Origin of the sequence: Micromonospora sp. C81 (assembly GCF_018070425.1) — a bacterium.
Taxonomy (GTDB): Bacteria; Actinomycetota; Actinomycetes; order Mycobacteriales; family Micromonosporaceae; genus Micromonospora; species Micromonospora zamorensis.
Window position 1 is genome coordinate 1 of the sequence record NZ_JAGPXS010000018.1, and the last position, 115,343, is coordinate 115,343.

103 protein-coding genes and 2 pseudogenes (1 of these 105 running past the window's edge) are annotated in these 115,343 nt (G+C 71.4%); 42 read left to right on the plus strand and 63 right to left on the minus strand.

Annotated features, from left to right (window positions below):
* Positions 1 to 25 precede the first annotated feature (25 nt).
* The 3 genes from KBX46_RS25165 to ngcE all read right to left on the minus strand — a co-directional run bounded on the left by KBX46_RS25165 (position 26) and on the right by ngcE (position 3,310).
* Entirely contained in the window at positions 26 to 925 is a 900-nt protein-coding gene (locus tag KBX46_RS25165; RefSeq protein WP_141910368.1) for a carbohydrate ABC transporter permease, read from the minus strand.
* Positions 922 to 1,830, minus strand: coding sequence for a carbohydrate ABC transporter permease (locus KBX46_RS25170; protein ID WP_088949155.1), 909 nt, complete (start codon positions 1,828 to 1,830; stop codon positions 922 to 924). Before KBX46_RS25170 ends, KBX46_RS25165 begins: the two co-directional genes overlap by 4 nt.
* Positions 1,831 to 1,894: 64 nt before the next feature.
* Positions 1,895 to 3,310: an N-acetylglucosamine/diacetylchitobiose ABC transporter substrate-binding protein gene (gene ngcE / locus KBX46_RS25175; protein ID WP_141910369.1), complete on the minus strand. Its 1,416-nt coding sequence runs from the start codon at positions 3,308 to 3,310 to the stop codon at positions 1,895 to 1,897.
* A 193-nt stretch (positions 3,311 to 3,503) separates the two neighbouring features.
* On the opposite strand from ngcE, the gene KBX46_RS25180 reads away from it, so the two are divergent.
* Entirely contained in the window at positions 3,504 to 4,910 is a 1,407-nt protein-coding gene (locus KBX46_RS25180; RefSeq protein ID WP_210794314.1) for an acyltransferase, read from the plus strand.
* 173 nt (positions 4,911 to 5,083) lie between these two features.
* Positions 5,084 to 6,109: a hypothetical protein gene (locus KBX46_RS25185; protein WP_308159689.1), complete on the plus strand. Its 1,026-nt coding sequence runs from the start codon at positions 5,084 to 5,086 to the stop codon at positions 6,107 to 6,109.
* A 57-nt stretch (positions 6,110 to 6,166) separates the two neighbouring features.
* Here KBX46_RS25185 and KBX46_RS25190 read toward each other — a convergent pair whose 3' ends face one another.
* A complete protein-coding gene (locus KBX46_RS25190; RefSeq protein WP_210794315.1) occupies positions 6,167 to 6,850 on the minus strand; it encodes a Tat pathway signal sequence domain protein in 684 nt (227 codons plus the stop codon).
* 434 nt (positions 6,851 to 7,284) lie between these two features.
* Here KBX46_RS25190 and KBX46_RS25195 point away from each other — a divergent pair, with 434 nt between their 5' ends.
* The 3 genes from KBX46_RS25195 to KBX46_RS25205 all read left to right on the plus strand — a co-directional run bounded on the left by KBX46_RS25195 (position 7,285) and on the right by KBX46_RS25205 (position 9,375).
* Entirely contained in the window at positions 7,285 to 8,049 is a 765-nt protein-coding gene (locus tag KBX46_RS25195) for a TetR/AcrR family transcriptional regulator (protein WP_210794316.1), read from the plus strand.
* 188 nt (positions 8,050 to 8,237) lie between these two features.
* The gene (locus tag KBX46_RS25200) at positions 8,238 to 8,867 is read left to right on the plus strand and encodes a DUF6230 family protein (protein ID WP_088949160.1); all 630 of its coding nucleotides are present in this window, start codon (positions 8,238 to 8,240) and stop codon (positions 8,865 to 8,867) included.
* 1 nt (position 8,868) lies between these two features.
* Entirely contained in the window at positions 8,869 to 9,375 is a 507-nt protein-coding gene (locus KBX46_RS25205) for a DUF6114 domain-containing protein (RefSeq protein ID WP_210794317.1), read from the plus strand.
* A 1-nt stretch (position 9,376) separates the two neighbouring features.
* On the opposite strand, the gene murD is transcribed toward KBX46_RS25205, so the two are convergent.
* On the minus strand, positions 9,377 to 10,723 hold the full coding sequence (gene murD / locus KBX46_RS25210; protein WP_088949162.1) for a UDP-N-acetylmuramoyl-L-alanine--D-glutamate ligase: 1,347 nt from the start codon (positions 10,721 to 10,723) through the stop codon (positions 9,377 to 9,379).
* Positions 10,724 to 10,805: 82 nt separating this feature from the next.
* On the opposite strand from murD, the gene KBX46_RS25215 reads away from it, so the two are divergent.
* Positions 10,806 to 12,155 carry a hypothetical protein gene (locus KBX46_RS25215; protein ID WP_210794318.1) on the plus strand — a complete coding sequence of 450 codons (1,350 nt, stop codon included), beginning with the start codon at positions 10,806 to 10,808 and terminating at the stop codon, positions 12,153 to 12,155.
* Positions 12,156 to 12,260: 105 nt separating this feature from the next.
* Here the strand turns inward: KBX46_RS25215 and KBX46_RS33325 are convergent.
* The 4 genes and pseudogenes from KBX46_RS33325 to KBX46_RS25230 all read right to left on the minus strand — a co-directional run.
* Positions 12,261 to 12,695, minus strand: a pseudogene (locus KBX46_RS33325) (PucR family transcriptional regulator); the annotation flags it as partial.
* Between the two features lie 122 nt (positions 12,696 to 12,817).
* Positions 12,818 to 14,039, minus strand: a pseudogene (locus KBX46_RS25220) (PucR family transcriptional regulator ligand-binding domain-containing protein); the annotation flags it as partial.
* A gap of 80 nt (positions 14,040 to 14,119) precedes the next feature.
* A complete protein-coding gene (gene argG / locus KBX46_RS25225) occupies positions 14,120 to 15,571 on the minus strand; it encodes an argininosuccinate synthase (protein ID WP_088949165.1) in 1,452 nt (483 codons plus the stop codon).
* Positions 15,572 to 15,618: 47 nt separating this feature from the next.
* The gene (locus tag KBX46_RS25230; RefSeq protein WP_247668163.1) at positions 15,619 to 16,464 is read right to left on the minus strand and encodes an RNA methyltransferase; all 846 of its coding nucleotides are present in this window, start codon (positions 16,462 to 16,464) and stop codon (positions 15,619 to 15,621) included.
* Positions 16,465 to 16,559: 95 nt separating this feature from the next.
* Here KBX46_RS25230 and KBX46_RS25235 point away from each other — a divergent pair, with 95 nt between their 5' ends.
* Positions 16,560 to 18,407, plus strand: coding sequence for a thiamine pyrophosphate-requiring protein (locus KBX46_RS25235; RefSeq protein WP_210794321.1), 1,848 nt, complete (start codon positions 16,560 to 16,562; stop codon positions 18,405 to 18,407).
* 5 nt (positions 18,408 to 18,412) lie between these two features.
* On the opposite strand, the gene KBX46_RS25240 is transcribed toward KBX46_RS25235, so the two are convergent.
* From KBX46_RS25240 to KBX46_RS25255, 4 genes are all read right to left on the minus strand, one after another.
* The gene (locus KBX46_RS25240) at positions 18,413 to 20,611 is read right to left on the minus strand and encodes a transglycosylase domain-containing protein (RefSeq protein WP_247668151.1); all 2,199 of its coding nucleotides are present in this window, start codon (positions 20,609 to 20,611) and stop codon (positions 18,413 to 18,415) included.
* Between the two features lie 195 nt (positions 20,612 to 20,806).
* Positions 20,807 to 21,574, minus strand: coding sequence for a hypothetical protein (locus KBX46_RS25245; protein ID WP_088949169.1), 768 nt, complete (start codon positions 21,572 to 21,574; stop codon positions 20,807 to 20,809).
* A gap of 133 nt (positions 21,575 to 21,707) precedes the next feature.
* Positions 21,708 to 22,814 (minus strand): SPFH domain-containing protein, encoded by a 1,107-nt coding sequence (locus KBX46_RS25250; protein ID WP_210794322.1) that lies wholly within the window; start codon positions 22,812 to 22,814, stop codon positions 21,708 to 21,710.
* Between the two features lie 5 nt (positions 22,815 to 22,819).
* The gene (locus tag KBX46_RS25255; RefSeq protein WP_088949171.1) at positions 22,820 to 23,293 is read right to left on the minus strand and encodes an NfeD family protein; all 474 of its coding nucleotides are present in this window, start codon (positions 23,291 to 23,293) and stop codon (positions 22,820 to 22,822) included.
* Positions 23,294 to 23,424: 131 nt separating this feature from the next.
* Between KBX46_RS25255 and KBX46_RS25260 the strand changes: the two genes are divergently transcribed.
* Positions 23,425 to 24,726, plus strand: a complete 1,302-nt coding sequence (locus tag KBX46_RS25260) for a serine hydrolase (RefSeq protein WP_210794323.1) — start codon at positions 23,425 to 23,427, stop codon at positions 24,724 to 24,726.
* A gap of 22 nt (positions 24,727 to 24,748) precedes the next feature.
* Here KBX46_RS25260 and KBX46_RS25265 read toward each other — a convergent pair whose 3' ends face one another.
* Positions 24,749 to 25,561, minus strand: a complete 813-nt coding sequence (locus KBX46_RS25265) for a DUF3097 domain-containing protein (RefSeq protein WP_210794324.1) — start codon at positions 25,559 to 25,561, stop codon at positions 24,749 to 24,751.
* Between the two features lie 228 nt (positions 25,562 to 25,789).
* Between KBX46_RS25265 and KBX46_RS25270 the strand changes: the two genes are divergently transcribed.
* Positions 25,790 to 26,584 carry a hypothetical protein gene (locus KBX46_RS25270; protein WP_088949176.1) on the plus strand — a complete coding sequence of 265 codons (795 nt, stop codon included), beginning with the start codon at positions 25,790 to 25,792 and terminating at the stop codon, positions 26,582 to 26,584.
* Between the two features lie 30 nt (positions 26,585 to 26,614).
* Here the strand turns inward: KBX46_RS25270 and KBX46_RS25275 are convergent, their stop codons facing one another.
* The 4 genes from KBX46_RS25275 to fabG form a co-directional block, all read right to left on the minus strand.
* Positions 26,615 to 27,394: an HAD-IIA family hydrolase gene (locus KBX46_RS25275; protein WP_088949177.1), complete on the minus strand. Its 780-nt coding sequence runs from the start codon at positions 27,392 to 27,394 to the stop codon at positions 26,615 to 26,617.
* A gap of 15 nt (positions 27,395 to 27,409) precedes the next feature.
* Positions 27,410 to 28,438: a ferrochelatase gene (locus tag KBX46_RS25280; protein ID WP_210794325.1), complete on the minus strand. Its 1,029-nt coding sequence runs from the start codon at positions 28,436 to 28,438 to the stop codon at positions 27,410 to 27,412.
* 112 nt (positions 28,439 to 28,550) lie between these two features.
* Positions 28,551 to 29,318 carry an enoyl-ACP reductase FabI gene (gene fabI, locus KBX46_RS25285; protein ID WP_088949179.1) on the minus strand — a complete coding sequence of 256 codons (768 nt, stop codon included), beginning with the start codon at positions 29,316 to 29,318 and terminating at the stop codon, positions 28,551 to 28,553.
* Positions 29,319 to 29,354: 36 nt separating this feature from the next.
* Positions 29,355 to 30,110: a 3-oxoacyl-ACP reductase FabG gene (gene fabG, locus KBX46_RS25290; RefSeq protein ID WP_088949180.1), complete on the minus strand. Its 756-nt coding sequence runs from the start codon at positions 30,108 to 30,110 to the stop codon at positions 29,355 to 29,357.
* 154 nt (positions 30,111 to 30,264) lie between these two features.
* Between fabG and KBX46_RS32950 the strand changes: the two genes are divergently transcribed.
* From KBX46_RS32950 to KBX46_RS25310, 4 genes are all read left to right on the plus strand, one after another.
* A complete protein-coding gene (locus tag KBX46_RS32950) occupies positions 30,265 to 31,494 on the plus strand; it encodes a sensor histidine kinase (protein WP_157744047.1) in 1,230 nt (409 codons plus the stop codon).
* Positions 31,491 to 32,153, plus strand: a complete 663-nt coding sequence (locus KBX46_RS25300) for a response regulator transcription factor (protein WP_210794326.1) — start codon at positions 31,491 to 31,493, stop codon at positions 32,151 to 32,153. Before KBX46_RS32950 ends, KBX46_RS25300 begins: the two co-directional genes overlap by 4 nt.
* A 99-nt stretch (positions 32,154 to 32,252) precedes the next feature.
* Positions 32,253 to 33,149: an alpha/beta hydrolase gene (locus KBX46_RS25305; RefSeq protein WP_210794327.1), complete on the plus strand. Its 897-nt coding sequence runs from the start codon at positions 32,253 to 32,255 to the stop codon at positions 33,147 to 33,149.
* Positions 33,146 to 34,378, plus strand: coding sequence for an acyltransferase (locus KBX46_RS25310; RefSeq protein ID WP_210794328.1), 1,233 nt, complete (start codon positions 33,146 to 33,148; stop codon positions 34,376 to 34,378). Before KBX46_RS25305 ends, KBX46_RS25310 begins: the two co-directional genes overlap by 4 nt.
* Positions 34,379 to 34,736: 358 nt before the next feature.
* On the opposite strand, the gene KBX46_RS25315 is transcribed toward KBX46_RS25310, so the two are convergent.
* Genes KBX46_RS25315 through KBX46_RS25325 form a run of 3 tightly spaced genes read right to left on the minus strand, consistent with a single transcriptional unit; the run spans position 34,737 to position 37,770 of the window.
* Complete coding sequence (locus tag KBX46_RS25315; protein WP_088949185.1) at positions 34,737 to 35,687, minus strand: VWA domain-containing protein; 951 nt, start codon at positions 35,685 to 35,687, stop codon at positions 34,737 to 34,739.
* Positions 35,684 to 36,685 carry a DUF58 domain-containing protein gene (locus KBX46_RS25320; protein ID WP_088949186.1) on the minus strand — a complete coding sequence of 334 codons (1,002 nt, stop codon included), beginning with the start codon at positions 36,683 to 36,685 and terminating at the stop codon, positions 35,684 to 35,686. Before KBX46_RS25320 ends, KBX46_RS25315 begins: the two co-directional genes overlap by 4 nt.
* Positions 36,664 to 37,770 (minus strand): MoxR family ATPase, encoded by a 1,107-nt coding sequence (locus tag KBX46_RS25325; RefSeq protein ID WP_210794329.1) that lies wholly within the window; start codon positions 37,768 to 37,770, stop codon positions 36,664 to 36,666. The genes KBX46_RS25320 and KBX46_RS25325 overlap by 22 nt, the downstream gene beginning before the upstream one ends.
* 240 nt (positions 37,771 to 38,010) lie before the next feature.
* Between KBX46_RS25325 and KBX46_RS25330 the strand changes: the two genes are divergently transcribed.
* The 3 genes from KBX46_RS25330 (at position 38,011) to KBX46_RS25340 (ending at position 40,605) form a co-directional block, all read left to right on the plus strand.
* On the plus strand, positions 38,011 to 38,241 hold the full coding sequence (locus tag KBX46_RS25330; protein ID WP_088949188.1) for a hypothetical protein: 231 nt from the start codon (positions 38,011 to 38,013) through the stop codon (positions 38,239 to 38,241).
* Between the two features lie 224 nt (positions 38,242 to 38,465).
* The gene (locus KBX46_RS25335; protein WP_374225021.1) at positions 38,466 to 39,020 is read left to right on the plus strand and encodes a PH domain-containing protein; all 555 of its coding nucleotides are present in this window, start codon (positions 38,466 to 38,468) and stop codon (positions 39,018 to 39,020) included.
* Between the two features lie 103 nt (positions 39,021 to 39,123).
* A complete protein-coding gene (locus KBX46_RS25340) occupies positions 39,124 to 40,605 on the plus strand; it encodes a PH domain-containing protein (RefSeq protein WP_374225020.1) in 1,482 nt (493 codons plus the stop codon).
* A 165-nt stretch (positions 40,606 to 40,770) separates the two neighbouring features.
* Here the strand turns inward: KBX46_RS25340 and KBX46_RS25345 are convergent, their stop codons facing one another.
* Positions 40,771 to 41,850, minus strand: coding sequence for a phosphatase PAP2 family protein (locus tag KBX46_RS25345; RefSeq protein ID WP_231927095.1), 1,080 nt, complete (start codon positions 41,848 to 41,850; stop codon positions 40,771 to 40,773).
* 161 nt (positions 41,851 to 42,011) lie between these two features.
* Here KBX46_RS25345 and KBX46_RS25350 point away from each other — a divergent pair, with 161 nt between their 5' ends.
* Entirely contained in the window at positions 42,012 to 42,416 is a 405-nt protein-coding gene (locus tag KBX46_RS25350) for a thioesterase family protein (RefSeq protein WP_210794330.1), read from the plus strand.
* A complete protein-coding gene (locus KBX46_RS25355; protein WP_210794331.1) occupies positions 42,413 to 43,243 on the plus strand; it encodes an MBL fold metallo-hydrolase in 831 nt (276 codons plus the stop codon). The genes KBX46_RS25350 and KBX46_RS25355 overlap by 4 nt, the downstream gene beginning before the upstream one ends.
* Before the next feature lies 1 nt (position 43,244).
* Here KBX46_RS25355 and KBX46_RS25360 read toward each other — a convergent pair whose 3' ends face one another.
* A complete protein-coding gene (locus tag KBX46_RS25360) occupies positions 43,245 to 44,201 on the minus strand; it encodes a PfkB family carbohydrate kinase (RefSeq protein WP_210794384.1) in 957 nt (318 codons plus the stop codon).
* A 113-nt stretch (positions 44,202 to 44,314) separates the two neighbouring features.
* On the minus strand, positions 44,315 to 45,490 hold the full coding sequence (locus KBX46_RS25365) for an XdhC family protein (RefSeq protein ID WP_308159690.1): 1,176 nt from the start codon (positions 45,488 to 45,490) through the stop codon (positions 44,315 to 44,317).
* 333 nt (positions 45,491 to 45,823) lie between these two features.
* Here KBX46_RS25365 and KBX46_RS25370 point away from each other — a divergent pair, with 333 nt between their 5' ends.
* The gene (locus KBX46_RS25370) at positions 45,824 to 46,918 is read left to right on the plus strand and encodes a lytic polysaccharide monooxygenase (RefSeq protein WP_210794332.1); all 1,095 of its coding nucleotides are present in this window, start codon (positions 45,824 to 45,826) and stop codon (positions 46,916 to 46,918) included.
* 98 nt (positions 46,919 to 47,016) lie between these two features.
* Here KBX46_RS25370 and asnB read toward each other — a convergent pair whose 3' ends face one another.
* Positions 47,017 to 48,978 (minus strand): asparagine synthase (glutamine-hydrolyzing), encoded by a 1,962-nt coding sequence (asnB, locus tag KBX46_RS25375; protein WP_210794333.1) that lies wholly within the window; start codon positions 48,976 to 48,978, stop codon positions 47,017 to 47,019.
* A gap of 128 nt (positions 48,979 to 49,106) precedes the next feature.
* Here asnB and KBX46_RS25380 point away from each other — a divergent pair, with 128 nt between their 5' ends.
* The 3 genes from KBX46_RS25380 to KBX46_RS25390 all read left to right on the plus strand — a co-directional run bounded on the left by KBX46_RS25380 (position 49,107) and on the right by KBX46_RS25390 (position 54,911).
* Positions 49,107 to 50,588: an aminopeptidase P family protein gene (locus KBX46_RS25380; protein ID WP_210794334.1), complete on the plus strand. Its 1,482-nt coding sequence runs from the start codon at positions 49,107 to 49,109 to the stop codon at positions 50,586 to 50,588.
* 583 nt (positions 50,589 to 51,171) lie between these two features.
* Positions 51,172 to 52,974, plus strand: a complete 1,803-nt coding sequence (locus tag KBX46_RS25385; protein ID WP_210794335.1) for a right-handed parallel beta-helix repeat-containing protein — start codon at positions 51,172 to 51,174, stop codon at positions 52,972 to 52,974.
* Positions 52,975 to 53,276: 302 nt separating this feature from the next.
* Positions 53,277 to 54,911 (plus strand): hypothetical protein, encoded by a 1,635-nt coding sequence (locus KBX46_RS25390; RefSeq protein ID WP_210794336.1) that lies wholly within the window; start codon positions 53,277 to 53,279, stop codon positions 54,909 to 54,911.
* Between the two features lie 99 nt (positions 54,912 to 55,010).
* Here KBX46_RS25390 and pulA read toward each other — a convergent pair whose 3' ends face one another.
* From pulA to KBX46_RS25415, 5 genes are all read right to left on the minus strand, one after another.
* On the minus strand, positions 55,011 to 60,506 hold the full coding sequence (pulA, locus tag KBX46_RS25395; protein WP_210794337.1) for a pullulanase-type alpha-1,6-glucosidase: 5,496 nt from the start codon (positions 60,504 to 60,506) through the stop codon (positions 55,011 to 55,013).
* A 110-nt stretch (positions 60,507 to 60,616) separates the two neighbouring features.
* On the minus strand, positions 60,617 to 61,306 hold the full coding sequence (locus tag KBX46_RS25400; RefSeq protein WP_210794338.1) for a cellulose binding domain-containing protein: 690 nt from the start codon (positions 61,304 to 61,306) through the stop codon (positions 60,617 to 60,619).
* An 89-nt stretch (positions 61,307 to 61,395) separates the two neighbouring features.
* Entirely contained in the window at positions 61,396 to 62,076 is a 681-nt protein-coding gene (locus KBX46_RS25405) for a hypothetical protein (protein WP_210794339.1), read from the minus strand.
* A 136-nt stretch (positions 62,077 to 62,212) separates the two neighbouring features.
* Positions 62,213 to 62,602, minus strand: a complete 390-nt coding sequence (locus tag KBX46_RS25410) for a hypothetical protein (RefSeq protein ID WP_088949200.1) — start codon at positions 62,600 to 62,602, stop codon at positions 62,213 to 62,215.
* A 37-nt stretch (positions 62,603 to 62,639) separates the two neighbouring features.
* Complete coding sequence (locus KBX46_RS25415) at positions 62,640 to 63,371, minus strand: hypothetical protein (protein ID WP_210794340.1); 732 nt, start codon at positions 63,369 to 63,371, stop codon at positions 62,640 to 62,642.
* A 19-nt stretch (positions 63,372 to 63,390) separates the two neighbouring features.
* On the opposite strand from KBX46_RS25415, the gene KBX46_RS25420 reads away from it, so the two are divergent.
* From KBX46_RS25420 to KBX46_RS25430, 3 genes are all read left to right on the plus strand, one after another.
* Entirely contained in the window at positions 63,391 to 63,579 is a 189-nt protein-coding gene (locus tag KBX46_RS25420; protein WP_088949202.1) for a hypothetical protein, read from the plus strand.
* 64 nt (positions 63,580 to 63,643) lie between these two features.
* Complete coding sequence (locus KBX46_RS25425) at positions 63,644 to 64,366, plus strand: dienelactone hydrolase family protein (RefSeq protein WP_088949203.1); 723 nt, start codon at positions 63,644 to 63,646, stop codon at positions 64,364 to 64,366.
* A gap of 893 nt (positions 64,367 to 65,259) precedes the next feature.
* Positions 65,260 to 65,919, plus strand: coding sequence for a C39 family peptidase (locus KBX46_RS25430; RefSeq protein WP_210794341.1), 660 nt, complete (start codon positions 65,260 to 65,262; stop codon positions 65,917 to 65,919).
* 63 nt (positions 65,920 to 65,982) lie between these two features.
* Here KBX46_RS25430 and KBX46_RS25435 read toward each other — a convergent pair whose 3' ends face one another.
* Positions 65,983 to 66,702, minus strand: a complete 720-nt coding sequence (locus KBX46_RS25435) for a VTT domain-containing protein (RefSeq protein ID WP_307871385.1) — start codon at positions 66,700 to 66,702, stop codon at positions 65,983 to 65,985.
* A 279-nt stretch (positions 66,703 to 66,981) separates the two neighbouring features.
* Between KBX46_RS25435 and KBX46_RS25440 the strand changes: the two genes are divergently transcribed.
* A complete protein-coding gene (locus KBX46_RS25440) occupies positions 66,982 to 69,834 on the plus strand; it encodes an aconitate hydratase (RefSeq protein WP_210794342.1) in 2,853 nt (950 codons plus the stop codon).
* A 77-nt stretch (positions 69,835 to 69,911) separates the two neighbouring features.
* Here KBX46_RS25440 and KBX46_RS25445 read toward each other — a convergent pair whose 3' ends face one another.
* Together KBX46_RS25445 and KBX46_RS25450 are read right to left on the minus strand one after the other, a co-directional pair.
* Positions 69,912 to 70,139: a hypothetical protein gene (locus KBX46_RS25445; protein ID WP_088949207.1), complete on the minus strand. Its 228-nt coding sequence runs from the start codon at positions 70,137 to 70,139 to the stop codon at positions 69,912 to 69,914.
* 121 nt (positions 70,140 to 70,260) lie between these two features.
* Entirely contained in the window at positions 70,261 to 70,404 is a 144-nt protein-coding gene (locus KBX46_RS25450; RefSeq protein ID WP_210794390.1) for a hypothetical protein, read from the minus strand.
* A gap of 22 nt (positions 70,405 to 70,426) precedes the next feature.
* Here KBX46_RS25450 and KBX46_RS25455 point away from each other — a divergent pair, with 22 nt between their 5' ends.
* Together KBX46_RS25455 and KBX46_RS25460 are read left to right on the plus strand one after the other, a co-directional pair.
* Positions 70,427 to 71,128, plus strand: a complete 702-nt coding sequence (locus KBX46_RS25455) for a DUF5753 domain-containing protein (RefSeq protein WP_308159693.1) — start codon at positions 70,427 to 70,429, stop codon at positions 71,126 to 71,128.
* The gene (locus KBX46_RS25460) at positions 71,119 to 71,307 is read left to right on the plus strand and encodes a DUF397 domain-containing protein (protein ID WP_210794343.1); all 189 of its coding nucleotides are present in this window, start codon (positions 71,119 to 71,121) and stop codon (positions 71,305 to 71,307) included. Before KBX46_RS25455 ends, KBX46_RS25460 begins: the two co-directional genes overlap by 10 nt.
* Before the next feature lie 10 nt (positions 71,308 to 71,317).
* Here the strand turns inward: KBX46_RS25460 and KBX46_RS25465 are convergent, their stop codons facing one another.
* The 9 genes from KBX46_RS25465 to KBX46_RS25505 all read right to left on the minus strand — a co-directional run bounded on the left by KBX46_RS25465 (position 71,318) and on the right by KBX46_RS25505 (position 81,082).
* Positions 71,318 to 72,535, minus strand: a complete 1,218-nt coding sequence (locus KBX46_RS25465) for an RNA polymerase sigma factor (protein ID WP_210794387.1) — start codon at positions 72,533 to 72,535, stop codon at positions 71,318 to 71,320.
* A gap of 79 nt (positions 72,536 to 72,614) precedes the next feature.
* Positions 72,615 to 72,950 (minus strand): YciI family protein, encoded by a 336-nt coding sequence (locus tag KBX46_RS25470; protein ID WP_088949210.1) that lies wholly within the window; start codon positions 72,948 to 72,950, stop codon positions 72,615 to 72,617.
* 85 nt (positions 72,951 to 73,035) lie between these two features.
* Positions 73,036 to 73,647 (minus strand): ATP/GTP-binding protein, encoded by a 612-nt coding sequence (locus tag KBX46_RS25475; protein WP_210794344.1) that lies wholly within the window; start codon positions 73,645 to 73,647, stop codon positions 73,036 to 73,038.
* The gene (locus KBX46_RS25480) at positions 73,628 to 74,014 is read right to left on the minus strand and encodes a DUF742 domain-containing protein (protein WP_088949212.1); all 387 of its coding nucleotides are present in this window, start codon (positions 74,012 to 74,014) and stop codon (positions 73,628 to 73,630) included. The genes KBX46_RS25475 and KBX46_RS25480 overlap by 20 nt, the downstream gene beginning before the upstream one ends.
* 4 nt (positions 74,015 to 74,018) lie before the next feature.
* Positions 74,019 to 74,441, minus strand: coding sequence for a roadblock/LC7 domain-containing protein (locus KBX46_RS25485; protein ID WP_141910413.1), 423 nt, complete (start codon positions 74,439 to 74,441; stop codon positions 74,019 to 74,021).
* A gap of 89 nt (positions 74,442 to 74,530) precedes the next feature.
* On the minus strand, positions 74,531 to 77,104 hold the full coding sequence (locus KBX46_RS25490; RefSeq protein ID WP_210794345.1) for a nitrate- and nitrite sensing domain-containing protein: 2,574 nt from the start codon (positions 77,102 to 77,104) through the stop codon (positions 74,531 to 74,533).
* Between the two features lie 79 nt (positions 77,105 to 77,183).
* Entirely contained in the window at positions 77,184 to 78,797 is a 1,614-nt protein-coding gene (locus KBX46_RS25495; RefSeq protein ID WP_210794346.1) for a prenyltransferase/squalene oxidase repeat-containing protein, read from the minus strand.
* Positions 78,794 to 79,696: a terpene synthase gene (locus KBX46_RS25500; protein ID WP_308159691.1), complete on the minus strand. Its 903-nt coding sequence runs from the start codon at positions 79,694 to 79,696 to the stop codon at positions 78,794 to 78,796. The genes KBX46_RS25495 and KBX46_RS25500 overlap by 4 nt, the downstream gene beginning before the upstream one ends.
* Before the next feature lie 3 nt (positions 79,697 to 79,699).
* Entirely contained in the window at positions 79,700 to 81,082 is a 1,383-nt protein-coding gene (locus tag KBX46_RS25505) for a cytochrome P450 (protein WP_210794347.1), read from the minus strand.
* Positions 81,083 to 81,452: 370 nt separating this feature from the next.
* Between KBX46_RS25505 and KBX46_RS25510 the strand changes: the two genes are divergently transcribed.
* The gene (locus tag KBX46_RS25510; RefSeq protein ID WP_088949218.1) at positions 81,453 to 81,701 is read left to right on the plus strand and encodes a DUF2630 family protein; all 249 of its coding nucleotides are present in this window, start codon (positions 81,453 to 81,455) and stop codon (positions 81,699 to 81,701) included.
* Between the two features lie 44 nt (positions 81,702 to 81,745).
* Here the strand turns inward: KBX46_RS25510 and KBX46_RS25515 are convergent, their stop codons facing one another.
* The 3 genes from KBX46_RS25515 to KBX46_RS25525 all read right to left on the minus strand — a co-directional run bounded on the left by KBX46_RS25515 (position 81,746) and on the right by KBX46_RS25525 (position 84,568).
* Complete coding sequence (locus tag KBX46_RS25515; protein WP_210794348.1) at positions 81,746 to 82,678, minus strand: serine protein kinase RIO; 933 nt, start codon at positions 82,676 to 82,678, stop codon at positions 81,746 to 81,748.
* A gap of 319 nt (positions 82,679 to 82,997) precedes the next feature.
* Entirely contained in the window at positions 82,998 to 83,642 is a 645-nt protein-coding gene (locus KBX46_RS25520; RefSeq protein ID WP_088949220.1) for an HAD family hydrolase, read from the minus strand.
* Positions 83,643 to 83,707: 65 nt separating this feature from the next.
* Positions 83,708 to 84,568, minus strand: a complete 861-nt coding sequence (locus KBX46_RS25525; protein ID WP_308159692.1) for a carbon-nitrogen hydrolase family protein — start codon at positions 84,566 to 84,568, stop codon at positions 83,708 to 83,710.
* Between the two features lie 77 nt (positions 84,569 to 84,645).
* Between KBX46_RS25525 and KBX46_RS25530 the strand changes: the two genes are divergently transcribed.
* From KBX46_RS25530 to mug, 6 genes are all read left to right on the plus strand, one after another.
* Entirely contained in the window at positions 84,646 to 85,218 is a 573-nt protein-coding gene (locus KBX46_RS25530; RefSeq protein ID WP_088949222.1) for a TetR/AcrR family transcriptional regulator, read from the plus strand.
* 81 nt (positions 85,219 to 85,299) lie between these two features.
* Positions 85,300 to 86,223: a TIGR04222 domain-containing membrane protein gene (locus KBX46_RS25535; protein ID WP_210794350.1), complete on the plus strand. Its 924-nt coding sequence runs from the start codon at positions 85,300 to 85,302 to the stop codon at positions 86,221 to 86,223.
* Positions 86,220 to 87,038, plus strand: a complete 819-nt coding sequence (locus tag KBX46_RS25540) for a DUF692 domain-containing protein (protein ID WP_210794351.1) — start codon at positions 86,220 to 86,222, stop codon at positions 87,036 to 87,038. The genes KBX46_RS25535 and KBX46_RS25540 overlap by 4 nt, the downstream gene beginning before the upstream one ends.
* The gene (locus KBX46_RS25545; RefSeq protein WP_210794352.1) at positions 87,035 to 87,580 is read left to right on the plus strand and encodes a hypothetical protein; all 546 of its coding nucleotides are present in this window, start codon (positions 87,035 to 87,037) and stop codon (positions 87,578 to 87,580) included. Before KBX46_RS25540 ends, KBX46_RS25545 begins: the two co-directional genes overlap by 4 nt.
* A complete protein-coding gene (locus KBX46_RS25550) occupies positions 87,571 to 88,332 on the plus strand; it encodes an SDR family oxidoreductase (protein ID WP_210794353.1) in 762 nt (253 codons plus the stop codon). Before KBX46_RS25545 ends, KBX46_RS25550 begins: the two co-directional genes overlap by 10 nt.
* Positions 88,333 to 88,649: 317 nt before the next feature.
* On the plus strand, positions 88,650 to 89,261 hold the full coding sequence (gene mug / locus KBX46_RS25555; RefSeq protein WP_247668180.1) for a G/U mismatch-specific DNA glycosylase: 612 nt from the start codon (positions 88,650 to 88,652) through the stop codon (positions 89,259 to 89,261).
* 34 nt (positions 89,262 to 89,295) lie between these two features.
* Here mug and KBX46_RS25560 read toward each other — a convergent pair whose 3' ends face one another.
* The 3 genes from KBX46_RS25560 to KBX46_RS25570 form a co-directional block, all read right to left on the minus strand.
* Positions 89,296 to 91,272 (minus strand): ABC transporter ATP-binding protein, encoded by a 1,977-nt coding sequence (locus KBX46_RS25560; RefSeq protein WP_172862217.1) that lies wholly within the window; start codon positions 91,270 to 91,272, stop codon positions 89,296 to 89,298.
* A 114-nt stretch (positions 91,273 to 91,386) separates the two neighbouring features.
* Positions 91,387 to 92,154 (minus strand): enoyl-CoA hydratase/isomerase family protein, encoded by a 768-nt coding sequence (locus KBX46_RS25565; protein WP_210794354.1) that lies wholly within the window; start codon positions 92,152 to 92,154, stop codon positions 91,387 to 91,389.
* Between the two features lie 46 nt (positions 92,155 to 92,200).
* On the minus strand, positions 92,201 to 92,428 hold the full coding sequence (locus KBX46_RS25570) for a helix-turn-helix domain-containing protein (protein ID WP_007462679.1): 228 nt from the start codon (positions 92,426 to 92,428) through the stop codon (positions 92,201 to 92,203).
* A 216-nt stretch (positions 92,429 to 92,644) separates the two neighbouring features.
* Between KBX46_RS25570 and KBX46_RS25575 the strand changes: the two genes are divergently transcribed.
* Positions 92,645 to 93,244, plus strand: a complete 600-nt coding sequence (locus KBX46_RS25575) for a cadmium resistance transporter (protein ID WP_210794355.1) — start codon at positions 92,645 to 92,647, stop codon at positions 93,242 to 93,244.
* Positions 93,245 to 93,304: 60 nt separating this feature from the next.
* Here KBX46_RS25575 and KBX46_RS25580 read toward each other — a convergent pair whose 3' ends face one another.
* Positions 93,305 to 94,909 carry an ABC-F family ATP-binding cassette domain-containing protein gene (locus KBX46_RS25580; protein ID WP_088949228.1) on the minus strand — a complete coding sequence of 535 codons (1,605 nt, stop codon included), beginning with the start codon at positions 94,907 to 94,909 and terminating at the stop codon, positions 93,305 to 93,307.
* Between the two features lie 263 nt (positions 94,910 to 95,172).
* Between KBX46_RS25580 and KBX46_RS25585 the strand changes: the two genes are divergently transcribed.
* Entirely contained in the window at positions 95,173 to 96,093 is a 921-nt protein-coding gene (locus KBX46_RS25585; RefSeq protein WP_210794356.1) for a neutral zinc metallopeptidase, read from the plus strand.
* Positions 96,094 to 96,231: 138 nt separating this feature from the next.
* On the opposite strand, the gene KBX46_RS25590 is transcribed toward KBX46_RS25585, so the two are convergent.
* The 11 genes from KBX46_RS25590 to KBX46_RS25640 all read right to left on the minus strand — a co-directional run bounded on the left by KBX46_RS25590 (position 96,232) and on the right by KBX46_RS25640 (position 105,268).
* Complete coding sequence (locus tag KBX46_RS25590) at positions 96,232 to 96,591, minus strand: SgcJ/EcaC family oxidoreductase (RefSeq protein WP_088949230.1); 360 nt, start codon at positions 96,589 to 96,591, stop codon at positions 96,232 to 96,234.
* 114 nt (positions 96,592 to 96,705) lie between these two features.
* The gene (locus tag KBX46_RS25595) at positions 96,706 to 97,359 is read right to left on the minus strand and encodes an acVLRF1 family peptidyl-tRNA hydrolase (RefSeq protein WP_210794357.1); all 654 of its coding nucleotides are present in this window, start codon (positions 97,357 to 97,359) and stop codon (positions 96,706 to 96,708) included.
* Positions 97,360 to 97,409: 50 nt separating this feature from the next.
* Positions 97,410 to 98,042, minus strand: coding sequence for a LysE family transporter (locus tag KBX46_RS25600; RefSeq protein WP_210794358.1), 633 nt, complete (start codon positions 98,040 to 98,042; stop codon positions 97,410 to 97,412).
* Between the two features lie 449 nt (positions 98,043 to 98,491).
* Complete coding sequence (locus tag KBX46_RS25605; RefSeq protein WP_210794359.1) at positions 98,492 to 98,947, minus strand: metal-sulfur cluster assembly factor; 456 nt, start codon at positions 98,945 to 98,947, stop codon at positions 98,492 to 98,494.
* A 76-nt stretch (positions 98,948 to 99,023) separates the two neighbouring features.
* Complete coding sequence (gene sufU, locus KBX46_RS25610) at positions 99,024 to 99,497, minus strand: Fe-S cluster assembly sulfur transfer protein SufU (RefSeq protein WP_088949233.1); 474 nt, start codon at positions 99,495 to 99,497, stop codon at positions 99,024 to 99,026.
* Positions 99,497 to 100,801, minus strand: coding sequence for a cysteine desulfurase (locus KBX46_RS25615; RefSeq protein ID WP_210794360.1), 1,305 nt, complete (start codon positions 100,799 to 100,801; stop codon positions 99,497 to 99,499). The genes sufU and KBX46_RS25615 overlap by 1 nt, the downstream gene beginning before the upstream one ends.
* 20 nt (positions 100,802 to 100,821) lie before the next feature.
* The gene (sufC, locus tag KBX46_RS25620; protein WP_210794361.1) at positions 100,822 to 101,595 is read right to left on the minus strand and encodes a Fe-S cluster assembly ATPase SufC; all 774 of its coding nucleotides are present in this window, start codon (positions 101,593 to 101,595) and stop codon (positions 100,822 to 100,824) included.
* Positions 101,595 to 101,921 (minus strand): non-heme iron oxygenase ferredoxin subunit, encoded by a 327-nt coding sequence (locus KBX46_RS25625; RefSeq protein WP_099855780.1) that lies wholly within the window; start codon positions 101,919 to 101,921, stop codon positions 101,595 to 101,597. The genes sufC and KBX46_RS25625 overlap by 1 nt, the downstream gene beginning before the upstream one ends.
* Positions 101,921 to 103,069 (minus strand): Fe-S cluster assembly protein SufD, encoded by a 1,149-nt coding sequence (gene sufD, locus KBX46_RS25630; protein ID WP_210794362.1) that lies wholly within the window; start codon positions 103,067 to 103,069, stop codon positions 101,921 to 101,923. Before sufD ends, KBX46_RS25625 begins: the two co-directional genes overlap by 1 nt.
* Positions 103,070 to 103,160: 91 nt before the next feature.
* Positions 103,161 to 104,591: a Fe-S cluster assembly protein SufB gene (sufB, locus tag KBX46_RS25635; RefSeq protein WP_088949238.1), complete on the minus strand. Its 1,431-nt coding sequence runs from the start codon at positions 104,589 to 104,591 to the stop codon at positions 103,161 to 103,163.
* The gene (locus KBX46_RS25640) at positions 104,588 to 105,268 is read right to left on the minus strand and encodes a helix-turn-helix transcriptional regulator (protein WP_374223681.1); all 681 of its coding nucleotides are present in this window, start codon (positions 105,266 to 105,268) and stop codon (positions 104,588 to 104,590) included. The genes sufB and KBX46_RS25640 overlap by 4 nt, the downstream gene beginning before the upstream one ends.
* Before the next feature lie 218 nt (positions 105,269 to 105,486).
* Between KBX46_RS25640 and KBX46_RS25645 the strand changes: the two genes are divergently transcribed.
* Positions 105,487 to 106,452 (plus strand): heme A synthase, encoded by a 966-nt coding sequence (locus tag KBX46_RS25645; RefSeq protein WP_374223679.1) that lies wholly within the window; start codon positions 105,487 to 105,489, stop codon positions 106,450 to 106,452.
* A 303-nt stretch (positions 106,453 to 106,755) separates the two neighbouring features.
* On the opposite strand, the gene KBX46_RS25650 is transcribed toward KBX46_RS25645, so the two are convergent.
* The 3 genes from KBX46_RS25650 to KBX46_RS25660 form a co-directional block, all read right to left on the minus strand.
* Positions 106,756 to 107,676 carry a RimK family alpha-L-glutamate ligase gene (locus KBX46_RS25650; RefSeq protein ID WP_210794364.1) on the minus strand — a complete coding sequence of 307 codons (921 nt, stop codon included), beginning with the start codon at positions 107,674 to 107,676 and terminating at the stop codon, positions 106,756 to 106,758.
* A gap of 13 nt (positions 107,677 to 107,689) precedes the next feature.
* On the minus strand, positions 107,690 to 108,025 hold the full coding sequence (locus KBX46_RS25655) for a hypothetical protein (protein ID WP_088949242.1): 336 nt from the start codon (positions 108,023 to 108,025) through the stop codon (positions 107,690 to 107,692).
* A 332-nt stretch (positions 108,026 to 108,357) separates the two neighbouring features.
* Positions 108,358 to 109,311: a heme o synthase gene (locus tag KBX46_RS25660; protein WP_088949243.1), complete on the minus strand. Its 954-nt coding sequence runs from the start codon at positions 109,309 to 109,311 to the stop codon at positions 108,358 to 108,360.
* A 266-nt stretch (positions 109,312 to 109,577) separates the two neighbouring features.
* Between KBX46_RS25660 and tkt the strand changes: the two genes are divergently transcribed.
* The 4 genes from tkt to zwf form a co-directional block, all read left to right on the plus strand.
* Positions 109,578 to 111,716, plus strand: a complete 2,139-nt coding sequence (gene tkt, locus KBX46_RS25665; protein ID WP_210794365.1) for a transketolase — start codon at positions 109,578 to 109,580, stop codon at positions 111,714 to 111,716.
* Positions 111,717 to 111,731: 15 nt separating this feature from the next.
* The gene (gene tal, locus KBX46_RS25670; protein WP_088949245.1) at positions 111,732 to 112,907 is read left to right on the plus strand and encodes a transaldolase; all 1,176 of its coding nucleotides are present in this window, start codon (positions 111,732 to 111,734) and stop codon (positions 112,905 to 112,907) included.
* A gap of 123 nt (positions 112,908 to 113,030) precedes the next feature.
* Entirely contained in the window at positions 113,031 to 114,680 is a 1,650-nt protein-coding gene (locus tag KBX46_RS25675; RefSeq protein WP_210794366.1) for a glucose-6-phosphate isomerase, read from the plus strand.
* Between the two features lie 99 nt (positions 114,681 to 114,779).
* Positions 114,780 to 115,343, plus strand: the beginning of a protein-coding gene (zwf, locus tag KBX46_RS25680) for a glucose-6-phosphate dehydrogenase (RefSeq protein WP_088949247.1). 951 nt of this gene lie beyond the right edge of the window; only the first 564 of its 1,515 coding nucleotides appear in the window; it begins with the start codon at positions 114,780 to 114,782; the stop codon falls past the right edge of the window.

Consider the following 115,343-nt stretch of genomic DNA (forward strand, 5'->3'; position numbering starts at 1 on the left):
GGCGGGGGGCGGGTGGGTGTGGGCTCTACTTGAGCTGGCCTGCGGTTAGGCCGGCCTGCACCTGTCGTTGGAACGCCACGTAGATCGCGAGGACCGGCAGCACCGCGATGCTCAGCCCGGCGAACAGCCGCGCGTAGTCGCCGGCATACCCCTGGCTGACCGAGAGCGCGAACAACCCCTGCGCCAGCATCCACTTGGAGTCGTCGCCCTGCATCAGCACCTGCGGCAACAGGAACTGATTCCAGTGGCTCAGGAAATTGAAGATCGCCACACTAATCATTCCCGGACGCGCCATCGGCAGCATGACCCGGAAGAAGAGCCGGAAGTGACCGCAGCCGTCGACCATCGCGGCCTCCGCCACAGTGGTCGGCAGGGTCCGGAAGAACGCGGTCAGGAAGAACACCGTGAACGGCAGCGAGTAGGCCGCGTACACCAGGATCAGGCCCTTCCAGGTGCCGAAGAGGCCGGCGTTGCGGACCACGAAGAAGAGCGGCACCAGGGCGAGGAACACCGGGAACATCAGGCCGCCGACGAACAGGTAGTAGACGACCTGACGGCCGCGGAACTCGTATCGCGCGAAGACGTACGCGGCGGTCGCGCCCATCAGCATGGTGAGGCTGACCGAGCCGGCCACCACCACGAGGCTGTTGAGGAAGTACCGGCCGATGTGCGCGCCCGTCCAGGCCCGCGCCCAGTTGTCCCAGTGCAGCGCGCCGGGGAGACCCCAGGGGTCGGACAGGATCTCACCGTTCGTCTTGAACGAGCTGATGAACATCCACAGCAGCGGCAGTACGGTGAGCAGGCCCCAGAAGACCAGGAAGCCGTGCGAGAGGACGTTGGCCACGCCGAGTTGCCGCCGCACCGGGCGGTCCCGTGTGGCAACCGGGGTCGGGGCGTTCACGGTGGGCTGATCCAGAGTGGTCACGAGTACTCGATCCGTTCACGCCGGCCGACCCGCAGCGACAGCACCGCCACCGTGAGGGTCAGGAAGAACATCACCACGCCGATCGCCGAGGCGTAGCCGAACTTGGTCTCGCTGCCGAAGGCGGTGTCGTACATCCGTACGCCGATCACGTCGGTGGAGAAGTTCGGCCCGCCGTTGGTCATCAGCTGCACGAGGATGAACCCGTCCAGGGCGAAGATGGCGAGGTAGACCCAGGCGACCTGGATGGTGTCCCAGAGCAGCGGCAGCGTGACCCGGCGCAGGGTGGTGAACCGGGACGCGCCGTCGAGCAGCACGGCCTCGTAGATCTCCTTCGGCACTGCCGACATGGCGGCCCCGAACAGCACGACGTAGAAGCCGACGTTGCTCCAGACCATCACCGCCAGCACGCACCAGAACGCTGTCGCCGGGTCGCCGAGCCAGGTCGGCGCGGGCAGGCCGACCGCGCGTACGGCGCCGCTGAGCAGACCCTGGTTGGGGTGGTACACCTCTTTCCAGAGCAGCGCGATGATCACCACGGAGAGCACCTGCGGGAAGAAGTACACAGTGCGGTAGAGCGCCCCGCCGCGTACCCCGGTCACCCCGGCTCGGCCCTTGCGCCCGCCGAGGGCGAGCATGCTGGCGAAGAAGAGCCCGAGCACGATGGTCAGCACCGGCACCAGGCCCAGCAGGATCGCGTTGTTCTTCAGCGCGTTCCACACGTAGTCGTCGTGCCAGAGGGTCCTGAAGTTCGCCAGGCCGACCTGGTTGGCGTCGGCGGAGTAGCCGAGCCAGTCGGTGGTGGAGATCTGGAACGCCTGCAGGTACGGCGAGACGACGAAGAACACGTACAGCAGCACCGGCGGCACCAGGAACGTGACGATCAGCGGCCACTTGCCATGTCTCACGAGGGGACCTTTCCGAAGGTGGTGCGGCCGGTGGGGGTGGAGAGCTCCCCCACCGGCCGGGCGGTCAGGCCGCTCGCTTGTACTTCTTGATCGAGCTGTCCTGGGCGATCGAGTCGGCGCCCTTCTGACACTGGTCGAGGAACTCCGCCGGGCCGATCCGGCCGCTGAAGAACTCGCCGCACGCGGCGTCGACGAGGTTGCGCTCCAACTTGCGGTAGTAGTTGTTGTAGACCCAGTTGAAGCCGTTGGCGCCGGACGCGTCGAGCGCCTTGACCACGGTGGTCAGCCCGTACGGCAGCTCGACGCCCTCGGTGGCGCCGGCGACCACGGTGAGGCTGGCGACCTTCTTCGTGAAGTCCTGGGCGCCCTTCTTGGAGAGCATGGTGCGGAAGTACTCCAGGCCGCCGGCGAGGTTGCGGGCCTTGGCCGGCACCATGAACGGCTCACCGGCGGTGCCCCGGATCGCCTCGAACGGCAGTTTGTCGCCGCTGCCCAGGCTCGGCGTCGGCGCGATGGTCATGTTGAACCCGGCCGGGGTGACGTCCTTCTGCTCGCTCTCCAGCCAGGAGCCGCAGGAGATGAAGGCGGCCTTGCCCTGGCACCAGGCGGTCTGCGATTGCTTGTGATCCAGACCGGACGAGCCGTCCAGGATGTACTTGTCCTTGACGATCTGGTGCCAGGCGTCCGCGGCGGTCCGCATCGACTCGGATTTCCACGCGTTCGGTTCCAGGTTGTCGATGGCGGTCGCCACCGAGGGGCCACCGAGCTTGATCGCGGTGGCGATCACCGGCCAGCTCATGTAGCGCGGGTGCAGGCCAGCGTACGTCCACGGGGCGATGCCGGCGGCCTTGATCTCCTTGCAGAGCGCGATGTGCTGGTCCCAGGTCTTCGCGTACTCCCAGGAGCGCTCGGTGAACAGCTTGCTGGAGTGCCAGATGCCGTACGCGGTGTACGTGTAGTTGAGCACCAGGAACTTGCCGTCGTACGAGCCGACCTCGACCGCGCCGGGCAGCAGGGTGTCCCGGACCGTCTTGCCGGGGACGTCGAGGCTCGGCGCGGCGAGCAGTTCGCCGAGGTCGGCGATGGCGTTCTGACTGACCAGGCCGTTGAAGTCGATCTGGCCCGCACCGGAGTTGTTGACCACGTCCGGTGGGGTGCCGTCGACGAAACGCGGCTGGAGGGTCTTGCTGATCTCCTGCGTGACGGAGTGCTTGACCTTGGCCTTCGGGTACTTCTCGGTGTACATGGCCTCGTGGGCCTTTGCGTACTCCTCGCCGAACCCGCCGCCGAAGATCACCACCTCGAGTGGGGCGTCCTCCTTCACGCCGAGCGGGTTCTGGGCGCTCTTGGTGCCCTGGTAGGTGCTGGTGTCCTTCTTGTCACCACCGCCTCCGGTGGCGCAGCCGGTCAGCAGACCGGCGGCGGGGGTGGCCAGCAGGCCGGCGGCAGCGGTGCGCCGCAGAATGTCACGCCTGTTCATCGAGTCTCCTCGGGTCGGGTCGGGCGGACCGCCGATGTCAGGGGGACGGCGGCCGCCGCGCGAGGCACGTTGATTCTCTTCAGTTCATGCTCTGTTACTGAAGAGTTTCTACGACAGCCGGCCCCGGACTTCAAGTCCTGACGGTCGAACCGTTATCGCCACCGGCGACGGTCGGGTCGCCTAGCCTGGGGCGATGCGCCGTCTGCGCGAGCTGGCCGAGCGCACCCCGGCCGGGCGGGAACGGTACGTCGACCTGCTTCGCGCACTCGCGATCGCCATGGTCATTATCGGACACTGGGTTGTCACGGTCATCGAGCGCGACGCCGACGGACAGACCACCGGGCACTCCGCGCTCGGCGATCTGCGGTGGGCGTACCCGTTGACCTGGCTGGCCCAGGTGATGCCCGTCTTCTTCCTGGTCGGTGGCTATGCCAATGCGGCCTCACTGACCAGGCTGCGGGCCCGCGGCGGCGACGCCGCCGGCTGGCTGCTCGACCGCAGCGCCCGGCTGGTCCGCCCCACCAGCGTGCTGCTGCTGGTCCTCACCGCCGCGGCGGCGGTCGCCTGGCTGGTCGGCACCGACCCGACCCGGATCCGCGAGGTGTTCTGGTTCGCCACCATCCCGCTGTGGTTCCTGGTCGCCTACCTGGCGGTGGTCGCGCTCACCCCACCGATGTACGCGCTGCACCGCCGCTTCGGCCTGGCCGTCCCGCTGGTGCTGGTCGCCCTGGTCGGTCTCGGCGACCTCGGCCGGCTGACCGGGCCGGAGGAGTGGAGCTACGGCAACTACCTCTTCGGATGGCTGGCCGTCCACCAGCTCGGCTTCGCCTGGCACGACACCCGCGCCGCGCCGCCGGCCGCCGGTCAGACCGGGCCGCCGTCCACCGACGCAGCCGGGCCGTCGACGCACGAGCATCCGGGGGTACGCCGAACACTGCCCATCTCCCACCGGGCCGGCCTGATGTTCCTCGTCGGCGGGCTGGGCGCGCTGGTGCTGCTCACCGTGCTCGGCCCGTGGCCGGTGGCCATGCTCAAGGTGCCCGGCGAACGGCTCGACAACGCCTCGCCACCCAGCCTCGCGCTGCTGGCCGTCGCCGCCGGTCAGCTGGGCCTGATCCTGCTGCTCCGAAACCCGGCGGAACGACTGCTGCACCGGACCCGCCCCTGGCAGATGGTGATCGGGGTCAACCTGGTGGTGCTGACCATCTTCCTCTGGCACCTCACCGCCGTGATCCTGCTGATCGGGGTGCTCGACGCGACCGGGACGCTGCCCACCCCGGCGGTCGACTCCGCCGGCTGGTGGGCGTGGCGGCTGCCCTGGCTGCTGCTGCTCACCGTCGTCCTGTCGGTGCTGGTCGTCATCTTCGGGCCGGTGGAGGCGCGCAGTGGCCGGCACCGCACCGCTGGGCGGGCCGGCCGGTTCCGGGCCGCGTTGACCGTCGCCGGATACGCCGCAGTGGTGGCCGGGCTGCTGATCAACAGCACGACGGCGGCCCGCGCCCCGGAGCCGCTCGGCACCCCCGTCCCGGCGCTCCTGGCGTACGCGGCCGGGGCGGGCGTGCTGCGACTGCTCAGGTCGGGGTGGGGACCCCGAGGTTGACCCCGTCCGCCGCTCGACCGGCGGCCTCGCCTGGTGACCAACTTGCCCGGGTGTAAAGCGCACCCCGTCCTCGCCGTGGGCGTGCGGGATCACCGAAGAGCGAGGATTCCGACCGCCCAGGCCGACGGGTCAGGCTGGCTCGGGCCCTGCGCTCCGATCGGTACGATCCGACGGTGCCCGAATTCCCCGACCTGCCACGATCAGGGCCGGTGCGCACCCGGCCCGTGCTCATCGGGCCGGGCGTTCCGCTGCCCGCCGGGGCCCCGGGCACGTCCGCGATGATCGACGGGATCGAGGGATGGGTGGGCGCCGACCCGCTGCGCCAGCTGATCGACCGCTTCGGCGGCAGGTGGCCGGCCGGTGACCTCACCGACATGCTCCGGTTCCTCGACGACTTCTCCGCCGAACACTGGGACTTCCGGGGTGGCCGGGAGAGGCCCGACGCCCGGGAGCCGGATCTCGATTCCGGCACCGTCCAGCTGGTGCACGCCGCCGCCGCCGCGCTCGGGCTCGTCCGACCCGTGCCACCAGCCCGGCCCGCGTACGCCCACCTGGTGGTGCTGGGCGGTCTGGCGCACGCCTGCCTGCGCCGCGTCGCGTACGCCGCGCGCCTGCTGGACGGTGGTCTGGGGGTGACCGGCGAAGTGGCGGTGCTGGGCAGCTTCCGACCGCTCTCCGACCGGGAACACCGAATGTTGGCCGAGGCGGGGGTGCCCGGCTGTGTGACCGAGGTGGACGCCCTGGACGCGGCGGTCCGGCTGGCGTTCGGGGTGAGCACCCCGGCAGTCGAGGACGGGGTCGACGCGGATCACCCGCACCATTCCTGGTCGTCGCGCACCTATCTCCCGGCGGGTCTGCCACCGGTGCGGGTGCTGGCCGCGCCCTCCAGCGAACCGCACCGACGGCGCGCCCACACCGCGGACACCCAGCGGTTCTGGGCCGGGCACGTCCAACTCGCCCCCGACGACGCGGTGCTGTTGGTGACCGCGCCGATCTACGTGCCGTTCCAGCACTGCGACGCGCTGCGCACCCTGGCCGTGCCGTACGGCTGCGGTATCGACACGGTCGGGGTGGACCCCGGTCTGGTCGACCTTGATCGGCTGCCGGAGCCGACGCTCAGCCCCGGCCGCTACCTTCAGGAGATCCGCTCGGCGATCCGCTCGATGCGCGCCCTGCACCAGGAGCTGACCGCCGGCTGACCGCCGTGGAGGGCCGGCGCACGGCGGGTCGCCGCGCACCGGCCCCGTGGACCGTGGTCAGTTCACGTAGACAGCGGCGTTGCCCTTGGTGCTGTCGCGCACCGGCGAGTAGGTCGCCGAGAAGTACGCGGTGCCGAAGCAGAGGGACGGACCGGAGAACTTGGTGAACGGCTGGTTGGTGAAGGTGATCGAGTTGGTCGTGTTGACCGCCGCGCCGGTGAGGCTGTTGGTGCTGGTCCGGTAGACGCAGGTGATCGTGCCGAGCAGCGAGTTCAACACGACGGTGCTCTGGACCGGCGCCGCCGTGGTGCCGGTGATCTTGACGACGCCGGCGCTGGTGACGGAGGTGGCGTACGGCAGGTTGTTGAGAGCAATGCTCTGCACCCCGGTGGTGCCGAACACGTTGGTGGTGCAGCTGCCGAAGCTCTGGGCGGTGAGGCTCTCGGTGGCGGTGCCCGGGGCGGTCGGGTTGGTCAGCACCTTCGCGCTGAAGCTGGACGCGGCGCACCTGATCCCGGTGGTGCCGGAGGTGGAGTTGTAGAAGGTGGCGTTGGTGCCGGTCTTGAGGCTGGCCTGGATGACGTCGTTGACGGCGACGGCGGTGCCGCCGGCCGTGGGGTAGGTCAGCACGTTGCCGGCGAGCGCGGCCGACGGGTCGGCAGAGGCTGGCGTTGCGGCGACGAGACCGGTCAGCAGCGCGAGGGCCACGAGGCCCCCGCCGATTCTTCCGTACCTGAGCATGGTTTTTCCTTCCGCGGTGGGACGGGAATGAGCGGACCGCACGGGCGGTCACCGCCGGGCGGGGACGCCCGGGCGGGGATTGGGGCCGTCCGTAACGGACGGCGGTGGTGGAGGGTGCCGGGCGGCCGTCGGGACCGGCCGGCGGTGGTGGCGGAGGCCGGGCGGCGGTCAGGGCCGGCCGACGGTGGTGGAGGTGCCGCCGTTCAGGTGGCGGGCCAGCGTGGCGCACTGCGACGGAATCGCTTCACCTGCGCCTTTTCGGCCTTGGGAGGGCGCTCGTGTTCGGCGATAATGACAGCCATCGAGCCCTCCTTCGACGAGTCAGGGCGATCATCCGGGGAGATCACCATAGGTGACGGGACAACAACTGAGCGTGGAGAAAGTTATAAACCCCGGAGGGTCGTAAAGTCAACGCATCAAAGGCGGTCAATGAGTTGACCACGCAGAGCCAGCCGCGCCCGGCGCCGGTGCCCCTCCCGGGCGCGCGTCCCGGCCGCGACCCCGACCGCGCGATCAAGCGCGGCCCGCGCCGGGTCTCCGCCGAGGCGGTGGCCGCGACCCAGCGCGACCGCCTCTTCGACGGGCTCGTGCACGAGGTGGCGACGAAGGGCTACGACAACGCTCGGGTCAGCGACATCTGCCACGCCGCCGGGGTGACGCGGCCCGCCTTCTACGCTCTCTTCACCGGCAAGGAGGACGCCTTCCTCGCCGCGTACCGACACGGCATCGCCGTGGTGTCACAGCTGATGGACAGCGCCTACCACGAGGCGGGCCCGGCCTGGCCGGACGCCGCCCGCGGCGCACTGCGCACCCTGCTGGAGGTGCTGGCGAGCGTGCCCGCGTTCGCCCGGATGGCGCTTGTCGAGGTGGACGCCGCCGGCCCGGACGCCCGCCGGGAACGGGACGCGCTGCTCGGCAGCTTCCGCCGGTTCTTCGCCGAGGCCGGCCCGGGACCGGCGGTCAGCGGGGTGGACCGCGACGCGCTGGTGTCCACAGTGGTCGGCGGTGTCTACGCCACCATCCGCGGCCGCGTGGCGCAGGGTCGGGCGAATGAACTGCCGCAGTTGTTGCCGGTGCTCACCTACGCCTCCATCGCGCCGTTCCTTGGCACCGAAGGTGCGGCTCGGGCGACCCGGCCAATACGCCCGGACGACGGCCCGAGCACGGCCGCGCCCTGCGTGCCGACCCTCCAGCCCTGATCACACGGTCGGAAACCGCAGCGGTTTTTCACTTTAGACGCATTTCACAGATACCGCGTAACCGGCTGCCGCTACACGCTGTTGACCCGCCCTTTACTCGGCGGTAACTTCGGCTCTGCGCCTCGATACGCAGCATCCCGGGTCGCAATTCCCATTGTCACCGATGAATGATCTCTAAGGAGAGCCCCATGTCGGAGGAGACCGCACACATCGAACCCGGTCCGCCGCGCAGCGGTGTGCGCTGGCGCCGGTTCGCCGCCGCGTTCGGCACCGTCGCGGCGGGCGCCGCCGGCATGATCGTGCTCACCGCCCAGGGCGTGCTGGCCGCGCAGTTCGCCATCTCGGGCATGCCGTTCACCGTCACCGCCGACAAGCTCACCGGCACCGGGTTCGAGCAGTTCGCCACCCTCGACCAGATGATCCCGGACAGCCCCAACCAGGGCGACACCGGCGGGCAGGTCCTGGTGATGGTCTCGGCGATCGACAAGGCGGAGCTGACGAACCTCTGCCAGAGCATCAACCTGGGCGGCGTCTTCCTGAAGATCACTGCCGGCAACGGCGACAAGCCGGTCAGCGCCCGCACCCTGGTGGTCGACGGTGACGAGATCGCCGGCAACGCCGCCTTCAAGAACATCGACATCGGCCAGGATGCCAGCACCCTGGACAAAGTGCCCGGCGTGAAGGGCAACCCCGGCGTCTTCTCCCAGCAGGCGGACTCGATCGTCATCGAAAACCTGCGGCAGAACAACTACGCCACCACGGCCGCCGTCTTCAACCTGCCCAACCTGCGCATGGCGTTCACCCAAGACGGGTGCTGACGTGAGCGCAAAACGACACCAGGCTGCGCCGGCCGCCCGCGGATCCCGCGGGCGGTGGCGCCGCTGGCGGCGGGGCCGCCCCTTCACCGCCGCGGTGCTGATCGCCCTTGGCGGCGCGGAGATGCTGGTGACCCTGCGCGCGCCGCTCGGGGTGCTGCTGCACGTCGGGCCGCAAGGGCTCGCCGCGTACCTGGTGCCCACCGTCCTGGTGCTCTGCGGGCTGTTGCTGATCACCAACCCGCAGCAGAGGGTCTTCTACTCACTTGTCACGCTGGTGCTCGGGCTGGTCTCCTGGTTGACCTCGAACCTGGGCGGCTTCGTGATCGGGATGCTGCTGGCCCTGCTCGGCGGAGCGCTCGCATTCGCCTGGACCCCGGACAAGAATCGCCCGCCGGCCGTCGCGGCGGAGCCCGAGGCACCGGAGCCGAGGGAGCCCGACAACGACGCCGACACCGTGCTGCTGCCCGGCATGCAGACGCCGGACCCGACCCCGGCCGACCGGGGCTGACTCAGCGGGCGGTGTCGGCGACCGCCTGCGCGAAAACCTCGGAGCGGTGCTCGAAGTTGCGGAACCGGCCGTAGCTCGGCGCCGCCGGGGAAAGCAGCACGACCCCGCCGGCCGGGGTCACCTCGCGGGACAGCCGGACCGCGTCCACCAGATCGTCGACCAGTTCGGTACGCACCTTGGGCAGGCCGGCGAGCGCCTCGACGATCCGGGTGCCGCTGTCCGGGATGCCGATCACCGTCAGCTCCCGCTCGACCAGGTGCTCGGCCAGCGGCGTGTAGTCCAGACCTCGGTCGGTGCCCCCGACGATCACCGTCAGCGGCCGTCCGTCGTACGCGTCGATCGCGTGCATCGCCGCGTACGGGCTGGTGGCCAGGGTGTCATCGACGAAGGTCAGCCCGGACGGGTCGGTGATCTCGGTGAGCCGGTGGGCCAGCCCCTGGAACTCGGCGACCGCGACGGCGAGGTGGTCCTTGCCGGCCACCACGTCCATGCCGAGCGCGTCGAGCACGGCGAGCGCGACACACAGGTTGCCCTCGTTGTGCCGTCCGACCAGCGGCAGTACGGCGCGCGGAAACAGCGCCTGGTCCCCGAGATGGAACCAGGGCGTGCCGTCAAGGCCGGGGGCGACGTGGGTGGTGTCGGGGTGACCGGCCCGGACCGCCGGCAGCTCACCCAGCTCGGCGGCGAGCCGGGGGTCGCCGCCGTTGACCACGATCGTCTGCGGGTTGTGGGCCAGCAGATTGAGCTTGTCGCGGTAGTACTCCCGCTCACCACCGTGCGCGTCCAGGTGCTCGGGGAAGAGCGCGGTGACCACCGCCACCCGGGGTGAGTCGGTGAGATCGCTGCACTGATAGCTGGACAGCTCCAGCACGTACAGCTCCGCGTCCGGCAGGTCCAGGGTCGGCACCCCGATGTTGCCGCCGAAGACGTTCGGCCGGCCCATCGCGGTGAGCAGGTGGCTGATCAGGCTGGAGGTGGTGCTCTTGCCCTTGCTGCCGGTGACCCCGACGGTGCGCGCGGCGTGGTCGGCCATCCACAGCGCGGTGCCCTGGGTGACCATGACCCCGCGTCGGCGCAGCTCGACCAGCCACGGGTGGGTCTGCGGCACGCCCGGGGAGCGGACCACCACGTCGGCGGCGGCCAGCCGTTCAAAGCCCGCTTCACCGGTGACCAGCGGCGCCGCCTCGGCCAGGGGGCCGTCCCAGGGCAGCGACAGGAAGTTCGCGCTGTCGTCGACGGCGACCAGCTCGGCCGGGCCATGCGCCGCGATGGCGGTCACAGCGGCCCGGCCCTCCCGACCGGTGCCCCAGACGGCGACGGTACGTCCGCGCAGGTCAGACAGGCGCACAGGGCTCTCCTCGGGGGTCGCGGCGGCGGCAGGGCGGGCCCGGTCCGGACACGGCCGGACGAACCAGGGCCTAGTATGGCGTGTGCCCAACGAGCAGCTCCGGCGGATGGACGCCTTCACCTTTCCGTCCTACTCGATCGACTTCGCCACCGGCGAGGTGTTGTTCGACTACGCCCTGACCGGCCCGACCGGCGAGCAGCGATTCACCGAGGTGATCACTCTCCCGCTGCCGGCCGGGCCACCCTCGGACGAGACGGTGGCGACCCTCGGTCGGGTGCTGGAGGTGCTGCACCTCGTCGCCGGCGTCAGTTACTACAAGGCTGCCGCGCCGCCCCGACTCGTGCTGCCGGCGCCGCTGGGCGCGGCCACCGTCGACTACGTCACGGCCGTCTACACCAAGGGCCTCGCGGAGTACGCGTACCGCAACCAGCTGCCGCACGTGCTCCAGCTGCGCCCGGAGGTGCCGGCCGGCTCACCGGAGCCCCCGCGCGTGTACGACGACTCCGACCGTCGCCCCCTCTCGGCGGTGGGTGGCGGCAAGGACTCGATCGTCAGCCTGGAGGCGCTGCGCCGCGCCGAGCTGGACCCGGTGCCGTTCTCGGTCAACCCGAACCACGTGATCGTCGCGGTGAACGAGGCGTCCGGGCTGACCCCGCTGGCCGCCCGACGGCGGCTCGACCCGGTGCTCTTCGACCTGAACGCGGCCGGCGCGCTGAACGGGCACATCCCAGTCACCGCCATCAACTCGCTGATCGCGGTCGCCACCGCGGTGCTGCACGGGCTGGGCCCGGTGGTGATGTCCAACGAGCGCTCGGCGTCCGACCCCAACCTGGTCTGGGACGGCCACGAGATCAACCACCAGTGGTCCAAGGGCGTCGAGGCGGAGGGGCTGCTGCGGGCGGCGCTGGCCGAGCACGCCGGCCTGACCGAACCGTACTTCTCGCTGCTGCGCTCACTGTCGGAGCTGCACATCGCCCGGCTGTTCGCCGAGATCACCCGGTACGACGACGTGGTGACCAGCTGCAACGCCGCGTTCAAGCTGCACGACGCGAGCGAGCGCTGGTGCCGTAACTGCCCGAAGTGCCGGTTCGTCTTCCTCGCCATGGCACCGTTCATGTCCCGCGAGCGGGTCACCCACATCTTCGGCGGCGACCTGCTGGCCGACGAGTCGCAGATCCCCGGCTACCGCGAGCTGCTGGGTGTGGACGGGCACAAGCCGTTCGAGTGCGTGGGCGAGGTCGAGGAGTCGGTGGTGGCTCTCGGCCTGCTCGCCGAGCAGGACCAGTGGCGCGACGCCCCGGTGATCCGAGCCCTGGTCGACGCCGTCCCGGCGACAGCCTGGTCGGCGGTGGCCCACTCGGAGGTCTTCACTCCCGGTGGCCCCAACCACATCCCCCCAACCTACGCAAAAACCCTGATCCCCCTCCCCTAACCCCATCCCCTCGCCCCGCTTCACCCCGCCCCGCCCCGGTGATCAAGAAGTTTGCGTCAGCAGGACTGGGATTTCTGACGCGAATCTCTTGATCAACATGGCTGGTCAGGGGGTTCGGACTGCTTCGAGGGCCAGTAGGGCTACGTGTAGGGACAGGCTGGCCTCTACCGAATCCAGGTCGACGTCGAGGATGCGGGCGATGCGGGCCAGGCGCTCGTAGAACGCCGGCCGGGACAGGTGGGCGGCGGCTGCGCCCGCGGTCTTGTTGCGGCCCTGCTCCAGGTACGCGCGCAGGGTGTCGAGCAACTGCTCCCGGGGGTGGCGGGCGTCGTACTCCAGCAGGGCGCCGAGTTCACGTTCCACGAAGGTCTGCAACCGGGGCTCGTCGCGGAGCAGGTGCAGCAGCCCGGCCAGCCCGACGTGCGGCAGCCGGAAGATCGGCAGGTCCCGCCGGTCCTGCCGGGCCGCCTCGGCGATCTGCCGCGCCTCGACCAACGACCGTCGGGCCTCGCGCAGGCTCCCCACCCCGGACCCGGCGGCCACGATCACGGCACCCGGACCAGCACCGCGGTGCACATCGACAGCGAACGGCCCAGCTGACGATTCGGTGCCGGCCGTCGACCGGGGCACGTCGCCACCGGAGGTCGCCCGGCTGGCGGCGGAGTCGAGGCGTACCCGACGGAGTGCGCCGGCGAACGCGGACAGCGCGCGGTCCTCGGCGGCCGGGTCGGTCAAAGCCAGCAGCACGCCCACCGAGTTGTCGTCGACCGCGCTGGTCAGCGCGGTCAGTTTCGCCTCCCGCAGTGCCTGGCCGACGGCCTCGGACAGGTCCCGCAGCCGGGCCTGACCCGCCTCCGGGCCGCTCTCCCCGACCGGTTCCTCGACCCGGTGTCGGACCATCACGCCGACCAGGTGCCGGCGGTCGAGCACCACACCGAGCGCCTTGGCCCGCAGCGCGACCTCGTCCACCGGCCGGGAGTGGTCGAGCAGCGCGGTGAGCAGGGTGCGGTGGATCTGCCGTTCCAGCCCTTCGGCGTCGCGGCGGATCAGCCGGCCCAGCGCGAGGGTGGACGCGGCCCGCTCGATCAGGATGGTGAGTCGGGTGGGCGGGCCGACGGCCGGCTCGCTGGACCGGGCACCGGGAACGTCGCCGCTGGCCGGCCAGCGCAACAGCAGGCGACCCCAGTCCTGCCCCCGCGCGCCGACGGCCGTGACCAGCCATCCGTTGTCCGGGTCGTACGCGGTGCGCCCGGTCGGCCGGATCCGCCGGGAATGCTGCTCCCAACTGTCCAGCAGCAGTTCGGCGCTCTCGCCCGCCGGGTCGTACCCGAGCACCTGCCGGGACAGGTTCTCCAGGACCACGGGGCAACCGGACAGCTCGGCGGCCTGCCGGATGACCTCGGCGGCGTCGGCGCCCTCGACGGACAGGTCGTTGAAGCGCTGGTGGATCTCCTCGGTGGCGCGCAACTCGGTGAGCTGCGCGTCGACGATCAGCGCGTGCACCGCCTCGGTGATCCGCACGAACGGGGTGGCCCGGCGCAGCTCCACCAGGGGCAGCCCGCGCCGCTCGGCGGCGGCGACCATCACCCGGGGAACCCCGCTGACGTAGCGACGGCCCAGCTCGACGACGAGCCCGGAGACTCCGACATCGGCGAGGTCGCCGATGAACGCGCGCAGCCCCGCGTCGTCCCCGGGCAGGCCGATGCCGGTGGTGAGCACCAGCTCACCACCACCGAGCAGGGTGGCGATGTCCGGCACCTCGGCGACGTGCACCCAGCGGACGGGTCGGTCCAGCCCCGCGTCTCCGGCCACCACGCGCGGCGCGAAGTGGCGGACGGGGTCCAGGGCCAGGACCTCACGGACGGTAGGGAACACGGCCGACACGCTACCGTCCGTGACGCCGGATCTCGACTCGCCGCAGCCGAGGCCGGTCTGCGGCTCAGCCGCCGAAGCCGGTCAGCGGCTCAGTCGACGCCGAACTCCATCGCGGCGCGGTCGAGCGCCTCGTCCTCGGGGGAGGCGACGCCCCGGGAGGCGATGGCTTCCGCGCCGCCCTCCGGCATGGCACCGATCAGCCCGGTGGAGGCTGCCTGCGCGGCGCCGATCATCCGCTGTGGGGCCCCACCGCCGACCATGCCGAGGGAGGCGTACTGCTCCAGCTTCGCCCGCGAGTCGGCGATGTCCAGGTTGCGCATGGTGAGCTGGCCGATCCGGTCCGACGGGCCGAACGCCGAGTCCTCGGTACGCTCCATCGACAGCTTGTCCGGGTGGTAGCTGAACGCGGGGCCGGTGGTGTCCAGGATCGAGTAGTCCTCGCCCCGGCGCAGCCGCAACGTCACCTCGCCGGTGACCGCCGTGCCGACCCAGCGCTGCAACGACTCGCGCAGCATCAGCGCCTGCGGGTCCAGCCAGCGGCCCTCGTACATCAGTCGGCCGAGGCGGCGGCCCTCGTTGTGGTAGTTCGCCAGGGTGTCCTCGTTGTGGATGGCGTTGACCAGCCGCTCGTACGCGGCAAAGAGCAGCGCCATGCCGGGTGCCTCGTAGATGCCCCGGCTCTTGGCCTCGATGATCCGGTTCTCGATCTGGTCGGACATGCCCAGGCCGTGCCGGCCGCCGATGGCGTTGGCCTCCAGCACCAGGTCGACGGGGCTGCCGAACTCCTTGCCGTTGATCGTCACCGGGCGGCCCTGGTCGAAGCCGATGGTGACGTCCTCGGTCGGGATCTCCACCGACGGGTCCCAGAACCGGACGCCCATGATCGGGTTGACCGTCTCGATGCCGGTGTCGAGGTGTTCGAGGGTCTTCGCCTCGTGCGTGGCGCCCCAGATGTTGGCGTCGGTGGAGTAGGCCTTCTCGGTGCTGTCCCGGTACGGCAGGTCGCGTTCGAGCAGCCACTCCGACATCTCCTTACGCCCACCCAACTCGGTGACGAAGGCGGTGTCGAGCCACGGCTTGTAGATGCGCAGCTGCGGGTTGGCCAGCAGGCCGTACCGGTAGAAGCGCTCGATGTCGTTGCCCTTGAACGTCGAGCCGTCGCCCCAGATCTGGACGTCGTCGGAGATCATCGCCCGCACCAGCAGGGTCCCGGTCACGGCCCGGCCGAGCGGCGTGGTGTTGAAGTACGCCCGCCCGCCCGAGCGGATGTGGAAGGCGCCGCAGGTCAGCGCGGCCAGGCCCTCCTCGACCAGGGCGGCGCGGCAGTCGACGAGTCGGGCGACCTCGGCGCCGTAGCTGAGCGCACGACCGGGCACCGAACCGATGTCGGGCTCGTCGTACTGGCCGATGTCGGCGGTGTAGGCGCAGGGGATCGCGCCCTTGTCGCGCATCCACGCGACCGCGACCGAGGTGTCGAGGCCGCCGGAGAAGGCGATGCCGACACGTTCGCCGGTGGGCAGGGAGGTGAGAACCTTGGACACAGGGAAGATTATGCGTCAAGACGCATGGCCATGCAAATAGAAGCGGGTTACGCGCCGCCGAAAGGTGGGTCGTCGCGGCCCAGCTCCCAGAACGCCACCGCTGCGGCGGCTGCCACGTTGAGCGAGTCCACCCCGCGCCGCATGGGGATGACCACCCGCACGTCGCTGGCCGACTGGGCCGCCGCGGTGAGGCCGGGGCCCTCGGCTCCGAGGAGCAGCGCCGCCCGCTCCCGCTGCGCCGGGGTCAATTGCTGGATGGGTACGGCGTCCGGGGCCGGCGTCATGGCGAGCACCGTGAAGCCCGCGTCCCGCACCTGATCCAGTCCCGTGGGCCAGGGGTCGAGCTTCGCGTACGGCATCGCGAAGACCTCGCCCATGCTCACCCGCACGCTGCGGCGGTAGAGCGGATCGGCGCAGGACGGCGACAGCAGCACCGCGTCGATGCCGAGCGCGGCGGCTCCCCGGAAGATCGCCCCGAGGTTGGTGTGGTTGTTGACGTCCTCCAGGATCAGGACCCGGCGCGCGGCGGCGAGCACCTCGGCCGCCGTCGGCAGCGGCCGGCGGTGGAACGACGCCAGCACCCCCCGATGTACGTGGAACCCGGTGGCTCGTTGCAGCACGTCCTGCGTCGCGGCGTAGACCGGCGCGTCGCCGGTGTCCAGGTCGGCGAGTTGGTCGACCCTCTTGGCGTCGACCAGGTACGACCGGGCCGGGTAGCCCGCGCGCAGCGCCCGGCGCAGCACCAGCTCCCCCTCGGCGATGAACAGGCCGTGCGGCGGCTCCCAGCGGGTGCGCAGTTCGACGTCGGTGAGCGCGCGGTAGTCGGCGATCCGGTCGTCGTCGGGGTCGGTGATCTGGTGGACGGGCACCCGACGATTCTGCCGGACGGCCAGCCCCGCCCTCCGACGCCCGCCCGGCGGGGTGGTTTGTCCCTAGAAGAAGGGGAATGGCCGGCGGAGCATCGGACCGGACGGGAAGGATCAGCCGGGTGAGCGCAGACCACACCGCCCCGGGCGAGGCCGGTGCCCTACCCCGGCGCCCGACCGTCGCGGACCACATCGTGTCCCGGCTGGCCAGCTGGGGTGTGCACCGCTACTTCGGCTATCCCGGTGACGGCATCAACGGCATGACCTCCGCGCTGCAACGCACCAACGAGCGGGCCCAGTTCATCCAGGTACGGCACGAGGAGACCGCCGGTTTCGCCGCCTCCGCCCACGTCAAGTACGGCGGCGGACCGCTGGGATGCGCCCTCGTCACCAGCGGGCCGGGCGCCATTCACCTGCTCAACGGCCTGTACGACGCCAAGCTCGACCACCAACCGGTGGTCGCCCTGGTCGGGCACACCGCGACCACCGCCGAGGGCGGCGGCTACTACCAGGAAGTCGACCTGCTCGCCCTCTACAAGGACGTGGCGGCGGCGTTCCTGGCCCAGCTCGACCACCCCGCGCAGGTGCGCCACCTGGTCGACAGGGCATGTCGTACAGCGTTGGCCCGGCGTACCGTCACCGCCCTGATCCTCCCCCTGGACCTCCAGGACGAGCCGGCTGTCCCGGACCCGCCGCACGCGCACGGCTACTACCAGACCAGCAACGCGCCGAGCAGCACGCCGACCGTGCCTCCGGCGGCGGACGTGCGCCGGGCGGCCGAGGTGCTGCGTGGCGGGCAGCGGGTGGCCATGCTGGTCGGGCAGGGCGCTCTGGGCGCGCGCGACGAGGTCCGCGAGATCGCCAACCGACTCGGGGCCGGTGTGGCCACGGCACTGCTCGGTTTCACCGCCGTCGACCACCGCGAGTCGTGGGTGACCGGCGCGATCGGGCTGCTCGGCACCCGACCGAGCTGGCAGTTGATGACCGGCTGCGACCGGCTGCTGATCGTGGGCAGCAACATGCCGTACTCGGAGTTCTACCCGCCGCCCGGGCAGGCCCGCGCGGTGCAGATCGACCTGGACGGCACCCAGCTCGGGTTGCGGTACCCGACCGAGGTGAACCTGACCGGCGACGCGCGCCCCACAGTGCGGGCCCTGCTGGACGAGCTGGGCCCCGGCCCCGGGCCGACCGCCTGGCGGGCGGAGATCGCCGACAACACCTCGGCGTGGCGGCGGGTGCAACGCGACCTGGCCGAGCAGACCGCCGACCCGGTCAACCCGCAGTTGCTCTTCCACACCCTCAATGAACGCCTGCCCGACGACGTGATGCTCGCCGTCGACTGCGGCACCACCACCGCCTGGTACGCCCGACACATCCAGGTCCGCCCCGGGATGCTGGCCAGCCTGTCCGGAACGCTGCTGTCCATGGGCGGCGCCATGCCGTACTCGCTGAGCGCCAAGTTCGCCCACCCGGACCGGCCGCTCGTCGCGCTGATCGGCGACGGCGCCATGCAGATGAACGGCGTCAACGAGCTGATCACCGTGGCCAAGTACTGGCGGAGCTGGGCCGACCCACGGTTCGTGGTGCTGGTGCTCAACAACCGGGACCTGGCGTTCGTCAGCTGGGAACAGCGCTCCAGCGAGGGGACGCCGATGTTCCCGGACAGCCAGCAGTTGCCGGACATCGCCTACCACCAGTGGGCGGAGGTGCTCGGGCTGCGCGGCGAGCTGGTCGACTCGCCGGAGCAGATCCCCGGCGTCTGGGACCGGGCGCTGTCCGCCGACCGGCCGGTGGTCATCAACGCCCTGGTCGACCCGGCCGAGCTGATGCTCCCGCCGCACTTCACCGCCGAGCAGGCCCGCAAGACCGCGGCGGCGGTGCTGCGCGGCGACACCGACTGGGCCGGGATCGTCCGACGCGGCCTACCGGCCACCCTCGCCAGCTACCGCCCCCGCCGCCGCAAGGGCTGAGACCGTCAGCCGCGACGATCGAGCCAGCGTTGCAGGGCCGAGCGGGGGTCCTGGGTCGGCTGCTGCTGACGCTCCGGGACCACGGGACGCTGCACGGGGCGGCGCGCGTCGCCGGCCAACTCGCGGCTGGGTGCGGCGAACGCCTTCTCCGGCTGACCCTTCACAGCGGTGGCGATGACCCGGGCGACCGCGTCGATCACCTTGCTCTGCACCGCAGAGCCCACCGAGTCGGCCGGGTCGTCCGGGTTGGCGGCGATGCCGGCCACCGCGACCTGCGGGGTGAAACCGACGAACGTCTCGGTCGAGTTCTGCTCCGAGCTGCCCGTCTTACCGGCCACCGGCCGGCCGTCGAGGATGTCGTTCACACCGGTCGCGGTGCCGCCGTTGCACTGCCCGAACGCCGACTGCTGGCCCACCGGGCAGCGAGCGGCATCGGTCGCGGCACGGGCGACGTTGACGTCGATGACCCGCTTGCAGGACGGCTGACCGACCGGCACCTTCGCACCGTCCGCGTCGGTCACCGAGACCACCGGCACCGGTGTGCAGTAGGTGCCCTCGGCGGCCACCGTGGCGTACGCGTTGGCCAGGTCCAGCGGGGTGGTGGCGGCGACGCCGAGGGTGAACGACCCCCAGTTCGCGGCGTTGTCCTTGGCGAAGGCGGCGTCCGTGTCGGCCCGGAAGGTGATGCCGAGGCGCTGCGCCATCTCGACCACCTTGTCCTGGCCGACCTGCTCGGCCAACCACACGAAGTAGGTGTTCACCGAGCGGCCGAAGCCGTCCCACATCATCCGGTACCCGTCCATCCAGTCCGGGTTGGCGTTCGCCGGGCACCAGCGGCCCTCACAGCTGCCCGGCCCCTCAGCCGCGTACCGGGTGGGCAGCTTGGCGGGCGCGTCGAAGCCGGTGGAGAGGGTACGGCCCGACTCCAGCGCGGCGAGCATGGTGAACAGCTTGAACGTCGAGCCCGCCTGGTACCCGTCGACGCTGGCGCCGCCGGAGATCAACGGGTTGACGGTGTTCGGGTGGTTCGCCTGCCCGGCCGGGTTGTCGGCCAGGCTGTAGTGGCGGTTGACCGCCATCGCCAGCACCTGCCCGGTGCCCGGCTGGACCGCCGCGATCGGCAGGGCGCGCTTGTTGTCGTATCCGTAGACCTTGGTGGCCTGCTGCTGCGCGGTGGCCTGGATCTTCGGGTCCAGCGAGGTGACAACGGTGTAGCCCCCCGACCGCAGGGCCTGCTCGCGCTCCGCGACGGTGGCGCCGAACGCCGGCTGGGTCAGCCACCACTGCCGCAGGTAGTCGCAGAAGTAGCCCCAGTCGTCGTGGCCCTGGGAGACCGCCGTGCAGCCGTTGGGCTGGGCGGTGGGGTGCAGGGTCAGCGGCTCGGCCTTGGCCTGGGCGGCCTGCGCGGCGGTGATCGCGTTGGTGGCGACCATCGAGTCCAGCACGTACGACCGGCGGGCCAGCGCCTCGGCCTTGTCGCCGCTGATCGGGCTGTACGCGTCCGGGGACTGCACCAGGCCGGCGAGCAGGGCCGACTCGGCGAGGGTCAACTGCGCCGGCGGTTTGCCGAAGTAACGCTGGCTGGCCGCCGCGATCCCGTACGCGCCGGAGCCGAAGTAGGCGATGTTCAGGTACCGGTCGAGGATCTCGTCCTTGCCGAGGCTCTTGTCCAGCGCACTCGCGTACCGGATCTCCTGGATCTTGCGCCCGAAGGTGGGGTCGGTGGCGGCGGCGCGCTCCTCGGCGGTGCGGGTGGGGTCGGTCTTGAGGACGTTACGGACGTACTGCATGGTCAGCGTCGAGCCGCCCTGCTCGGTGCCGCCGCCCTTGACGTTGGCCACCAGTGCCCGGGCGAGGCCGCGCAGGTCCGCGCCGCCGTGGTCGTAGAAGCGCCGGTCCTCGGCCGCCACGATCGCCTGCCGCATCACCGGGGCGATCTCCGACAACGGCACGTCGGTGCGGTTCACGTCGTAGAACGTGGTGATCAGCGTCTTGCCGTCGTTGGCGTACAGGTACGAGCGCTGCGGCGTGGCTGGGGTCTTCAGCGAGGCGGGCAACGCGGCGTACGACCCGAGCGCGGCGCGGGCGCCGAGCCCGAGCAGCAGGTTGCCGGGCAGCGCGGCGACTGCCAGGACAAGCCCGGCCAACACGCCGGCGAGCAGCACGGTGAACAGCCGCGACAGCGGCGAGCGGGGGGCGGCCATGCTCCCCAGGATTGCCACGAAAGCCGCCAACCGACCACCCCCACCCCGCGATTGTCACCAACTTCACGCCCCCAACCAGCCCACCCCCACCCCTCTGCCCGGTGATCAAGAGGTTTGCGTCAGCCGAGGCACCATTTCTGACGCAAACCTCTTGATCACCGCAGCTGGGCGAGGGTCGAGGGCCCGCTGGGTGCGTTAGGGGTTCGGAGTGCTCAGGCTGGCGCTGGCGGCATCTCTCGCGGTTTCACGGGGCATCAGGCGGCCGGAGCGGTAGCCGATGCCGATGCCGGCGATCAGCACGAAGATCGCGCCGAACGTCTGCAGGGAACCGATCAGGGCGCCACCGAGGCCGAGCAGCGGGGCGGCGATGATCAACATGACGCCGTCGCCGAGGCTGAAGGTGCCCGAGCGGGCCACCGCCCATCCGGTGAGGAACCAGCCGACGCTGTAGAACGTCGCCCCGAGCAGGACCAGCGACCGCGCGGTGGTGCCGAAGACCGGCGTCTGCTCGGCGAGCCCGGCGAACGGCAGCATCAGCACGGTGCCGGCGATGCTGACCAGCAGCCCAGCGGCGGCCACCCGGCGGCTGCGGGTCGCGGCCAGCAGACCGGTGAGGGCCAGCAGCGCGAGCAGGCCGAGCCAGACCGCGGCCACCCAACCGATCAGGTACACGGCCTGGCCGTCGGCCGGATAGGGGTCGTTGCCCACCCCTCCGTCACTGGCCATCGCCACCGCGCCGTAGAGGATGGCGTACGCGGGCAGCAGCCACACCGCGGCCCGCGCGAACCGACGTATCGACCAGGCCCAGGTGGCGTTCGTGGCCGGGGCGCCCGGGCTGGGCTCGCCCACGAACGGCAGTACGCCGAACCCGCCTCCGCTGCGCCTGGAGCCCAGCGGGGCGACCGGGTCGTGCGCGCCGGGCACCGGGGCCGAGGACCACATCCGATTCGCCGGATCCTTCATGCGTCACCTCGCTCGTCCACGAGCGGTGCGAGACGCGCCGGGGCGCCCCGATTGCCTGGTCACCACCCGTCCTAGGACCGATCGTGGCAGGCGTCGGAGCGCCCCATGAGACTTTCTCGTATTAAGGCCGTGATCAGCCGCGTTCCCGCTGGTCGGCCGGGTCCTCGGTCAGGCTGGCCGGGGACACCGGCTCCGGGGCGGGCAGCCCCTGCGGCTTGTTGCCGCCGGTGGCCTGCGCCTCGGCGACGCGTACCTCGTCGTGGATCTGCTGGGCGGCGTCCGCCGCGGCCTGCGCCGCCTCCGCGGCCTCGCGCTGGACCTGGCTCGCGTGTTCGGCCGCCTCCGGTGCGGGCAGGTCCCCCACCATCTGGCTCAGCCCGCCGAGCGCGCCACCCATGCCCTCCAGGGCCTTGGTCAGCTCGGCCGGGACGATCCAGACCTTGTTGGCGCTGCCCTGGGCGATCTGCGGCAGGGCCTGCAGGTACTGGTAGGCGAGCACCTTCTGGCTCGGGTTCGCCTGGTGGATCGCGTCGAAGACCGTCCGAATCGCCTTCGCCTGACCCTCGGCCTTCAGGATCTGGGCCTGCCGGTCACCGTCGGCCCGCAGCACCGCCGACTGCTTGTCACCCTCGGCGGTGAGGATCACCGACTGCTTGTGGCCCTCGGCGGTGAGGATCGCCGCGCGACGGTCACGCTCGGCGCGCATCTGCTTCTCCATGGAGTCGCGGATGCTGGCCGGCGGCTCGATCGCCTTGATCTCGACCCGGGTCACCTTGATGCCCCAGCGGCCGGTGGTCTCGTCCAGCACGCCGGAGAGGTGCCGGTTGATCTCGTCCCGGCTGGTCAGGGCGCGCTCCAGGTCCAGCGAGCCGATCACGTTACGCAGCGTGGTGACGGTCAGCTGCTCGATGGCCTGGAGGAAGCTGGAGATCTCATAGGTCGCCCGGACCGAGTCGACCACCTTGAAGTAGAGAACGGTGTCGATCGAGACCACCAGGTTGTCCGAGGTGATCACCGGCTGCGGCGGAAAGCTGACCACCTGCTCCCGCATGTCGACCTTGGTGCGCACCGCGTCGACGAACGGCACCAGCAGGTTGAGGCCGGGGCTGAGGGTGCGCTTGTACTTGCCGAGCCGTTCCACCACGTCCTGGCGCTGCTGCGGCACGATCCGCACCGCCTTCGCCAGCGTTATCACGGCGATCAGCGCCACCGCGATCACCAGCACCCCGATTACGGTCATTCAGTTCACCCTCTCGCTTCCGGCAGCTCGCCGGCGGAAGAAACGTCGTCCTGCCAGACCAGGGCGGTCGCGCCCCGAACCTTGATCACTCGAACCCGTTGACCAGGTTCGTAAAATTGCGTCGTGTCATATGAGCGAGCGGTCCACAGCTCGCCGTCGATCTTGACGAGGCCGTGCTCAGCGTCGACCCGTTCCAGCACCAGCGCCGTGGAGCCCTCGATCGCCTCCACGCCGAACGGCTGCTCGCCGCTGTCGAGCGCGGAACGGCTGTGCCGCCGGATGACCGGCCGGACCACCACCACGCTCAACGCCGACACCACAGCGAAGACCAGCGCCTGCACCGCAACCGGCGCACCCAGGGCGGCGGCACCGGCGGCGGCGAACGCCCCGGCCCCGAACATGATGAGAAAGAGCGTCGTCGTGAAGATCTCGGCGACCGCCAGCACCACACCTAATACGATCCACACCACCGCGTCCACTCCCTGATCGTGACACGCGAATGCACGAACAGCCCACCTCTCATGATCAGCAGGCTCGCCGAAATGGACTGGCCGGCCGAAACACCCCCGGCTAGGGTCCGGTCCGAGCCACCGATCGAGGAGAGATTCCCTTGACCCTGCTGCCCGCGACCGCCCGGCAGATCGACACCCAGGTCACCCAGGCGCAGATCGACGGTCGCGCCCCGTCAGTGGTGCTGGGCGTGGTCCGTGACGGCGCGCTCGCCCACCTGGCCGCCGCAGGCGAGCAGCCCCGCCCGGACATCGACCTGCAGTACCGGGTCGGCTCGATCAGCAAGACGATGACCGCGTCCCTGATCATGCAGCTGCGCGACGCCGGCCGGCTCAGCGTCGACGACGAGCTGGAGAAGCACCTGCCGGGCACCGTTGTCGGCTCGCTCACCCTGCGTCAGCTGCTCGGGCACGCGAGCGGCATGCAACGCGAACCCGAGGGCGAATGGTGGGAACGGGCAGCGGGCACCGACCTGGCCACGCTGCTCGCCGGCCTGACCGCCGACAAGGTCGCCTATCCGCCGCACACCGCGTACCACTACTCCAACCTGGCGTACGCGCTGCTCGGCGGGGTGCTCGAACGGCTCACCGGAACGCCCTGGGCCGACCTGCTCAACGACCGGCTGCTCGGCCCGCTCGGAATGCGCCGCACCACGTACGCGGCCACCGAGCCGTACGCCCGCGGCTACGTCGTACACCCCTGGCACGGCACGCTGCGCGAAGAGCCCCGCACCGACACCGGCGCGATGGCCCCCGCCGGGCAGCTCTGGTCGACGATCGAGGACCTGGGCCGCTGGGCCGCCTTCCTCGCCGACCCCGACCCGTCGGTGCTGGCCGCCGGGACGCTCACCGAGATGTGCGCGCCCGTGGTGATCAGCGATCTCGACTCCTGGACCGGCGGGCACGGCCTGGGGCTGGAGCTCTACCGGGACGGCGAGCGCGTGTACGTCGGGCACGGCGGCTCGATGCCCGGGTACGTGGCCGCCCTCGTGGTGCACCGGCCGACCCGTACCGCCGTGGTCGGCTTCGCCAACTCGTACGGCTTCCCGATCACCGGGCTCGGCCGCCGAATGCTGACCACAGTGCTGGACGCCGAGCCGGCGTTCCCGCAGCGGTGGCGGCCGGCCACCGCCACGCCCACGGCCGAGCTGGCAGAGCTGACCGGCCGCTGGTGGTGGATGGGCACCTCGCTGGACCTGAGCTGGAACGCGGGTGACCTGGTGGCCCACGTCCGCGGTGAGCGGGTGAGCCGGTTCACCGCCGAGGGAACGGACCGCTGGCGGGGACGCTCCGGCCCGGAGAACGGCGAGATCCTGACGGTGCGGCGCGACGACAGCGGGCGGGCGGTGGCCGTCGACATCGCCACGTTCGTCTTCACGCGCAGCCCCGACGAGATTCCCTGACCCACCGGACGGGTCAGCCGGCTCAGGGGGCTTCGGTGACGAAGTCGATGAGGCGTTCCATGGCGTTGATCAGGGGGGTCTCCACGTCGGCGAAGCTGTTCACCCGGGACAGGATGTGCCGCCACATGTCCGCCGGCTCGGCCACGCCGAGGGCCGCGCAGACCCCCTCCTTCCACGGCCGCCCCGGCGGCACGACCGGCCACGCCGCGATACCCAACGCCGCCGGTTTGACCGCCTGCCAGACGTCCACGTACGGGTGGCCGGTCACCAGCACGTAGGGCGAGTTCACCCGGGCCACGATCCGGCTCTCCTTGCTGCCCGGCACGAGGTGGTCGACGAGCACGCCGAGTCGTCGGGCCGGGCCGGGGCCGAAGTCGCGTACGTCGGCGTCGAGGGCGTCGATGCCGTCCAACGGCTCCACGACGACACCCTCGATCCGCAGGTCGTCGCCCCAGATCCGCTCGACCAGCGCGGCGTCGTGGATGCCCTCCACCCAGATCCGGCTCGCCTTGGCCACCTGGGCGCGGACGTTGTCCACCGCCACCGAACCGGACGCGGTGCGTCGACGGGCCGCCGGCACCGGCGCGCGGGTGGGGCGGCGCAGCGTCACCGGGCGTCCGTCGAGCAGGAACGCCGCCGGCAGCAGCGGGAAGTTGCGCCGTCGGCCATGCCGGTCCTCCAGCACGACCGCGCCGGCCTCGAAGCCCACCACCGCTCCGCAGAACCCGGAGTCGGCGTCCTCGACCACGAGATCCGATTCGGCGTCCACCTCGGGGGTGGCCTTCCGCCGCCGCCAGTCCCCCGCCAACACGTCCTCGCCGTATCGCCCCGCCATGTCGATCACGCTAAACCCCGAACCCCCGCCCGCACCCGTCCGACACACCGCCCAACCCAGCCCTCGCCCAGCCCTCGTCGATCATGGAGTTGTGGTGCCTGACAAAACGGCTCCAATCACCAGCTACCGCCCACCACAACTCCTTGATCGATGCGGAGGAGGGAGGCAGGCCGGGCGGCGGGAGCGGCAGCCGAGACAGAGCCGGTCGTGACCACGTACCCTTTCGGCATGTCCACCCCCGCAACGGGCGCGGCCACAGTCGCGCCGCGCCGGTCGAGCCGGTTCGTTGCCTGGGTGCGCGCGTGGCGCGCCGGGCTGGTGCCGTACGACGAGGTCGCCGACGCCATCGCCGGCAACGAGGAACATCTCGTTGCGGACGCCCCGGGCACCTGGACCGACGTCCCGCTGGGCGCCGCGCTTCCCACTCTGGCCAAGCTCTCACCGGACGAGATCCGCCTGGTGCTGCCCGCGCCGGGCGACCCCCGGGGGCTGCCCGGCCCCGGTGACTTCGCCGGCGCGGCGCTGGTCACGGGTGAGGCGGTGGTGGCCGGCGGGCTCGGGTTGATCCCGGAGGTCCGCTCGCACACCTCCGGCTCCGGCGACTGCTTCGAGACGGTGCTGTGGCGGGTCTACCCGCTGCCGGCCAACGCGCCCGCCGCGTCACTCTCATTGCCCGGCGCCGCCGAGGCGGAGGCCGAGCTGGCCGCCGCGCTGGCCGAGACGACCGCCGCGCTGACCCGCCTCGACGTGGCCCAGTGGCGGCCCGAGCTGGCCGGTGCGCTGGCCGCGCTGCGCCGGCCCGACGGCGCCACCGACCTGCCACCGGGCTTCGACCCGCGGGCCCGTCGGCTCTTCGCCCGGGCCGCGGTGCTCGACCGGGTGCTCGCGCTGGCCGGGCACGCCGCCCCGGGCGGGGCGATCAACAACTACGAGGCGCAGCAACGGGACGCGGCTCTTCGCCCGTTGACCGCGGCGTGCCGGCAGGCGCTGGTGGCCGCCTGCAACGCCCCCCTGCGCCCCTGACCGGAGCCCGCAACACCGGTTGGGGTTTGGTCAGACCTCGTCGAGCAGGTCCGCGACCGAGTTGATGATCCGGGACGGGCGGTACGGGTAGCGCTCCGCCTCGGTGCGGCTGCTGATGCCGGTGAGCACCAGGATGGTCTCCAGCCCGGCCTCCAGGCCGCACAGGATGTCGGTGTCCATCCGGTCACCGATCATCGCGGTGCTCTCCGAGTGAGCGTTGATCGTGTTGAGCGCCGAGCGCATCATCATCGGGTTCGGCTTGCCGACAAAGTACGGCTCCACCCCCGTCGCCTTGGAGATCATGGCAGCGACCGAGCCGGCGGCGGGCAGGGCGCCCTCCACGGAAGGGCCGGTCACGTCGGGGTTGGTGCAGATGAACCGGGCTCCGTCGTTGATCAGTCGGACGGCCTTGGTGATCGCCTCGAAGCTGTAGGTGCGGGTCTCGCCGAGCACCACGTAGTCGGGGGCGAAGTCGGTGAGCACGTAGCCGACCGCGTGCAGCGCCGTGGTCAGCCCGGCCTCACCGATGACGTACGCGGTGCCGCCCGGCCGCTGGTCGGCGAGGAACTGCCCGGTGGCCAGCGCCGACGACCAGATCGACTCCTCCGGCACGTCCAGTCCCATCCGGCTCAGCCGGGCCGTCAGGTCGCGCGGGGTGTAGATCGAGTTGTTGGTCAACACCAGGAACGGCTTGCCGGAGGTGCGCAGCCGGTTGATGAACTCCGGTGCGCCGGGCACCGGCTGGCCCTCGTGCACCAGCACGCCGTCCATGTCGGTCAGCCAACTCTGCACGGGCTTGCGGTCATGCATGATGATCCTCAGAGGTCAGGGGCGGCGGGTCGGCACGCAACAGACGGTGGCGCAGGTGTCCCACATCGGCAGCTCGCCCAGGCGGCGGCGCAGCTGCGCACCGTCCGGGTCCGTCCGTTCGGTGACCAGCTCACGCACCATTGTCACGAAACGCGGGTCGGTGCCGGGGGTGTCGGCCCGGACGAAGTCCAGGCCGAGCTGCTTGGCCGTCTCCAGTGCCTCGGTGTCCAGGTCCCACACGACCTCCAGGTGATCGGAGACGAACCCGATCGGGCTGACCACCACGCTGGTGGTGCCGCTCTGGGCGAGGGTGGCCAGGTGGTCGTTGATGTCCGGTTCCAGCCACGGCACCTGCGGGGGGCCGGAGCGGCTCTGCCAGACCAGGTCGTACTCCAGCTCGGGCGCGGCGGCAGCGGCGACGAGGCGGGCGGTCTCGCGCAGCTGCGCCTCGTACCGGCCGCCGTGCGGGCCGGCGTTGGCAGCCATCGAACTGGGGATGGAGTGGGCGGTGAAGACCAGCCGGGTGGTGTCCCGCTTCGCCGGGTCGAGCTGGCCCACGGCCGCCCGGACCGCGTCGGTGTGCGGCTCGACGAAACCGGGGTGGTCCCAGAACTGGCGCAGCTTCTCGATCACCGGCGCGTCCGCGCCGACAGCGGCCCGGGCGGCGGCGATGTCCTCCTGGTACTGCCGGCAGGACGAGTAGCCGCCGTACGCGCTGGTGACGAAGGCCAGCGCCCGGGTGACCCCGTCGTCGCGCATCTGGGTCACCGTGTCGGCGAGCATCGGGTCCCAGTTGCGGTTGCCCCAGTAGACGGGCAGGTCGAGACCGTGCGCGGCGAAGTCGGCGCGGACGGCGGCCAGCAGGTCACGGCACTGCTGATTGATCGGGGACACCCCGCCGAAGTGCTGGTAGTGCTCGGCGACCTCGGCCAGCCGCTCGGGCGGCACGCCTCGGCCGCGGGTCACGTTCTGCAGGAACGGCATCACGTCCTCGGGCCGCTCCGGCCCACCGAAGGACACCAGCACCACCGCGTCGTAGGACATGGGGTCATTCTCGCCCCTCGGCCTGGACCGCCCGGCGACGCCCCCTGGTCCGGCCGCGCAGATCACGCGAACGGCTGTCGGGAGCGTCGCCGGGGAGAAGCGTCAGGGACCGTCAGGAGCCGATGGCGTGGTAGCCGCCGTCGACGTGGACGATCTCGCCGGTGGTGGCCGGGAACCAGTCGGAGAGCAGCGCCAGGCAGGCCTTGGCGGCGGGCTCCTGGTCGGTGAGGCTCCAGCCCAGCGGGGCCCGCTCGGCCCAGGCGTCCTCGAACTGGTCGAAGCCGGGGATCGACTTGGCGGCGATGGTCCGCAGCGGCCCGGCGGCGACCAGGTTGCTGCGGATGCCCTGCTTGCCCAGGTGCATGGCCAGGTAGCGCGACGCCGATTCCAGGCCGGCCTTGGCCACGCCCATCCAGTCGTAGACCGGCCACGCCTTCGTCGCGTCGAAGGTCAGACCGACCACCGCGCCGCCGGGCGACATCAGCGGCAGCGCGGCCATGGCCAGCGACTTGTACGAGAAGGTGGAGACGTGCAGGGCGGTCGCCACGTCCTCCCACGGAGCGTCGAGGAAGCCGCCGCCGAGGCAGCTCTGCGGGGCGAAGCCGATCGAGTGCACCACACCGTCGAGGCCGTCGACGTGCTCGCGTACGCGGTCGGCGAGGCCGGCCAGGTGCTCGGTGTTGGTGACGTCCACCTCGATGACCGGGGCGGGCTCGGGCAGCCGCTTGGCGATCCGCTCGACCAGGGAAAGCCGGCCGTAGCCGGTGAGCACGACCTGCGCGCCGTTCTCCTGGGCGAGCTTCGCCACCGAGAAGGCGATCGAGGCGTCGGTGATGACACCGGTGACGAGCAGCCGCTTACCGGCGAGCAGTCCGGACATGCAGGGTTTCCTCCGTACGTTGTCGAGAAGCGCTGATCAGTGGCCCATGCCGAGGCCGCCGTCGACCGGGATGACGGCGCCGGAGACGTACCCGGCGCTGTCCGAGGCCAGCCAGGTGACCACCCCGGCGACCTCGTCCGGGCTGGCCATCCGGCCGGCCGGGATCGACTTGCGGATCTCCGCCTTGCGGTCGTCGGACAGACCCGCGGTCATGTCGGTGTCGATGAAGCCGGGCGCCACCACGTTCGCGGTGATGTTGCGGCTGCCCAGCTCCCGGGTGATCGAGCGGGCCACGCCGACCAGACCGGCCTTGCTGGCGGCGTAGTTGACCTGCCCGGCGCCGCCGGCGAGGCCGACCACCGACGAGATGAAGATCATGCGGCCCCACTTGGCGCGGAGCATCTTGCCGGAGGCCCGCTTGGCGACCCGGAACGCGCCGGTGAGGTTGGTGTCCACCACGTCGGTGAACTGCTCCTCGGTCATCCGCAGCAGCAGCGTGTCGGCGGTCATGCCGGCGTTGGCGACCAGCACCTCGACCGGGCCCAGCTCGGCCTCGACGGCGGTGAACGCGGCGTCGATGGAGGCGGCGTCGGTGACGTCGGCGCGTACGGCGAACAGGCTGCCATGCTGGCCGGCTCCGCCTGCGCCAAACCCCGGCTCGGCTCCGCCGGCGCCGGGCACTCCCCCACCCCGGTGGGTGACCGCCACCCGGTCGCCCTGCTTGGCGAAGGCCTGCGCGATGGCCAGGCCGATTCCCCGGTTGCCCCCGGTCACCAGCACGGTACGGGCCACTGTTCCCCCTTGCGAATGGTCAGCACGGACGCGTCGGAGCCTAGGCGTTACCGGCAGGTAAGCGCTAACGGGAGTCGCGTCACACCGGGGTACGACACCGGGATCAACCCCTGGTGGCACGCCCTGGAGGCAGCCGAACCGTAGCCTTCCGGTGGTGAACCGGCAACCGATCGCCGTGGCCCTGCGGGCCCTGCGGCACACAGTGCTGGGCCGCGACGTCCCGCCCGGCCGACGGCTGCTGGCCCGCTGGCCCGGGCTGGACCGGTACGCCACCCCGGTCGGGTTGCTCGCCGTGCTCGGTCTCTTCCTGATCACGCTGACGGTGGAGAGCGAGTGGGGCCTGTCGACGCCGATCGCCCTGCTGTTCGCGGCGATGACCGTGGCGCCGCTGCTGGCGTTGCCTCGGCGTCCGCTGCTGGCCTGGCGACTGACCGTGCTGGCCCTGTCGATCTGCACGTTCAACGCGCCGGCCGACCAGGCCTGGCCGTGGACCCCGCCGCTGGCGCTCGGGTCGATCGCGGTGCTGGCGGTGGTCGTCGCCCGGGTCGACCGGCCGGTGCTGGTCTGGGTGGTGGCGATCAGCACGGTGCCGGTGCTCGGCCTGGTCGACCCGGACAACCGGGTGCCCGTCCTGCTCCTGCTCGGCGCGCTGGCGATCGTCGGCGACCTGATCCGACGCAACCGGTTGTCCCGGCACGCCCTGGCCGCGCAGACCGAGCAGAGCGAGCGGGAGCAGGAGCGCCGCGCGGTGCTGGAGGAACGCACCCGGATCGCCCGGGAGATGCACGACGTGGTGGCCCACCACATGTCGCTGATCGCGGTGCAGGCGGAGACCGCCCCGTACCGGCTCACGGACGTGCCCGCGCCGGCCGCCGCGGAGTTCGTCGCCATCGCCGCCTCGGCCCGCGACGCGCTGACCGACATGCGACGGTTGCTGGGGGTGTTGCGCAGCGAGTCGTCCGGGCCGCAGACCGCGCCGCAGCCGGACCTGGCCGACCTGGACGCCATGGTGGACGCGGCACGCCGGGCCGGACTGCCGGTGACCCTGGACGCCGGGCCGGTGGACGAAGGGCAGGTGCCCGCGCCGGTCGGGCTGGCCGCGTACCGCATCGTGCAGGAAGGTCTCGCCAACGCGGCCCGGCACGCAAGCGGCGCCGCGGTGCGGGTCACCGTCCGCGCCGGTCGCTCCGGTCTGGAGGTACGCGTCGAGAACTCCCCGGCCGACGTCCGACCGACCGCCGACGGCAGCCCCGGGCACGGGCTGACCGGCATGCGGGAGCGGGCCACCTCGCTGGGCGGTACGTTCACCGCCGGGCCGCTGCCCGACGGGGGTTACGCGGTGGCAGCCGAACTGCCGTACGACGCGGAGGGCGGGGACGCGTGATCAAGGTGCTGATCGCCGACGACCAGGCGATGGTCCGGCAGGGCTTCGGCGCGCTGCTCGCCGCCCAACCGGACCTGCTGGTGGTGGGTGACGCCGCCGACGGCGCGCAGGCCGTAGCGGCCGCCCGCCGGCTCGACCCGGACGTCGTGCTGATGGACGTGCGGATGCCGGTCATGGACGGGCTGGAGGCCACCCGCAAGCTGCTCGGTGACCGTTCGGCGCAGCGGCCCCGGGTGCTCATCCTCACCACCTTCGACCTGGACGACTACGTGTACGAGGCGCTGCGCGCCGGGGCCAGCGGCTTCCTGCTCAAGGACGCGCCGGCGGCCGATCTGGTGCAGGCGGTGCGGGTCGTGGCGGCCGGGGACGCGCTGCTCGCCCCCGCGGTGACCCGCCGGCTGATCGCCGAGTTCGCGGCCCGCCCGGACCGCCACCGTCCGCGCCCCACCGACCTGGCCGGGCTCACCCCACGGGAGACCGAGGTGCTGCGGTTGATCGCCCGGGGTCGCAACAACGCGGAGATCGCCGGTGACCTGGTGGTGGCCGAGCAGACAGTGAAGACGCACATCGGGCGGATCCTGGCCAAGCTGGGGCTGCGCGACCGGGCCCAGGCCGTGGTGCTGGCGTACGAGACGGGTCTGGTGGCCGCCGGCGAGTAGCCCCGCGGAGCCAGCCCGCAGACGGCTCCCCGGGACGACGACCGAGCCCCACCCACCCGCGCACTCTCCCTCCGGACGACATTCCGGAGGGAGAACGTGATGCGACGACGAGGTGCCAGCCGGGTGGCGGTGGCCGCGCTGCTCGGCGTGAACCTGGTCCTGCCGACCCGACCCGAGCCGGTTGCTACGGCGGGGTTCGTCGAGGCGTACCCGGTCATGGCGGCGGCGATGCGCGCGGCCGGGCCGCCGTACGCGGACTGGGCGGCCGACGGACGCCGGTTCCTGACGTTCGACCCACGCGGCGACGGCCGGGCCGTCGAGGTGCTCGGCGACCTCGCCGGTGCGGACCGGATCGCGGTGCTGGTGCCGGGGGTGGGGAGCACCCTGGCCGACTTCGACCGGGGGTTGGGCGGGGTGGCCCGCCGGGCGCCAGCGGTGCAGGCCGGGCAGCTCTACCAGGAGCTGCGGACGACCGAGCCGGCGGCGCGGGTCGCGGTGCTGGCCTGGCTCGGCTACGACCCGCCCGACGAGGTGCTGACCGCCGCCGGTGGCGTCAGCGCCCGGCGCGGCGCGGACGGGCTGGCCGCGCTGCTGCGGGAGCTGGCCGTACGGCGTCCGGCGGCGACGATCACGCTGGTCGGGCACAGCTACGGGGCGTTGGTGGTGTCGCTGGCAGCGGCGGACGCTCCGGCCCAGATCACCGACGTGGTCAGCCTCGGTGGCGTGGGCGCCGGGGTGCAGCGCGCCGACGACCTGCCTGGCGGGCGGCGGTTCTGGGCGGCCGAGGCGCCCAGCGACTGGGTTCGTCGGGTGCCGTCGGTGCGACTGCTCGGCCTGGGCTTCGGCCGTCGCCCCGGCGACCCGGCGTTCGGTGCCCGCCCCCTACCGGCGGGCGGGGTGGACGGGCACGACGGCTACCTGGTGCCGGGCAGCGCCGCGCTGGTCGCGGTGGCGGCGGTGGTGCTGGGCGGCGTCGGGGTCGGGGACGCCCGATGAGCCGGGACCGTGCCGTCGACGCGTTGCGGGCGTACGCCATCGGCGGGGTGGTGCTGGGGCACTGGCTGGTCACCGGGCTGGTTCTGACCGGCGACGGTGGGCTGCATCAGGCCAGCCCGCTGACCGCCCTGCCCGGTCTGGCGCCGCTGACGTGGGCGTTGCAGACGCTCGGATTGTTCTTCTTCACCGCCGGGTTCGGCTCGACCCGGTCCCTCGCGCACCACCGGGGAGGCGCGGGCGGTTGGCTGGCCCGTCGGCTGCGTCGGCTGCTCCTGCCCACTGTGGCGCTGTTGGGGGTGGGCGCCGCCGTGCTGCTCGCCGCCACCGTCGCCGGCACCTCGGACGACACGCTCACCGTGGCGTTGCGGCTGGCGATCAGTCCACTGTGGTTCCTGGTGCCGTTGGTGTTCCTGGTCGCGGTGACCAGCCCACTGCGCGCCGCCGTACGCCGCTGGGGTGTGGCCCGGTGCGTCGCGCCGGCGGTGGCCGCGGTCGCGGCTGTCGACCTAGCCGTCCGCCTGCTTCCGGCCGGCACCGACGTGCCACCGGTCACCGTGCTGGCGGCCTGGGCGGTGCCGTACCTGCTGGGCGTGGCGCACGCCGACGGGCAGCTGGACGGTCGTCGGGCGGCGGGCATGGTGGCGGGCGGCGGAGCCGTCGCGCTGGGGGCACTGCTGGCGCTGGGCTACCCGGTGAGCGCGGTCGGCGTGCCCGGGGCCGGTGTGTCCAACCTGAACCCGCCGTCGCTGCTGGCAGTGGCGCTGGCGGTCACCCAGGTCGGGCTGGGGCTGCTTGCCCGGCCGGCGCTGGAACGGCTGCTGGACCGGCAACTGCCGGGTCGGGCGGCGACCGAGGTGAACCGGCAGGCGGTCCGGATCTATCTGTGGCACCAGCCGGTGCTGGTGGCGGTGACCGCGCTCACCGCTCGCAGCGGGCTGACCCTGCCGGGTCTGCACACCGTTCCGGACGGCCCGGGCTGGGTGCTGGCGCGGCTCTGCTGGTTGCCGCTGCTGGCTGCGGTGCTGGTCACGGTGGTGCGGACCGGCCAGCCGCGGGCGCGGCGCCACCCGGGAGGTGGAGGGGTCGCCGGCCGGTCGGCCGAGTGCGTCCGGCCGACACCGCGGGTGTACGATCATCGACGTTCCGGCCCGCCCGACCTGCAGGAGGTGATCGCTGTGCGAGATAGCGATCCTCCCAGTCGTGGCCGGGCCGATGGTCAGCCCCGCTGAGCCACGACTCAGTCTGGTGAGCTGACCCAGCTCCGCTCCCCCACCGCTTCGGCCGACGCCGAGGCGCGTGTGCCGCGCCGTCCGATTCGCCGACGGTCGCCGGGAGCCGCCCGGTCACGACTTCGTGTGCGCGTCCCCACCCCCTGCGGTCCGCCCCCGCACGCGGACCGTCCAGCCGCCACCCGGAGCCGTCCATGAGCCGCTACGTCGCCCCGCTGGGCTTCACCCTCGCCGCCGTATGGGTGGCCATCGTCTTCGTGCTCGCCGGTGGCGGTCACTGACCGCTCCGGATCGGCGACGGCTGGAGCTGCCCCGTGCTGGTGCCGGCGGCGGTCGCTGACCACCGCCGGCCCGTCGTTCAGAGCATCCGGGACGACCACAGCAGGCTGAGCGCGCCCGCGCAGAGCGCCAACAGCAGCGCGAACCCCGCGTACCACTGGGTCACCTCACGCGGCTCGGTGCGGAACCCGATCGAGCTGCCCATGTCCTGGTAGACCTGCTTCAGCTCGCTCACCGAGGCCGCCTCGTAGAAGTAGCCCTCGGTGGTCTCGGCAAGCTCGGCGAGCGCCATCCGGTCCACCGGCACCCGCTGCAACTGCCCGCCGATGTCGACCTGGCCCGTGTCGGTGCCGAAGGCGATGGTGGAGACCGGGACGTTGGCCGCCTGCGCGGCGGCCGCCGCCTCCTCCACCGCGCGACCGGAGGTGCGGAAACCGTCGGAGAGCAGCACGATCCGTGCCGGTGGGATGCCCGCCGCGCCATCGGCCGGCACCGACCGGATCGCCTCCAGGCAGGTGAACACCGCCTCGCCGGTCGCGGTCGCCTCGGCCAGCACCAGCCCGTCGATGGCACTGGTCACCGCGTCCCGGTCCTTGCCCGGCGGCACCAGCACGTTGGCCGCCTTGGCGAACGACACGAGGCCCAGGTTGTAGCTCTCCGGCAGCTCACCGACGAACTGCTTGGCCGCCTCCTGGGCCGCCTCCAACCGGTTCGGCGCCACGTCGTCGGCCTGCATCGACAACGACACGTCGATGGCGAGCATCACCGTGGCCCGCTCCAGCGGCTCCTTGGTGTCCACCGCCGGCCGGGCCAGCGCGGTGGCCAGCACCAGCAGGCAGAGCAGGAACGCGGTCGCCGGGACGTGCCGTCGCCAGCCGAGCCCCTTCGGCGCCACCGTACGCAGCAGGTCCACGTTGGTGAACCGCATCGCGTACGCCCGGCGGTGCAGCTGCCGCCAGATGTAGAACGCGGCGAGCGCGAACACCGGCAGCACAGCCAGCAGCCACCACGGTTGCATGAAACGGATCATCGTGTCGTCCCCCGGGTGCGGGCGTGCCGCTGCGCGGCCACGAATCGCACCATGTCCAGCAGCCAGTCTCGGTCGGTACGCAGACGCAGGTGGGCCGCGCCGGCGCCACGCAGTGCGGCGGCGATCGTGGCCCGTTGGGCGGCGGCGGCATCAGCGTAGCGCTGCCGCAGTCGAGGGTCGGCGGTCTGCACCTCGTGCAGCTCGCCGGTCTCCGGGTCGACCACCGGCAGCACGCCCACGTCGGGCAACTCCAGCTCCCGAGGGTCGATCACCTCGATCGCCAGCACGTCGTGGCGGACCCGGAGCTTGCGCAACGGACGGGCCCACTGCTCGGCCGGCGAGAGGAAGTCCGACACCACCACGGCCACCCCGCGTCGACGGGGCGGACGGTTGAGCATCTCGATCAGGGCGCCCAGATCACCACGGCCGGGCTGGATGGTGGTGCCGGCGACCGTACGCAACAGGCCCTGCGCCTCCTTGCGACCGGAACGGGCCGGCAGTCGGGTGAGCACCCCGGGCCCGGCCGGTGGCGGCGTGCCCCGCCAGCGTCGGGCCGGGGCGGACGCGCCGCCGCCGGTGCCGATCACGGCGCCGATCCGGTTGCCGCCGCGCACCGTCAGGTGGGTGATGGCGGCTGCGGCGGCGACCACCACCTCGCGCTTGAGCCACTGCCCGGTGCCGAAGTCCAGGCTGGCGGACAGGTCGAGGGCCAGCCAGGTCTCCAGCTCCCGGTCGGCGACCGTACGCCGGACGTGCGGAGTCGTGGTGCGTGCGGTGACCGGCCAGTCCATCCGGCGCACGTCGTCGCCGGGGCGGTACTCCCGTGACTCCCCCGCCTCGCTGCCCGGTCCGGGCAGCAGGCCGGCGTAGTCGCCCTGGAGCAGACCGTCGAGCTTGCGGGTGACGAGCAGTTGCAGCCGGGACAGCACGGCCTCGCTGCGGTCGGCGAGGGGGGCGGGACGAGGGGTGGGTGAGGTCACGGCCGCTGCCCGGGCCAGCCAGCGCCCGGCGGCGGCGCGGTCGACGACGGGGTGGCCTGCTGGCGGGGAGCGACCGCCGGGAGAGGGATCGTCGACATCACCCGGTGCACGATGTGGTCGGCGGGCACGTCGTCGGCCAGCGCGTCGTAGCTGAGCACCAACCTGTGCCGCAGGATGTCCGGTGCGATGTCCTGCACGTCCTGCGGCAGGGCGTAGTCGCGTCCCCGCAGCAGCGCCAGGGCGCGGGTGGCCCGGACCAGGCCCAGTGAGGCGCGCGGGCTGGCCCCGTACTGGATCAGTTGCGCGACGTCGGGCATCCCGTGCTCGGCCGGGGCGCGGGTCGCCAACACCAACCGGACCGCGTAGTCGACCAGGGCGTTGTGCACGAAGACCTGGTCCGCCTTGCGTTGCAGGGCGATCAGCTCGGGGGTGTCGAACACCGCGGTCGGCTCCGGCGGGGACACGCCCATCCGGTAGACGATCTCCCGTTCCTCCGCGTCGGTCGGGTAGCCCACCACGATCTTCATGAGGAACCGGTCCCGCTGCGCCTCCGGCAGCGGATAGACGCCCTCCTGCTCGATCGGGTTCTGGGTGGCCATCACCAGGAACGGCTCGGGCACCCGGTGGGTCTCCCCGCCGATGGACACCTGCCGCTCGCTCATCACCTCCAGCAGCGCCGACTGCACCTTCGCCGGAGCGCGGTTGATCTCGTCGGCGAGCAGGAAATTGACGAAGACCGGGCCCAGCTCGACGTCGAACTTCTCACTCGACTGCCGGTAGATCCGGGTGCCCATGATGTCGGCCGGCACCAGGTCCGGGGTGAACTGCACCCGGGCGAAGGACCCGCCGACGACCTTGGCGAGAGTCTCCACGGCGAGCGTCTTGGCGACCCCGGGCACCCCTTCGATCAGGCAGTGGCCCCGGGCGAGCAACGCGACGAACATCCGCTCCACCATCCGGTCCTGCCCGACGATCACGCGTTTGATCTCGAACAGCGCCTTCTCCAGCAGAGTGGCGTCCTGCGCGGGCGTGGTCACCGGCGCAGGCGTCTGCGGTGCCGCCCCGTTCGGCGTCGGGGCGTCGGGCATGGTCGGCTGGGCCACCGGTCCTCCACAGCGTTGGTCGTCGTCGCGGCTCGTGCGGTATCAAGACTCGCACGCCTTGCTGAGTGTCGAGGTGGGGAGAAGCCGATTTTTGCCGCGCCGTCCCCGGCGGCCGAATCGTGCGTCGCGGGCGTGCACGGACCGGCCCGCCGCGTGTACGATTCACCCCGTCGCCGGGCGGCTCCCCCCGTGGTCGCCCGGCGATCAAACTTCCTCTCCCGCCGCCCTAGACTGGCCGGGATGAGCATCCCCTCCCCCGCCGACGAGGCCCTGGTCTGCTCGGCCCGGGGCTGCCGTGCCGCTGCCGTCTGGGCCCTTGAGTGGAACAATCCGCGGCTGCACGACGCCGATCGGCGCAAGACCTGGCTGGCCTGCGACGAGCACCGGAGCACTCTCGGGGGGTTCCTGGACGCTCGCGGCTTCCTGCGTGCCGTCACTCCGGTGCCCGGATCGCCTACGCTCGACGTGTGAGCGGCGACCCACCGGCTTCCCCCGGCCCCACCTCCCCGTCCTGGCCGCCCACCCCGGCCCCCGAACCCGGCGTCGAGCCGCCGCCCGGTGCGTTCCCCGCACCCGGCACGCTCGGCCCGGAGCCAGCCGCGCCCGACGTCTCCTGGCCCGCCCCACTGCCACCGGCGGCTCTGCCACCACCCGACCACCGGCCGGTGCCCGGCGCCGCCCAGCGGGCGCCCGACCTGCCGGCGCCCGGCCTCCTGCCACCCGCCCCCTCCGGCCCGCTGTCCACTGGTGCGTCGGTGGGGCGAGGACCGCTGGAGCCCTGGCCGGACACGGTCAACTGGCAGCCGATCTGCACCGACCTGATCTGGGTGGAGCTGATCCGGCTGGGGGTCGTGGTCGCCATCGGGCTGGCGGTGACGGCGGTGGGCTGGGCGTTGAGCGGCCACTGGCTGTTCGGGCTCGCCGTCGCCGTCGTCGTGCTGCTCGGCGTGTGGCGGGCCATCGCGATCGTACGGGCGGTGCGAGCCTGGGGGTACGCCGAGCGGGAGAACGACCTGCTGGTCCGGCACGGGCTGCTGGTCCGGCGGCTCTCCATCGTCCCGTACTCGCGGATGCAGTTCGTCGACGTCAGCGCCGGGCCGTTGGAACGCGCCTTCGACCTGGCCACCGTGCAACTGCACACCGCAGCGGCGGCGAGCGACGCCCGGGTGCCCGGGCTGCGCCCGGCGGAGGCGTCCCGGCTGCGCGACCGGCTCACCGCGCTCGGCGAGGACCGGGCCGAGGGCCTGTGAGCGCGAGGAGTGAGCCGGGGTTGCGAGCCCCGCAGCCGCGAACGAAAGGCGACCCTGTGAGCGCCCGCGCCAGCAGCCGCCGACCGCGCCGAGGGCCGCTCCGATGAGTGACGGGCCCGCCGAGCCGAGCACCGTGCCACCCACCGGCCCGACGCCACCGGGTCCGGTGCTGCCCGCTGGCGCGCCAACTACTGGCGCGGCACCGCCGGGGTCGATGCCGCCGGGGGCGCCCGCGCCGTGGCCGGCACCGGCTGGCGGTGCCGAGGGTGAGCCCCGGCAGCGACTGCACCCGCTCAGCCCGGTCCTGCACGGTGCCAAGTCACTGGTCGTGGTGATCGCCGGGTTGTCCTGGTCGACGCTGTCCCGGGTGGGCTTCGGCTGGTTCGCCGCCATGGTGGCGGTGCTGGCTCTCGGCGCGACCGTGCTGTCGGTGGTGAGCTGGTACAACACCGGCTACCACGTGGTCGGCCGCGAACTACGGGTGTACGAGGGGCTGCTCTGGCGGCGTACCCGAGCCATCCCGTTGGAACGACTGCAGGCCGTGGAGGTGGTCCGACCACTGCTCGCCCAGCTCACCGGTCTGGCCGAGCTGCGCCTGGAGGTGGTCGGCGGGGGCAAGACCGAGGCGCCGCTGGCGTACCTCGGGGTGGCCGACGCGGCCCGGCTGCGCGAGCGGCTGCTGGCACTGGCCGGGCGGGTCGCGCAGGCACCCGCCCCGGAGCACGCGGGCGCCGTGGTGCTCCCGGGAGCGGCGGCGCCGACGGCGGCCGCGCCGGGCCGGCCACTGCACGCGGTACGCAACCAGAGTCTGCTGATCAGCCAACTGCTCACCCCGCAGGCGTTCCTGCTCCCGTTCGGTGTGGCCTTCGTCGTGGTGCAGTTCCTCACCGCGGGGTCGTGGTCGTTCGTCGCGGTGGCGAGCACGCTGACCGCGATGGCCGGCGTGCTGCTGCAACCGGTGCGGCGGGTGCTCGACGACTGGAACTTCCGGCTGGCCCGCGACGGCGGCACGCTGCGGGTGCACAACGGCCTGCTGGAGACGCGGGCGCAGACCGTGCCGCTGGCGCGGGTGCAGACCGTACGGGCCACCTGGCCGCTGCTCTGGCGGATGAAGGGCTGGCTGCGGCTGCGCCTGGAGGTGGCCGGCTACTCCGTCGCGGAGGCTGACGACCGCAACCGGCCCGACCGGCTGCTGCCGGTCGGTGACCTGCCGACCGCGACGATGATCGTCGCGGAGGTGCTTCCGGGGGTACGCCTCGACGCGCTGGCGCTGAGCCCTCCGCCGACCCGGACCCGGTGGCTGCACCCGCTGGGCCGTCGCGCGTTCGGCGCGGGGCTCTTCGACGAGGTCTTCGTCACCCGCTCCGGGCGGGTCACCCGGCAGGTGGTGATCGTGCCGTACGCCCGCATCCAGAGCGTGCGGGTGGTGCAGGGGCCCGTTCAGCGTCGGCTGGGGTTGGCCTCCGTGCACGCCGACACCGCGGGCGGTTCCGGTGCCACCGCCCAGGACCGCGACCTGGCCGAAGCCTGGGCCCTGGCCGCAGACCTGACCACAAGAGCCCACCAGGCCCGCAACCCCACCTGACCCCACCCCCGCACCCACCCCACCCCCGCTCCACCTCGGTTGATCATGAAGTTATAGCCGCGACACGCCGTCGGGGCGGGCGCTAACTTCATGATCGACGGGAGCTGGCGGGGCCGTACGCCGACCCGGGGCAGGCCGGGGCGGGCCGGGGTGGGCCGGGGTGGGTCAGTGGTCGGTCTTTGTGGGTTCGCGTGGGGGGCGCTGGGTGGTGGGTGGGTGTTCGGCGTCGTCGTCGGGGGCGGTGGCCTGCCTTGGTGGTTCCGTGCGGGGCGGTGGGGGTCCGGCCTTCGGGTGGCGGATGCGCCACGCGGCCCAACCACGCTCGGCCAGACCGACCACCAGGAAGGTCAGCCCCACGTACGCCCAGCCGACCAGCACGTCGATCACGTAGTGCTCACCCGAGTAGACCAGGGTGAAGGTCATCGCCAGCGGGTACGCGAGCAGCAGCGGCCACCAGCGACGACGGGTGCTGGTCAGGAAGAACAGCACCACGAACAGCGCCCACGCGGTGTGCAGCGACGGCATCGCGGCGACCGGGTTGGAGGCGATCTGGCCGGCGTTGAGGACGTTGCCGGCACCGTGCATGCCGAACGCCTTCCAGCCCCGGGTGGAGATCCGGGCGACCTCGGTGAGCAGCCCGTTCTGTGCGGCCCACCACGGCGGGGCGGCCGGGTAGATGAAGTAGGTGACCAGGCCGGCGGCGCAGAGGAAGCCCCAACGCCGCATGTACGCGGCCCAGCGGTGCCGGTCGCGTAGCCAGAGCACCGCGGCGGCGGCCAACGCCACCACGAAGTGCGAGAAGTACACCCAGCTCGCCGCGACGTCCCACCAGTGCACCTGCGGGTGGTAGAGGTGCTGCTGCAACCAGACGGTCGGCACCTCGCCGCCGGTGGCCCAGCCGAACATGAACCGGTCGGCGACGATCAGCTCCATCGCGTGCGGGGTGGCCCCGTTGTCGGCGAAGCCGCGCGACAGGTTGTACACGACGAACAGCAGCACCACCGGCACCCAGTCCCGGGCGAAGCGCAGGTGACTGCGCCACGGCCGGTCGCTGTTCCAGGCGATGGTCGCGAGCCAGATCCAGACGAAGGCGTACGCGGGGTCGGTGGGCAGCCCGATGGCCAGCCACGCGGCCACGAAGGTGACCGCCCAGACGGTCATCGCGACGACACGACGACGACCCCCGTCCGGGGACGCGGGCGGGTCGGTCCGGGCGGGGGGCTGGGGGTCAGTCACGACGGCCATCGTCGTCAAGGTTAACGACGGTCGCGGCATCGACCGACGGGGACCACCCGGCGAAGCCGTGCACAGGTGGGCGGCGGTCGACGCCGGATGCCCGGGCAGGGGCCCGGCGGGATCCCCGGGCGGGTGCTCGGCGGGCTCGGCGAGCACCTAGGCTGACGACCATGCAGGAGCAGCCCGAGCCGGCCTTCGCGCCGGGTCTGACCGCCCAGGTCGAGTTGACCGTCACCGACGCGGACACCGCCCAGGCGGTCGGTTCCGGGGACGTACCGGTGCTGGGCACTCCCCGGGTGCTCGCGCTGGCCGAGGCGGCCACCGTCGCGGCGACAGCTGTCGAGATGCCGCCCGGGTCGACGACAGTGGGCACCCGGGTCGAGCTGGAGCACCTGGCGCCGACCGTGGTCGGCCGGACGGTCCGGGCGCAGGCGCTGTTGGCGACCGTCGACGGTCGCCGGTTGTCGTTCGAGGTCACGGTCAGCGACGGCGACCAGACGGTGGCCCGGGGCCGGGTGGACCGGATCATGGTGGACCGGCAACGTTTCGTCGAGCGCGCCGGGGGTGCGTCGTGAACGCCGGTTTCGTCGAGGTCGCCGACCGGGTGCACGTGCTGGCCGAGCCGCTGCTGCGGGTCAACGTCACCCTGATCGTGGGCGATGACGAGGCCCTCCTGGTGGACACTCTGTCGTCGGCCGCCCAGGCCACCGACCTGGCCGCCGCCGTCCGGGCGGTCACCGACCGCCCGTTGACGCTGGTCAACACCCACCACCACTACGACCACTGCTTCGGCAACGCCGTCCTGGCCGGCGACCCACCCCGTCCGGTGTACGCGCACGAGCTGGCCGCCGCCGCCCTGCGCCAAGAGCCGGAGCGGCTGCGCCGGGAGGCGTACGAAGAGGTGCGCACGGAGCACCCGGCGCTCGCCGCCGAGCTGGCCGACACCCCGCTGCTCGCCCCGACGCACACCGTGCAGACGGAGACGGCACTCGACCTGGGTGGCCGGCGGGTGCTGCTGCGGCACCCGGGGCGGGGGCACACCGAGGCCGACCTGGTGGTGCACGTGCCGGACGCCGACGTGTTGATCGCCGGGGACCTGGTGGAGCAGAGTGGCCCGCCCGCCTTCGAGGACTCGTACCCCCTGCGGTGGCCGGACGCGGTCGCGGACCTGCTGCGGCTGACGACCGCACGCACTGTGGTGGTGCCGGGCCACGGCGACCCGGTGGACGTCGATTTCGTCCGCGCCCAGCACGCCGAGCTGGCGAAGCTGGCCTGGCTGATCCGGGCCGCGCACACCGGCAGTGCACCTCCGGAACGGGTGGCCGCCGAGGCTCCCTTCGGTGCGCGCGCCGCCCTGATCGCCGCCCGGCGCGGCTACCGCGAGCTCGACGGCGAGGCCTAGCTCAAAAAATCGACGGCGAGGCCTGGCTCGGGAAGCGGCGTTCGACGTCGGCGCGGGTGGGCATGGCGGTGGCGCCGCCGGGTGATTCGCAGACCAGGCCCGCCACCCGCAGCGCGAACGCGACCCGCTCGACCCAGCCTGCCGGGGAGTCCGGTTCGCCGCCGACGAGCAGGTCGGCGATCAGCGCGGCCATGACCGAGTCACCGGCACCGGTGGCGTCGATCGCGTCGACCTTGGGGGCCGGCACCCTCACCGGGTCGGCGTCGGCGGCGGCCAGCACCGCGCCGGCCGCGCCGAGGGTCACCACCACCGTGGCGGCGCCCAACTCACGCAGGTACGCCGCCACCCCCTCGACCGGTTCACCCGGGTAGAGCAGCCCGGCGTCGGCGGCACTCAGCTTGACCAGGTGCGCGCCGGCCGCGAACTCGGCCACCACCTCGCGCAACCCTTCCAGCGCGGCCGGCCCGTCCAACAGCCGGGGACGCACGTTCGGGTCGAGGACCCGCAGACCGGTGGCGAGCGACCAGGCGTGTCGGGCGGCGGCGAGCGTGCGGGGTTGCAGCAGCACGATGGAGCCGCAGTAGAGCACGTCCGCGCCCTCCAACTGCGCGAGATCCAGGTCGTCGGGGCCGAGCAGACCGTAGGAGACCGGCTCGCCGTAGAAGCGGAAGTCGGGTTCCGGTCCGGCGTACGTGACCACCGCGAGAGTGGTCGGCGCCGCCACCGTGACCGCGCCGGCCACCCCGACGTCGACAGCGCTCAGGAAGGTGCGGATCCGACCGCCCAGCACGTCGTCGCCGAGCGAGCCGACGAACTGCGCCGCGCCACCGAGGCGGGCCACGCCCACTGCGACGTTGAGCGGCCCACCGCCGATCGCCTGCCGGTAGACGCGCTCCCCGTCACACTCGCTGTCGAGCAGGTCGACGAGCGCCTCGCCGAGCACCACCGCGTAACCCATGCCGATCCTCTCGTCGTCGCCAACCGCCACCGGGCGTCGTCCGCCGGGCCGACCGCCGTGGCATCAGGCTGGCACAGCGGGCCACCCGGCGGGCGGCGAAGGCGACGCAACGGCTACCCCGGCCGGTGGATCGGCCCGTCGAGCGCCGCCAGTGGGCGGCCGGTGCCGCCCCACCGGGCCGCGACGATCTGCGCGGCCACACTCACCGCGGTCTCCTCGGGTGTACGACCACCGAGGTCCAACCCGATCGGCGAGGCGAGCCGGGCGAGCTGCGCCTCGGTGAGCCCTGCCTCGCCCAGCAGCTTGAGCCGGTCGTCGTGGGTGCGGCGCGAGCCCATCGCGCCGACGTACGCCAGCGGGTGGCGCAGCGCCAACTCCAGCAGCGGCACGTCGAACCTCGGGTCGTGGGTGAGCACGCACACCACCGTCCGTTCGTCGACCCGACCGGCGTCCACCTCGGTACGCAGGTAGCGGTGCGGCCACTGCACCACCACCTCGTCCGCCTCGGGGAAGCGTCGCACGGTGGTGAAGACCGGCCGGGCGTCGCAGACGGTGACCCGGTAGCCGAGGAACGCGCCGATCCGGGCGACGGCAGCGGCGAAGTCGATGGCCCCGAAGACGATCATCCGAGGCGGGGTGGCGTACGCGGTCACGAAGAGGCTGACGCCGGAGCCCCGGCGCTGCCCGGAGTATCCGTACCGGAGCATCCCGCTGTGCCCGGCGGCGAGCAGTCCGAGGGCGTCGGCGCTGGCGGCGTCGTCGAGCCGATCGTCGCCGAGCGAACCGATCCGGCGCTGGCCGCCGGCCAGCACCAGCCGCCGGCCAAGTCGCCGGGCCGGATCGGTCGGCGGCGTGCCCGGAGAGTTGCAGGCATCGGCCGCCACGCAGGTGACCACCGCCGCCGGTTGGGCGGCCCGGCGGGCGGCGGCGACCGCGTCCAGCCCGGGCAGGGCACCGGGGTCGACGCGCTCCACGAACACGTCGAGGACACCGCCGCAGGTCAGGCCCACGGAGTACGCGTCGTCGTCGCTGATTCCGTACCGGATCAGCTCGGGTGCTCCGGTGGCGAGCACCCGGCGGGCCCGTTCGTAGAGATCCGCCTCGACGCAGCCGCCGGACACGCTGCCGGTGACAGTGCCGTCGGCCGCGACCAGCATGGTCGCGCCGGGCGGCTGCGGCGCGGAGTGCCAGGTGGCCACGACGGTGGCCAGGGCGAACGGCTCGCCGGCGTGGCAACGGCGGTGTGCCTCGTCGAACACGTCCGGCACCCGCTGCCGCCTCTCCGTCACGTCGTTTCCGTACGCAGGATATGGCGTGCACCGACCGCCGACGGGTCTTTTGATGCATCGAGGAACGACTATTGCATTGTGGCGGCGGGGCGTGATGGGATGACGCGTACCGGGCGGTGCGAGGGCTGCGGCACCACCGGTTGCCGGGTTCGTCAGACGCGAGGGCAACGGTCCAGGACAGGACCGTCGACGGCGCACGTCCACCGGCCGATTCCCGCCGGGGCAGGTCGCCGTGACCGTCGCACCGCGCACGACAGCGGTGCGATCACGCCACATCCCACCCGATTTCGGCGGGGCGGCCTGGGCTGCGCGCCTCGCGAGTCAGGAGAACCCGTGAACCGTTCCCGTACGGCCGCACTGCTCACCGCGGCCCTGACCCTCGCGCTGGGCGCCGTCGCCCTGGCGTCCAGTCCACAACCGGCTGCCGCGCACGGCACGGCGATGACCCCGGGCAGCCGGACCTACCTGTGCTGGCAGGACGGCCTCAGTTCGACCGGTCAGATCACGCCGACCAACCCCGCGTGTTCCGCTGCCGTGGCGCAGAGCGGGGCGAACTCGCTCTACAACTGGTTCAGCGTGCTGCGCTCCGACGCCGGTGGCCGGACCACCGGCTTCATCCCGGACGGGCAGCTCTGCAGCGGCGGCAACTCCGGTTACCGCGGCTTCGACCTGGCCCGCACCGACTGGCCGCTGACCCACCTGACCGCCGGGGCACGGCTGGACTTCCGCTACAGCAACTGGGCACACCACCCGGGCACGTTCTACTTCTACGTGACCAAGAACAGCTGGAGCCCGACCCGGGCGCTGGCCTGGAGTGACCTGGAGGAGCCGTTCCTCACGGTGACCAACCCGCCGCAGCGTGGGGCGGTCGGCACCAACGAGGGGCACTACTACTTCAGCGGCAACCTGCCGTCGGGCAAGAGCGGCCAGCACATCATCTACTCCCGCTGGGTCCGTTCGGACTCGCAGGAGAACTTCTTCGGCTGCTCCGACGTCGTCTTCGACGGCGGCAACGGCCAGGTGACCGGCGTGAAGGACGGCGGCTCGACGCCGACCCCGACGCCGACCACCCCGACGCCCGGGCCGACCGACCCGCCGCCGACGACCACCCCGCCGCCGGCGGGTGGCGACTGCATGGCCGTCTACAAGGTGAGCAGCGCCTGGCAGGGTGGCTTCCAGGGTGAAGTCACGATCATGAACCACGGCAGTACGCCGTTCAACGGCTGGACCGCGAGCTGGACCTGGCCCAACGGGCAGTCGATCAGTCAGATCTGGGGCGCGACACAGACGTCGTCCGGCTCATCGGTGACGGCGACAAATGTGGCCTACAACGGCACTGTCGCACCGGAAGGCACCACGACGTTCGGCTTCCTGGGCAGCACCACAGGAACGAACGGCCTCCCCACAGTCACCTGCGCCCGCCGCTAACCACTACCACCACCACCCCCTGAAATGATCAAGAGGTTTGCGTCACCGGAACCGCTCCGGATGACGCAAACCTCTTGATCAACAGGGTCGGGCCAGGGTCAGCGGACCATGGAGCCCACCACCGGCTTCGTGATCAGGGCGGACTGGTTTCGCTGGATGCCCGGGTCGAGGGTCTTCGCCACGAAGATCGCGTGCCAGATGCAGAAGATCAGCACCGTCCACACCTTGCGGGAGTGGTCGGCCTCCTCCCGCTTGTGCTCGTCGAGCAAGCGCAGCGCGTACGACAGGTCGAGCAGGTCGCCCGCGCCCGAGGTGCTCAGCACGTGCCGGGCCCACTCGTACATCTCGCCGCGCAGCCAGACCCGGGTCGGGGTCGGGAAGCCCAGCTTCTTGCGGTTGACGATGGCCGGCGGCACGACACCCTGCAACGCCTGGCGCATCGCGTACTTCGTCGCGTCGGAGCGCGGCGGCAGCTTCAGGTCCACCGGGATCTTCGCCGCGACGTCGAACACCTCGCGGTCGAGGAACGGCACCCGCACCTCCAGCGAGTGCGACATCGAGATCCGGTCGGCCTTGACCAGGATGTCACCGCGCAGCCAGGTGTAGAGGTCGACGTACTGCATCTTGGTGACGTCGTCCAGCTCGGTGCACTCGGCGTAGATCGGGGCGGTGACGTCGGTGTAGCGCACCGAGGGGTCGTAGCGGCGCATCAGGTGCTGCTTCTCCTCCTCGGTGAACATCCGGGCGTTGCCGTAGTAGCGCTCCTCGATCGGGGTGGTGCCACGCTCCAGGAAGCTCTTGCCCTTGACGCCCTGCGGGATCGCCTTGGAGACCGCGCGCAGGCCCTTCTGCACCCCGCCGGGCAGGCCGTTGACGGTCCCCAGCGACAGCGGCTCGCGGTAGATCGTGTAGCCGCCGAAGAACTCGTCGGCGCCCTCACCGGAGAGCACCACAGTGACGTGCTCGGCGGCCTTCTTGGCCACGAAGTAGAGCGGCACCAGCGCCGGGTCGGCCACCGGGTCGTCCAGGTGCCAGACGATCTTCGGCAGCGCGTCGATCATGTCCTGCGGACCGATCTTGGTGGGGATGGTGGTGACGTCCAGGTGCCGCGCCGACTCCTGGGCGACGTCGATCTCCGAATACCCCGGTACGTCGTAGCCGACGGTGAACGTGAGGATGTTCGGGTTGAACTCCCGGGCCAGCGCCACCACCGCTGTCGAGTCGATGCCACTGGACAGGAACGAGCCGACCGGCACGTCGGAGCGCATGTGCATGCGCACGCTCTCCCGCAGCGTCTCCCGGATCTCGTGGTAGAGCTTCTGCTCGTCGTCGACCGGCGCCGGCCGGAACACCGGCCTGTACCACCTGCGCACGTCGATGCGCCCACCCGGCGTCCAGTTCAGGTATTCCCCCGAGCCGATCCGGCTGATGCCCTTGTGCAGGGTGCCGGGCTCCGGGACGTACTGCAGCGTCAGGTAGTGGCTCAGGTTGGCCGTGTCGACGCCCGCGTCTCCCTGGTAGTTGCTGTGCGCGAACGGCAGCAGCGCCTTCTTCTCCGACGCCAGGTAGAGGCCGTCGGCGGTCTCCAGGTAGTGCATGGGCTTGATGCCGAAGTAGTCGCGGGCACCGAAAGCGCGCCGCTCCTGCCGGTCCCAGATGACGAAGGCGAACATCCCCCGCAGCCGGGTGAGCACCTGCTCGCCCCAGAAGTGGTAGCCCGCCACGATCACCTCGCCGTCGCCGGCGGTGGCGAACTGCGCGCCGAAGTTCCTGATCAACTCCTCGCGCAGCTCGATGTAGTTGTAGATCTCACCGTTGAAGGTGAGCAGGTAACGGCCGTTCGCGTAGGGCAGCGGCTCGTGGCTCGACGCGACGTCGATGATGGCCAGCCGCTTGTGGGCGAACACGCCGTCCGCGTACCGGCCGGAAGCGTCGCCGACCACCTCGACCCCGGTCTCGTCGGGGCCGCGGTGGTGCAGGCATTCCAACGCTCCGGCGATGTGGTCGCGATGCGCGGCGGCGTTACCGTTCGCGCTGAAGAAGGCCAGAAGTCCGCACATGGTGGTCATCTTTCCACGCGCGCTGTCGGCCCGTCGCAGCCGTCCGTCGATCCGCCCGCCGGGGGCGTCGCCACGAACCGGGCGCGCGGTACCGTCGGGATCAGCAACGAAGCGGAGGGAGCGGCGCAATGACCGAGGGACAAACCGACGGTACGCCGACGGACGGCACGGAATCGCACGATCCGGACTTCCCGGAGGCCTTCCTGTCCTTCATGCGGCAGGGCTGGAGCGACACCGCGCTCCCCGTGGCGCCCCGGCCGGAGACGCCCAACTACGCCAAGAGGCGTGCCGCGCTCTCCGCGGCCTTCCCCGGCGAGACACTGGTCATCCCCACCGGCACCGAGAAGGTCCGGGCCAACGACACCGACCACCCGTTCCGGCCGGGCAGTGACTTCGCCTACCTGACCGGCGACCACGACGCCGACAGCGTGCTGGTGCTGCGCCCGAACGGCTCAGGGCACGACGCGACGCTGTACATGCGGCCCCGGTCGTCCCGGGAGACCGACGAGTTCTTCCGCAGCCGCAACGGCGAGCTGTGGGTGGGCCGGCGGCACACGCTCAGCGAGAAGTCGACCGAGCTGGGCCTGCCCACCGCCGACCTGACCGGCCTGGAGGCGACTCTCGCCGACCTGGCGCCGGGGCGTACCCGGGTGTTGCGCGGCTTCGACGCCCAGGTGGACGCGGCCGTCCGTGCCTACGACGGCCCGCGCGCCCAGGGGCAGCCGGCCCGCGACCGGGAGCTGGCGATCGCCATCTCGGAGATGAAGCTGGTCAAGGACGAGTGGGAGATCAGCCAACTCCAGGACGCGATCGACGCCACCGTGCGCGGCTTCGAGGACGTCGCCCGGATCCTCCCGGCGGACCGCGCGGTCTCCGAGCGCCTCCTGGAGGGTGTCTTCGCGCTGCGGGCCCGGCACGACGGCAACGACGTCGGGTACAGCTCGATCGTCGGCGCCGGCGAGCACGCCACGATCCTGCACTGGGTGCACAACCACGGCGCCACCCGGCCGGGTGACCTGCTGCTGATGGACATGGGTGTCGAGGGCCGAAACCTCTACACCGCCGACGTGACCCGGGTGCTGCCGGTGAGCGGGCGGTTCACCGCCCTGCAACGCCAGGTCTACGACATCGTGTACGCCTCGCAGCAGGCCGGCATCGAGGCCATCCGCCCCGGGGTGAAGTTCAAGGACGTCCACCTGACCTGCATGCGGGTGCTCGCCGAGGGCCTGTCCGAGCTGGGTCTGCTGCCGGTGAGCGTGGACGAGGCGATGGACGAGAAGTCGACGGTCTACCGGCGGTGGACGCTGCACGGCTTCGGCCACATGCTCGGCATCGACGTGCACGACTGCTCGAACGCCCGCAAGGAGACGTACCGCGACGGCGCGCTCGGCGAGGGCTACGTCCTCACCGTCGAGCCGGGGCTGTACTTCCAGCCGGAGGACGAGCTGGTCCCCGCCGAGTTGCGCGGCGTGGGCATCCGGATCGAGGACGACGTGCTGGTCACCTCGACCGGCGCGGTGAACCTCTCCGCCGGGCTGCCGCGCACCTCCGACGAGGTGGAGACCTGGCTGGCCGAGCAGCGCGAGGCGGGCCCCCGCCTGCCCGGCTGACCACCGCACCAGCCCTCACCGCACCAGCCCTCACGCACCGGCGTCGCCGCCAGCCGACCAACGGCCCGGCGGCGCCGGTGTGCCGTCGTCGACCAGGCCCTCCGGCCCGGGCGCGCCGGTGTGCCGTTGTCGACCGGGCCCTCCGGCCCGGGCCGAGCGCCGGTCCCGGCGCCGCCCGACCCAGACTCACCTCTCGTGATCGACTCGCCTTCACGGAAACCGGGCTGTCCAGGGCGCACGGACACCGCGTCTTCCGTGAACCCGAGTGGATCAACCCTCGGCGCGCCTGCCGCATGGACGGCGGGCGGCACGCAGGCCAGGTGGGCAACGTCCGTTCCCGCGACGGTGGTGACATTCACCCGCCCGAGTCGGCGTTTGCGCTGCTCACACCCTTTTCACCAACCCGGACCGCTTGCCCGCCGTCATCCGACCTGCGCCGAATGCGGGGTTATCTCGGATACGTCCGCATCGCGAAGATGGTTCTCATACGGTGGGGATCAGAGGCTGCAACCGATTTGTAGCTGGTCGTGGCGCCTCAGGCGGTGCGACCCCGTCTGGTAGCAGGAAAGGGCGGAAGGCTCTGATGTCCAACGACGTAACGAGTACCGACGGCGGGGCCTCGACAGCTCCGCCGACACGACGACGGCGGGCGCTGTGGGTCGCCGGCGTGGCCGGGCTGACCGGTGTGGTCGGTCTGGCGGCCCTCGGCGGCGTGGCCGCCAGGGATGACAAGCCCAAATCCGACCAGGTCTCCGACGCGCAGCCGTCGACCAACCGGCAGAACGTCAGTGACGCTGGCGGCGCGGACGAAGGCGGCACCAAGGAAGCCGACGCTCGGGACGACGAGTGGAGCGGCGACGACTGGAGCGGCTTCGACGACCGGTCCGGCAAGGACGACAAGCGCCAGGACGACAAGCGCGACGAGAAGGACCGCACCAAGCAGGTCCCGTGCGACACGGACAAGCTGATCCAGGCCATCACGTTCGCGAACAACGAAGATGGCGGCGTACTGGAGTTGGCCAAGGGCTGCACCTACACCCTGACCCGCAACCAGGACGGCAACGGCCTTCCGGTGATCACCCAGCCCATCACCCTGAAGGGCGAGCACACGACCATCGGCCGTGAGGCCACCGCCGACTACTTCCGGATCCTCAACGTCGGCCCCGGGGGGCACCTCACCCTCAAGGGTCTGAGCATCAGGGGTGGTCAGACCCTTCAGTCCTCGATGGCCGCCGACCCAGCGACGGTCTGGGCGCCGTACTCGACCCAGGTCCGGCCCACCGTGGCCGCCCCGGCGGCGAAGCCGGCAGCAACAAAGGCAGCGAAGCCGGCAGCGACAACGGCGGCCAAGCCCGCGGCGGCAACGGCAGCGAAGCCCGCGGCGGCCAAGGCGGCAGCGAAGCCCACGGCGGCCAAGGCGGCAGCGAAAGCGACGGCGAAGGCGGCAGCCGCCAAGCCGATCGCCGCGGAGGCAAGGCCGGCGGGGGCCGGAACCGCGGTGCCGCTGGTCGAGCAGCCCGGGTTCACCGACGGAGCCGGGGTGCTGGTGCAGCCCGGTGGCCGCGCGGAGATCCTGGACAGCGAGTTGCTCTACAACCAGTCCGGTGGCAACGGCGGCGGCCTGGCCAACTTCGGCAGCACCAGGCTCAGCAAGACGACAGTGGCGCACAACACCGCCTTCTTCTTCGGCGGCGGCATCTTCAACGCCGGGGTGCTCCAGGTCGACGAGTCGAAGGTGAAGGACAACACCGGGATCATCGGCGGCGGCGGTATCGCCAACGGCGCGGCCGGGATCTTCACCGACAGCGTCGACGGTGGCTCGGTCTGGGTCTACAAGAGCGAGATCACCGACAACGAGACGCTCGGCTTCGGCGGCGGCGTGCTGGATGTCGGGGGCACCACGACGCTGCACCAGACGACGGTCAGTGACAACACCGCAGTGCTCGACGGTGGTGGCGTCGCGGTGGCGGACAGCCAGCTCACCCTCAAGGACGCCACGGTGGCCAAGAACACCGCCGCTCGCGACGGTGGCGGCCTGGCGGTGACCTTCGACAGCGTCGCGACAGTCGAGAACAGCAGGATCAACGACAACACCGCCGGGTTCTTCGGCGCCGGCCTCTACAACGAGGACAGCGTCACCACGCTCCGCGACAGCGAGGTGGTGGGTAACCGGGCCGTCGGTCCGTTCGCCCGCGGCGGCGGCATCTTCAACACCGAGGGGAGCGAGGTGACGCTCCGCCGGACGAAGGTGGCGCACAACTTCTCCACCCTCCCGCCGGGCGGGATCTTCAACAGCCTCGGCGGCACGGTGACGCTGGACGACGAGTCGGCGGTCACTGCCAACCGCCCGACCAACTGCTTCAACGTTGCGGACTGCTTCGCCTGATCGGGTGGGGCTGAACCACATAGAAGAGGTACGCCTCTCCGCGCCGTCACCGGCTCGGAGGGGCGTACCCGTTTGGCAGGTCAAGAGGGGTCTACGGCCGTCCTGGGCGGCAGTGGGCACGGCGGGGTGTCCCGGCCTTTCCGGATGCAACATGAACCGAATGTGGGCTTCTTTCGGATAAGCCCGCGAGGCGAGGAACCTTCTCATACGGTGGTTTTGGGAGCTACAACCGATTTGTAGCAGGGGACGCCCGTCTGACGGCGGCGACCCTGTCTGGTACGAGGAGAGGGCAGAGAGCTCCGATGTCCAACTACCTAACGAACAACGAAGCCTCCGGGCGGGCGACGGCCAAGCGCCGCCGCAAGCTCTGGCTCGCCAGTGGCGTAGCCGGTTTGACGGGCGTGATCAGTCTCGCGGCGGTTGGCGTCGCGGGCAGCGCCGGAGCCGTCGGCCTGAACTGGAACACCGCGCAGGTCAGCAAGGACGGCGACCAGCGGGGTGACGAGGGACGCGACTGGGACAAGGACAAGGGCGAGGACCGGAACAAGGACAAGGACAAGGACCACGAGCGCGGGAGGGAGGTGCCCTGCGACACCGACAAGCTGATCCAGGCGATCGTGTTCGCCAACAGCAAGAACGGCGGTGTGCTGGAGCTGGCCAAGGGCTGCACCTACAACCTGACCCGCAACGACTACGAGGGCAACGGCCTCCCGGTGATCACCGAGCACATCACGCTCAAGGGTGAGCACACGACGATCTCCCGGGAAGCCACCGCGGACTACTTCCGCATCCTGAACGTCGGCGCTGGTGGTCACCTCACCGTCAAGGGCCTGACCATCAAGGGTGGCCAGACCCTCGAACTGGAGAACGGCGTCGAGCCGGCTGCGGTCTGGGCGGCCTACTCGGACTCCGAGGCGCTCGCCGCCCAGGTGAAGGCCGGCACCCCGCTGGCCCAGGCGCTCACCGCGCGGCAGGCCAACCCGAAGGCGGGCCTGAAGGCCGCGCCGAAGGTCACCCCGAAGGCTCAGGCGGGCGTCGTGACGCCGCTCGTCCAGCAGCCGGAGGAGAACGACGGCGCCGGCATCCTGGTCCAGCCGGGTGGCACCGCCGAGATCCTGGAGTCCGAGGTCGTCCTCAACCAGTCGGGCGGCAACGGCGGTGGCGTGGCCAACTTCGGCACCACGAAGATCTGGCACAGCACCGTCGCCCGTAACACCGCCTTCTTCTTCGGTGGTGGTGTCTTCAACGCCGGCCTGCTCAAGGTCGAGGAGTCGAAGATCAAGGACAACACCGCCGTCATCGGTGGTGGCGGTATCTCCAACGGCGCCGCGCCGATCTTCACCGACGATGTCAACGGCGGGACCGTCGAGATCAAGAAGGGTGAGATCAGCGACAACGAGACGCTCGGCTTCGGCGGTGGCCTCCTCGACATCGAGGGCAACACCACGGCGTACGAGACCAAGTTCGTCTCGAACACCGCAGTCCTCGCCGGTGGCGGTCTCGTTGCGGCGGACAGCCAGCTGAACCTGCACCACGTCTCGATCGAGAAGAACAGCACCGCTGGTGTCGGTGGCGGTGTGGCCATCGCCTTCGACAGCGCGGTCACGTTCGAGAAGAGCAGCATCAAGGACAACACCGCCGGGTTCTTCGGCGGCGGGCTCTTCAACGTCGGCAGCGTCACCACGCTGCGCGACAGCGAGGTCGTCGGCAACCGGGCCGTGGGCCCGATCGGGGTCGGCGGCGGCATCTTCAACATCTTCGGCGAGGTCAACCTGTCGAAGACGACGGTCGCCCACAACTTCTCCACCTTCGAGCCGGGCGGTGTCTTCAGCTTCTTCGGAGAGGTGAACGTGGACGAGAAGTCCGCCATCACCGCCAACCGTCCGACCAACTGCCTGGCCATCCCGGGCGGCACCATCGAGAACTGCTTCGCCTGATCACCCCTGGGTGACGATGGCACAGCAGCAGGGGTGACAGCACAACGGACCGGCCCCCTTCCGCACCACGCGGAAGGGGGCCGGTCCACGTTCACGTCACTACTTCTGGACGAACACCGCCACGCTGCGCGCCGGGACGCTGAACGTGCCGGCCGCCCGGTCGAACGAGGCGGTACGCAGCGCCGGATCGGCCGAGTCGACCAGCACCGGGTGCAGCGCCACGTCCGCACCGCGCAGGTCGGTCACCGTCTGCTTCGCCGTCTCCGGGGTGCTGTTGAATACGACGGTCAACGACTTCCACGACCCGCCCAGCCCTCGGGCGTCGAGCGTCATGGTCAGCACGCCGGGCGTCTCCTGCTCCCCGGACACCGGGAACGCCACCCGCTGCTGCACCTGCTCGGCGGTGGCCAGCCCGAACACCGGCGACGACGCCCGGATGCGCAGCAGCTCGGCGTACCGGGCGTCGGTGGTGTTGATGGCCGCGCAGTCCGGCACCAGCGCCGGGTCCGCCAGCAGGGGCTTGGCGTACGACCACTTGTCCTCGTTGTCCTGCGCGGGCGGCAAACCGGCGCCGAACCCGTTGCCCCGCTCGCAGCCCCACCGGATCTGGTTGAACCAGTCTCCGGAGTTGTACGAGTTGCGGTCCAGTGACTTCGACCGCAGCCGTTCGGTGCCCGCGGTGACGAACCCGGTGCCCTGCCCCAGCACCACGGTGCCCAGCGCCAGCACCTGCATGCGGGAGCGGTCGGTCGCCGAGGTGGCCTGCGGCAGTTTGTAGGCCAGCGCGTCGTACAGGATCTCGTTGTCGTGCGCGTCGACGTAGGTGACGGCCTCCCCCGGAGCGGCGGTGTAGCCGGCCGGGGAGCCGTTGTAGTCCACCTGCGCGCCGGTGATCTGCCGTCCGGCGGTGTCGGTGAACCGGTACCCGCGCAGGTTGCCGGTGAGCCCCACCTTGATCAGGTCGTGGGCGTGCAGCAGGCGCGCCTTCTGCTCCGCCGCCGACCCGTTGACCGCGTCGCCGTTCGGGTCGGTGTAGAGCCCGGACGCGAAGCCCTGCACGCGGGGGTTGGTGTCGAACGGTCCGCCGCCGCGTACCGCGTCGCGCAGCCGGTCGTTGAAGGTGCCGATGCCGGTGCCGGCCATGTTGGCCTGGGTGGCCTGGACGAAACGGGCGTCGCCCGCGACCTCGCCGAAGTTCCAGCCCTCGCCGTAGAGCATGATCGCCTTGCCGTTCACGCCGTCGCGGGCGACGGTCAGCCGGTCCAGGGCGCTGCGGACGGCGAGGATGTTCGCCTTCGGGTGGTGACCCATCAGGTCGAACCGGAAACCGTCCACCTTGTACTGCTTTGCCCAGGTCACCAGTGAGTCGACGACCAGCTTGCCCATCATGGCGTGCTCGGGCGCGGTGTTGGCGCAGCAGGTCGAATTGGCTACCGTGCCGTCCTCCAACAACCGGTGGTAGTAGCCGGGCACGACCTGGTCGAGCACCGACTTGTCGTCGACACCGGCGGCCGAGGTGTGGTTGTAGACCACGTCCATCACCACCCGCAGCCCGGCGCCGTTCACCCCGGCGACCATCCGCCGGAACTCGGTGGTCCGCGCCGCACCGGCCGGGTCGACGGCGTAGCCGCCCTCCGGGACGGTGTAGTGCAGCGGGTCGTACCCCCAGTTGTAGCCGTCGGTTTCGGCGACCGCCGCCACGCACTTCTGCTGTTCCGCGGAGTCCGGCGGGAGCGCCGCCAGGTCGCAGGCGGGCTGCCGCTGGTCGGCCCGCTTCTCCGGGATCGTCGCGAAGTCGAACGCCGGCAGCAGGTGCAGGTGGGTGACACCGGCGTCACCGAGGGCGCGCAGGTGGGTCATGCCGGCGGTCTTCGGGTCGGTGAAGGCGAGGAACGTTCCCCGCCGCTCGGCCGGCACGGTCTCGTCGGCGATGGAGAAGTCGCGTACCGACAGTTCGGAGATCTGCGCCTTCGCCGGGGGCACGGGCGCCGGTTTGCGCAGCGTCCGCCAACCCGCCGGGGCCAGCGCCGCGTCGTTCAGGTCGACCAGCAGGCTGTGCGTGGAGTCCGCGGCGAGAGCCACCGAGTACGGGTCGGTCACCGACGCGGTGACCATCTTCTGCACCGCCGGCTGCCACGCCCGCACCTGGTACCGGTAGTACTTGCCGGCCCAACTCTGGTTGCCGCGCGCCGACCAGACACCGGTGCGGTCGTCGCGGCGCATCGGCACGGTCCTCGGCGCGGCGGTGGGCGAGTCGAACAGCTGCAACGCCACGGTGCGCGCGGTCGGCGCCCACAGCGCGACGCTCGGCGTCCGGCCCGCGAACGTCGGCCCGAGGGTGGCGTCGGTGGCCCGCGCATACACGTCGTCGAGCACGCCGGGGATCTGCACGCCGGTCGCCGCGAGCAGGGCACCCTCCGCGTCGCGCTCGGTCACCAGCACCTGCCCCCGCAGCGCCGCCGGGACCTTGGCCAGGTCGCCCCGGTCCAGCGCGAAGCTACGGTACGACCACAGGTGCGGGAACGTCGTGCGCTGGGCCTCGGTGAGCCCGTTGCGCTGCGCCCGCAACGGCAACGTGGTGTACGTCCCGGTCAGTTCCCCGTCGACCACGCCGACCCCGCCCTCGGGCGAGACGACGAGCGCGTACGTCCTGCCGTCGGTCGGCGGGGTCTGCCACGCCACTGTGGACCGGTCGATCCAGTGCGCCCTCTGCTTGCTGATGTCGGTGTCCGCGTTGACGCTGGTCGCCATGGACGGCAGCAACCGGCCCGGCGTGGCGGCGAGCAGCCACACCTCCCGGCCCGCGCTGGCGAAGTCGAGCCGCTGGTCGTCGGGCAGATCCTTGGTGTCGCCCTGGTGGATGACGTAGTTCAGCCCGGTCGCGCCGGCGGCCAGCGGCACCCGGAACACCGCCCCGAACGCGTCAGTGCTTGTGGGCTTCAGCGGCGCGGACCACTCGGTCGGGTTGGCCGCGCCGTCCCACAGGTGCAGGCCCCAGCCGTCGTAGTTGCCGTCGGCCCTCCGATAGTGGATCACCGCGGTGCCCTCCTCGACCGCCGGATCCGGTTCACCGGTGGCCGCCTGCCTGCTCGGGTAGACCACCGGGTCACCCTGTTTGAGCCAGACCTCGCCGGTTGCCGTGACGTCGACGCTGCGGTCCTGGGCGACGTCCTTGTTGCCGTCGGAGTCGACCACCACGAAACCCACGGACTTCGCGCCCGGCTTGAGTTTCACCCAGGCGAACCGGCCGTAGGCGTCCTCCCCGACGAACGGCTGCCCCTTGGGCCACTCGGTGACGTACGCCGGGTCGATGTCCCCCCAGGCGTACAAACTCCAGTCGTCGTACCCACCGGCGGGGCGTTGGTAGTGCACCACCGCCCACTCCCGGGACTTGCCCTGTGCCGGCGTACCCACGATGGCCGTGGACCGGGCGGTCGCGGTGCGGCCCCGACCGTCGCGGACCACCGCCTTGTACTCGACGCGGGTGCCGCCGGCCAGGCCGGTCAGGTCGTGCTGCACGGTGTACGGCGCGTGGTCGGCGCTGCCCAGCAACGTCCACCGGCCACCCGCGACCCGGGCGGCGACGGTGACGGTGGCGAGCGGGTCACCGGTCACCTGGGCGGTGACGGCGGCCCGGGTGGCGACCAGCGCGTCCGGAGCCGGGCTGGTGATGGTGATGCGCGGCGCGGCGACCGGGCGCGCGACGGGCGTGCCGGCCCGGTGCACCACCGCCGACAGCGGTGGCACGGTCAGGCTCAGCTTGCCGTCGGCGCCGGCCGTGGCGGTCTGGCTGCCGCCGTAGATACCGGTGAAGGTGGCGCCGGCCGACCAGGTGTCCACCGTGACAGTCTGCGCGGTGTCGGCGTTGTTCACCGCCACGACGTACTCGGTCCGGTCGGCGGGGGCGATCCGGGAGGCGGCGAAGACGCCGGGGCCGTCGGCGGCGTACCTGGTGACCTGCACACCGTCGCGCAGCGCGGGGTGCGCCTGGCGCAGCCGGCCCAGCTCGGCGATCGTCCGGTACAGCGGGTGGCTGGTGTCGAACTGGTCGCTGGCGTGGGTGCGGTCGGTGCCGAGCAGGTCGTCGTCGAGGTAGTCGGGGGTCGTCGAGGCGAACATGTCCTGCCGGGCGTCCTTGTCCCCACCGGGGCCGGTGAAGCCCTGCTCGTCGCCGGAGTAGACGACCGGTTGTCCACGGGTCAGGAACATCAGCTGGTGCGCGAGCTGGTCGCGGCGCAGGTGACTGGCCGGGTCGGTGCCACCACCGGCGACGAACGACCCGATCCGGCCCATGTCGTGGTTGCCGAGGAAGGTGGTGAGCCGGCCGGCGTCGGTGTCCCGGGCGGCGTAGAGGTCGTCGCGGGCGTACACGTCGGCGAGCGCCTTCGCCGAGCCGGCACCGGCGGTGTAACCGCGCGCGGCCTCCTGGAAGGCGAAGTCGAGGGTCGCCGGCAGGCCACCCTGCCGCACGTAGCTGGAGCTGATCTCCGGGTCGGCGCTGTAGACCTCGCCGAACATGAAGAAGTCCTTCTTGCCGGCCTTCTCGGCGGCCCGCTCGATGCCCTGGCTGAACTGCGGCCAGAAGTCCATGTTGACGTGCTTCACGGTGTCCAGCCGGAACCCGTCGACGCCGGTCGCGCCGATCCAGTCCCCGTACGCCCTGGTCAGCCCCTGGACCACCTCGGGACGCTCGGTCCACAGGTCGTCGAGGCCGAAGAAGTCGCCGTACTCGCTGTTCTCACCGGCGAACGTGGAGTCGCCCCGGTTGTGGTACATGGTGGCGTCGTTCAGCCAGGCCGGGACCTTGACTGTCGCGTCCTTCGGCTCGGCGAACGTCGGGGTGTACGGGAACGACTCCTGGTCGACCGGCGGGAACGCGCGGCTGCCGTCGGCGTAGTTGCGGTCCTCGAACGCCCGCCCCTGCGCGTCGGTGTACGGCGAGGTCGCCTTGTCCACGTACGCGTACTTGTCCTCGGCGTACTTGATGACGTCGGCGGTGTGGTTGACGATCACGTCGAGGTAGATCTTGATGCCGCGCTGGTGGGCGAGCTTGACCAGGCGCTTCATCTCCTCGTTGGTGCCGAAGTGCGGGTCCACCTGGGTGAAGTCGGTGATCCAGTAACCGTGGTAACCGGCCGAGACGTCGTCGCCGGAGCCCTGCACCGGCCGGTTCTTGAAGATCGGGGCGAGCCAAATGGCCGTGGTGCCCATCCCCTGGATGTAGTCCAACTTGTCGATGACGCCCTTGAGGTCACCGCCGTGGTAGAAGCCCTTGTCGGCCGGGTCGAGCCCGGTCCGCAGCCGGTCACCGGTGAGGCCACCCCGGTCGTTGCGGGGGTCGCCGTTGGCGAACCGGTCCGGCAGGACGAAGTAGAACTGCTCGGCCCGGGCGGAGTTGTCGGCCGCCTTCAGCAGTGCCTCGGCGGAGGGTTCGTTGCTCCACTGGGCGGCCCCGCCGACGGCGACGGGGACACCGGCGGACGTCCGAGGGGCCGCGGCGGCGGCCGGGGGCACGGCGACCGAGGTGCCGACGAGCGTCAAGGTGAGCAGGGAGACGAGGGCCAGGGTGGTGCGCGGTTTCGGCGGGGGTGTCATCGACGCCTTCCTCTGGTCGCTGATTGGCCGCACGCTAACCCTTGCCGAAACATTCTGCAATCCCTTGCAAACACAGTCGCAACACAGCAGAGTCCTTGCGGAAACGCGGCTCAGAACCCGCCGCAGCGCACCCCGTCGACAGTGCACAGCCGCGGCGTACCCGACGTCCGCTCCATGTGGAAACGCAACGACGCCGACCCACCGGGCCGCACGTCCACCCCACTGACGTACGTGAAGCCGTCGTCGGACTGCCGCACCGTCCCCTGCGGAACGCCCTCCACCCAGGCGGTCACGAACCGTCCACCGGAGAACTCAAGCCGCACCGTCCAACCACGGCTCTGGGGCGACGCGTTGACCATCGACACCTCGCCGATGAATCCCCCGTCGAAGCTCTGCACCACCCGGTACCGGCCAGTCACCGCCGGCTGCACCTGCGCCGCCCGACTCGGCGACCGCGTCGCCGACGGCCGACCCGTCGACCCGACAGACGGGGCCACCGACGGCGACGGCGTCGCGGCGCTCGGCGGCAACCCGCTCGCACGCGCGGACAACCCCGGCAACGCACCTGCCGGCGACGACGCCGGTGCGGGTTCGCTCGGCACGGCCTCCGCCGACGGCAGCGGCAACGCCGGCGGCGCCGACGCGCCGTCCGGGGCCGGATCAGGCCCCCGGTACGTGCCCAGGGCCACGAAGAGCAGGACCACCATCACGACGACACCAGCGCCCACGACGATCCAGGGCGACGACACGATGGCGACCGGACCGGGCGACAGTCGCGGGAAGCGACGCATGCCGGACATGTACCTCCCTCAGCGGACCGTCCGGGCAGCGTAGCGACCGGCGGGCGGGCCGGGAAGCGCCGCCGCCGCACCCACGGCCCGAAACCAGCTCAGCCGAGCCGGCAGTCGATCCCGTTGATCGTGCACCGGCGCGGCCGCTCCGCGGACTCACCCCACCCGAGGCGCAGCCGCAGCGTCCGCGAACCACCCGGGTCCAGCGAACGGGTCCCCTGCAACACGAACTCGCCGTTGCCGCGCCCCCGCACCGAGATCCCCTCGTCGTCAGAAATGCGCAGTGCCCACAGGTCGTCGTCGAACGTCAACTCCACCACCCAGTCCACCGACCGGCTCGACTCGTTCGCGATCGACAGCACCGCCGCGTCCCCGTCCCGGCCGTTCGTGCCGACCTCGTACCGGGCGCTGACCGTCTTCGCCACCAGGGGCGTCGACACCGCCGGGGCGCTCGTCCGCCCCGGCGTCGGGGAGCCGGTCACGCTGGCGCGTGGCGACGGCGTCCGACTGCTGCGCGACGGCCGAGGCGACACCGAACGCCGCTCCACACCAGCCGGACTCGGCCCACCCGTCGCCGACGCCGCAGCCGGCACGGTCGGCAGGAACACCGGAGGCGCGGCCTGCGGTCTGGCGTCGCGCTCCCTGGTCCGGAACGACAGCAGCGCGATCACCAGGAGCACCACCAGCGCACACACACCGAGCAGCACCACGATCCACGGCACCGATGCCAACACCCGAGCCGCCCGCGTCCCCGTCGCACCGTCCGGCCGCACCGCCATCAGGTCTCCCCTCGTCCCCCACCGACGCGACAGCGTAGCCAGCACCAGCCAGACCGGAAACCAGGCGGGTACGGATCCGGCCGACCGGCCGACGCGCCACGGAAAACGGCCCGCCCCGGCGGACGTTCCCGCTCGGTCAGGCCGTCCGGACGACAGTGCAGATGAGCGGCCCCTCGTCCGAGGTCCGCAGCAGATAGCGATACCGCTCCCCCGGCACCGACTGCCCCCGGCTGTCCAGGAACTCCCACTCCACCGCCACCATCGTCAACAGCGCAGACAGCGGCTGCACGTCCTCGATCCGCGCATGCGCGGCGATCAGCTCCCGCTCCTGGTAGTCGGGTGCGGCACCCACGAAGGACAACGCCACCGCCGCCGGTGACGTGAACGAGAAGCTGTAGGTGTCGGCCACAACCAACCCCGGCAGGGCATAACAGCCGGCGAGAACCGGCAGGTCGCCGGAGGTCAGCGCCACGCCGTACCGGTCGAAGAAGTCGGCCAACGTGTCGAGATTCGTGGGAGCGTTCACGGCAAGGGCAATTGCCGGTCACCGGCCAGGTCAAACCTCAACGAGGCGGTACACGTACCTCAATCTCCGAACCCAGCCTGGCATCGTTGGCCAGACCCAGGTCGTCCCCACTCCAGAACCGCCCCGGGTCGTACCAGTTCGGACGCCGCCCCGCCGGCAACAACCCCATTGCCTCGTAGGTCACCGCGACCACCTCGGCGCAGTACGCAGTCTCCAGTGCCCGATCCCGCTCCGCCGGGGTGGACGGGGTCGATCCGGTCGACGTTGACTGTGGTGCCGGCCGGCCAAGGTGCGACAACGCCAGGCGGCCGAGCTGCGGCAGCGCAAGCTTGCCGGGGTGCGGCAGAGCCGGCACCCGACCACGCACCCACCGCCACGCCAACTGGGCCGTCGACGGGAACGGCGTGCCGTCCAACCGCGCGATCGTCCGCAGCACCGCCCGCTCCATCTCCCCGTCGGCCGGCGGGTCGAGCTGCCGCAGCCAGGCCCGCTGACCGTACCGGTTGGCCCACACGCCGACCGCGTCCCGCAGGTCGTGCAACTGGACCCCACGCTGGTGGGTGCCCGACCACAGATCGGGCAGCGACCTGCCCAGCTCCGCGTGCCACATCAACGGCGGCATGTCGTCGAGCACCACCGCCATCCCGACGTGGTTGACCGGGCTGTTGGTGGTGAACTGGATCGCCCGGTCCGGCACGCTGCGACCCCGGAACACCCACACGTCACCGGTGCGGGTCAACTCGACGGCCTCATCCAGGCTGATGCTCATGAGGGTCTAGCCTAGGCCGATGCGGCAACGAATGCGGTGGTGGAAGGTTCTCGGGCTCGCCGGCCTCGCCGGCGTCGCGGCTTCCGGCGTGGTCATCGCGCGCGCTGAACGGCGCCGACGCGCGTACACCCCGGAGGAGATCCGGCAGCGGCTGCTGGAACGACACGCCCAGGCCGGCGACGCCACGAAGCCCAGCGACCCCGCCTGACCACCCACCCCTGTGGATCGTCGACGGGGCACCTGAGCAGGCGCATGATCGATATCATCGGGGCATGACGACGCCTGTCGCACAACGGCCCTTCGTCCTGTCACCCCCTGCCGCGCCCGTCGAACGGCACGGCAACGTCGACCTGCACCTGCCCACCCGCACCGACCCCGCCCCCGCCGTCGTGGTGGTGCACGGCGCCCCACTGCCGCCCGACGCAGCCGACCCCCGCGACTGGCTTCTCTACCGCGGCTACGGCGCACTGCTCGCCGACAGCGGCGTGGTCACCGCAGTGATCAGCTACCAGGTAACCGACCTGTCAGCCCTCCCCGCCGCGGCCGACGACATCGCCGCGATGGTCGAGCAGGTCCGCGCCGACCCGCGCGTCGACCCCGAGCGGGTAGTGCTGTGGTTCTTCTCCGGCGGAGGCCTCTTCGCAGCGGACTGGCTGCGCGCGGCGCCACCATGGCTACGCGGGATCGCGCTCACCTACCCGCTGCTCGTCCCCTTCCCCGGCTGGGAGGTCGACCCCCGGTTCCTGCCCGTCGACGCACTCGACTCCGGTGCGCACGTCCCTCTGGTGCTGACCCGGGCCGGACGGGACATCCCACCGGTCCTGGCCGGGATCGAAGCGTTCCTCCCGGCGGCGACCGCGCACGGTTGGCCGATACAGGTGATCGAAATACCGGACGGTCAGCACAGCTTCGACATCCTCGACCACAACCCACAGTCGGAGGCCGCCGTCGTGACCGCCCGAGACGCAGTCCTCGACCTGCTGAAGGCGACCTGACCCACTCTGTCGGTCTGTCGGTCTGTCGGTCTGTCGGTCGGCGGACCTCGGTCGACGGCTCTCGGCCCTCGGTCGGCCGCCCTCGGTCGACGGCTCTGGGCCCTCGGTCGGCGGCCCTCGGTCCGCGGTCAACGGCCCTCTGGGTCTCCCATGATCGCGCTCGATCCAGGTTGTAGTGGCCTCGTTGGCGCCGGACGGGGCCTGTTTCCTGGATCGAGCGCGACCTTGGCGTGATGCGTCGCGTTTGACGTCCCCGGCGTGACTGCCCGGATCACCACCCCGGTCAAGATCCGCGCAACATCAGGGAACTTGCTGCCTCGCCGCGACGTGAGGCAGCAACTTCCCCGAAAGTGCGCGGATCTTGGATTGTCGACGCCGGTGGTTGCCGGGTGTGGTGTCCGGATCGGCGGATCCGTCCGCGGGGCGGGTGTCCGGTTTCGGCGTGCGTGTCCCGTGGTCGGGGCCACCCTGGCGGCGGAATCGTGGGCCGGGCGGGGTCGTTATACCTGGCATGCCACCGCGACTTTCGGGTCGTGGGGCGCGGCAGCCGCCGGGAACACCCGACAGGCCGCCCCGGTTACATCCCCCGGAGCACGCAGGCCGGGAGCCCGGCGGAATGACTCACCGGCCCGGCCGGTTACACCCCGAGCCACACAGGCCGGGAGCCCGGCGGAATGACTCGCCGGCCCGGCCGGTTACACACCCCGCACCCCCGAGCACCACAAGCCGGGGCCAGGTGGAATGACCCGCCGCCCCGCACCGTTACACCCTCACCCGACGCCGGCCCCTGTGGCCACCGGGCAAGAACCTCCAAAACTTTCCCCCCTTGCACGTGCGGCACGCCCACCCCCCGGGCGTGCCGTGCACCCCCAATCGCAGAGGAGCACGCCATCATGCGTACCGATCTGATTCGTAAGACCGCTCTGACCGCTGCTGGCCTGGCCTTCACCGGCGGCGCGATCGTCGGACCCGTCACCGCCGCGTACGCCGCGACCGATGCCAAGCCCACTACTCAGACGCAGTCTGATCGCAAGCCTGCGGGTGAGCGTCAGCTGGGCGTGCGCTACGAGGCCCAGCCGAACTTCTACTACTGCGGACCCGCCGCCGCCCGTAACGCCCTGAGTGTGCAGGGCAAGGACATCAGCGTCGACGCGATGGCCAAGGAGATGGGCACCACCGAGGCCGGCACCAACTCCATCAACGACATCACCCCGGTGCTGAACAAGGAGACCGGTAAGAACGACGCCTACCGGTCCGTGGAGATCAGCACCCCGGACGCTGACGCGAAGCAGACCGACAAGCTGCGCGCCGACATCGTCAAGACTGTTGACGACGGCCGGGCCGTGGTCGCCAACATCGCCGGCACCACCACTGACACCGACGGTGCTATCCACTCCTTCGAGGGCGGGCACTACATCAGCGTCGTCGGCTACCGCGACAACGGCCAGATCGTGAAGATCGCCGACTCCGCCAACCCGAACACCGCCTCCTACGAGGTCACCGTCGAGCACCTCGCCGACTGGATCGCCACCCGCGGCTACGCCACCAGCTGACCGCGACCGACACACCGAAGGGCCGGACCCCACCACGGGGCCCGGCCCTTCGGCACGTCCAGGTCAGGTGTCGCTGTGGGCGCGCGCCGGCTCGGTGTCGGGCGCCGAGGGCTCGGTGTCGGGCGCCGGCTCGGTGTCGGGCGCCGAGGGCTCGGTGTCAGGCGCCGGGGGCTCGGCGGCCTCCAGCCGATGGGCTCGTCGGCGCAGCCACCAGGTGCTGGCGAGGCCGGCGAGCACGGCGAGGACCAGCCCGGCCCAGGAGATGTCCTTGAGCCAGTGCTCGGCCGCCCGGCCCACGGTGAACAGCAGGTAGGTGGTGCCGAACGCCCAGACCAGCCCTCCGGCCGCGTTGGCCAGCAGGAACCGCCGGTACGGCACGTGCAGCGCCCCGGCGAGCGGCCCGGCCAGGATCCGCAGGAGTGCCACGAAGCGACCGAAGAACACGGCCCAGACTCCGTACCGGGCGAAGCTCTGCTCCGCGCGGGCAAGTTGGGCGGGGCCAAGGTGACGGGGGAAACGGCGACCCAGTCGGGCGAGCAGTGGACGGCCACCCCGGCGACCCACGGCGTACCCGATGGAGTCACCGACGATCGCGCCGGTGGCCGCGGCGGTGGCCACCCACTCCGGTTCCACCACGCCGGTGGCGGCGAGCAGGGCGGAGCTGACCAGGACGATCTCGCCCGGCAGGGGCACGCCCATGCTTTCCACGCCGATCACCCCGCCGACGAGCAGGTAGACCGCGATCGGCGGCAGCGACTCGAGCCAGTGCTGGACATCGAACACGGTGACCCCTTCCGGCCGGCCTCGAACCCTACCTGTGGCGGTCCGATCGCACAGTGCACCGCGGCGGCGGCCCGGTTCAGGTGGCACGACCCACGTCCCGCAGGGCGTCCTAGGAGGCTAGGGGTGGTGGTGGACCGTGGAAGGCGCCAGCCGGGTTGCAGAACTAGCAAGACGGACGTACGGTTTTGTTGAGAGCGGAATCGGCGGTAAGTGTCACCTAACCTCGGCGGCCCCCCGACCGGTGCGACAGACTGCTCAGGACTACTCACGGTCGCTGGTGTGAAGGAGTACGACGTGGCGAGCCTCGACACCTTCGGTGCGAAGACCCAGCTACGCGTCGGAGACGCGAGCTACGAGATTTTCAAGATCGACAAGGTGGACGGCCACGCCCGGCTGCCGTACAGCTTGAAGGTCCTGCTGGAAAACCTGCTGCGGACCGAGGACGGCGCGAACATCACCGCCGACCACATCCGTCAGCTCGGCGCGTGGGACTCCACCGCCGCCCCGAGCGTGGAGATCCAGTTCACCCCGGCGCGGGTGCTCATGCAGGACTTCACCGGCGTGCCCTGCGTGGTCGACCTGGCCACCATGCGCGAGGCGGTGCGAGACCTGGGCGGCGACGCCAGCAAGGTCAACCCCCTCGCCCCGGCCGAGCTGGTCATCGACCACTCGGTGATCGCCGACCTGTTCGGCCGCGAGGACGCGTTCGCCCGCAACGTCGAGCTGGAGTACGAGCGCAACAAGGAGCGTTACCAGTTCCTGCGCTGGGGCCAGACCGCGTTCAACGAGTTCAAGGTCGTCCCGCCGGGCACCGGCATCGTGCACCAGGTCAACATCGAGTACCTGGCCCGCACCATCATGGAGCGCAACGGCCAGGCCTACCCGGACACCGTGGTCGGCACCGACTCGCACACCACGATGGTCAACGGCCTGGGTGTGCTGGGCTGGGGCGTCGGCGGCATCGAGGCCGAGGCCGCGATGCTCGGCCAGCCGGTCAGCATGCTGATCCCCCGGGTGGTGGGCTTCAAGCTGTCCGGCGAGATGCCGGCCGGCACCACCGCCACCGACCTGGTGCTGACCATCACCGAGATGCTGCGCAAGCACGGTGTGGTCGGCAAGTTCGTGGAGTTCTACGGCCCCGGCGTGGGCGCCGTGCCGCTGGCCAACCGGGCCACCATCGGCAACATGTCCCCGGAGTACGGCTCCACCGTGGCGATCTTCCCGATCGACGCGGAGACGATCCGCTACCTGGAGCTGACCGGCCGCGACGCCGCTCAGGTCGCGCTCGTCGAGGCGTACGCCAAGGAGCAGGGCCTCTGGCACGACCCGGACGCCGAGCCGGACTACTCCGAGCGCCTGGAGCTGGACCTGGGCTCCATCGAGCCGTCGCTCGCCGGCCCGAAGCGCCCGCAGGACCGGGTGCCGCTGGGCGCCGCGAAGACGCTGTTCCGCTCCGCGCTGACCGACTACGTCGCGGACGACTCCGTCGGTGAGCGTGACCTCAAGCCGGGCGTACCCCGCGAGGAGCTTCCGCGCGGCGCGAATGGCCCGGCCGACGAGGCCAGCGCCGAGTCGTTCCCGGCCAGCGACCCGCCGGCCAACGAGTTCAGCGACCCGGCCGACGAGCCGCGGGACCTGGAGACCGCCGCGGTCGGTGCCGGCGGTCGCGCCAGCAACCCGGTGCGGGTCACCGGTGCCGACGGTGTCGAGTACGAGCTGGACCACGGCGCCGTGGTGATCGCCGCGATCACCTCGTGCACCAACACGTCCAACCCGCAGGTGATGATCGGTGCCGCGCTGCTGGCCCGTAACGCCGTCGACAAGGGCCTGACCAGCAAGCCGTGGGTGAAGACGACCCTGGCGCCCGGCTCGAAGGTCGTCATGGACTACTACGAGCGGGCCGGCCTCACGCCGTACCTGAACAAGCTCGGCTTCAACCTGGTCGGCTACGGCTGCACCACGTGCATCGGCAACTCGGGCCCGCTGCCCGAGGAGGTGTCCGCCGCGGTCAACGAACACGACCTGTCGGTGGTCTCGGTGCTCTCCGGCAACCGGAACTTCGAGGGCCGGATCAACCCGGACGTCAAGATGAACTACCTGGCGTCCCCGCCGCTGGTGGTCGCCTACGCCCTCGCCGGCACGATGGACATCGACCTGGCCAACGAGCCGATCGGTGAGGACACCGAGGGCAACCCGGTCTACCTGCGTGAGATCTGGCCGAACAGCGCCGAGATCCAGGACGTCATCGCCCAGGCGATCGGCGCCACCGGGTTCAGCGCCGCGTACGCCGACGTCTTCGCCGGCGACGAGCGGTGGCAGTCGTTGCCCACCCCGACCGGTGACACCTTCGCCTGGGAGAACGACTCCACCTACGTGCGCAAGCCCCCGTACTTCGAGGGCATGCAGCAGGAGCCGAGCCCGGTCGTCGACATCGCCGGTGCCCGGGTGCTGGCCAAGCTGGGTGACTCGGTGACCACCGACCACATCTCGCCGGCCGGCTCGATCAAGGCCGACTCCCCTGCCGGCACGTACCTCGCCGAGCACGGCGTGCCGCGCCACGAGTTCAACTCGTACGGCTCCCGCCGGGGCAACCACGAGGTGATGATCCGGGGCACCTTCGCCAACATCCGGCTGCGCAACCAGCTGGTGCCCGGGGTGGAGGGCGGCTTCACCGTCAACCACCTCACCGGCGAGCAGACCTCGATCTACGACGCTTCCGTGGCCTACCAGGAGGCCGGCATCCCGCTGGTCGTGCTGGCCGGCAAGGAGTACGGCTCGGGCTCGTCGCGGGACTGGGCGGCCAAGGGCACGATGCTGCTGGGCGTCCGGGCGGTCATCGCCGAGTCGTACGAGCGGATCCACCGCTCCAACCTCATCGGCATGGGCGTGCTGCCGCTGCAGTTCCCGGTGGACGTCACCGCCGAGTCGCTCGGCCTCACCGGCACCGAGACGTTCACCATCACCGGGGTGACCGCGCTCAACGACGGCGAGACCCCGAGCACCGTGCAGGTCAGCACCGACACCGGCGTGGAGTTCGACGCCGTGGTGCGGATCGACACTCCCGGTGAGGCGGACTACTACCGGCACGGCGGCATCCTGCAGTACGTGCTGCGCCGCATGATCGCCAACTGATCGCGTACGGCTGGTCGAGGGCCGCTCCCGCTCCGGCGGGGGCGGCCTTCGCCGTTCAAGTCGAGGAAGGCTCGCGGTCAGAGCGGGAGCGCGAGGGCAGCCAGCCGTTGGTCTATCGCCGCATCCACTTCCCGGACATCGTAGCCACGTAGCCGCCGTCGCAGGCTGGCCGCCCGCAGCGCGTCTCGCGCGGCAGCCCGTGACACAGCGCTGTCAGTAGCCAGAGCCCCATCGACCTCGGCAAAGAGGTTCTCGACCTGACGCATGTCATAACCGCGCAGAGCAACGACGAACGGCAATTCCATGTGGCGACCATATCGGTCGCCGGCTGCGCCCAACAGGGATGCGCGACAGGGACTCTCATCCGCTCGCGGATGAGGTCGTCGGCCCGGTCGATCACGGCCCGGCGCCCGACGGGGTGGGCCCTCAGCGCAGCCGTAGCGCGACCGCACGGGCCTCCTCGTCGGTGAGGGGCAGGAACCAGAGGAAACGGCGGACGATGGCGACCGGATCGGGGCCGCCCGGCTGGCCGCGCAGGTCGCGGATCGCCCGGCGGGAGAGGGGCCACACGGCGGACAGTCTTGCTGCTGAGATTGGTGTCGATCCGAAGACGGCCGCGAAGTGGGCGAGCACGGGACGAGTTCCCCAGACGCGTCATCGCGCCCGGGTTGCCGAGGTGCTCGGTAGGAACGTTGAAGAGCTGTGGCCGGACGTGTTGAAGCGCCGGACGCCGGCCTGGTTCCGGCCCTGGGCCGAGATCGAGCGTGAAGCGGTGTCGCTACGGTCGTTTCAGCTCGCGTGGATACCTGGCCTTCTTCAGACGAAGGCGTACGCGCTGGCGACGCTTGTCGGCGAGGCGTTGACGCCCGCCGAGGCCGACGATCTCGCCGAGGCTCGGCTGAGCCGGCAGGCCATCCTGCGACGGGAGCGCCCGCCCCTGCTCGTCGCAGTCCTCGACGAGCGAATCCTCCGGCGCACCCTCAATGGCGACCGAGCCATGATGCGGGAACAGTGCGAGCGGCTGACCGAGCAGGCCGCCCTGCCGAACGTGTCGCTGTTCGTCGTGCCCGCCGACGTCGGCATGTACCCGGGCCTCGGTGGACCGTTCACCGTCGCGGACATGCCGGACGGGGCGCGGGTCGCGCACGTCGACAGCCAGGCACAAGCGCAACTCATCGACCGAGCGGCCGACGTTGCTACGCTGGATCGACGGTGGGAGCGCATTCGCGACGGCGCCCTGTCGCGTGCCCAGTCCCTCAATTTCATCAGAGAAGCGGCGGCATCATGGACCTGACCGGCGCTCGGTGGCGCAAGAGCACCAAGAGTGGCAACAATGGCGGTGACTGTGTCGAGGTGGCCGACAACCTCGCGGGCGTCATCGGCGTACGTGACTCCAAAGACCCGGCCGGTCCGACGCTCGCCTTCGACCCGACGGCCTGGGCCCGATTCCTGGCTATGGCCAAGCGGGGCTGACCCCACTGCCCTACCCGGCGAGTTCGTTGGCCCGGTCGAGAAGCGCACGGCGTTCGGCGTCCGAGCCGACCATCGCCGCGGCCTCCCTGAACAACGCGGCGGCCCGCAGCCGGTCACCCTGCCGGGCGACCAGGTCGGCCCGCACCGCCACGGCGAGCGGGTTGCCGTCCAGCCCTCCCCCGGCCTGCGCCGCGTCGAGCAGGCCCAACCCGGCGTACGGCCCGTACGCGTAGCCGTGGGCGACCGCGCGGTTGAGCGCGATCACCGGTGAGGGCCGGATGCCGATCAGCGCGTCGTAGGCCCGTGCGATCGCCGGCCAGTCGGTGGCGTCGGCGGACGGTGCGGTGGCGTGGCAGGCGGCGATCCGGGCCTGCCACGCGTACGGCCCGTCGTGGCGTACCCGAGAAAGGGCGTCCAGTCCCTCGGCGATGGCCGCACGGTCCCACCGCGCGCGGTCCTGCCGTTCCAGGGTGAGCAGGTTGCCTGCGGCGTCCCGACGGGCGTCGCGGCGGGAGTGCTGGAACAGGAACAGCGCCAGCAGCGCGGCCACCTCGGACTGCTTCGGCATCAACCGGTCGAGCAGCCGGGCCAGCCGAACCGCCTCGTCGGCGAAGGCCGGCTCGCCGTCGACGACGTAGCCCCGGGTGAACAGCAGGTACAACACGGCGAGGACGCCGGGCAGCCGCTCGGTCAGCGCTGGCCCGCTGGGCACCCGGTATGGAATGCCGGCCTGCGCTATGCGGGTCCTGGCCCGGGTGAGCCGTCGGGTCATTGTCGACTCGTTGACCAGCAGGAGTCGAGCGATGTCGCCGGTCGGCACACCGCAGACGGTTCGCAGCGTCAGCGCCACCCGGGCGTCGATCGCCAGCGCAGGGTGGCAGCAGGTGAAGATCAGGCGCAGTCGGTCGTCCACCACGTCCTCCGGCACCTCCGGGTCGGGCTGCCCCTCGGGCGGCGTGAGCAGCGCCAGGTCGTGCAGCTTGCGGCGCTCCACGGTGGCCCGTCGCAGCACGTCGAGCGCCCGGTTGCGAGCCACCGTCATGAGCCAGCCGCCCGGGTTGGCCGGCACACCGTCGGCGGACCAGCGCTCCAGTGCGACGGCCAGCGCCTCCTGGGCGCAGTCCTCGGCCAGCGCCCAGTCCCCGGTCACCCGGATCAGGGTCGCGACGATCCGGGGGTACGCCTCGACGCTGGCGTCGCCGACGGCCTGCGCCGCCGCAGCCGCCACCGCGCCGGCCGGTGCGGGCGCTACCGCGCCGGCCGGTGCGGGCGGGCGTACCGGCCGGCGCTGCGGTGTGGACAACTCGTCAGGCGGACAGGTCCGCGAACGGGCGCAGTTCCAGCCGCCCTTCGTGGGCCATCGGGTGCGTCCGCGCCACCTCGATCGCCTCGTCCAGGTCCGCGCAGTCGAGCAGGTCGAAGCCCACGATCACCTCCATGGTCTCCGCGAACGGCCCCTCGGAGACGAGCAGTTCACCGCCGCGTACCCGGACCGTGGTGGCCGCGGTGGTCGGAGCCAGCACGTTGCCGGTGAGGCGGCGACCACGGGCGTCGTTCTCCGCCACCCACTTGTGGATGTCGGGGAGTTCCGTCGGGTCGTTGTCCGGCTCGGTGTCGCTGCAAACGAACATCATGTACTTCATCTGGTCGCTCCCTGGTTTCTCGGGGTGTCGCCAGCATGACGATCGGGCGGGAGCGTTCCGGACACCCTTCCGCAAAAAATCTCGGTCAGTTTCCTCCGGCGGCACGGCGGCGGGCCTCGCGGGTCTTCATGGCGTGCTCCATCAGCGTGACGAGCACCTCCTTGCTGGACTCCCGCTGCCGGGCGTCGCAGAGCAGCACCGGCACACCCGGATCCAGGTTCAGCGCGGTCTGCACCTCGTCGAGCCGGTACGACCGGGCGCCCTCGAAGCAGTTCACCGCGACCACGAACGGCGTGCCCCGGCCCTCGAAGTAGTCGATCGACGGGAAGCAGTCGGCGAGCCTACGAGTGTCGGCCAGCACCACCGCGCCGATCGCCCCCAGTGCCAACTCGTCCCAGACGAACCAGAACCGGTCCTGGCCGGGTGTGCCGAACAGGTACAGCACCAGGTCGTCGCTGATGGTGATGCGGCCGAAGTCCATGGCCACCGTGGTGGTGGTCTTGCCTTCCACCCCGGACAGGTCGTCGATGCCGACCCCCGACTCCGTCAGCACCTCCTCGGTGCGCAACGGTCGGGTCTCGCTGACCGCGCCGACCATCGTGGTCTTACCCACGCCGAATCCACCTGCCACCAGGATCTTGATCGCGGTGGGCAGTGGGAGGGCTCCCGCAGGCCGGTCAGAGTGCCCGTAGTCCATTGATTACCGCCTCGAAGATGCTGTTGTCGGGAAGACCGGCCGTGGTCTGCGGCTCGCGGACCTGGACCAGGCTGCGGGCCGCCAGATCACCGAGGAGCACCCGAATGGTGCCCACCGGCAGGTCGAGATGAGCGGCTATCTCGGCGACGGACTGTATGCGCTGGCACAGCCCGATGATCGCCAGATGTTCCGGGCCGATACCGACCTCCGGCGTGACCTCGGCTCGGGTCGCGGTGACCAGGGAGATCAGGTCGAACGTGCCGGTGACGGGGCGGGCCCGACCGCGCGTCATGGCGTACGGGCGCACGACCGGACCCGCATGGTCGTCCACCCACTGATGGTCCGCTGCCTCACCCTGCACCGTCATGCCGCTACCTCTCGCTGGCCGGCTGCTCAGGTCCCCGGGACGGGGATGCGACGTACTTGCCGACGCGGGTGACGAGCATCGCCATCTCGTAGGCGATGAGGCCGACGTCGGCCTCATCGGTGGCCAGCACCGCCAGACAGGCGTTGCGGCCGGCCGCGGTGACGAACAGGAACGACGACTGCATCTCGATGATGGTCTGCTGCACCTGCCCGCCACCGAAGCGCTTACCGGCGCCCCGGGCCAGGCTCTGGATCCCCGCCGCCATCGCTGCGAGGTGCTCGCCGTCGTCCCGGCTCAACCCTCGGGAGGCGGCCATCAACAGGCCGTCGCTGGAGAGGGCGACCGCGTGCTCCGCCTGTTTCACCCGGCCCACCAGGTCATCCAGCAACCACGTCAGGTCGGCACTCGAAGCCGTCTTCTGGGCCACTTCGTCGTCCTCTTCTCGCCCGGCGTTGTCGCCGTACTCGTCTGGGGTTGACCGTCACGCTGCGCGGAGACCGCATCACCGGCAGCCGGTCAGGTCACGTCCGGTTCCTCGGTCGGCTCCGGCGTCGCTGCCGGTTGGGCGTCGGAGGCGCCTCCCAGCAGCCGCGCCGCGTCGGTCCGACCACGCCGCGTGCCGGTCTGGTAGGAACTCATCATCTTGCGCACCTGCTCCGGCTGGCGTACCACGTCGTCGTGGTCGCTCTCCGTCGCGGGCTCGTCGCGCAACTCCGGCGCAATGCTCGCCTGCCGGACCCGGACCGGCAGGCCCGCGTTCGTCCGGTCCGCCTCGGCACGCTCCGGTCCGGGCCTGTCGTCACCGTTAACGTCCGACTCCATGGGGTCCGTGCCGGCCGTCGGCCGGGCGCCGTTGACCGCGGGCAGGCCGGTGGGCAACGTCGGGCCCTCCAGGGCCGGCTGCCCCTGGGTACGCCGGACCCGCGTGGGCAGCTCCGGCGTCCCGGTGGCCGGCGTCCCGGTGGCCAGCGTCGTCCGCCGCCGGGTGGGCAACGCGTCCGCCTCGGCACCGTCGGCCTGATCCGTCCCGGTGGCGATCCGCGCCTCGGTCGTGACCTGCGGTGTGTCCGAGTCGGGCGTTCCCGGTGCCGTCGGCCGCGCAGCCAGCGCCAGGGTGGCCGGGCGGACACTGTCGGAGGGGGCGGTCGGCCGCGCGGGCAGCGGGATCGCCGGCGAACCGGTCCGGATCCCGCCGGAGGTCTCCGCGTCCGCGGCCTCCGGGATCAGCTCCGCCGGGATCAGCACGACGGCCGTGGTGCCGCCGTACGCCGACTCCTTGAGCCGGACCCGCACGCCGTGCCGCTCGGTCAGCCGGCTCACCACGTAGAGCCCGAGCCGCGCGGCGTTGGCGAGGTTCAGCTCCGACTGGTCGACGATGCGGTCGTTCGCGGCGGCCAGGTCGTCCTCGCTCATGCCGAGGCCCCGGTCCTCGATCTCGATGGCGAAACCGTTGGCCACCAGCTGACCGCGAACCTCCACGGTGGTGTGCGGCGGGGAGAACGAGAGACCGTTCTCGATCAACTCGGCGAGCAGGTGGATGACGTCACCGACCGCACGGCCGGCCAGCGAGACCGGGCCGAGCGGCAGCACGTTGACCCGGGTGTAGTCCTCGACCTCGGCCACCGCGCCGCGCACCACGTCGACCATCGGCACGTTGCGCCGCCAGGCCCGGCCCGGCGTCGAGCCGGAGAGGACGATCAGGTTCTCCGCGTTACGCCGCATCCGGGTGGCCAGGTGGTCGACCCGGAACAGATCCTCCAGCTCCTCCGCGTCGTGCTCGCGCCGCTCCATCGCGTCCAGCATGGTGAGCTGGCGGTGCACCAACGCCTGGGTACGCCGGGCCAGGCTGAGGAAGACCTCGCGGACGTTGCGCCGCAGCTCGGCCTGCTCGACGGCGGTACGCAGGGCGGTCTCCTGCACCGCGTTGAACGCCTTGCCGACCTGGCCGACCTCGTTGTTGCCGAAATCGAGGGGAGGCGCCTCGGTGGCCACGTCGACCTCTTCGCCGCGACCCAGGCGCTCCACCACCCGGGGCAGCCGCTCGTCGGCGAGCTGCCAGGCGGCCTGGCGCAACCGTTCCAGCTGACGCAGCAGGGCCCGGGCCGTGGTGATCGAGACGACGATGGAGGCGATGACGGCGAGCAGACCGAGGCCGGCGGCGAGCACCAGCCGGATGACAACCCAGATCGCGACCGGGGTGGCCCGCTGGACCAGCGCGTCCCCACCGACCAGCACGACGGCCTCCTGCTCCTCCAGAGCGGGAGCGAGGGCTGCCTGCCAGTCGTCGGCGGCGACCGGCAGAGGGGCGTTGGGTCGAGCGCTGGCGACCAGGCGGTCCTCAAGCGCTTGAAGCTTGGTGAAGGCCGGTCCCTCGGTCATCTGGAGGTACCGCTGGCGGTCGGCCTCGGGCAGTTCGGCCAGGGCCTCGGAGACGAGGAACCGCTGCGCGCCCACCAGGTGTGCGAACTGGGCTGCCTCCTTGTCGCTGATTCGACCCGCCGCCGCGACGCCGGCGAAGAGGGCGTCCTCCTGCGACATCAGCTCACGCACGCGGAACAGCTGAGTGAGGGTGACGGTGTCCTTGGCGATCTGCTCGTCGTCGAGCTGACCCATGGCCCCGTAGACCCGGAAGAGCCCATCGAGGACCTCGGTGTACGCCGCCGCCGCGCCAGCCCGGTCCACCGTGCCGGCGACAACGGCCTCCCGCATCTGGCCGAGCCCATCCAGCCGGGTGATCACCGCGTCGATCCGCGTGATCAGCTCGTCGCTCGACGCGAATCGGGCGCGCCAGTTGCGGGACGCCTCGGCGAAGGCGGCGGACTCCTTCTCGCTGCGCTCGTGCTGGGCCTGCAGCTGCTGCACCATGCCCGGGTCGCGGCGTCCAAGGTAGGCCACCGACAACCGGCGCTCCCGCTGGAGCTCGGTGAACAGCGATTCACTGGGTTGGGCGACCTGCGCGTCAAGCGTCTGCACACCGAGCACGTTGAACCCGTCGCGCAGGGTCACCCACGCCGCGAACGCCCAGAGCGCGGCGAGTGAGACCAGCAGGGCCACAATCTTGGTGCGCAAACTTGCACTGCGGGAAGCCATCCCACCCGTCCCTCGACCGTTTCGATTGGCTGAATGAGCCCAGCCCCCGGCCCGGCGCACGCTAGCAGTGTCCGGAATTTCACTCAAGCGATGCAGTCCAGCGGCTTGCTGGCATATGGGCGGAACCGTTCACCCGTACCGCAGCCGCCGCCCGGGCAGCCACCACCGCCGCTCGTACGATCAGTACCGGATGGTAGAGGTCCTTGTCATGCCACAGTGGACTCTCAATGGCCTCATCTTGCATTGTGGACAGACGGTGAGCAGCGGCGACCGTTGCGTCACGAGTCGTGGATGACGGCGGCACTGCCAGCAACACCAGCAGGCCGTAGGCGGTCTCCTCCGCCGTGCCCTGCCATCGTCCCCACGAACCGTCGGCCCGCTGATTCTCGAGCACCCACGAGACGGCCCGCCGCAGCGCCGCGTCGGCCGACGGACCGCCGTACTCCCGCAGTGCGAGCACCACGCAGTAGGTGGCGTAGTAGGGCGAGGCGTGCCAACGGTCCGTCCATCGACCGTCGGTGTGTTGGTGGTCGATCAGCCAGCCGGTGAGCCGGCGCAGCACCGGTGCCGCGGCCGGGTCGTCGCCGCCGAGGCATCGCCCGAACGCCTCCAACACGTGCGCGTTCGTGGTCACCGACGCGCCGTCCTCGCCCTGCCAGGTGCCGAAGTGCTCCCCGGTGTCGAACCGCCGCAGGCACGTCGGATCGGTCGGGTGACCCAGGAGGGCCAGCGTGTAGAGCGTCACCGCCGTCGTGTCGGCGTCGGTGGGCAGCCCCGGCCCGGTGGCCGCACCGTCCGGCCCAAGGGCGTCGCGCAGCCCGGTAACCAGTTGCGCCGGCGCCGTCGGGAGCACACCCGCCCGTGCCAGGGTGCTCAGCACCCACGACCGTTCGAACACGGTGATCGGTGTGGCACACGGAACCGCTCCGCCGTGCTCGCCGAGCGCCCGGGTCAGGTAGTCCAGCGCGCCGGATTGAGTACCGTCAGGGTCACCGAGCCACGCGGCGGTGGCGGCCGGCGAGGCTCCGACCGGGCCGGCGGCGGTGGCGGTGACACCTGCCGCTTGCCGGGCGGCCGGCCCGAGGATCTCCAGCGCGTGCAGCAGCTTCGGCGGAATCGGCCGACCGGATCCGACCAGCAGGCGTACCCGGTCGAGTCGCTGCCGATCCATGCCCGCGGGCATCGGCGGCGGGCCGACGCCTCGCCAGTGGGCCAACCACGTCGGCGGGTCGGCGAGGTGGTCGGCGATCCGGTCGACCATTGCCGGGACGATCAGGTCGGCGGCCGGCAGGTCCGGCACGGGACAGGTCGAGGGGCCGGCCAGCCGGTCGAACAGCAGGCGTAGCGCCCTGTCGATCGCGTCGTGCACCGCCGCCGGGGACCAGCCCACCGGCTCGTCGTTCAGCGAGGCCGCGAGCAGCCCCTCCACGGCGCTCAGGGTGGGTACCAGGGCGTACCCTTCCGGCCCGCCCCAACCTCCGTCCGGGCGCTGCCCGGCGAGCAGGTACTGGATCCGGTCGGCGTGTCGGGGCAGCCAGGGTGCCAGGGAGACCAGACGGGCAGTCTCGTACGGCGACGCGGATGTGCGACCGGACGGGTGCCGGCTCAGCTCGGCAATCAGCCCGTCGACGGCGCGTGTCGACCCGGAATCCTTCGCTCCGCCGGGGTCCCGGGTCAGTGCCTCGGTGCTCACGACACACCCCAGAAGTCGGTGCTCCGGTAGAAGCCTGTGGTGTAGCCGAGCTGTCGGGTCAGGTATGCCGCCTCCCTCGGGCAGTCGGCCCGCAACTCGCCGAGCAGGTCGGTCGCCTCAGTGACCAGGCGCGCCAATTCCTGCTCCACCACTGCCCGGTCCTCCACCAGCATGATCGCGTTCAGGTCGTCCCAGCGGAGGTCCCGCTCGTAGGTGCTCAGGTCGTTGACCAGTCGAAGAGCGCGTTGCACCGCGTCACTGGCGAGGACCAGCCGGTCGAGCCCCGCCTCCGTGTCGGCCCCGCCGGTGCGAATCCAGTGCACGACATTCACGACGGTGCAGGCCAGGTTGTCCGCGTTGTTCAGGTACTCGGTGAGGGTGGGCCGCGGCTGGAGGTTGTCCCGCATCGCCGTCTTCCACTGCCACTCCTGCCGCATCGCGTGCAGGGTCCGCCGGGCCGCCGCCCGCCACACCCCGCCCAGTTCGGCGAAGGCCGGCTCGGCGGCCAGGTCGGCGAGAAGATCGGCGAGGAGGTGACCCAGCGGGTCGTCCGTCGTCGCGGCCGCGCCGTCCGCGACGAGAAGCTGCTGGCGCACCAGTCGGTCAAGCGCATCGGCAGAGGTGGCCAGCCGGTCCACCTGCCAGTCCAGCGCGAACCCCCAGAGCACCGCCCGGTTGGTCAGACGCAGCTCGGCTGCCTCGCACCAGGGCGCGCTGAACGCGATGGCCAACGCGATGCTGCTGGTCAGAGCGCCATCGAAGGGCCCCTCGGCGAAGAGGTCCGGATGGGCGGCCAGGCACCGTTGCAGGTCACGTTGGCCCTGAGCGGCCAGGGCACAGACGCGCCCGTGCTCGGCGGCCTGCTGAAGTGCGTCCTCGACCACTTGTCGTTGTGCCACCCGCTAGGCCAGGGCCGGTTGCCGATGGGGGGTGAGCAGCAGCGGCACCCGTTCCCCTGGTCGGAGCGTCGCGGCGAGCCGCGGCGATGGCAGTCCGGGCGTGCAGAGCCGGAACCGGAAGCGGCTGAGCAGCGTCGCCATGATCAGTGGCGCCTCGACCTGGAAGAAGTACTGGCCGATGCACTGGTGGGCGCCGCCCCCGAACGGATAGTAGGCGTACCGGTGGGCGCGCCGGGGGGCGTCGGGGGCGAAGCGCTCCGGATCGAAGACCGTCGGCCGATCCCAGAAGCGTGCCAGCCGATGGGTCACGTACGGACTCAGGATGATCGTGTCACCGGCCCTGACCCGGGTGCCGCCGATGAGGTCGTCGGCGATCGCGGTCCGCGGCACCAACCAGCCGGATGGGTAGGCGCGGACGAGTTCGTCCAGCACCATCCGGGTGTAGCGCAGCTCGCCAAGCTGTCCGCGGCTGATCACGTCCCCGGGGCCGACCACACGATCAATCTCCGCGTAGAGCCGCGCGGCGACGTCGGGCAGTTGCTCCAGCAGCGGGAAGATCCAGGTGAGCGCCGTGTAGGTGGTCTCGGTGGCGGTCACGAAGATCGACACCAGATCGTCGCGTACCCGCTGGTCGTCGACCTTGTGGCCGTGCGCGTCACGGCCCCGGGCCAGCGACGCGACGAAGTCGTCGCCTCCGTCGTCGCGGGATCGCTCGGCACGGACCAACGGCAGCATAATGCTGTCGATGTTCCGGACCGCCCGCCGCAGTGCGCGGTCGCCGGGCATCGGCACGGCGTCCGGCAGGAACGGGATGAGCAGCCGGAAGCGCAGTGCGGTCGCCACGGTGTTCTGTTCCGCGACGATCCGCACACCGTCGGCGACGGAGATCTTGTCGCCGAAGAAGACCCGGATGACGGCCTGGCAGATGATCCTCGAGATCTCGCTGGCCGCGTCGACCGGTTCGCCGTTTCGCGCCGGGACGTTCAACTCGTCGACCGCATCGCTGATCGCCCGGCTCAGACCGTCCACCACCGAGTCGATCCGCTTCGCGGTGAAGTGCGGCTGGAGCCGTCGGCGACTCGCCTCCCAGTCCGGGCCTTCGGCGAGGATGCCGTCACCGGCGATCTTCTTGACCGACTTCCACAACATGCCGTCGCCGGCCCGCGTGTAGTTGGCGGCGTTGTCGCGCAGCACGTGCTGGACGTGTGCGGGCTCGACGACCAGGTACGGCCGGATAGTGCCCAGGTTGAGTTTGACGACCTGCCCGGGCGACGCGTCGGCAAGCCCGACCAACGTGCCCAGTGGGTCTCGGAGCAGCTTGGGAAAGGTGCGTCGCAGGGTGGCGACGTGCGGCTGGCGGTACGCGGGGGCGGTCGACTCAGCCATCTTTCACCTGCACGGATCCGTCCTTTCCGGCGGCACAGCGGGTTGCGCTCCGTGCTGCCTTGTTGATGGCGCGTGACCATCCGGGCGAGCATCCCATTCATGAAACTGCTTTGCCATGGGACAGATCTGGAGAATTTCTCGCGTTGAGGGGACGACAGCCGTGCCGGATCCGGGCCGCGTGGCCGACTCAAAAGATTGCGCAGGTGAAGCCCCACGTCGGGCGGCATGCGGGCCGACCTGGGGATGGGCGTGAAAAAGGCCACATTGACATGTTGCTGCCAGTATGGGCGGAGTCACCGATCGTGGTCTGACCCCACTATCGGCACACGAAGCCAGGCGCGTCGTGGGGCGCTGTGCCAGGCTCAGGAGCATGGACGACAAGACCATCCTGAACCGGATCTCCGAACTGGTCGACGAGGAACACAAGCTGCGCGCGGACGCCCAGGCCCACGAGGCGGGCACCGAGGGCGAGGCCAGCGAGCGACTGCGCGCCCTGGAGGAATCCCTCGACCAGTGCTGGGACCTGCTGCGCCGTCGGCGGGCCGCCCGGGAGACCCACGGCGACCCGGACGCACAAGGCGAACGCCCCAAGCCCGAGGTGGAGCGCTACCTGCAATGACCGACCCGGCGGGTCGGGCGGTCCGACCGCCCGACCCGCTCTGATCAGCGGATGCCCGCCTCACGCAGCAACTCCCCGGTCAACGTGCCCGGGTCGACCTGCTCGGCGGGCAGCCCACGGGCCGCGAACCAGGTGCCGACCACCCGCACATCGCGGGCCAGGAACTCCGGCCCCTGCGGGTTCGCCACCACGTCGACCACCTGCGGCAGGTCGATAACGACCAGCCGCCCCCGGTGCACGAGCAGGTTGTACGGCGACAGGTCGCCGTGCGCGTAACCGGCCCGGGCCAGCACCCGCAGCGCCTCCACCATCTGGGCCCACAGGTCGCGCAGCTCGGTCGGGCCGGGTCGCAGCTGGGCCAGCCGGGGCGCCGCCTCCCCCGACTCGGCGTCGCCGACGAACTCCAACATCAGCTCGGTGCCCCGCAGCTGCACCGGGTACGGCACGGCGATCCGGTCGTGCCCGGCACCGATCTCCCAGAGCCGGGCCAGGGCGTCGAACTCGGCCGCGGCCCACTGCCCGGCGATCATCTGTCGGCCGAACGCCGTCCGGCCGGCCATCGCCCGGTTCTCCCGGGACCGGCGCACACGGCGGCCCTCCAGATAGCCGGCGTCCCGGTGGAACAGCCGGTGCTCGGGGTCACGGTAGCGTTTGACCGCCAGCAGGCACGACCGGTCGGTGTCGGGCACCGCTCGGCGCACCAGGTGGACGTCCGCCTCCTTGCCGGTCTTGAGCACACCCAGCTCGGTGTCCCGGGCGGCCAGCTCGGTGACCAGCCATTCCGGGTGCGGCTCGGGCCCGTGCACGGCGTCGTCCCAGGACGACCAACGCTCGCCGGTGTCCGGGTCAGGTTCGGTGTCGGGGTCCGCGGGCGGCTCGGTGGGCCGCCCGCGCTTCAGAAACTGTGATTCGTCGTCGTCAAAGCGGCTCTTGCCGCGGCTCCGGCGCTCAAGCGCCGGAAAGTCGTGATCGCGCACTGTGGTGAGGTTCCCTTGGTCGAGGCTGAGATAGGCAGCTGGAAGCGACCTGCGAAGACGGCCATGACCGACCTCCTCTCCACGACCGGGCCCACGCCCGGGATGCACGATGCGCTGACAATGCTCGCGGCCCCACGGCAGCCGGTCAACCGAATTACCGAGCCGCCGTCGCGCGGTCGGACCAAGATCCACGCAACATCCCTGATGATGCTGCCTCGTGGCGCGCGGAGGCAGCATCATCAGGGAAACTGTGCGGATCATGGCGCGACGCAAGGCGGCGCAGACGGCGCGGACGGCGTGACGCGGCGCGCTGCGGGCGTCAGCGAGCCAGGACTGTGGCGACCGCGGCGATCAACCCGTCCACCGTGTGGCTCGGCGCGAACCGGCCGTCGGTCCAGGTGCGCCCCCGGTGCAGCCAGACGCTGGGCAGCCCGACGGCGGCGGCACCGCCGATGTCCGCCTCCGGGCTGTCGCCGACCACCCAGGCGCCCCGCAGCGGCATCCGGACCCGCTGGGCGGCGAGCGCGAAGATCCGCGGGTTGGGCTTGCTGACGCCGGCTTCCTCGGAGATCACCCAGTCCGCGACGTACTGGTCCAGGCCGGTCCGGCGAATCTTGGCGTCCTCGACGCGTACCGTGCCGTTGCAGACCACCACCGGCACCCAACCGGCGTCGTCGGCGATCCGCAGCGCGCAGGCGGTCAGCGGGTCGAGCCGGGTCTGCGCCACCACCCCGTCGTGCAGCTCCTCCACCAGGTCGATCGAGGGGATGCGCAGCTCGTAGCGGTCCCGGATGGCGTCGGCGAGATCCCAGCGGTCGGTCAGACCGTCGGCGTCGATCGAGAGCAGCCAGTCGATGTCGGTGTGGGGCGCGCCGATGCCGTCCAGGAAGCGCTCACCCCAGCGGCGGAACGGCCCGGCCCGATCCAGCAGGGTGTTGTCCAGGTCCAGCAGGAGCAGTGGCACTCGGGCACCCTACGGGACCGACGTGTTCGCCAACAGGTCCGGCGGGTATCCACCTGACGACGGGTTCAGCCGGACATCGACACCCGGGTGCCGCCCTGGTTCGGCAGGCGATCGGCGAGCATCGAATGGGCCGCCCGGGTGGCCGCGAGCACGGCGGGATCCAGGGTCGCCACCAGCACCTCCGTGCCGTCGTCGGCGCCCCGGGCCAGCACCCGGCCCTGCGGGTCGTAGATCGCCGCGCCGCCGTTGAACCGCCACGGGTCGACGCCGCCGACCGCGTTGGCGAAGGCCACGAACATGGTGTTGTCCAGGGCTCGCGCGGCGTAGTAGAGGTCCCGGCGGTGCTCGGAGCCGGCCAGGTATCCGCTGGGGCACAGGTAGCCGTGCGCGCCGTCGAGGGCGGCGGCCCGGCCGTGTTCCGGGAAACAGCCGTCGTAGCAGATGCCCAGCCCGAGCCGCCAGTCGTCGACGAGCAGCGTGGCACCCCGGTCGCCCGCGCTGAACAGCTCCCGTTCGTCGCCCCAGAGCTGCTGCTTGTCGTACCCGATCCGCACCGCGCCGGTCCGGTCGATGACCAGCGCGGCAATGGTCCGCCGGCCGTCCGGGTGTCGGGCTGCGGCGCCGACCAGCGCGGTGACACCGGCCTCGCGCGCCGCGGCGCGCAGCGGGTCGAGCCGGGAATCCGCGACCGCACCGGCCGGGTCGGCCGCGACGTCCGTGCCGACCGGGTCGGCGGCAAGGCTCGGCGGGTGGTACGCGCAGAGGAACAGCTCCGGCAGGACGGCCACCCGGGCGCCCTGGTCACCGGCTCGGCGAACCAGGTCGGCGGCGGTGACCGCGTTGCCGGCGACGTCACCCGGCGTCGGGGTGGCCTGAACGGTGGCCACGGTCAGCGGGGCGGTGGGCACGGTCTGCGGCGGGGTCACCAGGCGAGGGTAGTCGGCGATATCCCAAGCCGTACGTACGGTTTGCATGCCCTGGGTTGACCTGCGACGATCGACGCGTGCCCAGAGTAAGCCAGGACCAGCTCGACGCGCGTCGGCGGGAGATCCTCGCCGCTGCCCGGGCGTGTTTCGCCCGGCTCGGCTACGAGGGGGCGACCGTACGCCGCCTCGAGGAGGCCACCGGCCTGTCCCGCGGCGCCATCTTCCACCACTTCCGGGACAAGGACTCGCTCTTCCTGGCCGTCGCCGAGGACGACGCCGCGGCCATGGTCGAGACGGTGGCCCGCAACGGCCTGGTGCAGGTGATGCGCGACCTGCTCGCCCGCGCCGTCTCACCGGACACCACCGGTTGGCTGGGCAGCCAACTGGAGGTCTCCCGCCGCCTGCGCACCGACCCGGCGTTCGCCCGTCGATGGGCCGAGCGGTCCGCCGCTATCGCCGAGGCGACCCGGGACCGGCTGGCCCGCCAACGCGACGCCGGGGTGCTGCGCGAAGACGTCCCCATCGACGTGCTGGCCCAGTTCCTGGAGCTGGCCTACGACGGCCTGGTGCTGCACCTGGCCATGGGCCGACCGGCCGGTGACCTGGGCCCGGTGCTCGACCTGGTCGAGGAGGCGGTCCGCCGCCACTGACCGCCCGTACACCCGACTGCCGACCGTGGCGAGGCTGCTCCACAATGGGGCCGCGCATCCCTCCGGTGACAGGAGCAGTCGATGATCGTCCACGCCGCGTCCGGCGACACCTGGGGCATCTCCGGCCCGACCTTCCTCCGGTACTACCTGGTGGCAGCCGCTCTGGTGGTGGCCGTCGCGGTGTACCACCGGGTCCGTCTGGCGGCCGCGTCGACCGCTGCCATGACCGCCGATCCACTCGGGCCGCAGCAGGTCGCGTACCTCAACGGTGGACCCCGACTCGCCGTACACGCCGCACTCGGCGGACTGCGCGGCAGCGGCGCGATCGGCGTGCGGCCGGACCGTCGACTGACCACCAGCGGGGTCGCGCCGACCGGGCTCACCCCACTGGACCAGGCCGTCCACTGGGCCGCCCATCAGCACGCCCGGGTCGGGGACCTGCCGCAGGACGAGCGCGTACGTGCCGCGCTGCACCAGATCCGCAACGGCCTGGAGCAGCGGGGCCTGCTGACCGACGACGCGCAACGCGCGCGTGCCCGCTTCTGGACCACGATCCTGATCGCTCTGCTGGGCCTCGGCGTGCTCCGGTTGGTCTCCGGTCTGTTCAGCGGTCGCCCGGTCGGTTACCTGCTGCTGACCCTTGTTGCGCTCCTGATCGTCACCTTGGTGCTGCGCCGGGCGCCCGTGCTCACCCGGGCCGGTCGGTCCACGCTGCGCGGTGTACGCCGCGAACACACCCACCTCGCTCCGGCCTCCACGCCGTCCTACGCCACCTACGGAGCTGGCGGCGCGGCGATGGGCGTGGCTCTGTACGGCACCGCCTCACTCTGGGCGCTCGACCCCGGCTTCGCCGAGCAGGCCGAGATCCAGCGCCAGGCCGCCTCCGGCAGCGGCTGGACGGGCGGCTCCGACGGATCGTCCGGAGGCGACAGCTCCGGTGGAGACGGCGGCAGCTCCTGCGGCGGTGGTGGCGGCTGCGGCGGTGGCGGGGGGTGCGGCGGATGACCGGCCCGTCCGGAGTTGGCATCGGCTGGCGTCCGGAGATCGCCGGCTTCGTGGCCGAGCTCCCCGGCCTGCGCTTCGTGGAGGTGGTGGCCGAGGGGGTGCCCTCGTCCGGGCCGCTCCCGCCGGGTCTTGCGCAGCTGCGGGAGCGCGGCGTGACTGTCGTACCCCATGGGGTACGGCTCTCCCTCGGCGGCGCCGAGCCGGTCGATCCGGCCCGCGTCGCCCACCTGGCCGCTGTGGCGCAGCAGGTCGACGCCCCGCTGGTCAGCGAGCACATCGCGTTCGTCCGAGCCGGCGGCCTGGAGGCCGGGCATCTGCTCCCGTTGCCGCGCAGCCGGGAGGCGGTCGACGCGGTCTGCGCCAACGTGGCGCGGGCGCAGGCCGAACTGCCGGTGCCGATCGCGCTGGAACCGATCGCCGCGTTGGTCGAGTGGCCCGACGACGAGCTGGACGAGGCGGACTTCCTCACCGAGATCCTCGACCGGACCGGCGCACTGTTGCTGCTGGACGTGGCGAACGTGCACGCCAACGCCCGCAACCGGGGCACCGACCCGCTCGCGTTGCTGGACCGTCTGCCGCTGGAGCGGGTCACGTACGTCCACGTGGCCGGCGGCGCCGACCACGGCGGTTTCTACCACGACACCCACACCGATCCGGTGCCAGCGGCGGTGCTGGAGCTGGTCGGCGCGCTCTGCGCTCGACAGCGTCCGCCGGCGCTGCTGCTGGAACGGGACGGCCACTACCCACCGGCAGCCGAGCTGCGCGCCGAACTGGACGCCCTGGCCGTCGCCGCGGGCTTCCCGGCCGTGACATGACCGAGCCGCGCGACGACAGCGGCAGGCGGCCGTCCGGCGATGTCGGCGGGCTCGCCGAGCGACAGGCGGAACTGGTCGCGACGCTGGTCGCCGGAGGGCCACCGCCGCCGGGGTTCGCACCGGCCCAACTGGCCGCCACCCGGGCGGCCCTGAGACGCAAACGTGCCGGCGAGGTGGCCCGACACTGGCCACTGCTCGCCGCCGGCCTCGGCGCCGCGTGGTCGTCGACCTTCGCCGGCTGGGCAGCCGGGCGACCAACCGCCGGGTCGTTGCGCGACGGTTGGGACCTGGCCCGTGCGATGCGCGAACAGGGTGCGCTGCCCCCGGCCGCCGCCGAGGAACTGGCCGTCCGGGAGGCGCGCCTGCACTACGACGGGCTCGGGGCGCCACGTCCGCGCCGGATGCCGGCCGTGGGCCGCGCCGGCGGCGCCGTGGCGGTGCAGATCGCCGGCCGGGTACGTCTGCTGCGCCCCGCCTCGCGTCCACCCGCAGTTGGTGGCGACGGTGTGTCGGATGCGGCAGGATCGACCTTATGGATCTAGGCCTGACCGACCATGTGTACGTCCTCACCGGTGCCTCTCGCGGCCTGGGCTTCGCGACCGCGCAGTGCCTGGTCGCCGACGGGGCACGGGTGGTCCTGTCGGCACGGGACCCGGACGCCGTGGCCGCCGCCGCGCAGCAGCTCGGCGGTCCCGAGCATGCCGTCGGGCTGACCGCCGACCTGGCCGACCCGGAGACCCCGGAGCAGCTCGTCGCCGCCGCCCGGGAGCACTTCGGCCGGCTCGACGGCGCGCTGATCTCGGTCGGCGGGCCACCGGCGGGCAAGGCCGCCGCGATCAACGACGAGCAGTGGCGGCAGTCCTTCGAGACCGTCTTCCTGGGCACGATCCGCGCGGTGCGTACGGTCGCCGCCGCGCTGCCCGAGGGCGGTGCGATCGGGCTGGTGCTCTCCACCTCGGCCCGGGGCCCGGTGCCCGGCCTCGGCATCTCCAACGGTCTGCGGCCCGGCCTGGTCGGGGCGGCGAAGGACATCGCCGACGACTACGGCCCGCGTGGCGTACGAGTGGTCGGGCTGCTGCCGGGCCGGATCCTGACCGACCGCAACCGGGAGCTCTTCGCCGCGACCGGCGACCCGGAACGCGCCCGCACCGAGGCGGAGGCCGCCATCCCGCTGCGTCGCCTCGGCGATCCCGCCGAGTTCGGCCGGGTGGCCGCGTTCGTGCTCTCCCCCGCCGCGAGCTACCTCACCGGGATCACCCTCCCGGTCGACGGCGGCGCGCTGCGCGGGCTGTGACCCCCGCCGGGGGCCGACCTGGCCGTACCGTGACGCCGCCCGAGCGGGCCCAGCCCGACCACCCGGCCGTTGATCGACTCGGCCTTCAGGAAACCGGGCGGTCGATGCGGCCAGGACACCCCGACTTCCAGGAACCCGAGTCGATCAACGCGAGGCACACCGGACGGCCGGAACCCGGGGACCTGGCCGATCGTCACCCGACGGCGACGCCCGACACGGCCCAGCCGACCCAGGCAGAGCTGACGACGCCCGGCACGGCCCAGCCGACCCAGGCAGAGCTGACGACGCCCGACACGGCCCAGCCGACCCAGGCAGAGCTGACGACGCCCGGGACAGCCCAGCCGACCCGGGCGGAGCTCGGGGCGGCCCCGACGACTCGTCCGACCCGGGCGGAGCTGGCGGCGGCCGCTGACCGGACCATCCCCGACGTCCTCGCGCCGGGGTTGGCGGTGCTCTTCGTCGGCATCAACCCCGGCCTCTGGTCGGCCGCAACCGGCTGGCACTTCGCCAGACCCGGCAACCGGTTCTGGCCCGCGCTGCACCGGGGTGGGTTCACCCCCCGGCTGCTGCACCCCAGCGAACAGGACGAGCTGCCCGCACTCGGGCTCGGCATCACCAACATGGCCGCCCGGGCCAGTGCCCGCGCGGACGAGCTGAGCAGCGAGGAACTCCTCGACGGTGCCGCGATCCTGACCGACAAGGTGGGCCGCTACCAGCCGCGTTGGGTGGCGGTGGTGGGGGTGACCGCGTACCGGATCGGTTTTCAGCGGCCGAAAGCCACCTTCGGGCCGCAGCCGGAGTCACTGGCCGGCGCCCGGCTGTGGGTGCTGCCCAACCCGAGCGGCCTGAACGCGCACTTCACCCCGGTCACGCTGGGTGTGGCGTTCGCCGAGCTGCGAGTGGCGACCGGCCTGCCCGAACGGCGCTGACCGCGACGGACCTCGGCCCGGTGCCCGCGGGACGTCAGTTGGCCGCGGCGGGCGGCAGCACCTCGTCGGCGCGGTAGGTGCCCAGCGGCATGACCACCGGCTCGGGCCCGGTCGCGTCGACGAACGGGGTGGGCGAGTCGGCGACCGCGAACTGGGTGCGGTACAGCTCGGCGTAGAGCCCGCCGACCGCTACCAACTCGTCGTGCCGCCCCCGCTCGACGATCCGGCCGCCGTCGAGGACGAGGATCTGGTCGGCGTCGCGCACGGTGGAGAGCCGGTGTGCGATCACCAGGGCGGTCCGCCCGGTCAACGCCACCGACAACGCCCGTTGCACCGCCGCCTCGCTCTCCGAATCCAGGTGGGCGGTCGCCTCGTCGAGGATCACGATCGACGGCGCCTTGAGCAGCAGCCGGGCAATCGCGATGCGCTGCTTCTCGCCGCCGGAGAACCGGTAGCCGCGTTCCCCGACGGTGGTGTCCAGCCCGTCGGGCAGCGCCCGGACCAGGTCGGCCACCTGCGCGCCGGCCAGCGCGGCCCAGATCTCGTCGTCGGTGGCGTCGGGCTTGGCGTAGCGCAGGTTCTCGGCGATCGTCTCGTGGAACAGGTGCGAATCCTGGGTGACGACACCGATCTCGTCCCGCAGGGAGGCGAGCGTCGCGTCGCGTACGTCCACCCCACCGACCAGCACCTGGCCGTCGGTGACGTCGTAGATCCGGGAGATCAGCATCGACAGGGTCGACTTGCCGGCGCCGGACGGGCCGACCAGCGCGACCATCTGCCCCGGCTCCACGCTGAACGAAACTCCCTTGAGCACCGGCTCGTTGACAGTCCGGTCCAGTGTGGCGACCTCCTCGAGGGAGGCGAGGGAGACCTCGGCGGCGCTCGGGTAGCGGAACCGCACGTCGCGGAAGTCGACCCGGCCGGTGCCCCGGGGCACCGGCACCGCGTCGGGCTTCTCCACGATGCCCGGTTTGAGGTCGAGCACCTCGAAGACCCGGTCGAAGGAGACCAGGGCGCTCATCACGTCGACCCGGACGTTGGACAGCGCGGTGAGCGGGCCGTACAGGCGGGTGAGCAGCAACGCGAGCGTCACGACGGTGCCCGCGCTGACGCCGCCGGTCACCGCCAACCAGCCACCGAGACCGTAGGTGAGCGCCTGCGCCAGCGAGGCGACCAGCAGCATCGCCACGAAGAACGTGCGGGAGTACATCGCGGACTGGATGCCGATGTCGCGGACCCGCTCGGCCCGGCCGGCGAACCGGCCGGCCTCGATCTCGGGCTGACCGAAGAGCTTCACCAGCAGCGCGCCGGCCACCCCGAACCGCTCGGTCATGGTCGCGTTCATCTTGGCGTCGAGGTTGTACGCCTCGCGGGTGATGTCGGCCAGCCGCCGACCGACCCGGCGGGCCGGAATGATGAAGATGGGCAGCAGCACCAGTGACAGCGCGGTGATCTGCCAGGAGAGGGTGAACATCACCGCCGCGGTGAGCACCAGTTGGATGACGTTGCTGACCACACCGGACAGGGTGGAGGTGAACGCCCGCTGGGCGCCGAGCACGTCGTTGTTGAGCCTGCTGACCAGGGCGCCGGTCTGGGTACGGGTGAAGAACTGCAACGGCATCCGCTGCACGTGGTCGTAGACCCGGGTGCGGAGGTTGAAGATGATGCCCTCGCCGATCCGCGCCGAATACCACCGCTGGGCCAGGGAGAGCAGCGCGTCGGCGACCGCCAGCGCGGCGATGAACAGGGCAAGCCGCACCACGAGCCGGCCGGCCTCGGTGCCACCCCGGTTGATCGCGTTGATCACGTCACCGGCCAGCACGGGGGTGGCCACGCCGATGATGGCGGCCAGCACCACGGTGGCCAGGAAGACGATGATGTCGCGCCGGTAGGGCTGGGCGAAGGCGACGATGCGGCGGGCCACCCCGTGCTTCAGTCGGTGGGTGGAGACCTCGTCCCGGTTGCGCATCGACCGGAGCATGCTCCACCCGGCCATGCCACCTCCGGACATCGGGTTGGACATCGCTCACCTCCGGGTCGTCGGGCAGACCGCGCCGTCAGGTCAATTCTCCCGACGACTGTGACAACCTCGGTCGTAACCCGGATCTTCCCGTGCGGTCCTTACCTATTCTCCCCGGCCGGCCAGGTCGCGCAGCCGACGGGTCTGCGCCTCGCGCTCGGCGCGCTGCTGGTCGGCGTGCGACCGGCCGGCCGCACCGGCGAGCAACGCCTTGATCTCCACCACCGCGTCGCGGGCCCCGGAGAGCAGGCCAGCGGTCAGGTCCTGGACCGCGCCGTCCAGCTCGGCTGGTGGCACCACCAGATTGGCCAGCCCGATCCGGTCCGCCTCGGCGGCATCCAACCGGCGGCCGGTGGCGCAGATCTCCAGCGCCCGCGCGTAACCGACCAGCTCGACGAGCCGTTTGGTGCCGGCCAGGTCGGGCACCAGGCCGAGGGTCACCTCGGCCATCGACAGTTTCGCGTCAGCGGCGAGGACACGCAGGTCACAGGCGAGGGCGAGCTGGAAGCCCGCACCGATCGCATGACCCTGCACGGCCGCCACGGAGATGACGTCCGGCCGGTGCAGCCAGGTGAAGCCGCACTGGAACTCCGCGATGCGCTCGGCGCACTCCTGCTCGGGCAGCGTGGCCAGCTCCGCGAACGAGCCCGGGCCGGACGCGCCAGCCACCGCGAGGTCGAGGCCGGCGGAGAACGCACGCCCCTCGCCCCGGACCACCACCACCCGCACGTCGCCGGGCAGGTCGCGGGAGAAGTCGCTCATCGCCTGCCACATGGCCGGCGTCTGAGCATTGAGCACGTCGGGCCGGCACAACGTCACCGTGGCGACCGGCCCGTCGCAAGTCAGCCGGACCCCGGTCGCCTCGGCGGTCACCGGACGGCCCGGGGAGCGGCGGTGCTGGACGACGCTGAGTGGCGGGTCACGCCTTCTTGCGGCGCCGGGCACCACCGCGCTGACGCAGCTGCACCCCGGACTCGGTGAGTACTCGATGGATGAACCCGTAGGAACGGCCGGTCGAGGCCGCCAACGCGCGGATGCTCTCCCCCGAGGTGTACCGCTTTACCAGGTCCTTGGCGAGCGTCTGACGCTCGGCTCCGACGATCCGGCGACCCTTCTCAGTGCTGGTGGCTGTGCCAGTGGCTGCCATGCTGTGTCCTCACGTCCCAGACTGTGCGGTTCGGATACGGTCCCACCTATTAGACCGCCTCGAACGATCATGCGCCAGATATCAACTCTTCGCCAACCGACACGCTATGCAATGTCAGCTTCCCGATAGAGTGATCCTGGCGATCGGCCCCCGCGCTGCCTCCGGGCGTACCACCGCGGCACGGTGGCGCCTGCCGACGACCCGTAGCCTTCGGTCGTGATCGACCTGTTGAGCACCGCGGGCGGAGCAGCAGTCGTCTTCGCCGCGACCGACATCGACGACATCGTCATCCTGACCCTGTTCTTCGTCGCGGCGCGCACCACCGGTCGACCCCGCCCTTGGCAGATTGTCGCTGGTCAATACCTCGGAATCGGTGCGCTCGCGCTGGCCAGCGCGGTGGTCGCGGCGGGGTTGCTGGTCGTGCCGGACCCGTGGACGGGGCTGCTCGGCCTGCTGCCGATCGCGCTGGGCGTACGCGCGCTGCGCGCCTCCGACGACGACGTCACCCCCGCGGTCGTCACCGGAACGCTCGGTGTGGCCGGGGTGACGATCGCGAACGGCGCCGACAACGTGGCCGTCTACGTACCCGTATTCCGGGCCCTCGGCGCGGCCGACAGCGCGGTGTTCCTCCTGGTCTTCGTGCTGCTCATCGCGCTGTGGTGTGCCGCCGGCGCCTGGCTGGGCGGGCACCCCCGGGTGGTCCGGCTGGTCGAACGCGCCGGCCACTGGCTGGTGCCGACCATCTTCATCGGCATCGGCGTGCTGATCCTGGTCAGCTCCGGTGTGCTCGGCCGGCTGGTCGACCTGCTCGGCTGAGGACGGCCCGGTCGACCGCCCGCAGGACGCGACGGCAGGGCCGGCGGCAGGCCGGGCCGGTCAGGCCAGCTCGACCAGTTCGAGCAGGTCGTCGCTCCAGGCGTCCTCATCGCCGTCGGGCAGCAGGATCGCGCGGTCCGGCTTGAGCGCGAGCACCGCGCCCGGGTCGTGGGTGACCAGGACGATCGCACCCGGGTAGTTGGCGATCGCGTCGAGCACCTGCTCCCGGCTGACCGGGTCGAGGTTGTTCGTCGGCTCGTCGAGCAGCAGCACGTTGGCGCCGGAACAGACCAGGGTGGACAGCGCCAGCCGGGTCTTCTCGCCACCGGACAGCACCCCGGCCGGCTTGTTCACGTCGTCACCGGAGAAGAGGAACGCACCGAGGATCTTGCGCAGGTCGGTGTCGGACTGCTCGACGGCGGCGGCGCGCATGTTCTCCAGGACCGTCCGCTCCACGTCCAGCGTCTCGTGCTCCTGGGCGTAGTAGCCAAGCCGCAGGCCGTGACCCGCGTGCACCTCGCCGGTGTCTGGGCTGAGCAGACCGCCGAGCATCCGCAGCAGGGTCGTCTTGCCGGCGCCGTTGAGCCCCAGGATGGCCACCCGGGAGCCGCGGTCGACCGCGACGTTGACGTCGGTGAAGATCTCCAGCGAGCCGTACGACTTGGACAGGCCGGTCGCGGTGAGCGGGGTCTTGCCGCACGGCGCGGGGCTGGGGAATCGCACCTTGGCCACCCGGTCGGAGACCCGCACCTCCTCCAGGCCGGAGATCAGCTTTTCGGCACGGCGGGCCATGTTCTGCGCGGCCACGGTCTTGGTGGCCTTCGCCCGCATCTTGTCGGCCTGCGCCATCAGGGCGCCGGCCTTCTTCTCCGCGTTGGCCCGCTCCCGGCGTCGGCGACGCTCGTCGGTCTCGCGTGCCTCCAGGTACGCCTTCCAGCCCAGGTTGTAGACGTCGATGACCGACCGGGTGGCGTCGAGGAACCACACCTTGTTGACCACCGACTCCAGCAGGGCGCCGTCGTGGGAGATCACGATCAGGCCGCCCTTGTGGTTGGCGAGGAAGCCGCGCAGCCAGGTGATCGAGTCGGCGTCGAGGTGGTTGGTCGGCTCGTCGAGCAGCAGGATGCCCCCGCCGTTCTCGCCCGCGTCGCGGAACAGGATCCGGGCCAGCTCGATGCGGCGGCGCTGACCACCGGAGAGGGTGCCGATGGTCTGCGCGAGAGCCCGGTCCGGGAGGCCGAGGTTGGCGCAGATCCGGGCGGCTTCGGCCTCGGCCGCGTACCCGCCCAGGGCGGCGAACTGGTCCTCCAGCGCGCCGTAGCGACGGACCAACTTGTCGCTGGCGTCTTCGGCGAGGCGAGCCTCGACCTCCTGCATCTGCGACATCAGGACGTCCAGGCCGCGTGCGGAGAGCACCCGGTCGCGACCGGTCGCCTCCAGGTCGCCGGTGCGCGGGTCCTGCGGGAGGTAGCCGATGGCACTGCGCTGGTCGATCTGGCCGCCGTACGGCTGACCCTCGCCGGCGAGCACCTTCAGCGTCGTGGTCTTGCCGGCGCCGTTGCGACCGACCAGGCCGATCCGGTCACCGGGCTGTACGCGCAGCGTGGTGTCGGACAGCAGGATCCGGGAACCGGCACGCAGTTCCAGGCCGGTGGCAGTGATCATGTTTTCGGGCTCGCTCTCGGGGTCTGGAAGGCTGACTCGGGGCACGCGAAACGGCCGGCGGGCTCAAGGGGCCCGACGGCGCGGGGCGGTTCAGCCTTCGCAGCGCAGCACCCGACAAGTGTACCGGGCGTCGCTGGGCGGACCGCCCGGATTACCGATCAAGATCATCGGGTACCGGAAGCGCTGTCCGGACCCGGTCCGGCATTTACAGGACAGAACGACATTCAGACGACATTCACCGGCATACGGCGATCGGGGTCAGCATGGAACTCAACGAGCGGGCCGAGCTCGACACCTCCCAGGTCAACGACCGGGGTCGGGGCGGTGGAGGGGGCGGTGGCCTCGGCATTCCACTTCCCGGCGGCGGTGGTCGCGGCGGGCTGATCGGCATCGTGGTGGCTGTGCTGGTCGCACTGCTCGGCGGCGGGTTCGGCCTGAACGCGATGACAAACGGCGACGAGGGCGGGCAGGCCGGCGGCACCGACCTGGAGCAGCTGTGCTCCACCAAGAACCCCGACCGCTTCGACGACCTGCGCTGCCGCAACCTGGCCTACGTCAACAGCATCCAGGGCTACTGGCAGGAGGCGTACCCGGAGTTGGGTAAGGGCAAGTACGAGCCGACCGACACCAACTACTTCCAGGCCGCCGTGAACACCGGCTGCGGTCAGGCCGACTCGGGCGTCGGCCCGTTCTACTGCCCCGCCGACCGGCAGGTCTACATCGACCTGGCCTTCTACGAGGAGCTGGCCTCCCGGTTCGGCGCCAAGGGCGAGTTCGCCCAGCCCTACGTGCTCGCTCACGAGTACGGCCACCACGTCCAGAACCTGCTCGGCACCAACGAGAAGGCCGGCCAGGGCGACCAGAGCGGCCCCCGCTCCGCGTCCGTGCGGCTGGAGTTGCAGGCCGACTGCTACGCCGGCGCCTGGGCCAAGCACGCCACCGAGACCAAGGACAAGACCGGCCAGGAACCGCTGTTCAAGTCGATCACCCCGGGCGACATCACCGAGGCGCTGAAGGCCGCCGAGGCGATCGGCGACGACAGCATCCAGGAACGCTCCGGCGGGCAGGTCAACCCGGACTCGTTCACCCACGGCACCTCTGCGCAGCGGCAGCGCTGGTTCCAGCAGGGCCACGACAGCGGTGACCCGAAGACCTGCGATACCTTCGGCACCGACCAGCTCTGACACTGGCCCCGGTCGCCGTTCGCGTCGATCATGGAGTTGTGGTGCCCGATATGGGCGGACGAGCGACCTTCGTCCACCCCCACAACTCCATGATCGACGCGCGGGGGGCGCGGGCGGGGGGCTCGGCGCGGGGCTGGGTCAGTTCAGCCTCGAGACCTGGTAGTGCGCGATGAGCCAGTCGTCGTCGATCCGCCGCAGCAGTACGCCCAGGTGGACCGTCAGCGCCGGACGGTCGGTGAAGCCGAACTCCACCTCCAGGTAGCCGAGGACCAGGTCGTCGGCGAGACGCCGGGTCTCCCGGATCTCATAGGCGGCGGTCAGGCCGAGCGGCTGGGCGGCGTAGTACGCGGCAACCCCGGCACGGCCGACGGCGTACGGGTGCAGCCCCTGGAAGATCGCGTCTTCGGTGAAGTACGACGCGACCCGGTCCGGTTCGTGGGCGTCGACCGCCGACTTCCACCGGTCGAGGACGGTACGCAGGATCTGCGCGTCGGACATGATGCTCTCCCTGAGGTGTTGCGGCCACGGGTTACCGGGGCGATGCGCCCATCCTCGGACCGTCAGCACATCAGCAGACCAGGAACGCCGGTTTCCCTCCGTCGAGCGCCGAGGTCAGTCGGGTGCCGGGTCGCGCAACCTGATCCGCACCGCACGAGCCGCGGCGACCGCTGCGACGAGCACCGCGTGCCGAGGCTCCGGCACGTCGAGCAACCGCTCGGCCCGCAGCGGCACGAGCGGAGCCAACCGCCGATCGGCCAGCACAGTGTCCACCGCTTTCCGGTCGCCGCCGCAGACCATCGCCGTCAGCGCCGCCGCCTCCGGCAACAGCAGGCGTACGGCCAGGTCCGCCGCATCACCCAGCGCCGCCTTGGCCTGGTTGTCGCGACGCCGGGCGAACCGGTGCTGGGACCATCCCCCAGCCGCGGTGCGCCCCTGCACGTAGCGGGTGTCCACCTTGGAGATGACAAGGTCGGCGCCCTCGGCCACGCCGACGGCCACCGCGCCCTTGCGGGCCAGCAGCAGGCCGATCCGGCGGGGCGTCACGGCGGCGGCCACGAACCCGGGAACGTCACCGCTGACCGGCGCGCCGGGTGGGGCGTACAGCTCGGCGGTGGCCCCGTCCGCGGCGGTGAGCAGCAGGCCGTACTCCCGCTCGGTCGTGGTGTGCGGGCCGTGCCGGTCGGCGAAGCCCTCGACCCAGCGCCCGACGCGGGCCGGGTCGACCTCCACCCACCGGCCTCCCCCGGCTGCGGGTCGACTGGTCACCGCCCGACCGTACGGCACGACAACGCGGATCGGGCGGTCGGGCGCGGCGCTCAGCCCGGCAGCAGCGCGACCACCGCCAGCGCGGCGATGAGCGCGCTGGAGACCAGCCCGGTAATCAGCCGCCCGCGCGGCCCGGTCAGGGCCCGCCCGACCATCGTGCCGCCGCCCGCGACGAGCAGCTGCCAGCTCGCCGACGCCAGGAACACACCGGCCACGAACAGCGCCGCCGCGCCCGGGTCCGCGTCGGCGGTGTCCCGCCGACCGAGCACCAGCGCGCTGAAGTAGAGCACCGTCATCGGGTTCAGCAGGGTCAACCCGAGCAGCGCCGCGTAGGCCCGCCCGGGCGTGCTCAGACCCCGCCCGACGGGTGCCGTCGGCGTCCGCCGCGAGCGGTGGGCGGACCAGGTCCGCCACAGACCGTGCGCGGCGAGACCGAGCAGGACGACGGCGGCGACCACCCGCAACGGCCCGGCGACCGGCGCGATGATCCCGGCCAGGCTGGCACCCCCGAGCGCGGCGGCCGCCGCGTAGAGCCCGTCGGCCGTCGCCACCGCGAGCGCCGCGGCCGCACCGACCCGAAACGAGGTACGCGCACTCAGGCCCAGAATCAGGATCGCGATCGCGCCGACGGGGATGGCGACGCCGTAGCCGGCCACCAGACCGGCCAGGAACGCCCCGCTCACGGACGTCGGTGTCGGGTCGAGGCCCGTCCCCGGACCGGCCGCTGTCGACGCACGGCGGTGGCCGCACGGACAGGGACCTGCATGGGGTACGCCTCAATCACACGCGCATCCTGCGCGCCGAACCCACGCCCGCGCCACCGGATTTCCGCGCCCCCGCGCCCTCGCGCCCTCGCGCCCTGCCGCCCCACGTCCCCGCGCCGTGCACCCCTCACCCCGCACCCTGCGCCGTGCCGGCGCTGTCCCAAGCCCATCCCGCGGGCGGCCGACCAAGATTCGTGCAACTTCGGGGATGTTGCTGCCTCCGAGACGCCGGAGGCAGCACTATCGCTGATGTTGCGCGGACCTTGCCGGGTGGAACGGCGCGGCGCACGCGCGGCAGGGGCGGAACGCGTCGAGCGCGACGCCCCGCAGGGCATCGCGCTCGACGGGCAGAGCCGACCGGAGTCGGCTCAGACGTTGAAGCCGAGGGAACGGAGCTGGTCCCGACCCTCGTCAGTGATCTTGTCCGGGCCCCACGGCGGGAGCCACACCCAGTTGATCCGGATGTCGTTGACCAGGCCGCCACCCGGGCCGGTGGTCAGCGCCTGCCGGGTCTGGTCCTCGATCACGTCGGTCAACGGGCAGGCCGCCGAGGTGAGCGTCATGTCCAGGGTGGCGACGTTCTCGTCGTCGACGTGCACGCCGTATACCAGACCCAGGTCGACGACGTTGATCCCGAGTTCCGGGTCGACGACGTCCTTCATGGCCTCTTCGATGTCGGCGATCATGGCCTTGCTGACGCCGGCCGTCGGTGCGTCGCCGGCCTCCGGCGTCGCGGTGGCGTCGGTCGTCACGGAGTCGACCTGCGACGCCGCGGCGGCGTCACCGGCCTCCGGCGTCGCTTCGGTAGCCGTGTTCTCGCTCATGCCGTCCCTCCGCTTCGCTCCGTGACGCCGACAGGCGCCACGGTGCTGCAACAATGATTGGCTCGCTGACGCTCGATCACGCCTTCACCTCTGGGCTCGCGCCCACCCCCGCGCGTGCCGCGGCGTCCTTGAACGCCATCCACGGCAGCAGTGCGCACTTGACCCGGGCGGGATAACGGGCCACACCCGCGAAGGCCACCCCGTCACCCAGCACGTCCTCGTCCGGCGTGACCTGGCCACGTCCGGACATCAACTCCACGAACGCCTCGTGCACCTCGAATGCTTCCCGGGCACCCCGACCGCGCAGCAACTCGTGCAGGACGCTCGCCGAGGCCTGGCTGATCGAGCAGCCCATGCCGTCGTACGAGATGTCGTGCAGCACAGTGCCGTCGGTGGCCACCCGGACGGTGACCTCGTCGCCGCAGGTCGGGTTGACGTGGTGCGCCTCCTCGACCCGGTCGCCCGAGTCTTCGGCGTCGCGCAGACCGCGCCCGTGTGGGCGCTTGTAGTGGTCCAGGATGATCTCCTGGTAGAGCTGGTCGAGCTGCATCAGTCGAACACCTTCCGCACCTGCTCCAGACCGGCCACCAGAGCGTCGATCTCCTCGGTGGTGGTGTAGAGGTAGAACGAGGCCCGGGTCATGGCCGGGACGCCGAACCGGCTGCACACCGGCTTGGCACAGTGGTGACCCACCCGCACCTGCACGCCGAGCGAGTCGAGCACCTGACCCACGTCGTGCGGGTGCACGTCGCCGAGCGCGAACGAGATGGTGCCGCCCCGGCCGACCGGCACGGTCGGGCCGAAGATCCGAAGGTCCCGCACCGAGCCGAAGGCGTCCAGCGCGTACGCCGTCAGCTCCTTCTCGTGCCACTGGATGGCCCGCATCCCGACGCCGGTCAGGTAGTCGACGGCAGCGCCGAGCGCGACCGCCTCGGCGATCGGCGGGGTGCCGGCCTCGAACCGGGCCGGCGGGGCGGCGAACGTCGAGCGGGCCATGGTGACCGTCTCGATCATCGAGCCGCCGCCGAAGACCGGTGGCATGGCCGCGAGCAGCTCACCCCGGCCCCAGAGCACCCCGATGCCGGTCGGGCCGCACATCTTGTGGCCGGTGAACACGATGTAGTCGGCGTCCAGGTCGACCACGTCGATGGGCAGGTGCGGCACCGACTGCGAGCAGTCCAGCAACAGCAGCGCGCCCACCTCGCGGACCCGCGCGGTGATGCGGGAGGTCGCGTTGACAGTGCCGAGGATGTTCGACACGTGCACCAGCGAGACGATCTTCGTCCGTTCGGTGACCAGGTCCTCCAGGCCCGACTCGTCCAGTCGGCCCTGGTCGGTGACGGGGAACCAGCGCAGGGTCGCGCCGGTCCGTTCGCAGAGCAACTGCCACGGGACGATGTTCGAGTGGTGCTCCATCTCGGAGATCACCACCTCGTCGCCGGGGCCCAGGCGGAACCGCGGGTCCGCGTCCGGGCGCAGCGAGGCGTTCGAGAAGGCGTACGCCACGATGTTGATCGCCTCGGTGGAGTTCTTGGTGAACACCACCTCGTCGACGCTGGGCGCGTTGATGAACGCGGCGACCTTCGCCCGCGCCCCCTCGTACGCCTCGGTGGCCTCGGTGCCCAGGGTGTGCACCGACCGCGAGACGTTGGCGTTGTGCCGCGCGTAGTGCTCGTCGAGAACGTCGAGCACCTGGCGGGGTTTGTGCGAGGTGTTGGCGCTGTCGAGGTAGACCAGCGGGTGCCCGTTGACCTCGCGATCCAGGATCGGGAAGTCGGCGCGTACCCGGGCCACGTCGAAACGCGGCACGTCGTCGTACTGCGGCATCCCCTCGGGGATCGCGATGCTGGTCATCTCGGCAGCGCCTCTCCCGCTCAGGCCTTGGCCGTGCCGGCCCCGGCGGCGTACCGCTCGTAGCCCTCGGCCTCGAGCTTGTCGGCCAGCTCCGGGCCGCCCTGCTCGACGATCCGGCCGGCGATGAACACGTGCACGAAGTCCGGCTTGATGTAGCGCAGGATCCGCGTGTAGTGGGTGATCAGCAGCACGCCGGTGTCGCCGTCGTCGCGGACCCGGTTGACGCCCTCGCTGACCACGCGCAGCGCGTCCACGTCGAGGCCCGAGTCGGTCTCGTCGAGGATGGCGATCTTCGGCTTGAGCAGCTCCAGCTGGACGATCTCGTGCCGCTTCTTCTCACCACCGGAGAAGCCCTCGTTGACGTTGCGCTGGGCGAACGCCGGGTCCATCTGGAGGCGCTCCATCGCGCCGCGCAGCTCGCCACCCCAGGTGCGCAGCTTCGGTGCCTCGCCGTCGATGGCGGTCTTCGCGGTGCGCAGGAAGTTGGCCACCGAGACGCCGGGCACCTCGACCGGGTACTGCATGGCCAGGAAGAGGCCGGCGCGGGCCCGCTCGTCGACAGTCATGGCGAGCACGTCCTCGCCGTCGAGGGTCACCGTGCCGCCGGTGATCTCGTACTTGGGGTGACCGGCGATCGAGTACGCCAGGGTGGACTTGCCGGAACCGTTCGGGCCCATGATCGCGTGGGTCTCGCCGGACTTCACGGTCAGGTCGACGCCGGCCAGGATCGGCTTGAGCTCACCCTCGGGCAGCTTGACCGACACCTTCAGGTCGCGGATCTCCAGGGTGCTCATTATCGGGTCACTCCATTACTCGGCGTCAGGCTGAGGTAGATGTCGCCGTCGCGGACTTCGACGGGGTAGACGGGGACGGGTTCGGTGGCGGGCAGCCCGGTCGGTTCACCGGTGCGCAGGTCGAAACGCGAGCCGTGCAACCAGCACTCCAGCGTGCAGCCGTCGACCTCACCCTCGGAGAGGGCGACCGCGGCGTGCGAGCACTCGTCGTACACGGCGTAGAAGTTGCCGTCCTCGCCGTGCACCAGGGCGATCGACGTGCCGTCGACGTCCGCGCTGATGGCGGTGCCCTTCGGTACGTCCTCGGTGGAACAGATCCGGATCATCAGGCGCCCGCCTTGGTCAGCCGGGCCTCGATCGCGTCGCCCAGGCGCTCGCGCAGGGACTCCACCGGGATCTTGTTGATCAGCTCGGCGAAGAAGCCGCGGACCACCAGGCGGCGGGCCTCGCTCTCCGGGATACCCCGGGCCATCAGGTAGAAGAGCTGCTCGTCGTCGAAGCGGCCGGTCGCGCTGGCGTGGCCGGCGCCGGCGATCTCGCCGGTCTCGATCTCCAGATTGGGTACGGAGTCCGCTCGAGCGCCCTCGGTGAGCAGCAGGTTCCGGTTGATCTCGTACGTGTCGGTGCCGGTCGCCTCGGCCCGGATCAGCACGTCGCCCACCCAGACGGTGTGCGCGCTCTCGCCCTGCAGGGCGCCCCGGTAGCCGACGTAGCTGCGGCAGTCCGGCACGGAGTGGTCGACCAGCTGCCGGTGCTCCAGGTGCTGACCGGAGTCGGCGAAGTAGACGCCGTACAGCTCGGCCTCGCCACCCCGACCGGTGTATTCCACGCTGGTGAACTGCCGGACCAGGTCACCACCGAGGGAGACCTGGATGTGCACGACCCGGGCGTCGCGGCCCAGCTTCACCTGGATGTGCTGCGCCTGGACCGCGTCGGAGGCCCAGTCGGCGATCGTGACCAGGGTCAGCTTCGCGCCGTCGGCGACGAACACCTCGACGTTGTCGGCCAGCGTGGCCGAGCCCTCCTGCGAGAACACGACAGTGGCCTCCGCGAACCGACCCACCTGGACCTGGGTCCGGGCGAAGGCCAGCTCCTCGGGGTACGCGCCCAGCAGCCAGACGATCACCGCGTCGGACACCACCGCGTCGGCGGCCACCTCGACCAGCGCGACCCGCGCGGCACCGCCGTGCGCCAGCGCGCTGATCCGGTCGGTCGGCACCGGCGCGGACACGACGCTGGCGTCACTCGGCTCGACGAGTCGCACCGACACCCCGGCCGGCAGGTCCGGGTGCTCGATGGTGACGCCCCGGCCGGTGGCGGCGGAGGTGTCCGCCGTGGCCAGGCCGCGGAGGCGCTTGAGCGGGGTGAAACGCCACTCCTCCTCCAGGCCGGTGAGGGCCGGGAAGTCGGCGACGTCGTACGAGCGCAGCGCCTGCGACTTGGTGCTGGGTGGCGCGGAAGCCTGGGTAGTCATTTCGTCCTTGGTCTGTCTGTTCCGTGGCGACGAGGTGGGGTCCTGGTGTGGCGGGCCGAGGTTCCCGGCCCGCCACGCGGGAGCGGCGGCGTCAGCCGACCGCGCCCTCCATCTGAAGCTCGATCAGGCGGTTGAGCTCCAGGGCGTACTCCATCGGAAGCTCCTTGGCGATCGGCTCGATGAAGCCACGCACGATCATGGCCATCGCCTCGTCCTCGCTCAGGCCCCGGCTCATCAGGTAGAAGAGCTGGTCGTCGCTGATCTTGGACACGGTCGCCTCGTGACCCATCGACACGTCGTCCTCACGGATGTCGACGTACGGGTAGGTGTCCGAGCGGGAGATGGTGTCGACCAGCAGCGCGTCGCACTTGACCGTGCTCCGGCTGTGGTGCGAACCCTCCAGCACCTGCACCAGACCCCGGTACGAGGTGCGGCCGCCGCCCCGGGCGATCGACTTGGAGATGATGGTCGAGGAGGTGTGCGGCGCGGCGTGCACCATCTTGGCGCCGGCGTCCTGGTGCTGACCCTCACCGGCCATCGCCACCGAGAGCACCTCGCCCTTGGCGTGCTCGCCGGTCATGTAGACCGCCGGGTACTTCATCGTCACCTTGGAGCCGATGTTGCCGTCGACCCACTCCATGGTCGCGCCCTCGTGGCAGACGGCGCGCTTGGTGACCAGGTTGTAGACGTTGTTCGACCAGTTCTGGATGGTCGTGTAACGGCAGCGCGCGTTCTTCTTGACGATGATCTCCACGACCGCGCTGTGCAGCGAGTCGGAGGAGTAGAGCGGCGCGGTGCAGCCCTCGACGTAGTGCACGTACGCACCCTCGTCGACGATGATCAGCGTCCGCTCGAACTGGCCCATGTTCTCCGTGTTGATCCGGAAGTAGGCCTGCAGCGGGATCTCCACCTGCACACCCTTCGGCACGTAGATGAACGAGCCACCGGACCACACGGAGGTGTTCAGGGCGGCGAACTTGTTGTCGCCGACCGGGATCACCGTGCCGAAGTACTCCTTGAAGACGTCCTCGTGCTCGCGCAGCGCCGTGTCCGTGTCCAGGAAGAGAACTCCCTGCTCCTCAAGGTCCTCACGGATCTTGTGGTAGACGACCTCGGACTCGTACTGCGCCGCGACACCCGCGACCAGCCGCTGCTTCTCCGCCTCCGGGATGCCCAGCCGGTCGTACGTGTTCTTGATGTCCTCCGGCAGGTCCTCCCAGCTGGTGGCCTGCTTCTCGGTGGACCGCACGAAGTACTTGATGTTGTCGAAGTCGATCCCGCTGAGGTCCGCGCCCCAGGCCGGCATCGGCTTGCGGCCGAACAGCCGCAGGCCCTTCAGCCGCAGGTCGAGCATCCACGCCGGCTCGCTCTTCTTGGCCGAGATGTCCCGCACCACCGCCTCGTTGATGCCGCGCTGGGCAACCGCCCCGGCGGCGTCCGGGTCGGACCAGCCGTACTCGTACCGACCCAGGGCCGCGAGCTGCTCTTCCTGGGTCAGGGGCTGGACGATCTGCTCGGTCATCTATCTGTCCTCACAGTGGTGACGGGATTACCGGATTGAACACGGCCCGGCTGGGTCGGAATGTGCGTGGTGCACACCCCGTCGCCGTGCGCGATGGTGGCCAGGCGCTGCACGTGGGTGCCGACCAGACGGGAAATCACCGCGGTCTCGGCCTCGCACAGCTGGGGAAACTCGGCGGCCACGTGCGCCACCGGGCAGTGGTGCTGGCAGAGCTGACCGCCGGAGGCGATCGTGGTCGCATTGGCAGCGTAACCCTCGGCGGTGAGCGCCGAGGCGAGTGCCTCGGCACGCGCGAGAGGGTCCTCGCCGGCGTCTTCCATGGCCGCTCGACAGCGGGATTCCAGGGCCGACACCTGCTCGGTGGCGAACGCCTCGACCGCGTCCGAACCGCCGCTGCGGGCGATCCAGCGCAACGCGGCGGTGGCCATGTTGTCGTAGTGGTGTGTGCCACAGCGCACCCGGGCGGCCTCGGTCAGCATGAACACCTTGGCCGGACGCCCTCGCCCGCGGCTGCCCTGCACGGTCTGCTCGCGGGCGTAGACGTCACCGTCGGCGAGCATCGCGTCCAGGTGGCGCCGGATCGCCGCCGGGCTGAGCCCCAGGGCCGCGCCAAGCTGAGCGGCGGTGGTCGCACCCCGCTCCAGCAGCAACTGGGTGACCCGGTCCCGGGTGGAGATCTCGGTCGCCGTGCCGGCGCCGAGGGCGGTCGAGGTGGTCGTGACGAGCGCGGACGCCGACGCGCCGACGGCCGGAACAGCCGCCGACTGGTGCCCGGAGAGCGCCGCCGCGTTTTTCACAACGCCAACGTTACGTAATTACCCGGAGGGTCGCAAACCCGGGCCCCGGTGATCCGAACCACCGAGCCGACGGAGTCGGACGAACCTCGATCACTACAGTGCGTAGGATTTGCGGCGTGAACCGAATCGTCCGTCCGGTCTCCGGCATCCTGCTGCGCCGCCTCGCGCTCGCCTCGATCATCGCGAACGTGGGCATCGTCGTCACCGGCGGGGCCGTCCGGTTGACCGCCTCGGGCCTCGGTTGCCCCACCTGGCCCCGGTGCACCGACGATTCCTACGTCACCACGCCCGAGATGGGCGTGTACGGGGTGATCGAGTTCGGCAACCGGATGCTGACCTTCGCGGTGGGCCTCATCGCGCTGGCCACCGTGCTGGCCGTACTCCTGCACCGACCCCGCCGACCCGGGCTCCTCGCCCTGGCCGTGGCGGTCTTCCTGGGCATCCCCGCCCAGGCGGTGATCGGTGGCATCACCGTGCTGACCAACCTCAACCCGTGGGTGGTCGGGCTGCACTTCCTCGCCTCGATGGCGGTGATCGCCGCCGCGTACGCCCTCTGGCGGCGCATCGGCGACCCCGACGGCCCGCCCGTGGCCGTGGTGCCCGCACCGCTGCGCGCGCTGGCCCGGGTCACCACCGGCGTCACCGTCGCCGTGCTGGTCGTCGGCACCTGGGTCACCGGCAGCGGCCCGCACGCCGGCGACCACGGCGCCGCCCGCAACGGGCTCGACCCGGAGACGATCTCGCAGGTGCACGCGGACGGCGTCTTCCTGCTGATCGGGCTGTCGGTGGCGCTGATCTTCGCGTTCCGCGCCGTCGGCGCCCAGCGGGCCACCCGCGCCGCGATCGTGCTGGTCGCCGTGGAGCTGGGCCAGGGCCTGATCGGCTTCGTGCAGTACTTCACCCACGTGCCGGCGATCCTGGTCGGCGCACACATGCTCGGCTCGTGCCTGGTGCTGCTGGCCGCGCTGTCGGTGCAGTGGTCGACCCGCGAACGCCGCCCGGTCACCCCGGCAGCAGATGTCGCAGCGACCCACGCCGAGGAATCCGTCCCGGTCACCGCCTGACCCCAGGGCGCGGCCCCGCGTCCCGCGCCGCCGGTCCGAGCCCTCCCGCGTCGGGCGTCCGGTTCTGCGCTTCCGCAAGGAGCGGCCGGACGACGCCTGCTGCCTGCCGCCCGGCACCCCGCGCCTCGCGCACCCAGGCCAAGATCCGCGCAACTTCGGGGAAAGTGCTGTGTCCCGGGGCCCTGAGGCACCAACTTCACCGAAGTTGCGCGGATCTTGGCGGCGCGCGGTGGCGCGGCGCGCGGTGCGCGGTGGCGCGGCGCGCGGTGCGGGGTGGCACGGCGGGCGTCGCGCCGGGGGCGGTCAGGCGCGGCGGGCCAGGTGGGTGGCGATCGCGGCGGCGAGGCGGGCGGGGGCCCCGTCGGCGTACCCGATGAAGAGCGACGGCTCGGTCAGCTCCAGCTCGACCAGGACCGGCTCGCCGTCGGGGCCGGGGATCAGGTCGACCCGGGCGTAGAGCAGCTGCCGCGTGCCGCCGGGCACCGTGGCGAGGGTCTTCTCGGCCACCGCGAGCTGTTCGGGTCGGGCGGTACGGGAGGTGATCTCCTCGGCCTTGTAGAGCCCGTCCGGGCCGAGGTCCGGGCCGGTCAGCATCGGCCCCTTGCGGATCGCGTGGCTGAACGTGAGCCCGTCCGGCCCTGCCAGGAAGAGCAGTGCCGTCTCGCCCTCGGTGTCGACGGCGCGCAGGTACGGCTGGACCATGGTCACCCGGCCGGCGTCGGAGAGCCGGCGGACATGTGCGGCGGCCAGGTCCCGGTGCTCCGGGTCGGCCAGGTCGTAGCGGCCGGTGTCCTGGCTGCCGGCGCTGACCGAGGGCTTGAGTACGTACTCGCCGGTCTCGGCGGGCGGTTGCCAGCTCTCCCCCGGCTCGACCCAGGACGTCGGAACGGTCGGCACCCCGGCGGCGGTCAGCTCGGCCAGGTAACGCTTGTCGGTGTTCCAGCGGACCACGTCGGCCGGGTTGACCAGCGTTGGGACGGTCGCCGCCCAGGCGACGAACTCGTCGCGGCGCAGCGCGTAGTCCCAGGGTGAGCGGAGCACGACCAGGTCGTACGAGGACCAGTCGACATCGGGGCCGTCCCATACCGCGGTGTCGACGGCGATGCCATGGGCGCTGAGCGGGGCGAGGACCAGCCGGTCGTCCGGGTCGAGGTCGGCGAGGTCGGCGCAGGTGACGAGAGCGACCCGGGGTTCCCCCCGGGTCGACTGGTGATCGGTGGTCAATTCAGGTGTCTATTCAGCGGGCCATCGTGCGCCGGGCCATCGACCGCCACAGGTCGTTGCTCGGACGCATCTGGTCCATCAGTTCACGCTCCCAGGCGTTCTCGACGGTGACTCCCGCCTTGGCGCACGCCTCCCGGGCGGTGACGGTGTCGTCGGCGAACTGGTCGCCCCACTCACCGTCGGATCCGACCAGGACGATTCGCGCGCCACGCTTGCCGACGTACTCGATGACCGCCTTCGCGCCGCCGTGCCCGGCGGCGAACGCCTTGAGGCCCGCAACCAGGCCCTGGGGCGTCTGCTCGCCGGCGGTCTGCTCGGCCGTCAGCGTCGTATCGGAACCATCTGCCATGACGCGAAGCCTAAGCAGACTCGCACCCTCTCGGGCGAGAACCATGAACCTTTTGTGATGCCAATTACCTACAGGTTTAAGGCTGACCACAGGCAAGCTGTCCGGTTATATACCGACTTTTCATCGCAAAACTTCGCGGCAAACCCCTGCGCATCCGCCACAGGTTGAGCCCATCCGGCTCATGCCGAAAGTTACCCTGATGTGACGTTAAACCGGACAACTCATCCATGGGCATGATTAGTCGGACGACGAACGCCACCCACTCGATACGGCGGGGCGGAACCGCGAGGCGGGCCTCAGACGCGAGGCGGGCGTCAGACGCGACCCGGGCGTCAGATCAGCGCGTCGAGCGCGACGGCCACGAACACGATCGTCAGGTACGTGGTCGACCAGTGGAACAGCCGCATCGGCTTGACCGCCTCGCCCCGCGTCGCGCGCCGGCAGAGTCGGTGTGCCTCGACGATGAAGATGGCGCCCACCACCAGGGTCGGCACGCCGTAGATCGCGCTGAGCCCCAGCGGCCAGACAGCCAGGGAGGTGAGCACGGTGAGCCACGCGAAGATCAGGATCTCGGCGTTCACCCGTCGGGTCGACGCCACCACCGGCAGCATCGGAATGCCGGCCCGCGCGTAGTCGTCCTTGTACTTCATGGCGAGCGGGTAGAAGTGCGGCATCTGCCAGAAGAAGACCACAGCGAAGAGCCCCCAGGCCGCCGGGGCCAGCCCGCCGGTGACCGCTGCCCATCCGATGAGCACCGGAGCGGCCCCGCAAGCGCCTCCCCAGAACGTGTTCGTCGGGGTGGAGCGCTTGAGCCACAGCGTGTAGACGACGTCGTAGTAGACGATCGCGGCAAGGGTCAGCCCGGCGGCCAGCAGGTTGGTGAACGCCGCCATCAGGACGATCGAGATCGCCGCCAGCACCAGACCGAAGACCAGCGCGCTGCGTGGCGACACGGTGTGCGCCGGCAGTGGCCGACGCTTGGTACGCCGCATCAACTGGTCGATGTCCCGGTCGATGTAGCAGTTGAGCACGCTGGCCGCGCCGGCGGCGAGCGAGCCACCGATCAGCACGATGGCCATCAACCACAGCGACGGGAGCCCGCCCTCGGCGAGCATCATCGCCGGGATGGTGGTGACCAACAGCAGCTCGACGATCCGCGGCTTGGTGAGCGCCACGTACGCCGAGAGGACCGCGCGTACGTCCCGCCGGGCCACCGGGCCCTCGGCCGCCCGCGCCGGGTGCTGCCCGGCCGGGTTGCTCGCGGGGCGCTCGGTGATCATGCTCACGGATTGCCACCTTCCGGCATCGGGCACGGGGAGATCGGATTGGTCGGGACCGCCCGGGTCCGCATACCGACCCACACACTACGCGTTGTCGTTTTGGCTGCCCGGCCGACCCGACAACGGTGCGGACGGTCACACCACCGGGTTGACCGGCGCGACGGGTTCGTCACGTAGCGCACACCATGCGGAGATCCCCGGGCGCGCGTTTAGGGACGCTCGATAGGGTCATCAGTGAGGGTTCCGCCCATCTGCCGAGGAGCACAACCATCGTGGCTGCCAAACGACCCGAGCACTCCGCACTGAACTGGTCCGACCTCGATCGCCGGGCCGTCGATACCGTCCGCGTGCTGGCCATGGATGCCGTGGAGAAATCCGGCAACGGCCACCCGGGCACCGCGATGAGCCTTGCGCCCGCGGCGTACCTCCTCTTCAACCGGGTCATGCGGCACAACCCGGCCGACCCGAACTGGCCGGGCCGTGACCGGTTCGTCCTCTCCGCCGGGCACTCCAGCCTGACCCTCTACATCCAGCTGTTCCTGTCCGGCTACCCGCTGAGCCTGGCCGACCTGCAGTCGCTGCGGCAGTGGGGCTCACTCACGCCGGGTCACCCCGAGCACGGGCACACCCCGGGCGTCGAGACCACCACCGGCCCCCTCGGGCAGGGTCTGGGCAACGCGGTCGGCATGGCCATGGCGGCCCGCCGCGAGCGCGGCCTGTTCGACCCCGAGGCCGAGCCGGGCGCGTCGGTCTTCGACCACAACATCTGGTGCATCGTCTCCGACGGCGACATCGAGGAGGGCATCAGCCACGAGGCCAGTGCCCTCGCCGGGCACCAGCAGCTGGGCAACCTCACGGTGATCTACGACGACAACGAGATCTCGATCGAGGACGACACCCGCATCGCCAAGAGCGAGGACGTGGCAGCCCGCTACGAGGCGTACGGCTGGCACGTGCAGACCGTCGACTGGCGTAGCGGCGACGCCGACCAGGGCGACTACCACGAGGACGCCGAGGCCCTGCACGCCGCGCTGCTGGCCGCCAAGGCGGAGACCGGCCGTCCCTCCTTCATCGCCCTGCGCACCATCATCGGCTGGCCCGCTCCCAACAAGCAGAACACCGGCAAGATCCACGGCTCGGCGCTCGGCGCCGACGAGGTGAAGGCCACCAAGCGGATCCTCGGCTTCGACCCGGAGCAGACCTTCCAGGTCGACGAGGAGGTGCTCGCCCACGCCCGCACGGTGATGGGTCGCGGCTCCGACGCCGAGCAGGCATGGACCGGCGAGTTCGACGCCTGGAAGAAGGCCAACCCGGAGCGCACCGCGCTCTACGAGCGGATGGCCGGGCGGGTGCTCCCCGACGGCTGGGCCGACGCGCTGCCGGTCTTCCCCGCCGACGCCAAGGGCGTGGCCACCCGTGCCGCGTCCGGCAAGGTGCTGGAGGCGCTCGCGCCGGTGCTGCCGGAGCTGTGGGGTGGCTCGGCCGACCTGGCGGAGAGCAACAACACCACCATGAAGGGCGAGCCGTCGTTCATCCCGGCCTCGCACGCCACCAAGGACTTCCCCGGCCACGAGTACGGCCGCACGCTGCACTTCGGCATCCGTGAGCACGCCATGGGAGCGATCCTCAACGGCATCGCCCTGCACGGCGGCACCCGCCCGTACGGCGGCACGTTCCTGGTGTTCAGCGACTACATGCGCCCGTCGGTGCGGCTGGCCGCGCTGATGAAGCTGCCGGTGACCTACGTCTGGACGCACGACTCGATCGGCCTGGGCGAGGACGGCCCGACCCACCAGCCGGTGGAGCACCTGACCGCGCTGCGCGCCATCCCCGGTCTGGACGTGGTCCGCCCGGCGGACGCCAACGAGACGGCCTGGGCCTGGCGGATGGCGCTGGAGCACACCGACCGGCCGACCGCCATGGCGCTGAGCCGCCAGCCGCTGCCAACCCTGGACCGGGACGTCCTGGGCAGCGCGGAGGGGGTCGCCAAGGGCGGCTACGTGCTGGCCGAGGCGTCCAACGGCAAGCCTCAGGTGATCATCGTCGGCACCGGTTCCGAGGTGCAGCTCTGCCTGACCGCGCGGGAGCGCCTGGAGGCCGACGGCACCCCCACCCGGGTGGTTTCGATGCCCTGCCAGGAGTGGTTCTACGAGCAGGATGAGGCGTACCGGGAGTCGGTGCTCCCACGCGGGGTAAAGGCACGGGTGAGCGTGGAAGCGGGCATCGCGATGTCCTGGCGCGGCGTCGTCGGCGACCTCGGCGAAAGCGTCAGCCTGGAGCACTACGGAGCGAGCGCCCCGCACACCGTGCTCTTCGAGCAGTTCGGCTTCACCGGCGACCGGATCGTGGCGGCGGCGCACGCCTCGCTGGCCCGGGTGGGCGACATCACCGGTTTCACGACCGGCAACTGAGGGAGCGTGGACGGCATGACGGACAAGCTGAATGAGCTCACCGCCGCAGGCGTGGCGGTGTGGCTCGACGATCTTTCCCGGGTACGACTGAGCTCCGGCGGGCTGGACCAGCTCCGCCGTGAGAAGCACGTGGCCGGTGTCACCACCAACCCGACGATCTTCGCAAAGGCGCTGAGCGACGCCGACGAGTACAACTGGCAGCTGCGCGACCTCGCCACCCGTGGCATTGAGGTCGAGGAGTCGGTGCGGATGCTCACGACGTACGACGTGCGGTGGGCCTGCGACGTGATGCGCCCGTCCTACGACGGCAGTGCGGGTGTCGACGGCCGGGTCTCCATCGAGGTGGACCCCCGGGTGGCGCACGACAGCGACCGGACGGTTGCCGAGGCCAAGGCCCTGTGGTGGCTGGTCGACCGTCCCAACCTCTTCATCAAGATCCCGGCCACCGAGGAGGGCCTGTCGGCGATCACCGACACGCTGGCCGAGGGGATCAGCGTCAACGTGACGCTGATCTTCGGCCTGGACCGCTACTCGGCGGTGATGGAGGCGTTCCTCGCCGGCCTGGAGAAGGCCAAGGCCAACGGCCACGACCTGTCCACCATCGGCTCGGTCGCGTCGTTCTTCGTCTCCCGGGTGGATGCCGAGGTGGACAAGAGGCTGGAGAAGATCGGCTCCGAGCAGGCCAAGTCGCTCCGGGGCAAGGCCGCCGTCGCGAACGCCCAGCTGGCGTACGAGCGCTACACCGAGGTGTTCTCCTCCGACCGCTGGAAGGCGCTCGCCGACGCGGGGGCGCACCCGCAGCGGCCGCTGTGGGCGTCCACCTCGACGAAGAACCCGGACTACCGCGACGTCATCTACGTCGAGGAGCTGATCGCCCCCGGCACTGTCAACACCATGCCGGAGTCGGTCATCCACGCGTACGCCGATCACGGCGAGACCCGCGGCGACACCATCACCGGCGCCTACGACGCGGCCCGCAAGGTCTTCGCGGACCTGGAGTCGGTTGGGGTGGACATGGCCGACGTGATCGCCACCCTGGAGCGCGAGGGCGTGGAGAAGTTCGAGGCCAGCTGGCAGGAGCTGCTCGACGGCGTCCGCAAGTCGCTGGAGGCGGCGGCGAAGGGTAAGGGTTCTCCGAACAAGGCCGCCAAGGGCAACGCCAAGGGCGCCGAAAAGGCCGGTGGCGCATGAGCGAGAGCATCGAGCGAATCAGCAAGCTCAGTGCGGTGGTGCCTCATGACGGCACGCAGCGAAGCGGAGTGACGGCATGAGCGAGAGAATCCGTGCCACCGTCGAGCGCAGTGAGGTGGCGGCATGAGTGACCTGTTGGCAGGGAAGGTGGAGGCCGCCGCCGGGCTGGCCGTGTACGGCGCGGACGCGGTCGACAAGTCCGCTCCCGCCTCGACCCGGGACGCGCTGGTCAAGGCCGGCGTCCCGGGCAAGCTGGCCGGCAAGGACGCGAGCCTGTGGGGTCCGGACGCCGAGGCCGAGGCGAAGGTCCGGCTCGGCTGGGTGGACACCCACCAGCGCAGCCGGGAGCTGCTGGCGCAGCTGGCCGAGCTGACCGCGGAGCTGGCCGACCTGGACCACGTGGTGCTCGCCGGGATGGGTGGCTCGTCACTGGCCCCCGAGGTGATCACGCGGACCCTGGGCCGCCCGCTGACCGTGCTGGACACCACCGACCCGGGCCAGGTCCGAGCGGCGCTCGGTGACCGGCTGGAGCGCACCGTCGTCGTGGTGGCGAGCAAGTCCGGTTCGACGGTGGAGACCGACAGCCACCGGCGCGCCTACTGGCAGGCGTTCCTGGACGCCGGGATGACGGAGGCGGAGGCCGGCCGGCACTTCGTCATCGTCACCGACCCGGGCTCGCCGCTGGAGACCACCGCGACCGAGATGGGCGCGTTCACAGTGCTCGCCGACCCGAACGTGGGCGGCCGGTACTCGGCGCTGACCGCGTTCGGCCTGGTGCCCTCGGCGCTGGCCGGGGTCGAGGTCGCGGAACTGCTCGACCAGGCCGACGCGCTGGCCGCGTCGCTCGGCGCGGACCGGGACAACCCGGCGCTCGCCCTGGGTGCCGCCCTGGGCGCGGCGGCGACGCTGGCCCGGGACAAGATCGCGCTGGTCTCCGACGGCACCGGCATCGACGGGCTCGGCGACTGGGCCGAGCAGCTGATCGCCGAGTCGACCGGCAAGGCCGGGGTGGGCATCCTGCCGGTGGTCGTGGAGTCTCCGCAGAGCCCCGGCGCCAGCGGTGCGGACGTGCTGACCGTCAGCTACGGCGGCGCGCTGGCACCTGGTGAGATGCCGGGCGGCGGCGCAGCCCCGGACGTGGCCGTCAACGGCCCGCTGGGCGCGCAGTTCCTGGCCTGGGAGTACGCGACCGCGGTGGCCGGTGTGGTGCTCGGCATCGACCCGTTCAACCAGCCGAACGTCACCGAGTCCAAGGAGAACACCAACAAGATCCTGGCCTCGGGCCTGCCGGCGGAGACGCCGTCGTTCACCGAGGGCGCGATCGAGGTGTACGCCCCGCAGGGCGCTCCCGGCGACCTGGCCGGGGTGCTGCGCTGGCTGCTCGACGGGCTGGGCGACGACGGTTACCTCGCGGTGATGGCGTACCTCGACCGGTTCGCCGACGCCGACATGGCCAAGCTGCGGCCGCTGCTGGCCCAGGCGGGCGGCCGGCCGGTCACCTTCGGTTGGGGACCGCGATTCCTGCACTCGACGGGTCAGTACCACAAGGGCGGCCCGCAGGTGGGCAGCTACCTCCAGGTGACCGGCGCGGTCGCGGAGGACCTGGCGGTGCCGGGCAAGCCGTACACCTTCGGTGAGTTGCAGGCGGCGCAGGCTGCCGGGGACCGGCAGGCGCTCGCCGGCCGGGAGCGCCCGGTGCTGCGGCTGCATCTGACCGACCGTGCCGCCGGTGTCGCCCAACTGCTCGACGCGGCCGGTGATCTGCGGGCGTGAGGATGGACGACGTGACTGAGGCGGAAGCGAGGGGGCGCCGTGAGCGCGAGGAGTGAGCCGGGTTTGCGAGCCCCGCAGTCGCGAACCGACGATGGTTCGGTGAACCCGCTGCGCGACCCGCAGGACCGCCGGTTGCCCCGGATCCCGGAGCCCTGCGCTCTGGTGATCTTCGGAGTGACCGGCGACCTGGCCCGCAAGAAGCTGCTCCCTGCCGTCTACGACCTGGCCAACCGAGGGCTGTTGCCGCCGGGTTTCGTAGTGCTCGGTTTCGCGCGCCGCGACTGGGGAGACGGCGACTTCGAGACGCTGGCCTGCGAGGCCGCCCGCAAGCACGCTCGTACTCCGTGGCGGGACGAGGTGTGGGCACGGCTGGCCGGCAACATCAAGTTCGTCGGTGGGTCGTTCGACGACGACGCGGCCTTCGACCAGCTCGCCTCGACGCTGGACGACCTGCGCCAGACCCACGGCATCACCGGCAACGCGGCGTTCTACTTCTCCATCCCCCCGGCCGCGTTCCCCGTCGTGCTCAAGCAGCTGGCCCGCACCGGGATGGCCGACAACGAGAAGTCCGGCGGTTGGCGTCGGGTCGTCGTGGAGAAGCCGTTCGGCAACGACCTGCCGTCGGCGAAGTCGCTCAACGACCTCGTCGACGACGTGTTCACC

Coding starts and splice junctions, on each gene's coding strand:
- KBX46_RS25560 (WP_172862217.1), bottom strand. CDS start 91,272: ATGTCCGGAGGTGGCATGGCCGGGTGGAGCATGCTCCGGTCGATGCGC.
- KBX46_RS25625 (WP_099855780.1), bottom strand. CDS start 101,921: ATGATCCGGATCTGTTCCACCGAGGACGTACCGAAGGGCACCGCCATC.
- KBX46_RS25350 (WP_210794330.1), top strand. CDS start 42,012: ATGCAGGAGCAGCCCGAGCCGGCCTTCGCGCCGGGTCTGACCGCCCAG.
- KBX46_RS25655 (WP_088949242.1), bottom strand. CDS start 108,025: ATGGCAGATGGTTCCGATACGACGCTGACGGCCGAGCAGACCGCCGGC.
- KBX46_RS25415 (WP_210794340.1), bottom strand. CDS start 63,371: ATGAGCATCAGCCTGGATGAGGCCGTCGAGTTGACCCGCACCGGTGAC.
- KBX46_RS25240 (WP_247668151.1), bottom strand. CDS start 20,611: ATGGCCGCCCCCCGCTCGCCGCTGTCGCGGCTGTTCACCGTGCTGCTC.
- KBX46_RS25425 (WP_088949203.1), top strand. CDS start 63,644: ATGACGACGCCTGTCGCACAACGGCCCTTCGTCCTGTCACCCCCTGCC.
- KBX46_RS25310 (WP_210794328.1), top strand. CDS start 33,146: ATGAGCCGGGACCGTGCCGTCGACGCGTTGCGGGCGTACGCCATCGGC.
- sufU (WP_088949233.1), bottom strand. CDS start 99,497: ATGCAGCTCGACCAGCTCTACCAGGAGATCATCCTGGACCACTACAAG.
- KBX46_RS25315 (WP_088949185.1), bottom strand. CDS start 35,687: ATGATCCGTTTCATGCAACCGTGGTGGCTGCTGGCTGTGCTGCCGGTG.
- KBX46_RS25540 (WP_210794351.1), top strand. CDS start 86,220: ATGACCGGCCCGTCCGGAGTTGGCATCGGCTGGCGTCCGGAGATCGCC.
- KBX46_RS25510 (WP_088949218.1), top strand. CDS start 81,453: ATGGACGACAAGACCATCCTGAACCGGATCTCCGAACTGGTCGACGAG.
- KBX46_RS25405 (WP_210794339.1), bottom strand. CDS start 62,076: ATGGCGGTGCGGCCGGACGGTGCGACGGGGACGCGGGCGGCTCGGGTG.
- fabI (WP_088949179.1), bottom strand. CDS start 29,318: ATGTCCGGACTGCTCGCCGGTAAGCGGCTGCTCGTCACCGGTGTCATC.
- sufC (WP_210794361.1), bottom strand. CDS start 101,595: ATGAGCACCCTGGAGATCCGCGACCTGAAGGTGTCGGTCAAGCTGCCC.
- KBX46_RS25570 (WP_007462679.1), bottom strand. CDS start 92,428: ATGGCAGCCACTGGCACAGCCACCAGCACTGAGAAGGGTCGCCGGATC.
- KBX46_RS25280 (WP_210794325.1), bottom strand. CDS start 28,438: ATGTCCTACGACGCGGTGGTGCTGGTGTCCTTCGGTGGGCCGGAGCGG.
- KBX46_RS25305 (WP_210794327.1), top strand. CDS start 32,253: ATGCGACGACGAGGTGCCAGCCGGGTGGCGGTGGCCGCGCTGCTCGGC.
- KBX46_RS25580 (WP_088949228.1), bottom strand. CDS start 94,909: ATGATCACTGCCACCGGCCTGGAACTGCGTGCCGGTTCCCGGATCCTG.
- KBX46_RS25345 (WP_231927095.1), bottom strand. CDS start 41,850: ATGGCCGTCGTGACTGACCCCCAGCCCCCCGCCCGGACCGACCCGCCC.
- KBX46_RS25505 (WP_210794347.1), bottom strand. CDS start 81,082: ATGGCTGAGTCGACCGCCCCCGCGTACCGCCAGCCGCACGTCGCCACC.
- KBX46_RS25675 (WP_210794366.1), top strand. CDS start 113,031: ATGAGTGACCTGTTGGCAGGGAAGGTGGAGGCCGCCGCCGGGCTGGCC.
- ngcE (WP_141910369.1), bottom strand. CDS start 3,310: ATGAACAGGCGTGACATTCTGCGGCGCACCGCTGCCGCCGGCCTGCTG.
- tal (WP_088949245.1), top strand. CDS start 111,732: ATGACGGACAAGCTGAATGAGCTCACCGCCGCAGGCGTGGCGGTGTGG.
- KBX46_RS25390 (WP_210794336.1), top strand. CDS start 53,277: ATGTCCAACTACCTAACGAACAACGAAGCCTCCGGGCGGGCGACGGCC.
- KBX46_RS25480 (WP_088949212.1), bottom strand. CDS start 74,014: ATGACGGTGCAGGGTGAGGCAGCGGACCATCAGTGGGTGGACGACCAT.
- KBX46_RS25275 (WP_088949177.1), bottom strand. CDS start 27,394: ATGCATGACCGCAAGCCCGTGCAGAGTTGGCTGACCGACATGGACGGC.
- KBX46_RS25470 (WP_088949210.1), bottom strand. CDS start 72,950: ATGAAGTACATGATGTTCGTTTGCAGCGACACCGAGCCGGACAACGAC.
- KBX46_RS25545 (WP_210794352.1), top strand. CDS start 87,035: ATGACCGAGCCGCGCGACGACAGCGGCAGGCGGCCGTCCGGCGATGTC.
- KBX46_RS25445 (WP_088949207.1), bottom strand. CDS start 70,139: ATGGAATTGCCGTTCGTCGTTGCTCTGCGCGGTTATGACATGCGTCAG.
- KBX46_RS25190 (WP_210794315.1), bottom strand. CDS start 6,850: ATGCTCAGGTACGGAAGAATCGGCGGGGGCCTCGTGGCCCTCGCGCTG.
- KBX46_RS25380 (WP_210794334.1), top strand. CDS start 49,107: ATGACCGAGGGACAAACCGACGGTACGCCGACGGACGGCACGGAATCG.
- KBX46_RS25250 (WP_210794322.1), bottom strand. CDS start 22,814: ATGACCGTAATCGGGGTGCTGGTGATCGCGGTGGCGCTGATCGCCGTG.
- KBX46_RS25200 (WP_088949160.1), top strand. CDS start 8,238: ATGTCGGAGGAGACCGCACACATCGAACCCGGTCCGCCGCGCAGCGGT.
- KBX46_RS25615 (WP_210794360.1), bottom strand. CDS start 100,801: ATGACCAGCATCGCGATCCCCGAGGGGATGCCGCAGTACGACGACGTG.
- KBX46_RS25270 (WP_088949176.1), top strand. CDS start 25,790: ATGTCCACCCCCGCAACGGGCGCGGCCACAGTCGCGCCGCGCCGGTCG.
- KBX46_RS25180 (WP_210794314.1), top strand. CDS start 3,504: ATGCGCCGTCTGCGCGAGCTGGCCGAGCGCACCCCGGCCGGGCGGGAA.
- sufB (WP_088949238.1), bottom strand. CDS start 104,591: ATGACCGAGCAGATCGTCCAGCCCCTGACCCAGGAAGAGCAGCTCGCG.
- KBX46_RS25420 (WP_088949202.1), top strand. CDS start 63,391: ATGCGGCAACGAATGCGGTGGTGGAAGGTTCTCGGGCTCGCCGGCCTC.
- KBX46_RS25265 (WP_210794324.1), bottom strand. CDS start 25,561: ATGGCGGGGCGATACGGCGAGGACGTGTTGGCGGGGGACTGGCGGCGG.
- KBX46_RS25590 (WP_088949230.1), bottom strand. CDS start 96,591: ATGTCCGACGCGCAGATCCTGCGTACCGTCCTCGACCGGTGGAAGTCG.
- KBX46_RS25585 (WP_210794356.1), top strand. CDS start 95,173: ATGGAACTCAACGAGCGGGCCGAGCTCGACACCTCCCAGGTCAACGAC.
- KBX46_RS25535 (WP_210794350.1), top strand. CDS start 85,300: ATGATCGTCCACGCCGCGTCCGGCGACACCTGGGGCATCTCCGGCCCG.
- KBX46_RS25330 (WP_088949188.1), top strand. CDS start 38,011: ATGAGCATCCCCTCCCCCGCCGACGAGGCCCTGGTCTGCTCGGCCCGG.
- KBX46_RS25245 (WP_088949169.1), bottom strand. CDS start 21,574: ATGAAGGATCCGGCGAATCGGATGTGGTCCTCGGCCCCGGTGCCCGGC.
- KBX46_RS25550 (WP_210794353.1), top strand. CDS start 87,571: ATGGATCTAGGCCTGACCGACCATGTGTACGTCCTCACCGGTGCCTCT.
- KBX46_RS25360 (WP_210794384.1), bottom strand. CDS start 44,201: ATGGGTTACGCGGTGGTGCTCGGCGAGGCGCTCGTCGACCTGCTCGAC.
- KBX46_RS25475 (WP_210794344.1), bottom strand. CDS start 73,647: ATGGACTACGGGCACTCTGACCGGCCTGCGGGAGCCCTCCCACTGCCC.
- KBX46_RS25400 (WP_210794338.1), bottom strand. CDS start 61,306: ATGTCCGGCATGCGTCGCTTCCCGCGACTGTCGCCCGGTCCGGTCGCC.
- asnB (WP_210794333.1), bottom strand. CDS start 48,978: ATGTGCGGACTTCTGGCCTTCTTCAGCGCGAACGGTAACGCCGCCGCG.
- KBX46_RS25385 (WP_210794335.1), top strand. CDS start 51,172: ATGTCCAACGACGTAACGAGTACCGACGGCGGGGCCTCGACAGCTCCG.
- KBX46_RS25490 (WP_210794345.1), bottom strand. CDS start 77,104: ATGGCTTCCCGCAGTGCAAGTTTGCGCACCAAGATTGTGGCCCTGCTG.
- KBX46_RS25430 (WP_210794341.1), top strand. CDS start 65,260: ATGCGTACCGATCTGATTCGTAAGACCGCTCTGACCGCTGCTGGCCTG.
- sufD (WP_210794362.1), bottom strand. CDS start 103,069: ATGACTACCCAGGCTTCCGCGCCACCCAGCACCAAGTCGCAGGCGCTG.
- pulA (WP_210794337.1), bottom strand. CDS start 60,506: ATGACACCCCCGCCGAAACCGCGCACCACCCTGGCCCTCGTCTCCCTG.
- KBX46_RS25340 (WP_374225020.1), top strand. CDS start 39,124: ATGAGTGACGGGCCCGCCGAGCCGAGCACCGTGCCACCCACCGGCCCG.
- KBX46_RS25460 (WP_210794343.1), top strand. CDS start 71,119: ATGGACCTGACCGGCGCTCGGTGGCGCAAGAGCACCAAGAGTGGCAAC.
- KBX46_RS25605 (WP_210794359.1), bottom strand. CDS start 98,947: ATGAGCGAGAACACGGCTACCGAAGCGACGCCGGAGGCCGGTGACGCC.